This window comes from Streptomyces sp. NPDC001594 (assembly GCF_042893675.1).
Lineage (GTDB): Bacteria > Actinomycetota > Actinomycetes > Streptomycetales > Streptomycetaceae > Streptomyces.
In genome coordinates this window covers 111734-223510 of the sequence record NZ_JBIAVB010000002.1, presented here as the reverse complement: position 1 = coordinate 223510, position 111777 = coordinate 111734, and the positions used below count along the sequence as shown (strand labels likewise).

106 protein-coding genes, 3 tRNA genes, 1 pseudogene and 1 riboswitch (2 of these 111 only partly in view) are annotated in these 111777 nt (G+C 71.4%); of the genes and pseudogenes, 49 read left to right on the top strand and 61 right to left on the bottom strand.

Annotated features, from left to right (window positions below):
* The 4 genes in view from ACFY0O_RS04545 to ACFY0O_RS04530 are tightly spaced (at most 22 nt apart) and all read left to right on the top strand, a layout consistent with a single transcriptional unit that may run on beyond the window.
* Nucleotides 1-35: the 3' portion of an NTP transferase domain-containing protein gene (locus ACFY0O_RS04545; protein WP_388942712.1), read on the top strand. Its footprint begins 856 nt before the window's first position; 35 of the gene's 891 nt are visible here — the last part of the coding sequence; its start codon lies beyond the left edge, outside the window; it ends in the stop codon at nt 33-35.
* Entirely contained in the window at nt 32-1330 is a 1299-nt protein-coding gene (locus ACFY0O_RS04540) for a molybdopterin molybdotransferase MoeA (RefSeq protein WP_388942709.1), read from the top strand. Before ACFY0O_RS04545 ends, ACFY0O_RS04540 begins: the two co-directional genes overlap by 4 nt.
* Complete coding sequence (locus ACFY0O_RS04535) at nt 1318-2418, top strand: potassium channel family protein (protein ID WP_388942707.1); 1101 nt, start codon at nt 1318-1320, stop codon at nt 2416-2418. Before ACFY0O_RS04540 ends, ACFY0O_RS04535 begins: the two co-directional genes overlap by 13 nt.
* A 22-nt stretch (nt 2419-2440) precedes the next feature.
* Nucleotides 2441-3418 carry an NAD(P)H-quinone oxidoreductase gene (locus tag ACFY0O_RS04530; protein ID WP_388942705.1) on the top strand — a complete coding sequence of 326 codons (978 nt, stop codon included), beginning with the start codon at nt 2441-2443 and terminating at the stop codon, nt 3416-3418.
* A gap of 6 nt (nt 3419-3424) precedes the next feature.
* Here the strand turns inward: ACFY0O_RS04530 and ACFY0O_RS04525 are convergent, their stop codons facing one another.
* Entirely contained in the window at nt 3425-3985 is a 561-nt protein-coding gene (locus ACFY0O_RS04525; protein ID WP_388942702.1) for a TetR/AcrR family transcriptional regulator, read from the bottom strand.
* Nucleotides 3986-4066: 81 nt separating this feature from the next.
* On the opposite strand from ACFY0O_RS04525, the gene ACFY0O_RS04520 reads away from it, so the two are divergent.
* Nucleotides 4067-5191: an FAD-dependent monooxygenase gene (locus ACFY0O_RS04520; protein ID WP_388942700.1), complete on the top strand. Its 1125-nt coding sequence runs from the start codon at nt 4067-4069 to the stop codon at nt 5189-5191.
* A 60-nt stretch (nt 5192-5251) separates the two neighbouring features.
* Here the strand turns inward: ACFY0O_RS04520 and ACFY0O_RS04515 are convergent, their stop codons facing one another.
* The 3 genes from ACFY0O_RS04515 to pdhA are packed head-to-tail and all read right to left on the bottom strand — an operon-like array spanning nt 5252 to nt 8726.
* The gene (locus ACFY0O_RS04515) at nt 5252-6586 is read right to left on the bottom strand and encodes a dihydrolipoamide acetyltransferase family protein (protein ID WP_388942698.1); all 1335 of its coding nucleotides are present in this window, start codon (nt 6584-6586) and stop codon (nt 5252-5254) included.
* Entirely contained in the window at nt 6586-7593 is a 1008-nt protein-coding gene (locus ACFY0O_RS04510; RefSeq protein ID WP_388942695.1) for an alpha-ketoacid dehydrogenase subunit beta, read from the bottom strand. The genes ACFY0O_RS04515 and ACFY0O_RS04510 overlap by 1 nt, the downstream gene beginning before the upstream one ends.
* Nucleotides 7590-8726 carry a pyruvate dehydrogenase (acetyl-transferring) E1 component subunit alpha gene (gene pdhA / locus ACFY0O_RS04505; RefSeq protein WP_388942692.1) on the bottom strand — a complete coding sequence of 379 codons (1137 nt, stop codon included), beginning with the start codon at nt 8724-8726 and terminating at the stop codon, nt 7590-7592. The genes ACFY0O_RS04510 and pdhA overlap by 4 nt, the downstream gene beginning before the upstream one ends.
* Before the next feature lie 179 nt (nt 8727-8905).
* Between pdhA and ACFY0O_RS04500 the strand changes: the two genes are divergently transcribed.
* A complete protein-coding gene (locus ACFY0O_RS04500; protein ID WP_388942689.1) occupies nt 8906-9496 on the top strand; it encodes an Lrp/AsnC family transcriptional regulator in 591 nt (196 codons plus the stop codon).
* Nucleotides 9497-9538: 42 nt separating this feature from the next.
* On the opposite strand, the gene ACFY0O_RS04495 is transcribed toward ACFY0O_RS04500, so the two are convergent.
* Nucleotides 9539-10126: a TetR/AcrR family transcriptional regulator gene (locus tag ACFY0O_RS04495; RefSeq protein WP_358891436.1), complete on the bottom strand. Its 588-nt coding sequence runs from the start codon at nt 10124-10126 to the stop codon at nt 9539-9541.
* The gene (locus ACFY0O_RS04490; protein ID WP_388942686.1) at nt 10123-11667 is read right to left on the bottom strand and encodes a 3-hydroxyacyl-CoA dehydrogenase; all 1545 of its coding nucleotides are present in this window, start codon (nt 11665-11667) and stop codon (nt 10123-10125) included. Before ACFY0O_RS04490 ends, ACFY0O_RS04495 begins: the two co-directional genes overlap by 4 nt.
* 168 nt (nt 11668-11835) lie before the next feature.
* Between ACFY0O_RS04490 and paaN the strand changes: the two genes are divergently transcribed.
* Nucleotides 11836-13518, top strand: coding sequence for a phenylacetic acid degradation protein PaaN (paaN, locus tag ACFY0O_RS04485; protein ID WP_388942683.1), 1683 nt, complete (start codon nt 11836-11838; stop codon nt 13516-13518).
* A 4-nt stretch (nt 13519-13522) separates the two neighbouring features.
* Here the strand turns inward: paaN and ACFY0O_RS04480 are convergent, their stop codons facing one another.
* The 3 genes from ACFY0O_RS04480 to ACFY0O_RS04470 are packed head-to-tail and all read right to left on the bottom strand — an operon-like array spanning nt 13523 to nt 16198.
* Entirely contained in the window at nt 13523-14257 is a 735-nt protein-coding gene (locus ACFY0O_RS04480; RefSeq protein WP_388942680.1) for a TrmH family RNA methyltransferase, read from the bottom strand.
* Nucleotides 14258-14279: 22 nt separating this feature from the next.
* The gene (locus ACFY0O_RS04475) at nt 14280-15542 is read right to left on the bottom strand and encodes an HTTM domain-containing protein (protein ID WP_388942677.1); all 1263 of its coding nucleotides are present in this window, start codon (nt 15540-15542) and stop codon (nt 14280-14282) included.
* Nucleotides 15530-16198, bottom strand: coding sequence for a DUF5819 family protein (locus tag ACFY0O_RS04470; RefSeq protein ID WP_388942674.1), 669 nt, complete (start codon nt 16196-16198; stop codon nt 15530-15532). The genes ACFY0O_RS04475 and ACFY0O_RS04470 overlap by 13 nt, the downstream gene beginning before the upstream one ends.
* 148 nt (nt 16199-16346) lie before the next feature.
* On the opposite strand from ACFY0O_RS04470, the gene paaA reads away from it, so the two are divergent.
* The 6 genes from paaA (at nt 16347) to ACFY0O_RS04440 (ending at nt 21239) form a co-directional block, all read left to right on the top strand.
* A complete protein-coding gene (paaA, locus tag ACFY0O_RS04465) occupies nt 16347-17351 on the top strand; it encodes a 1,2-phenylacetyl-CoA epoxidase subunit PaaA (RefSeq protein WP_388942671.1) in 1005 nt (334 codons plus the stop codon).
* Nucleotides 17348-17632 (top strand): 1,2-phenylacetyl-CoA epoxidase subunit PaaB, encoded by a 285-nt coding sequence (paaB, locus tag ACFY0O_RS04460; protein WP_042801229.1) that lies wholly within the window; start codon nt 17348-17350, stop codon nt 17630-17632. Before paaA ends, paaB begins: the two co-directional genes overlap by 4 nt.
* A complete protein-coding gene (gene paaC, locus ACFY0O_RS04455; protein WP_388942667.1) occupies nt 17629-18372 on the top strand; it encodes a 1,2-phenylacetyl-CoA epoxidase subunit PaaC in 744 nt (247 codons plus the stop codon). Before paaB ends, paaC begins: the two co-directional genes overlap by 4 nt.
* Nucleotides 18366-18872: a 1,2-phenylacetyl-CoA epoxidase subunit PaaD gene (gene paaD / locus ACFY0O_RS04450; protein ID WP_388943435.1), complete on the top strand. Its 507-nt coding sequence runs from the start codon at nt 18366-18368 to the stop codon at nt 18870-18872. Before paaC ends, paaD begins: the two co-directional genes overlap by 7 nt.
* The gene (locus tag ACFY0O_RS04445; protein ID WP_388942664.1) at nt 18873-19976 is read left to right on the top strand and encodes a 2Fe-2S iron-sulfur cluster-binding protein; all 1104 of its coding nucleotides are present in this window, start codon (nt 18873-18875) and stop codon (nt 19974-19976) included. It abuts the gene before it with no gap.
* Between the two features lie 120 nt (nt 19977-20096).
* Nucleotides 20097-21239, top strand: coding sequence for an acyl-CoA dehydrogenase family protein (locus ACFY0O_RS04440; protein WP_388942661.1), 1143 nt, complete (start codon nt 20097-20099; stop codon nt 21237-21239).
* Nucleotides 21240-21268: 29 nt separating this feature from the next.
* Here ACFY0O_RS04440 and ACFY0O_RS04435 read toward each other — a convergent pair whose 3' ends face one another.
* The 6 genes from ACFY0O_RS04435 to ACFY0O_RS04410 all read right to left on the bottom strand — a co-directional run bounded on the left by ACFY0O_RS04435 (nt 21269) and on the right by ACFY0O_RS04410 (nt 26749).
* Nucleotides 21269-21613: a rhodanese-like domain-containing protein gene (locus ACFY0O_RS04435; protein WP_358891446.1), complete on the bottom strand. Its 345-nt coding sequence runs from the start codon at nt 21611-21613 to the stop codon at nt 21269-21271.
* Between the two features lie 61 nt (nt 21614-21674).
* Complete coding sequence (locus ACFY0O_RS04430; RefSeq protein ID WP_388942658.1) at nt 21675-22502, bottom strand: J domain-containing protein; 828 nt, start codon at nt 22500-22502, stop codon at nt 21675-21677.
* A gap of 93 nt (nt 22503-22595) precedes the next feature.
* On the bottom strand, nt 22596-24044 hold the full coding sequence (locus ACFY0O_RS04425; protein ID WP_388942655.1) for a DUF2252 domain-containing protein: 1449 nt from the start codon (nt 24042-24044) through the stop codon (nt 22596-22598).
* A gap of 115 nt (nt 24045-24159) precedes the next feature.
* Complete coding sequence (locus tag ACFY0O_RS04420; RefSeq protein WP_388942652.1) at nt 24160-24819, bottom strand: response regulator; 660 nt, start codon at nt 24817-24819, stop codon at nt 24160-24162.
* Between the two features lie 8 nt (nt 24820-24827).
* The gene (locus ACFY0O_RS04415) at nt 24828-26519 is read right to left on the bottom strand and encodes a sensor histidine kinase (RefSeq protein WP_388942649.1); all 1692 of its coding nucleotides are present in this window, start codon (nt 26517-26519) and stop codon (nt 24828-24830) included.
* A 147-nt stretch (nt 26520-26666) separates the two neighbouring features.
* Nucleotides 26667-26749 (bottom strand) — tRNA-Leu (locus ACFY0O_RS04410).
* Between the two features lie 292 nt (nt 26750-27041).
* On the opposite strand from ACFY0O_RS04410, the gene ACFY0O_RS04405 reads away from it, so the two are divergent.
* The 6 genes from ACFY0O_RS04405 to pknB all read left to right on the top strand — a co-directional run bounded on the left by ACFY0O_RS04405 (nt 27042) and on the right by pknB (nt 35103).
* The gene (locus ACFY0O_RS04405) at nt 27042-27875 is read left to right on the top strand and encodes an FhaA domain-containing protein (protein ID WP_388942646.1); all 834 of its coding nucleotides are present in this window, start codon (nt 27042-27044) and stop codon (nt 27873-27875) included.
* Between the two features lie 10 nt (nt 27876-27885).
* Nucleotides 27886-28386, top strand: a complete 501-nt coding sequence (locus tag ACFY0O_RS04400; protein ID WP_344160193.1) for an FHA domain-containing protein — start codon at nt 27886-27888, stop codon at nt 28384-28386.
* 150 nt (nt 28387-28536) lie between these two features.
* Entirely contained in the window at nt 28537-30000 is a 1464-nt protein-coding gene (locus ACFY0O_RS04395; protein ID WP_388942642.1) for a PP2C family protein-serine/threonine phosphatase, read from the top strand.
* A gap of 31 nt (nt 30001-30031) precedes the next feature.
* On the top strand, nt 30032-31456 hold the full coding sequence (locus tag ACFY0O_RS04390; protein ID WP_358891451.1) for an FtsW/RodA/SpoVE family cell cycle protein: 1425 nt from the start codon (nt 30032-30034) through the stop codon (nt 31454-31456).
* Nucleotides 31453-32916: a peptidoglycan D,D-transpeptidase FtsI family protein gene (locus ACFY0O_RS04385; RefSeq protein ID WP_388942639.1), complete on the top strand. Its 1464-nt coding sequence runs from the start codon at nt 31453-31455 to the stop codon at nt 32914-32916. The genes ACFY0O_RS04390 and ACFY0O_RS04385 overlap by 4 nt, the downstream gene beginning before the upstream one ends.
* Before the next feature lie 156 nt (nt 32917-33072).
* On the top strand, nt 33073-35103 hold the full coding sequence (gene pknB / locus ACFY0O_RS04380) for a Stk1 family PASTA domain-containing Ser/Thr kinase (RefSeq protein ID WP_358891452.1): 2031 nt from the start codon (nt 33073-33075) through the stop codon (nt 35101-35103).
* An 85-nt stretch (nt 35104-35188) separates the two neighbouring features.
* Here pknB and ACFY0O_RS04375 read toward each other — a convergent pair whose 3' ends face one another.
* The 6 genes and pseudogenes from ACFY0O_RS04375 to ACFY0O_RS04350 all read right to left on the bottom strand — a co-directional run bounded on the left by ACFY0O_RS04375 (nt 35189) and on the right by ACFY0O_RS04350 (nt 39148).
* Nucleotides 35189-35923, bottom strand: a complete 735-nt coding sequence (locus ACFY0O_RS04375) for a class E sortase (RefSeq protein WP_388942636.1) — start codon at nt 35921-35923, stop codon at nt 35189-35191.
* Between the two features lie 24 nt (nt 35924-35947).
* Nucleotides 35948-36622, bottom strand: a pseudogene (locus tag ACFY0O_RS04370) (class E sortase); the annotation flags it as partial.
* Nucleotides 36623-36768: 146 nt separating this feature from the next.
* Nucleotides 36769-37407 (bottom strand): aminodeoxychorismate/anthranilate synthase component II, encoded by a 639-nt coding sequence (locus ACFY0O_RS04365; RefSeq protein WP_388942634.1) that lies wholly within the window; start codon nt 37405-37407, stop codon nt 36769-36771.
* Nucleotides 37404-37580: a hypothetical protein gene (locus tag ACFY0O_RS04360; RefSeq protein ID WP_030011120.1), complete on the bottom strand. Its 177-nt coding sequence runs from the start codon at nt 37578-37580 to the stop codon at nt 37404-37406. The genes ACFY0O_RS04365 and ACFY0O_RS04360 overlap by 4 nt, the downstream gene beginning before the upstream one ends.
* 91 nt (nt 37581-37671) lie before the next feature.
* Nucleotides 37672-38403: a class E sortase gene (locus tag ACFY0O_RS04355; protein WP_388942631.1), complete on the bottom strand. Its 732-nt coding sequence runs from the start codon at nt 38401-38403 to the stop codon at nt 37672-37674.
* Nucleotides 38372-39148, bottom strand: a complete 777-nt coding sequence (locus ACFY0O_RS04350) for a DUF881 domain-containing protein (RefSeq protein ID WP_358891456.1) — start codon at nt 39146-39148, stop codon at nt 38372-38374. Before ACFY0O_RS04350 ends, ACFY0O_RS04355 begins: the two co-directional genes overlap by 32 nt.
* A gap of 92 nt (nt 39149-39240) precedes the next feature.
* Between ACFY0O_RS04350 and crgA the strand changes: the two genes are divergently transcribed.
* On the top strand, nt 39241-39498 hold the full coding sequence (gene crgA / locus ACFY0O_RS04345; RefSeq protein WP_388942627.1) for a cell division protein CrgA: 258 nt from the start codon (nt 39241-39243) through the stop codon (nt 39496-39498).
* A gap of 117 nt (nt 39499-39615) precedes the next feature.
* On the opposite strand, the gene ACFY0O_RS04340 is transcribed toward crgA, so the two are convergent.
* Nucleotides 39616-40491, bottom strand: coding sequence for a rhomboid family intramembrane serine protease (locus ACFY0O_RS04340; RefSeq protein WP_388942625.1), 876 nt, complete (start codon nt 40489-40491; stop codon nt 39616-39618).
* 104 nt (nt 40492-40595) lie between these two features.
* Nucleotides 40596-41135 carry a peptidylprolyl isomerase gene (locus tag ACFY0O_RS04335; protein ID WP_358891459.1) on the bottom strand — a complete coding sequence of 180 codons (540 nt, stop codon included), beginning with the start codon at nt 41133-41135 and terminating at the stop codon, nt 40596-40598.
* Nucleotides 41136-41326: 191 nt separating this feature from the next.
* Between ACFY0O_RS04335 and ACFY0O_RS04330 the strand changes: the two genes are divergently transcribed.
* The gene (locus tag ACFY0O_RS04330) at nt 41327-42001 is read left to right on the top strand and encodes a DUF5324 family protein (protein WP_388942622.1); all 675 of its coding nucleotides are present in this window, start codon (nt 41327-41329) and stop codon (nt 41999-42001) included.
* 87 nt (nt 42002-42088) lie between these two features.
* Here the strand turns inward: ACFY0O_RS04330 and ACFY0O_RS04325 are convergent, their stop codons facing one another.
* Entirely contained in the window at nt 42089-42583 is a 495-nt protein-coding gene (locus ACFY0O_RS04325) for a LysM peptidoglycan-binding domain-containing protein (protein ID WP_388942620.1), read from the bottom strand.
* Between the two features lie 166 nt (nt 42584-42749).
* Nucleotides 42750-42822: transfer RNA gene (locus tag ACFY0O_RS04320), tRNA-Ala, on the bottom strand.
* Nucleotides 42823-42985: 163 nt separating this feature from the next.
* Here ACFY0O_RS04320 and ACFY0O_RS04315 point away from each other — a divergent pair.
* Both ACFY0O_RS04315 and ACFY0O_RS04310 read left to right on the top strand, forming a co-directional pair.
* Nucleotides 42986-43534 (top strand): helix-turn-helix domain-containing protein, encoded by a 549-nt coding sequence (locus tag ACFY0O_RS04315; RefSeq protein ID WP_388942618.1) that lies wholly within the window; start codon nt 42986-42988, stop codon nt 43532-43534.
* A 46-nt stretch (nt 43535-43580) separates the two neighbouring features.
* Nucleotides 43581-44672, top strand: coding sequence for a serine/threonine-protein kinase (locus ACFY0O_RS04310; protein ID WP_388942615.1), 1092 nt, complete (start codon nt 43581-43583; stop codon nt 44670-44672).
* 41 nt (nt 44673-44713) lie between these two features.
* Here the strand turns inward: ACFY0O_RS04310 and ACFY0O_RS04305 are convergent, their stop codons facing one another.
* From ACFY0O_RS04305 to dnaA, 11 genes are all read right to left on the bottom strand, one after another.
* A complete protein-coding gene (locus ACFY0O_RS04305) occupies nt 44714-46054 on the bottom strand; it encodes a hypothetical protein (RefSeq protein WP_388942613.1) in 1341 nt (446 codons plus the stop codon).
* A 17-nt stretch (nt 46055-46071) separates the two neighbouring features.
* Nucleotides 46072-46206 carry a DLW-39 family protein gene (locus ACFY0O_RS04300; protein WP_208809277.1) on the bottom strand — a complete coding sequence of 45 codons (135 nt, stop codon included), beginning with the start codon at nt 46204-46206 and terminating at the stop codon, nt 46072-46074.
* A gap of 146 nt (nt 46207-46352) precedes the next feature.
* Nucleotides 46353-46426: transfer RNA gene (locus tag ACFY0O_RS04295), tRNA-Ile, on the bottom strand.
* Between the two features lie 94 nt (nt 46427-46520).
* Entirely contained in the window at nt 46521-47213 is a 693-nt protein-coding gene (locus tag ACFY0O_RS04290; RefSeq protein WP_388942610.1) for a DUF3566 domain-containing protein, read from the bottom strand.
* Between the two features lie 3 nt (nt 47214-47216).
* Nucleotides 47217-49829 carry a DNA gyrase subunit A gene (gyrA, locus tag ACFY0O_RS04285; protein ID WP_358891466.1) on the bottom strand — a complete coding sequence of 871 codons (2613 nt, stop codon included), beginning with the start codon at nt 49827-49829 and terminating at the stop codon, nt 47217-47219.
* Nucleotides 49830-49870: 41 nt separating this feature from the next.
* On the bottom strand, nt 49871-51892 hold the full coding sequence (gene gyrB, locus ACFY0O_RS04280) for a DNA topoisomerase (ATP-hydrolyzing) subunit B (RefSeq protein WP_388943433.1): 2022 nt from the start codon (nt 51890-51892) through the stop codon (nt 49871-49873).
* Between the two features lie 406 nt (nt 51893-52298).
* Nucleotides 52299-52826 carry a DUF721 domain-containing protein gene (locus tag ACFY0O_RS04275; RefSeq protein ID WP_388942607.1) on the bottom strand — a complete coding sequence of 176 codons (528 nt, stop codon included), beginning with the start codon at nt 52824-52826 and terminating at the stop codon, nt 52299-52301.
* The gene (gene recF / locus ACFY0O_RS04270) at nt 52823-53959 is read right to left on the bottom strand and encodes a DNA replication/repair protein RecF (protein WP_388942604.1); all 1137 of its coding nucleotides are present in this window, start codon (nt 53957-53959) and stop codon (nt 52823-52825) included. Before recF ends, ACFY0O_RS04275 begins: the two co-directional genes overlap by 4 nt.
* A gap of 56 nt (nt 53960-54015) precedes the next feature.
* A complete protein-coding gene (gene gnd, locus ACFY0O_RS04265; protein ID WP_388942601.1) occupies nt 54016-54891 on the bottom strand; it encodes a phosphogluconate dehydrogenase (NAD(+)-dependent, decarboxylating) in 876 nt (291 codons plus the stop codon).
* Between the two features lie 195 nt (nt 54892-55086).
* On the bottom strand, nt 55087-56217 hold the full coding sequence (dnaN, locus tag ACFY0O_RS04260; RefSeq protein ID WP_358891470.1) for a DNA polymerase III subunit beta: 1131 nt from the start codon (nt 56215-56217) through the stop codon (nt 55087-55089).
* An 862-nt stretch (nt 56218-57079) separates the two neighbouring features.
* Nucleotides 57080-58861: a chromosomal replication initiator protein DnaA gene (gene dnaA, locus ACFY0O_RS04255; protein WP_388942598.1), complete on the bottom strand. Its 1782-nt coding sequence runs from the start codon at nt 58859-58861 to the stop codon at nt 57080-57082.
* A gap of 402 nt (nt 58862-59263) precedes the next feature.
* Here dnaA and rpmH point away from each other — a divergent pair, with 402 nt between their 5' ends.
* The 9 genes from rpmH (at nt 59264) to ACFY0O_RS04210 (ending at nt 65729) form a co-directional block, all read left to right on the top strand.
* A complete protein-coding gene (rpmH, locus tag ACFY0O_RS04250; protein ID WP_007265229.1) occupies nt 59264-59401 on the top strand; it encodes a 50S ribosomal protein L34 in 138 nt (45 codons plus the stop codon).
* A 21-nt stretch (nt 59402-59422) separates the two neighbouring features.
* Nucleotides 59423-59797 carry a ribonuclease P protein component gene (rnpA, locus tag ACFY0O_RS04245; RefSeq protein ID WP_358891472.1) on the top strand — a complete coding sequence of 125 codons (375 nt, stop codon included), beginning with the start codon at nt 59423-59425 and terminating at the stop codon, nt 59795-59797.
* Nucleotides 59794-60075 (top strand): membrane protein insertion efficiency factor YidD, encoded by a 282-nt coding sequence (gene yidD, locus ACFY0O_RS04240; protein ID WP_388942595.1) that lies wholly within the window; start codon nt 59794-59796, stop codon nt 60073-60075. Before rnpA ends, yidD begins: the two co-directional genes overlap by 4 nt.
* 3 nt (nt 60076-60078) lie before the next feature.
* On the top strand, nt 60079-61185 hold the full coding sequence (gene yidC / locus ACFY0O_RS04235) for a membrane protein insertase YidC (RefSeq protein WP_358891473.1): 1107 nt from the start codon (nt 60079-60081) through the stop codon (nt 61183-61185).
* Nucleotides 61186-61199: 14 nt separating this feature from the next.
* A complete protein-coding gene (locus tag ACFY0O_RS04230) occupies nt 61200-61709 on the top strand; it encodes a protein jag (protein ID WP_388942592.1) in 510 nt (169 codons plus the stop codon).
* A 117-nt stretch (nt 61710-61826) separates the two neighbouring features.
* Nucleotides 61827-62543, top strand: a complete 717-nt coding sequence (gene rsmG, locus ACFY0O_RS04225) for a 16S rRNA (guanine(527)-N(7))-methyltransferase RsmG (protein ID WP_358891475.1) — start codon at nt 61827-61829, stop codon at nt 62541-62543.
* 254 nt (nt 62544-62797) lie between these two features.
* Complete coding sequence (locus tag ACFY0O_RS04220) at nt 62798-63916, top strand: ParA family protein (protein ID WP_388942589.1); 1119 nt, start codon at nt 62798-62800, stop codon at nt 63914-63916.
* Nucleotides 63913-65019 (top strand): ParB/RepB/Spo0J family partition protein, encoded by a 1107-nt coding sequence (locus ACFY0O_RS04215; protein WP_388942587.1) that lies wholly within the window; start codon nt 63913-63915, stop codon nt 65017-65019. Before ACFY0O_RS04220 ends, ACFY0O_RS04215 begins: the two co-directional genes overlap by 4 nt.
* 86 nt (nt 65020-65105) lie before the next feature.
* Nucleotides 65106-65729, top strand: coding sequence for a GNAT family N-acetyltransferase (locus ACFY0O_RS04210; protein WP_358891478.1), 624 nt, complete (start codon nt 65106-65108; stop codon nt 65727-65729).
* Between the two features lie 93 nt (nt 65730-65822).
* Here the strand turns inward: ACFY0O_RS04210 and trxA are convergent, their stop codons facing one another.
* The 7 genes from trxA to ACFY0O_RS04175 form a co-directional block, all read right to left on the bottom strand.
* Nucleotides 65823-66161, bottom strand: a complete 339-nt coding sequence (trxA, locus tag ACFY0O_RS04205; protein WP_388942584.1) for a thioredoxin — start codon at nt 66159-66161, stop codon at nt 65823-65825.
* A gap of 53 nt (nt 66162-66214) precedes the next feature.
* Nucleotides 66215-67174 carry a thioredoxin-disulfide reductase gene (gene trxB / locus ACFY0O_RS04200; RefSeq protein WP_388942582.1) on the bottom strand — a complete coding sequence of 320 codons (960 nt, stop codon included), beginning with the start codon at nt 67172-67174 and terminating at the stop codon, nt 66215-66217.
* Nucleotides 67175-67321: 147 nt separating this feature from the next.
* On the bottom strand, nt 67322-68269 hold the full coding sequence (locus tag ACFY0O_RS04195; RefSeq protein WP_388942580.1) for an anti-sigma factor family protein: 948 nt from the start codon (nt 68267-68269) through the stop codon (nt 67322-67324).
* Entirely contained in the window at nt 68266-68967 is a 702-nt protein-coding gene (gene sigM, locus ACFY0O_RS04190; RefSeq protein ID WP_388942579.1) for an RNA polymerase sigma factor SigM, read from the bottom strand. The genes ACFY0O_RS04195 and sigM overlap by 4 nt, the downstream gene beginning before the upstream one ends.
* A gap of 25 nt (nt 68968-68992) precedes the next feature.
* A complete protein-coding gene (locus ACFY0O_RS04185) occupies nt 68993-70708 on the bottom strand; it encodes a serine/threonine protein kinase (RefSeq protein WP_388942577.1) in 1716 nt (571 codons plus the stop codon).
* Between the two features lie 117 nt (nt 70709-70825).
* Nucleotides 70826-73000, bottom strand: coding sequence for a murein biosynthesis integral membrane protein MurJ (gene murJ, locus ACFY0O_RS04180; RefSeq protein ID WP_388942574.1), 2175 nt, complete (start codon nt 72998-73000; stop codon nt 70826-70828).
* Between the two features lie 46 nt (nt 73001-73046).
* A complete protein-coding gene (locus ACFY0O_RS04175) occupies nt 73047-75305 on the bottom strand; it encodes a DUF6049 family protein (RefSeq protein ID WP_388942571.1) in 2259 nt (752 codons plus the stop codon).
* A gap of 209 nt (nt 75306-75514) precedes the next feature.
* Here ACFY0O_RS04175 and ACFY0O_RS04170 point away from each other — a divergent pair, with 209 nt between their 5' ends.
* Nucleotides 75515-76966 carry a CCA tRNA nucleotidyltransferase gene (locus ACFY0O_RS04170; protein ID WP_388942568.1) on the top strand — a complete coding sequence of 484 codons (1452 nt, stop codon included), beginning with the start codon at nt 75515-75517 and terminating at the stop codon, nt 76964-76966.
* 40 nt (nt 76967-77006) lie between these two features.
* On the opposite strand, the gene ACFY0O_RS04165 is transcribed toward ACFY0O_RS04170, so the two are convergent.
* From ACFY0O_RS04165 to ACFY0O_RS04155, 3 genes are all read right to left on the bottom strand, one after another.
* Nucleotides 77007-78290, bottom strand: coding sequence for an MFS transporter (locus ACFY0O_RS04165; protein WP_388942565.1), 1284 nt, complete (start codon nt 78288-78290; stop codon nt 77007-77009).
* A gap of 116 nt (nt 78291-78406) precedes the next feature.
* Nucleotides 78407-79489 (bottom strand): inositol-3-phosphate synthase, encoded by a 1083-nt coding sequence (locus tag ACFY0O_RS04160; RefSeq protein ID WP_358891488.1) that lies wholly within the window; start codon nt 79487-79489, stop codon nt 78407-78409.
* A 50-nt stretch (nt 79490-79539) separates the two neighbouring features.
* Nucleotides 79540-80142: a helix-turn-helix transcriptional regulator gene (locus tag ACFY0O_RS04155; protein ID WP_358891489.1), complete on the bottom strand. Its 603-nt coding sequence runs from the start codon at nt 80140-80142 to the stop codon at nt 79540-79542.
* Nucleotides 80143-80414: 272 nt separating this feature from the next.
* Between ACFY0O_RS04155 and ACFY0O_RS04150 the strand changes: the two genes are divergently transcribed.
* On the top strand, nt 80415-82985 hold the full coding sequence (locus tag ACFY0O_RS04150) for a transglycosylase domain-containing protein (protein WP_388942563.1): 2571 nt from the start codon (nt 80415-80417) through the stop codon (nt 82983-82985).
* 87 nt (nt 82986-83072) lie between these two features.
* Nucleotides 83073-84560: a glycosyltransferase family 87 protein gene (locus tag ACFY0O_RS04145; RefSeq protein WP_388942560.1), complete on the top strand. Its 1488-nt coding sequence runs from the start codon at nt 83073-83075 to the stop codon at nt 84558-84560.
* A 41-nt stretch (nt 84561-84601) separates the two neighbouring features.
* Here ACFY0O_RS04145 and ACFY0O_RS04140 read toward each other — a convergent pair whose 3' ends face one another.
* The 3 genes from ACFY0O_RS04140 to ACFY0O_RS04130 all read right to left on the bottom strand — a co-directional run bounded on the left by ACFY0O_RS04140 (nt 84602) and on the right by ACFY0O_RS04130 (nt 87269).
* Nucleotides 84602-85633 (bottom strand): alanine racemase, encoded by a 1032-nt coding sequence (locus tag ACFY0O_RS04140; RefSeq protein WP_358891492.1) that lies wholly within the window; start codon nt 85631-85633, stop codon nt 84602-84604.
* Between the two features lie 74 nt (nt 85634-85707).
* The gene (locus tag ACFY0O_RS04135; RefSeq protein WP_045945395.1) at nt 85708-86826 is read right to left on the bottom strand and encodes a peptidoglycan bridge formation glycyltransferase FemA/FemB family protein; all 1119 of its coding nucleotides are present in this window, start codon (nt 86824-86826) and stop codon (nt 85708-85710) included.
* A gap of 131 nt (nt 86827-86957) precedes the next feature.
* Nucleotides 86958-87269, bottom strand: a complete 312-nt coding sequence (locus ACFY0O_RS04130) for a hypothetical protein (RefSeq protein WP_358891493.1) — start codon at nt 87267-87269, stop codon at nt 86958-86960.
* 252 nt (nt 87270-87521) lie between these two features.
* Between ACFY0O_RS04130 and rpsF the strand changes: the two genes are divergently transcribed.
* From rpsF to rplI, 4 genes are all read left to right on the top strand, one after another.
* Nucleotides 87522-87812: a 30S ribosomal protein S6 gene (gene rpsF / locus ACFY0O_RS04125; protein WP_007265254.1), complete on the top strand. Its 291-nt coding sequence runs from the start codon at nt 87522-87524 to the stop codon at nt 87810-87812.
* A 72-nt stretch (nt 87813-87884) separates the two neighbouring features.
* Entirely contained in the window at nt 87885-88469 is a 585-nt protein-coding gene (locus ACFY0O_RS04120) for a single-stranded DNA-binding protein (protein WP_358891494.1), read from the top strand.
* A 43-nt stretch (nt 88470-88512) separates the two neighbouring features.
* Nucleotides 88513-88749: a 30S ribosomal protein S18 gene (rpsR, locus tag ACFY0O_RS04115; protein WP_005315025.1), complete on the top strand. Its 237-nt coding sequence runs from the start codon at nt 88513-88515 to the stop codon at nt 88747-88749.
* Between the two features lie 18 nt (nt 88750-88767).
* Complete coding sequence (gene rplI / locus ACFY0O_RS04110) at nt 88768-89214, top strand: 50S ribosomal protein L9 (protein WP_351877611.1); 447 nt, start codon at nt 88768-88770, stop codon at nt 89212-89214.
* 86 nt (nt 89215-89300) lie between these two features.
* Here the strand turns inward: rplI and ACFY0O_RS04105 are convergent, their stop codons facing one another.
* Entirely contained in the window at nt 89301-90638 is a 1338-nt protein-coding gene (locus tag ACFY0O_RS04105; RefSeq protein ID WP_388942555.1) for an MATE family efflux transporter, read from the bottom strand.
* Nucleotides 90639-91090: 452 nt separating this feature from the next.
* Between ACFY0O_RS04105 and dnaB the strand changes: the two genes are divergently transcribed.
* The gene (gene dnaB, locus ACFY0O_RS04100) at nt 91091-92557 is read left to right on the top strand and encodes a replicative DNA helicase (RefSeq protein ID WP_358891673.1); all 1467 of its coding nucleotides are present in this window, start codon (nt 91091-91093) and stop codon (nt 92555-92557) included.
* Between the two features lie 9 nt (nt 92558-92566).
* Nucleotides 92567-93952, top strand: coding sequence for a serine hydrolase domain-containing protein (locus ACFY0O_RS04095; protein ID WP_388942553.1), 1386 nt, complete (start codon nt 92567-92569; stop codon nt 93950-93952).
* A 27-nt stretch (nt 93953-93979) separates the two neighbouring features.
* Here the strand turns inward: ACFY0O_RS04095 and ACFY0O_RS04090 are convergent, their stop codons facing one another.
* Together ACFY0O_RS04090 and ACFY0O_RS04085 are read right to left on the bottom strand one after the other, a co-directional pair.
* Nucleotides 93980-94441, bottom strand: coding sequence for a GNAT family N-acetyltransferase (locus ACFY0O_RS04090; RefSeq protein WP_388942550.1), 462 nt, complete (start codon nt 94439-94441; stop codon nt 93980-93982).
* Between the two features lie 16 nt (nt 94442-94457).
* A complete protein-coding gene (locus ACFY0O_RS04085) occupies nt 94458-95345 on the bottom strand; it encodes a GNAT family N-acetyltransferase (protein WP_388942547.1) in 888 nt (295 codons plus the stop codon).
* 118 nt (nt 95346-95463) lie between these two features.
* Here ACFY0O_RS04085 and ACFY0O_RS04080 point away from each other — a divergent pair, with 118 nt between their 5' ends.
* Entirely contained in the window at nt 95464-96114 is a 651-nt protein-coding gene (locus ACFY0O_RS04080) for an HAD family hydrolase (protein WP_388942544.1), read from the top strand.
* Between the two features lie 141 nt (nt 96115-96255).
* The gene (locus tag ACFY0O_RS04075) at nt 96256-97440 is read left to right on the top strand and encodes a globin domain-containing protein (RefSeq protein ID WP_388942542.1); all 1185 of its coding nucleotides are present in this window, start codon (nt 96256-96258) and stop codon (nt 97438-97440) included.
* 33 nt (nt 97441-97473) lie between these two features.
* Here the strand turns inward: ACFY0O_RS04075 and ACFY0O_RS04070 are convergent, their stop codons facing one another.
* From ACFY0O_RS04070 to ACFY0O_RS04055, 4 genes are all read right to left on the bottom strand, one after another.
* Nucleotides 97474-97953 (bottom strand): NUDIX hydrolase, encoded by a 480-nt coding sequence (locus ACFY0O_RS04070; protein WP_358891501.1) that lies wholly within the window; start codon nt 97951-97953, stop codon nt 97474-97476.
* Nucleotides 97954-98014: 61 nt separating this feature from the next.
* Nucleotides 98015-98923 carry a LysR family transcriptional regulator gene (locus ACFY0O_RS04065; RefSeq protein WP_388942539.1) on the bottom strand — a complete coding sequence of 303 codons (909 nt, stop codon included), beginning with the start codon at nt 98921-98923 and terminating at the stop codon, nt 98015-98017.
* 174 nt (nt 98924-99097) lie between these two features.
* Entirely contained in the window at nt 99098-100270 is a 1173-nt protein-coding gene (locus ACFY0O_RS04060) for a cystathionine gamma-lyase (protein ID WP_388942536.1), read from the bottom strand.
* A 2-nt stretch (nt 100271-100272) separates the two neighbouring features.
* The gene (locus ACFY0O_RS04055; protein WP_388942535.1) at nt 100273-100653 is read right to left on the bottom strand and encodes a phage holin family protein; all 381 of its coding nucleotides are present in this window, start codon (nt 100651-100653) and stop codon (nt 100273-100275) included.
* 93 nt (nt 100654-100746) lie between these two features.
* On the opposite strand from ACFY0O_RS04055, the gene ACFY0O_RS04050 reads away from it, so the two are divergent.
* From ACFY0O_RS04050 to ACFY0O_RS04035, 4 genes are all read left to right on the top strand, one after another.
* Complete coding sequence (locus ACFY0O_RS04050) at nt 100747-101064, top strand: cupin domain-containing protein (RefSeq protein WP_358891505.1); 318 nt, start codon at nt 100747-100749, stop codon at nt 101062-101064.
* A gap of 177 nt (nt 101065-101241) precedes the next feature.
* Complete coding sequence (locus ACFY0O_RS04045; protein WP_358891674.1) at nt 101242-101460, top strand: DUF5326 family protein; 219 nt, start codon at nt 101242-101244, stop codon at nt 101458-101460.
* Nucleotides 101461-101637: 177 nt separating this feature from the next.
* Nucleotides 101638-102384, top strand: a complete 747-nt coding sequence (locus tag ACFY0O_RS04040; protein WP_388942532.1) for an IclR family transcriptional regulator — start codon at nt 101638-101640, stop codon at nt 102382-102384.
* Between the two features lie 97 nt (nt 102385-102481).
* Nucleotides 102482-102934 carry an SsgA family sporulation/cell division regulator gene (locus ACFY0O_RS04035; RefSeq protein WP_388942529.1) on the top strand — a complete coding sequence of 151 codons (453 nt, stop codon included), beginning with the start codon at nt 102482-102484 and terminating at the stop codon, nt 102932-102934.
* 33 nt (nt 102935-102967) lie between these two features.
* Here the strand turns inward: ACFY0O_RS04035 and ACFY0O_RS04030 are convergent, their stop codons facing one another.
* On the bottom strand, nt 102968-104419 hold the full coding sequence (locus tag ACFY0O_RS04030) for a YibE/F family protein (RefSeq protein ID WP_388942527.1): 1452 nt from the start codon (nt 104417-104419) through the stop codon (nt 102968-102970).
* A gap of 39 nt (nt 104420-104458) precedes the next feature.
* Nucleotides 104459-104603: riboswitch (TPP riboswitch) on the top strand.
* Between ACFY0O_RS04030 and thiC the strand changes: the two genes are divergently transcribed.
* A complete protein-coding gene (thiC, locus tag ACFY0O_RS04025) occupies nt 104598-106385 on the top strand; it encodes a phosphomethylpyrimidine synthase ThiC (protein WP_358891508.1) in 1788 nt (595 codons plus the stop codon). (Overlaps the previous riboswitch by 6 nt.)
* A 75-nt stretch (nt 106386-106460) precedes the next feature.
* Here thiC and ACFY0O_RS04020 read toward each other — a convergent pair whose 3' ends face one another.
* On the bottom strand, nt 106461-107585 hold the full coding sequence (locus ACFY0O_RS04020; RefSeq protein WP_388942524.1) for a glycosyltransferase: 1125 nt from the start codon (nt 107583-107585) through the stop codon (nt 106461-106463).
* Nucleotides 107586-107885: 300 nt separating this feature from the next.
* Here ACFY0O_RS04020 and ACFY0O_RS04015 point away from each other — a divergent pair, with 300 nt between their 5' ends.
* Entirely contained in the window at nt 107886-109067 is a 1182-nt protein-coding gene (locus ACFY0O_RS04015) for a hypothetical protein (RefSeq protein WP_388942521.1), read from the top strand.
* Here ACFY0O_RS04015 and ACFY0O_RS04010 read toward each other — a convergent pair.
* The 3 genes from ACFY0O_RS04010 to ACFY0O_RS04000 all read right to left on the bottom strand — a co-directional run.
* Complete coding sequence (locus ACFY0O_RS04010) at nt 109007-109837, bottom strand: hypothetical protein (protein ID WP_388942518.1); 831 nt, start codon at nt 109835-109837, stop codon at nt 109007-109009. The two genes, ACFY0O_RS04015 and ACFY0O_RS04010, sit on opposite strands and share 61 nt — an antisense overlap.
* A gap of 149 nt (nt 109838-109986) precedes the next feature.
* Nucleotides 109987-111168, bottom strand: coding sequence for a metallophosphoesterase (locus ACFY0O_RS04005; protein ID WP_388943429.1), 1182 nt, complete (start codon nt 111166-111168; stop codon nt 109987-109989).
* A gap of 216 nt (nt 111169-111384) precedes the next feature.
* Nucleotides 111385-111777, bottom strand: the 3' portion of a protein-coding gene (locus ACFY0O_RS04000; protein ID WP_388942515.1) for a LacI family DNA-binding transcriptional regulator. It continues 723 nt past the right edge of the window; the window shows 393 of its 1116 coding nt (coding positions 724-1116); its start codon lies off the right edge, out of view — the gene reads right to left on this strand; the stop codon is at nt 111385-111387.

Genomic DNA, 111777 nt, shown 5'->3' with positions numbered 1-111777 from the left:
CCCCCACCGACTCCGAGGGGAACGGCTCTCCGTGACCCGTACCGACGCCGACGGCGCCCTCGACGAGGCCCTGGCCCTGGTCAGCCGCACCCCCGCCGCCGAGGGCGGCGCGGGCGGCCACCGCGCCACCCCCTGGCAGCGCGCCCGGGAGGCCGCCGCCCTGGCCGGCACGACCGTGCGGCCCCGCAGCCACCGGGTGGCCCTCGCGGAGGCCTTCGGAGAGGTGCTGGCCACCTCCCTGGACGCCCTCGGCGACCTGCCCTCCTTCGACACCTCCGCCATGGACGGCTGGGCCGTCGCGGGCCCCGGCCCCTGGGCGATCCGCCCCGGCGACGGAGTCCTGGCGGGGGGCGACGGAGCCTCCGTACCGCTCGCCGACGGCGAGGCCGTCCGGATCGCCACCGGTGCCCGGATCCCGGCCGACACCACCGCAGTGATCCGCAGCGAGCACGCCCGCGAGTCCGGCAGCCAGCTGTACGCCACCCGCCCCGTCGGCACCGGCCAGGACATCCGCCCGCGCGGCCAGGAATGCCGCTCCGGCGACCCGCTGCTCCCGGCCGGCTCGCTCGTCACCCCCGCCGTCCTCGGGCTGGCCGCGGCCGCCGGGTACGACGAACTCGTCACCCGGCCCCGGCCCCGCGTGGAGATCCTCGTCCTCGGCGACGAGCTCCTCACCGAGGGCCTCCCGCACGACGGGCTGATCCGCGACGCCCTCAGCCCCATGCTGGCCCCCTGGATCACCCGTATCGGGGCGGAGGTGGTCTCCACCCTGCGCCTCGGTGACGACCCCGCCGGGGCCGAAGCCCTCTTCCAGGCCGTCAGCGGCTCCACCGCCGACGTGGTCGTCACCACCGGCGGCACCGCCTCCGGCCCCGTCGACCACGTCCACCCCGTGCTCCGGCGGGCCGGCGCCGAACTCCTCGTGGACGGGGTCGCCGTGCGCCCGGGGCACCCGATGCTGCTGGCCCGCATCGGCGACCGGACGGACGGCCGCCACGTGGTCGGCCTGCCCGGCAACCCGCTCGCCGCGGTGTCCGGCCTGCTGACCCTCGCCGAGCCGCTGCTGCGGGCCCTCGCCGGCCGCCGCCAGCGCCCCCGCTACGCCGTGCCCGTCCAGGGGGACGTGCCGGGGCACCCCTACGACACCCGGCTGGTGCCGGTCCTGCTGACCGACGAGCACGCCGTACCGCTGCGCTACAACGGCCCGGCGATGCTGCGCGGGGTGGCCGCCGCCGACGCGCTGGCCGTCGTACCGCCGCACGGCGCGCAGAACGGGCAGGAGCTGGAGGTCCTCGACCTGCCGTGGGCCGCAGGGGGATGTTTCACGTGAAACTCCACGGTCAGGACGCGATGGCGCGCGGGGCGGACGAGAGGCTCGTGGCCCGCAGGATCAAACTCCCCAAGCGGGTGGTGGAAAGGCCGCTGCGGCAGGTCACGCGACGGCTGCTGATGGCCCTGTTCGTGATGTGCCTGACCGTCCTGCTCGTCTGGCTCGACCGGAAGGGGTACCACGACAACGCCGACGACTCCGTCGACTTCCTCGACTGCGTCTACTACGCGACCGTCACCCTGTCGACCACCGGCTACGGCGACATCGTCCCCTACAGCGACAGTGCCCGGCTGGTCAACGTCCTGCTGATCACCCCGCTGCGGGTGCTGTTCCTGATCATCCTGGTCGGCACCACGCTGGAAGTCCTGACCGAACGCACCAGGGAAGAGTGGCGGTTGAACCGCTGGAGGAAGAACTTGCGCGAGCACACGGTCGTCGTCGGCTTCGGCACCAAGGGCCGTTCGGCGCTGCAGACCCTGCTGGCGACGGGCCTCCCGAAGGAGCAGGTCGTCATCGTCGACCCCAGCGCCAAGGTCATCGACATGGCCAACTCCGAGGGGTTCACGGGGGTCGTCGGCGACGCCACCCGCTCGGACGTACTGCTGCGCGCCGAACTCCAGAAGGCCCGTCAGGTCATCATCGCCACCCAGCGGGACGACACGGCGGTCCTGGTGACGCTGACGGCCCGGCAGCTCAACCGGGGCGCGAAGATCGTGACGGCGGTCCGCGAGGAGGAGAACGCGCCGCTGCTGAAGCAGTCCGGTGCCGACGCCGTCATCACGAGCGCGAGCGCGGCCGGCCGGCTGCTGGGGCTGTCCGTGCTCAGCCCGCGGGCGGGCGCGGTGATGGAGGACCTGATCCAGCAGGGCAGCGGCCTGGACCTGATCGAGCGTCCGGTGAACCGGGCGGAGGTCGGCCGGGGTGTCCGCGAGACCGAGGACCTGGTGGTCAGCGTGGTGCGCGGGCACCGGCTGCTGGCGTACGACGATCCGCACGCGAGCCCCCTCCAGCTGACGGACCGCCTGATCACCATCGTCCGCGCCACTCCCCCGACGACCCCTCAGGTCACGCTCGGCCCGGCGGAGTAGCGGGCGCGGTAGATTCCGGGCCATGCATGCGATCACCATCGAGCAGCCGGGCGGCCCCGAGGCCCTCGTCTGGGCCGACGTACCCGATCCGGTGGCGGGCGAGGGCGAGGTGCTCGTCGAGGTCGCGGCGAGCGCCGTGAACCGCGCCGACGTCTTGCAGCGGCAGGGCTTCTACGATCCGCCGCCGGGGGCTTCGCCCTATCCCGGCCTGGAGTGTTCCGGACGCATCGCGGCGCTCGGGCCCGGGGTGTCGGGCTGGGCGGTGGGCGACGAGGTGTGCGCCCTGCTGTCGGGCGGCGGGTACGCGCAGAAGGTCGCCGTCCCGGCGGGGCAGCTCCTGCCGGTCCCGCAGGGCGTGGACCTGGTGGCGGCGGCCGCGCTGCCGGAGGTCGTCGCGACGGTGTGGTCCAACGTGTTCATGGTCGCCGGACTCCGCCCGGGCGAGACCCTGCTGGTGCACGGCGGTTCCAGCGGCATCGGCACCATGGCGGTCCAGCTGGGCAAGGCCGTGGGCGCGCGGGTGGCGGTGACGGCGGGCGGCAGGGAGAAGCTGGAGCGCTGCGCGGAGCTGGGCGCGGACATCCTGGTCGACTACCGCGAGCAGGACTTCGTGGAGGAGCTCAAGGCCGCGACGGGCGGGGCCGGGGCGGACGTGATCCTGGACATCATGGGCGCGAAGTACCTGAGCCGGAACCTGGAGGCGCTGGCCATGAACGGCCGGCTCGCGGTGATCGGCTTCCAGGGCGGGGTCAAGGCGGAACTGGACCTGCGGATGCTGCTGGCGAAGCGCGGAGCCATCACGGCGACCTCGCTGCGGGCCCGTCCGCTGGAGGAGAAGGCGGCCATCATCGCGGCGGTCCGCGAGCACGTCTGGCCGCTGATCGACTCGGGCCGGGTCCGCCCGGTGGTCCACGCCGCGTACCCCGTCACGGAGGCCGCGGAAGCCCACCGCGTCCTGGAGTCCAGCACCCACGTGGGCAAGCTCCTCCTCACGTTCTGACGGGGCTCAGCGGAGGGCTGCGGCGACCAGTCCCTCCAGCGCCTCCCGGGGGATCTCGGCCGCCCCGGTCGGCAGGTGTTCCAGGACGAGGCCGTCGACGCAGGCCAGGAGGCTGAGGGTGCGCGCCTCCGGGTCGGGGACGCCGTGCGCGGCCAGGAAGGCGCGCACGACGTCCCGTCCGGCGTTCTCACGGGGCACGAGGATCTCGCGCAGTACCGGGTCGCGGACGCTCTCCAGTACGCAGGCGTAGCGGGCGAGGGAGCGTCTGCGCCCCTCGCCCGTGAGCCGGGCCGTGGTGAGCGCGGCGAGGCCCTCGGTGAGCTCGGCGGGGGTGCGCGGCAGGGGGGTCCGCTCACCGGCGGCCTGGAGTTCGGCCTGGTCCCGGTCCACGAGGCGGCGTACCAGCGCCGTCAGCAGGGCGGCGCGCGTGCGCAGGTAGGCCGAGGTCGTGCCCGCGGGGAGCCCGGCGGCGCGGTCGACCGCGCGGTGGGTCAGCCCGCGCATGCCGAGCTCGGCCAGCACCTCGATGGCGGCGTCGGCCAGCAGGACCCGTCGTTCTTCGCTCACCCCCTCTTTCTACACCTGTAGAAGGACGGGGTAGTCTCCGCCCCAGGTCTTCTACAGGTGTAGAAACGGGAGGGCGGCATCATGACGACGGCACGACGGGCCCTGGTCATCGGCGGCGGCATCGGCGGACTCGCGGCGGCCCTCGGGCTGCACCGCACCGGATGGGAGGTACGGGTCCTGGAACGCGCCCCCGTGCTGGAGGACGCGGGCGCGGGGATCTCCCTCGCCGCCAACGGGATCCGCGCCCTGGACGCCTTGGGCGTGGGCGCGGCGGTCCGGGCGGCCGCCCACCCCCAGTACACGGGCGGCACCCGCACCCCCGACGGCCGCCGGCTGTCCCGGATGGACGGCCGGGCCCTGGAGCGGGTCCTGGGCACCCCCGTGTCCGGCATCCCCCGCGCGGCCCTCCACCGGCTGCTGCGGGAGCCCCTCCCGGAGCACTGTCTGCGGGCGGGCACCGGCACCCTCGCCACCGACCCCGGGGCGGACCTGGTCGTGGCCGCCGACGGGCTGCGCAGCGGGATCCGCACCGCGCTCTTCCCGGACCACCCCGGGCCGGTCTACAGCGGTTCGACGGTGCTGCGCGCCATCACCGCCGAACCGGTCCGCACGGAGGAGGACTTCGCGCTGACCTGGGGGCCGGGGGCGGAGTTCGGGCACATCGCCTTCGCCGACGGCCGCGCCGAATGGCACGCCGTACTGAAGGCCCCGCAGGGCGTCCGGCACGCGGACCCCCTGCGGGTCCTGGGGCTCCGCTTCGCGGGGTGGCACCCGCAGGTGGGGCGGCTGCTGGCGGCGACCCGGCCCGAGGACGTCCTGCACCACGACGTGCACGAGTTGGTGACCCCGCTGCCCGCGTACGCGGTCGGTCGGGTCGCCCTGCTGGGGGACGCGGCACACGCCATGACCCCGAACCTGGGACAGGGGGCCTGCCAGGCCCTGGAGGACGCGGTGGTCCTCGCGGCGGAACTGTCGGACGGCGGACCGGTGGCCCACGCGCTGTCCCGCTACGACGCGGCGCGCAGGCCCCGCACCCAGGCGATCGCCCGGGCCGCACGCCGGGCGGGCCGCATGGGACACGCCCTCACCCACCCCGTCGCGGTCACGGCCCGCAACACGGCCCTCCGCCTGGCCCCGTCCGGCGCCACCGTCCGAGCCCTCCTGCGCCCGGCCGTCTGGACCCCGCCGCCCCTGCCACTGCGGTGACCCCCGGGCGTGCCGCCGCGCGGGCCGGACTTCGCGCGGCGGCCCCCCACCCGCACCCGGCTACAGGCCGCGCAGCAGCACGGCCGGGTTCTCCACGCAGTCGGCCACGTACCGGAGGAACCCCCCTGCGGTCCCCCCGTCACACACCCGGTGGTCGAACGTCAGCGACAGCTGGACGACCTGGCGGACGGCCAGTTCCCCCCGGTACACCCACGGCTTCGGGATGATCCGCCCCACCCCCAGCATCGCCGCCTCCGGGTGGTTGATGATCGGCGTGGAGCCGTCCACTCCGAACACCCCGTAGTTGTTCAGCGTGAACGTGCCCCCCGTGAGGTCCGACGGGGCCAGCTTCCCGGCCCGCGCCAGCTCCGTCAGCCGGGCGAACTCCGCCGACAGGGACTCCGGGCTGCGCGTCTGGGCGTCGCGGACGACCGGGACCATCAGCCCGCGCTCCGTCTGGGCGGCGAAGCCCAGGTGCACGGCCGGGAGCCGGACGATCTCCTTCGCCGCGAGGTCCACCGTGGAGTTGAGCTCCGGGTAGCGGGCCAGCGCGGCCGTGCAGATCCGGGCCAGGAGGGCCAGCACCGAGATCTTCGGGCCGTCCACCGCGTTCATCGCGGCCCGCGCCGCCATCAGCTCGGTGGCGTCCGCGTCGACCCAGCAGGTGGCCTCGGGGATCTCGCGCCGACTGCGCGAGAGCTTCTCCGCCACGGCGCCGCGCAGCCCCTTGAGGGGGATGCGCTCGCCCTGCGCGGCCACCGCCACGGGGGTGGCCACCGGGGTGGCCACGGGCTCCGGAGCCCGCAGCGCGGCCTCCACGTCGGCCCGCAGGATCAGCCCCTCCGGCCCGGATCCGCGCAGCGCCCGCAGGTCGACCCCGTTGTCCCGGGCCAGCTTGCGCACCAGCGGCGAGATGACGGGCACCGGCCCGGCGGCAGCCGCCGGAACGGGGACCGGAACCGGGACCGGGACGGGGGCCGGGGCGGGCGCCGAAACCGCGGCGGTAACGGGTCGCACCCGCCGCCGACGCGCCGGGCGCGCGTGGTCCGAGCCGTACCCGATCAGCGGCCGGGGCGCCTGGGCGGAGCCTTCGGCCTCCGCCTCCGCCTCGGCGGCCGGCGCCTGCGCGGCCCCGTCGGGCGCCGACACCGCGCCCACCGCCACGGTGATCAGCGGGGCGCCGACCGGCAGCTCCTCGCCCTCCTCGCCGAACCGGGCGGTGACCACACCGCCGTACGGGCAGGGCACCTCCACCATCGCCTTGGCCGTCTCGACCTCGACGACCGGCTGGTCGATGGCGACGACGTCGCCCACCGCCACCAGCCACCGCACGATCTCGGCCTCGGTCAGCCCCTCACCGAGGTCCGGCAGCTTGAACTCCATGACCTGCGGCATCAGTTCTCCCACTGCAGGCGGGCCACCGCGTCCAGGATCCGCTCCACACCGGGCAGGTGGTGCTTCTCCAGCATCGGCGGCGGGTACGGGATGTCGAAGCCCGTCACGCGCAGCACCGGCGCCTCCAGGTGGTGGAAGCAGCGCTCCGTCACCCGGGCGGCGATCTCCGCACCCGGCCCGCCGAAGCCGGCGGCCTCGTGGACCACGACCGCGCGGCCGGTGCGGCGTACGGAGGCGACGACCGTGTCCTCGTCGAAGGGGACGAGCGAGCGCAGGTCCACGACCTCCAGGTCCCAGCCCTCCTCGCGGGCCGCCTCGGCCGCCTCCAGGCAGACCGGCAGCGAGGGCCCGTACGTGATCAGGGTGGCGCTCGTTCCGGCCCGGCGGACCAGGGCCTTGCCGATGCCCGGGACGGCCGCCGGGGCCTCCGGCGACCACTGCGACTTGGACCAGTAGAGCCGCTTGGGCTCCAGGAAGACCACCGGGTCGTCGCTCGCGATCGACTCGCGCAGCAGCCCGTACGCGTCCTCGACCGTCGCCGGGGTCACGACGGTGAGCCCGGGTGTGGCCGTGTAGTAGGCCTCGGAGGAGTCGCAGTGGTGCTCGACGCCGCCGATGCCGCCGCCGTACGGCACGCGGATGGTGATCGGCAGCGGCATCTTGCCCCGGGTGCGGTTGCGCATCTTCGCCACGTGCGAGATGAGCTGCTCGAAGGCCGGGTAGGCGAACGCGTCGAACTGCATCTCCACGACCGGCCGCAGCCCGTACATCGCCATGCCTACGGCGGTGCCGAGGATGCCGGCCTCCGCGAGCGGGGTGTCCGTGACCCGGTCCTCGCCGAACTCCTTCGCGAGCCCGTCGGTGATCCGGAAGACCCCGCCGAGCGCGCCGACGTCCTCGCCCATCACGTGGACCGTGGGGTCCTCGGCCATCGCGTCGCGCATGGCCCGGGTCAGCGCCTGCGCCATGGTCGCGGGCTTGACCGCCTGCTGAGCCACCGTGGTCATGCGTCGTCCTCAGCTTCCAGTTCCGCGCGCAGCATGGCGGCCTGCTCGCGCAGCCGGCCGGTCTGCTCGGCGTAGACGTGCGCGAAGAGGTCCATCGGGTTCAGTACGGGCTCGGCGTTCATCCGCTCGCGCAGGTTCGCCGCCATCGCCTCGGCCGCGTCGCGCGCCTCCTGGACGCCGGCCTCGTCGAGCCAGCCGCGCCCGGTCAGCTCGCGCTCCAGCAGCTCGACCGGGTCGTGCGCCTTCCAGGCCTCGACCTCGGAGTCGGACCGGTAGCGGGTCGCGTCGTCGGCGTTCGTGTGGGCCTCCATCCGGTAGGTGACGGCCTCGATCAGGGTCGGGCCGCCGCCCGCGCGCGCCCGCTGCACGGCCTCGGTGAGCACCTCGTGGAGCGCGGCGACGTCGTTTCCGTCGACCAGCCGGCCCGGCATCCCGTAGCCCACGGCCTTGTGGGCCAGGGTCGGGGCGGCCGTCTGCTTGGCGAGCGGGACGGAGATGGCGAAGCCGTTGTTCTGGACCAGGAAGACCACCGGGGCCTGCCAGACGGCCGCGAAGTTCAGCGCCTCGTGGAAGTCGCCCTCGCTGGTGCCGCCGTCGCCGACCATGGCCAGCGCGACGACCTCGTCCCCGCGCAGCCGCGCGGCGTGCGCCACGCCCACGGCGTGCGGGAGCTGGGTGGCGAGGGGGGTGCAGAGGGGGGCTATGCGGTGCTCGCGCGGGTCGTAGCCGGTGTGCCAGTCGCCGCGCAGCAGGGTGAGCGCCTCCACGGGGTCCAGTCCGCGCGCCACGGCCGCGAGGGTGTCGCGGTAGCTGGGGAAGAGCCAGTCCTGCTCCTCCAGGACCAGCGCGGCCGCGATCTCGGCGGCCTCCTGTCCGACGGTGGAGGGGTACACGGCGAGACGGCCCTGCCGGGTCAGCGCGGTGGCCTGCGCGTTGTAGCGGCGACCGCGCACCAGCTCCGCGTAGTAGCGGCGCATCAGCGCGGGGTCGAGGTGCTCGGCGGCCGGCGTGCCCAGGACCCGGTGGGGCTCCGGGTCCGGAAGCAGCGGAGCGGCCTCCGTACGGGGCCTCCAGGCGGGCGGCGGGGTGACACGGTGGGACGCACCGGCACCGGGCAGCTCTTGGACCGTCATGGCGGCGTACACCTCCTCGTGGGAAGCGGGCAGAAGGACTCCCCGGTTGTGGGGTGCCTCACCTACCGATTGTTCGGTCGTCGGCGCAATTTGGCTACAGGCGGCTCCAGGCTGTGGACAAACTGGCGACGGAGCCCTGGGATGGGTGCAGGACGTCCAGGAGAGGGAGGCAGTGGGCAATGCCGGATGAACAAATGGCCGGAGCGGGCTCCGTACCGGCTTCGGCGGGGGGTACCCCCACAACGCCCCCGGCGGCCCCGCCCGTCCCGTCGCTCCCGCCCGTGCCGCCCCGCCCCCTGGACCCGATCGACCGGTCGATCATGCGGCTCCTCCAGACGGACGGCCGCGCCTCGATACGGTCGGTGGCCGAGCAGGTGCACGTCTCGCGCGCGAACGCGTACGCCCGGATCAACCGGCTGATCGACGACGGGGTCATCCGCGGGTTCACCGCCCGGGTGAACCACGAACGCGCAGGTCAGGGCGCATCCGCCTATATCACCCTGAAGATCGTCCAAAACTCCTGGCGGACGGTGCGGGAGAAGCTGCGCGAGCTGCCGGGCGCCGCCCACATCGCGCTCGTCAGCGGGGATTTCGACGTCCTGCTGCTGGTCCACACGGCTGACAACCGGACCCTGCGGGAGCTGGTGCTGACCCGCCTGCAGTCCATCCCGGAGGTGCTCTCCACCCGGACGCTGCTGGTGTTCGAGGAAACGGACCTGCTGGATCCGGGCCCGGGCGGCGGTGGCGGCCCGGCGCTCTCGGAGGACTGAACGCGGAGGGGCGGCGGCACCCGCCCCCTCCCCGTACGCCCGTCAGGACGTGGCGCGCAGGCCGTCCAGGGCCATGCCGACCACCGCGTCCGCGAGCTGGTCGGGGGTCGTGCCCGGGTGCGGGCGGTACCACTCGACCAGCGAGTTGACCATGCCGAACAGCAGCCGGGTGGCCAGCCGGATGTCCACGTCCGTCCGCAGGTCCCCGTCCGCCGCGGCGGCCTTGAGCAGCTCCGCCACCTGGTGGTCGAACTCGCGTCGGCGCTCCAGCGCCCAGCGCTCGGTGCGGGTGTTGCCGCGCACCCGCAGCAGCAGGGTGACGTAGGGGAGTTCCGCGACCAGGACCTCGACCGTGCGGCGGGTGACGTACTCGACGCGCGCGACCGCCCGGCCGCGCAGGGCGCCCGGCTCCTCCAGCACGGCGAAGAGCTCGTCCAGCGCCCGGCTCACGGCCCGGTGCAGCAGCTCCTCCTTGCCCGCCACGTGGTGGTAGATCGAGGACTTGGAGATGCCCGCCGCCTTGGAGAGGTGCTCCATCGACGTGCCGTCGTATCCGCGCTCGTTGAAGACCCGCACCGCCACCGACAGGAGCGTCTCGGGGGTGTAGGTGTCCCGCCTGGCCGTGGTCATCCGGTGCCCTCCTCGGCCCCGTCCGCGCCCTCGTCCCCGTCCGCTCCGCCGTCGTCCGCGTAGCCCAGCTTGAAGAGGGCCAGGGAGGGGGCGTAGCGGCCGCCGGGACAGCGCTCGTCGAGGTGGTGCAGGAGGTCGTACGCCCAGTCCCGGCCGACCCGCCGGTGCCATTCGGAGGGGCCCAGCGGGTAGTTGACGCCGAGCCGCATCGCGGTGTCGATGTCCTCGGCGGAGGCCACCCCGCGCGCCACGGCGTCGGCCGCGAGGTCGATCAGCATGGCCACCGTCCGGGCGACGATCATGCCGGGGACGTCGCCGATGACGGAGACCTGCTTGCCGAGCTTCTGGAAGAGGCCGACGGCTTCGGCGAGGGTGCGCTCGCTGGTGTCCTCGCCCGCCGACAGGGCGATCCGGGTGGCGTCCCGGTAGTCCAGCGCGAGGTCGAAGTAGACGACGTCGGTGAACTCGACGGCCGTCTTGCCGTCGGCGAGCACCAGCTGGCCCTCCCCGGGCAGCTGGATGTACGGGCCGCCGTGCGCGGTGGAGGTCACCGCGATCCCGGCCTCCTCGATCAGCTCCGCCAGCGCGGCGGCCGGGCCGAGGTCGCCGACGACGGTCACCTTCTCCGGCGCCTCCTCGGGCCCCGCGGTGTGCGGCGCGGGCGGCTGCGCGCCCTCGCCGTACGGGTACCAGCCGTGCCCGGACTTTCGGCCGAGGCGGCCCGACTGGACGAGTCGGCGCTGGGCGAGCGAGGGGGTGAACTTGGGGCTGCGGAAGAAGGACTCCCACACCGAGCGGGTGACGGCCTCGTTGACGTCCTGGCCGATCAGGTCGGTCAGCGCGAACGGGCCCATCTTGAAGCCGCCGCTCTCGCGCAGGACGGCGTCGATGGTCGCGGGGTCGGCGCCCTGCTCCTCGTACACGGCGAAGGCTTCGGCGTAGAAGGGGCGGGCGATCCGGTTGACGATGAAGCCGGGGGTGTCGGCGCAGCGGACCGGGGTCTTCCCCCAGCCCAGGACCGTGCGGTACGCGCGCTCGGCGGCGGCCGGGGCGGTGGCGGAGCCGCTGACCACCTCGACGAGGGGGAGCAGCGGGGCCGGGTTGAAGAAGTGCAGGCCGAGGAAGCGGCCGGGGTGCGCCAGACCTGCGGCGAGCTCGGTGACGGAGAGGGAGGAGGTGTTGGTGGCCAGGAGGGTGTCCGGCGAAACCACCTCTTCGAGTGCCGCGAAGAGGGTCCGCTTGACGGTGACGTCCTCCACGACGGCCTCGATGACGAGGGCGGCGCCCGCGAGGCCGGCCAGGCCGTCGGCGGCGCCGATCCGGCCGGCGGCGTCCTCCGCCTCGGCCCGGTCGAGGCGGCCCTTGGCGGCCATCCGCTCGACCCGGTCGCGGACCAGGGCGGCGGCGGTGGCGGCGAGGGCGGCGTCGATGTCGTGGATCAGCACGCGGTGACCCGCGAGTAGGGCCACCTGGGCGATGCCCTGGCCCATGGTGCCGGCGCCGACGACCGCCACAGTGCGGGACCGCTCGATTGCTGTCATGTCCTGATCCTCCCGCACCGGGTTGTCCACAGGTCCTGCCGGGCCCTCTTGTCCCGACCGATCGTTCGGTTACTCTAACTCCAGTCTGCTCTTCTTCACCCGCCCCTGCCTGATCCCGTGCTGAGAACCAGCCCGATCCCGCCCGGCTCAACGAGGAGTTGGTCCCTGATGGCCGCCGAGCTCACCCTCTCCCAGCTCACCGAGAAGCACCGGCCCACCCTGGACCAGGCGCTGGCTGCCATCCGCAGCCGCGCCTACTGGTCCCCGCACCCCGAGCACCCCAAGGCCTACGGGGAGACCGCCCCGGCCGACGGGCTCGCCGCCTTCGAGGCCGTCCGCGGCACCCGCTTCGACCTCGACCAGCCCGGCACCGACGGCTGGACCGGCGCGGAGGTCTCCCCGTACGGCCCGGAGCTGGGCGTGGAGTACCCGCACGCGGACGTGGACGTGCTGCTGCCCGCGATGAAGGCCGGCATCCCGGCCTGGCGGGACGCCGGACCCGAGGCCCGCGCGCTGGTCTCCATCGAGATCCTCGCCCGCATCTCCGCCCGCACCCACGAGTTCGCGCACGCGGTGATGCACACCAGCGGCCAGGCCTTCATGATGGCCTTCCAGGCGGGCGGCCCCCACGCGCAGGACCGCGGCCTGGAGGCCGTCGCCTACGCGTACGAGGAGCAGACCCGGGTCCCCGGCCAGGCGGACTGGTCCAAGCCGCAGGGCAAGCGCGACCCGCTGGAGCTCGGCAAGACCTTCACGGCGGTGCCCCGCGGCATCGCGCTGATGATCGGCTGCAACACCTTCCCCACCTGGAACGGCTACCCCGGCCTGTTCGCCTCCCTCGCCACGGGCAACGCCGCCCTGGTCAAGCCGCACCCGCGCGCCGTCCTCCCGCTGGCCCTGACCGTCAAGGTGGCCCGCGAGGTCCTCGCCGAGGCCGGCTTCGACCCGAACCTGGTGGCGCTGGCGGTCGAGCGCCCGGGCGAGGGCATCGCCAAGACCCTCGCGGTCCGGCCCGAGATCAAGCTGATCGACTACACCGGCTCGACGGAGTTCGGCGACTGGCTGGAGGCCAACGCCCGCCAGGCCCAGGTCTACACGGAGAAGGCGGGCGTCAACACGGTCGTCGTCGACTCGACCTCCGACTACAAGGGCATGCTCTCCAACCTGGCCTTCTCGCTCTCCCTCTACAGCGGCCAGATGTGCACCACCCCGCAGAACCTGCTGATCCCCCGCGAGGGCATCGCGACGGACGCCGGCCACAAGTCGTACGACGAGGTCGTCGCCGACCTCGCCGCCTCGGTCGGCGGGCTGCTGGGCGACGACGCCCGGGCCAACGCGCTGCTGGGCGCCCTGGTCAACCCGGACGTCAAGGCCCGCCTGGAGGCGGCGGCCGGCCTGGGCGAGGTCGCGCTGGCCTCCCGTGAGGTGGCCAACCCCGAGTTCCCGGACGCGGTCGTGCGCACCCCGGTGATCGTGAAGCTGGACGCCGGCAAGCCGGACCCGGAGGCGCCGTACCTGTCGGAGTGCTTCGGCCCGGTCTCCTTCGCGGTGGCCGTGGACTCCACGGCCGACGCCCTGGAGCTGCTGCGCCGCACGGTGCGGGAAAAGGGCGCGATGACGGTGGGCGCCTACACCACCTCCGAGGACACCGAGCGGGCGATCGAGGAGGTCTGCCTGGAGGAGTCGGCGCAGCTGTCGCTGAACCTGACGGGCGGGGTCTACGTCAACCAGACCGCGGCCTTCTCCGACTTCCACGGCTCGGGCGGCAACCCGGCGGCGAACGCCGCCCTGTGCGACGGCGCGTTCGTCGCGAACCGCTTCCGCGTGGTGGAGGTCCGCCGCCAGGCGTAGCCCCTCAGGGCCGGGGTCCGCCCCAGTGGAAGAGGGTCATCGCCACGCTGGTGGCCAGGTTGTAGCTGGAGACCTGGGGCCGCATCGGCAGCGAGACCAGGTGGTCCGCCCGGGCGCGCAGCTCGGGCGAGATCCCGTGGCGCTCGGAGCCGAAGGCCAGCAGGGCGTCGTCCGGGAGGGTGAGGGCGCGGATGTCCTCGCCCTCCGGGTCGAGCGCGTACAGGGGCCCGGGCGGGAGCTCCTCCAGCTCCAGCCGGTCCACGGTGGTCGCGTAGTGCAGTCCGGCCCCGGCGCGGACCACGTTGGGGTGCCAGGGGTCGAGGTCGCCCCGGGTCACCACGCCGGTGGCGCCGAAGCCGGCGGCGAGGCGGACGACGGCGCCGACGTTGCCGAGGTTGCGGGGGTTGTCGAGCAGGACGACCGGCGCGGGGCGGGGCGTCCGCGCGAGGGCGGCCCGCCCGGCCTCCCGGTCGGGGCGCACGGCGAGCGCCGCGACCCCGGTGGGGTGCACGCGGGGCAGCAGCCCCTTCAGCTCCCCCCGGCGCACGAGCCGCGCCACCGCGTCCTCCACGTCGGGCGCGAGCTCGGCGGCCAGGCCCCTCACCCGGTCGGGCTCCTCGGCCACGACGGCCACCACCTCGGCCCCGAACCGCAGCGCGTGCTTCAGGGCATGGAACCCGTCGAGCAACACGACGTCATCCCGCCCGGCATTCTCGGCCCACTCCCGCACCACACTCATACCCCGACCCTAAGGCCAGGCCCTACCCGGCCTCGCCGGCCCTATCCAGCCTCGCCTGGGGGTCCCTCCCAGCGGTAGCTGGGGGAGGGTCTGGGGGCGGAGTCCCCAGGAGGGGTCCGGGGCTTGCCCCGGGATACGGAGAAAGGGCGGGGCGGGGAGAGGCTCCGCGCAGCGGCACCCGCACCCGCAGCGCACCGGCCCGCGCCCCCACCCACACCAGCAACCCCGTCGGCAGGAACACCGCGTCAGCGGCGATCATCGCCAACGAGAAGAACGGCAGCCCCAGCAGAACCGCGATCCCCGCGTGCTCCAGCATCATCCCCGCCAGCAGCACGTTCTTGACCCGCCGGTTGAACAGCGCGAACGGGAACGCGACCTGCACCACCACGGTCCCGTAGGTCAGCAGCATCACCACGACCCCGCTCCCCGCCAGCACCTCCGACAGCCCCGGCCACGGGCTGAAGTACTCCAGCCGCAACGGGTAGTACAGCGCGGTGCCGTCCTGCCACCGCGAGCCCTGGATCTTGTACCAGCCCGCCGTCGCGTAGATCAGGCACACCTCCGCCGTGATCACCAGCATCCCGGCGTTGTGCAGCAGGTTCGCGAGCACGTCCAGCGCGGCCCGCCGCTCCCCCTCCGGCTCGTACCGCTCGACCAGCCACCACAGCGCCGCGCCCGTCCACAGCGCCGCGAACACGGCCGCCCACCCGCCGCTCAGCCGCCCGCTCACCGCCCCGTACGCGAGGAACGCGCCCAGCACCCCCCACAGCACCGGCCCCGCCGCCCCCGCCGAGGCGGTGCCCCGCAGCCGCGCCCGCCGCGCGTCCAGCGACCACACCCGGGCACAGCGCGTCAGCACCAGGTACATCGCCATCAGGTGGACGACGTTGTCCCCGCCGTCCCCCATGAACACGCTGCGGTTCTGCAGCGACAGCACCCCGACCATGAACAGCACCGACGTCGCCCGCGTCCGCCAGCCCAGCGCCAGCAGCGCGCTCGCGGCCACGGCGAGGCCGTAGACGAGCTCGAACCACCACCCGGACGCCGACCACAGCAGCACCGTGAAGGCGTGGTTCCCGGTGACCAGCCGCTGGGCGAGCTCCCAGCTCCACGGCCCGTCGGGCCCGTACAGCTCGTGGCGGTGCGGGAACTCGCGCAGCAGGAAGAACAGCCAGGTCCCGCCGAAGCCGATCCGCACGACGGCGCTCTGATGCGGTCCGAGCGCCTCCCCGCTGACCTTGGCGAGCACGCGTCTCAGACGGTCGGCCGGCCTCAGACGGTCCACCACGGCAGCTCCCGGTAGTACGTCTGGGTGTCGGTCTTCTCCTCGCTCCAGGCCGGCGCGGCCACGGCCCGCGTCGCCGAGCGCAGCTGGACCCGTACGATCCGTTCGCCGTCGGCCAGGCCGGCCCCCAGCCGGGCGCCCGCGATCCGCTTCAGGTACGCCTCGGACAGCTCCCCGCGCCGGGCGTCGGTCGCCTTGTTCTGGTCGTCGTGGGAGCCGGTGAAGAAGTCCCAGGCCCGTCGGAGCTCGTTCTGCCGGGTGTGGCTCGGCAGCGGGCTGTGCCGGATGGCGGCCGCGTCCTCGGCCGACAGGTCGCGCCAGCCGGTGGTGACCAGGGCGCCGTCCCCGTCGCGGAACTGGGCGCGGGCCTCCACGGCGATGTTCTGCTGGAGGGGGTTGGGGGCGAACAGCTTCCAGTTCTGTTCGAACTCCGGGTACACCCACCCGTCGACCAGGCCCGCGTGCCGCTTGCTGAGCGTGTTGGACGGCGCGACGTGCAGGAAGACCAGTCCCAGGTGCAGGCAGGCGGCGACGGCCAGGGCCGCCAGGACCAGCGCCGCGAGGACCCGGTACGGGAGGGACAGCCCGGCGATCCCGGGCGCCCGGGAAGGCGCGGAACCGGGCTCGTCCTCGCGCTCGCGCTCGTTCGCGTCCATCCCGCCCCGATCATCCGGCGTCCACAGGGTTGCCCACAGAGGTTGACACCCTACGGGCCGCCGTCTCACCATTGAAGAGGATGAACCGAACGATCGGTCGGTCGGGCGGATGGGCGGACTCGGACGCAGATTCGGACAGGGAGCCGTGATGGTCGCAGTGACTCCGGAGACGGGGACGTCGGGCGGGGTGGACGGAGGGTCCGCCGGCCTCGGCGCGCAGCTGAGGGCGGACTTCGACGCCGCCGTCGCGGCGGACGAGCGCGTGGAGCCGCGCGACTGGATGCCCGAGGAGTACCGCGCCTCCCTGGTCCGCCAGATGGCACAGCACGCCCACTCCGAGATCATCGGCATGCAGCCCGAGGCCAACTGGATCACGCGCGCGCCGTCCCTGCGCCGCAAGGCGATCCTGATGGCCAAGGTGCAGGACGAGGCGGGGCACGGCCTGTACCTCTACAGCGCCGCCGAGACCCTCGGCACCAGCCGTGACGAGCTGCTCGACAAGCTGCACTCCGGCAAGCAGAAGTACTCCTCGATCTTCAACTACCCGACGCTGACCTGGGCGGACGTCGGTGCCATCGGCTGGCTCGTGGACGGCGCGGCGATCACCAACCAGGTGCCGATCTGCCGCTGCTCCTACGGTCCCTACGCCCGTGCGATGGTCCGGATCTGCAAGGAGGAGTCCTTCCACCAGCGCCAGGGCTACGAGCTGCTCCTCGCCCTCTCCCGGGGCACCGAGGCCCAGCACGCGATGGCCCAGGACGCGGTGGACCGCTGGTGGTGGCCCTCCCTGATGATGTTCGGCCCACCGGACGACGAGTCGGTCCACAGCGCCCAGGCGATGGCCTGGCGCATCAAGCGGCACTCCAACGACGAGCTGCGCCAGCGCTTCGTCGACATCGCCGTCCCGCAGGCCGAGTCCCTGGGCCTGACCCTGCCCGACCCGGACATCAAGTGGAACGAGGAGCGCGGGCACTACGACTTCGGCGCCATCGACTGGGTGGAGTTCTGGGACGTGCTCAAGGGGAACGGCCCCTGCAACGAACAGCGCATCAGCCAGCGCCGCAAGGCCCACGAGGAAGGCGCCTGGGTCCGCGAAGCGGCCACGGCGTACGCGCAGAAGCACACCGGCACCGGACGAGAGGTACAGGCATGACGCAGAACTGGCCCCTGTGGGAGGTGTTCGTGCGCTCGCGCCGCGGCCTCTCGCACACGCACGCGGGCAGCCTGCACGCCCCCGACGCGGAGATGGCCCTGCGCAACGCACGCGACCTCTACACGCGGCGCAACGAGGGCGTCTCCATCTGGGTCGTGCCCTCGGCCGAGATCACCGCCTCCTCGCCCGACGAGCGGGACCCCTTCTTCGCGCCGTCCGCCGACAAGCCCTACCGGCACCCCACCTTCTACGAGATCCCCGAGGGGGTGCGCCACCTGTGAGCGCCGACACCGCCGACACCGCCGCCCCGTCCGCGGCCACGGCCGCCGTCCTCGCCCTCGCGGACGACGCGCTGATCCTGTCCCACCGCCTCGGCGAATGGGCGGGCCACGCCCCGGTCCTGGAGGAGGAGGTCGCCCTCGCGAACATCGCGCTCGACCTGCTCGGCCAGGCCCGCGTCCTGCTCTCCATGGCCGGCGACGAGGACGAGCTGGCCTTCCTGCGCGAGGAGCGCGCCTTCCGCAACCTCCAGCTGGTCGAGCAGCCCAACGGGGACTTCGCGCACACCATCGCCCGCCAGCTGTACTTCTCCCTCTACCAGCACGAGCTGTACGCGGCACTGGCCGCCGGTGACGGCCCGTTCGCCCCGCTGGCCGCCAAGGCGGTCAAGGAGACCGCCTACCACCGCGACCACGCCGAGCAGTGGACGCTGCGGCTCGGCGACGGCACCGAGGAGAGCCGCCGCCGGATGCGCGCGGCCCTGGACGCGCTGTGGAAGTACACCGGGGAGATGTTCCGCCCGGTCGACGGCCTGGACGTGGACCCGGCCGCCCTGGAGGGCCGCTGGCTGGCCGCGCTGGGCGGCGTCCTGGAGCAGGCGGGCCTGGAGCTGCCCGAGGGCCCTCGGACGGGCGCCTGGGCCGCCGGAGCCGGCCGCGAGGGCCTGCACACCGAGTCCTTCGGGCGGCTCCTCGCGGAGATGCAGCACCTGCACCGCAGCCACCCCGGGGCGTCCTGGTGAGCGCCGCGGCCGGGACCACCCGTCTGGAGGCGGAGCTGGCCGAGCTGGCCGGCACCGTCCCCGACCCGGAGCTGCCCGTGCTGACCCTCGCCGAGCTGGGCGTCCTGCGCGGCGTGCGGATGCATGACGACGGGCACGCCGAGGTGCTCCTGACCCCCACGTACACGGGCTGCCCGGCCATCGAGGCCATGTCCGCCGACATCGAGCGGGTCCTGACCTGCCACGGCATACCCGAGGTGCGGGTCACCACCGTGCTCTCCCCCGCCTGGTCCACCGACGACATCAGCGCCGAAGGCCGCCGCAAGCTCGCCGAGTTCGGCATCGCCCCGCCCCGTCCCCACTCCGCCGGAGGGCCGGTCCCGCTCACCCTGTCGGTGCGCTGCCCGAACTGCGGCTCCACCGACACCGAGCTGCTCAGCCGCTTCTCCTCCACCGCCTGCAAGGCGCTGCGCCGGTGCGTCGCCTGCCTCGAACCGTTCGACCACTTCAAGGAGCTGTAGATGGCCGCACCCCGCCACGGCGCGTTCCACCCCCTGACGGTGGCGGCGGTCGACCGGCTCACCGACGACTCGGTGGCGCTGACCCTGTCGGTGCCCGAGGCGCTGCGCGCCGAGTACCGGCACGCCCCCGGCCAGCACCTGACGCTCCGCCGCAGGCCCGCCGGGGGCGCCGAGGTCCGCCGGACGTACTCCATCTGCTCTCCCGCCCCGGCCGCCGACGGCCCGGGTCCGGCCGAGCTGCGGGTCGGGGTGCGGCTGGTGGAGGGCGGCGAGTTCTCCACCTTCGCCCACAAGGAGATCGCCGCCGGGGACGTGCTCGACGTGATGGTCCCGGCCGGCCGGTTCGTGCTGGACCCGGTGGCGGCCCCGGCCTCGCCGCACTACGCGGCGATCGTCGGCGGCAGCGGCATCACCCCGGTGCTGTCGATCGCGGCCACGCTGCTGGCGGCCCGCCCCGACGCCCGGTTCTGCCTGGTGCGCAGCGACCGTACGGCGGCCTCGACGATGTTCCTGGAGGAGGTGGCCGACCTCAAGGACCGCCACCCCGACCGCTTCCAGCTGGTGACCGTCCTCTCCCGTGAGGAGCAGGAGGCCGGGCTGCCGTCCGGGCGGCTCGACGAGGCCCGGCTGACGGCCCTGCTGCCCGCGCTGCTGCCGGTCGCGGAGGTCACGGGCTGGTTCCTGTGCGGCCCGTACGGGCTGGTCACCGGTGCGGAGCGGGCCCTGGCCGCCCTCGGCGTCGCCCGCACCCGGGTGCACGAGGAGATCTTCCACGTCGAGGACACCGCCCCACAGGACCCGGCCCGGTCCTCGGCTCCGGTCGCGGCCCACGGCCGGGTCACGGCCCGCCTCGACGGCCGCTCGGGCACCTGGGCCGTGCAGGACGGGGAGTCCCTGCTGGACGCCGTGCTGCGCAACCGCGCGGACGCCCCGTACGCCTGCAAGGGCGGGGTCTGCGGCACGTGCCGGGCGTTCGTGGTGTCGGGCGAGGTGCGGATGGACCGCAACTTCGCGTTGGAGGAGGAGGAGACGGAGGCCGGGTTCGTGCTGGCCTGCCAGTCCCACCCGATGACCGAGGAAGTGGAGATCGACTTCGACCGGTGAGCCCCGCCGAGCCCGCCGGGCGCCCCCGGCGGGCTGTGCTTTTCCCGCCGCCTGCCTTATCTTGACGGCCCGTCAGATCCAGCAGCTGGATCGGAACCGGTGCGCGCGGGAGGACAGGCAGTGGACTTCACCTTCACCGAGGAACAGCAGGCGGCCGTCGAGGCGGCGAAGGCCGTGTTCGCCGACGTCGCCCCCGACGGCGTGCCCAGCCCCGCGCTCACGCCGGGAGCCGTCGCGGAGGAGTTCGACCGGCCCCTGTGGGCCACCCTCGCCGGCTCCGACCTGCTGAGCCTGGTCCTGTCCGAGGAGCACGGCGGGGCCGGCCTGGACACCATCGCCCTCTGCCTGGTGCTCCGCGAGGCGGCCCGGGTCCTGGCCCGGGTCCCGCTGCTGGAACACTGCGCCACCGCCATGGCCGTCCAGGCCCACGGGAGCCCCGAACTGGCCGCCGCCCTGCTGCCCGCCGCCGGGCGCGGCACGCTCGTCCTCACCGTCGCCGCGCAGGGCCGCACCGGCCACGACCCCGCCGAACTCGCCGTCACCGCACACCGCGAGGACGAGGTCTGGACCCTGGACGGGATGCAGACGGCCGTTCCCTGGGCGCACAGCAGCGACTGGATCGCCGTACCCGCGCACGCCGGCGACGGCGAAGCCGTCCTCGCGCTGCTCCCGCGCACCACCGAGGGCCTCACCCTCGCCGACCAGTACTCCACCAGCGGGGAGAAGTTCGCCGAACTCACCCTGGACCGGGTCCGGGTGCCCGCCACCCACGTCATCGACGCCCCCGGCGCCTGGGAGCGGCTGCGCCAGGTCCTGGCCACCGGCACCTGCGCCCTCGCACTCGGCCTCGGCGAGGCCGTCCTGGCCATGACCAGCGGCTACACCGGCAAGCGGGAACAGTTCGGCTTCCCCGTGGCCACCTTCCAGGCCGTCGCGGTCCAGGCCGCCGACCGCTACATCGACCTGCGTGCCATGGAGGTCACCCTCTGGCAGGCGGCCTGGCGCCTCGACGCCGCGACGGGTACGGCGGGCGGCCCGCTGCCCGCCTCGGGGGACGTGGCCGTCGCCAAGATCTGGGCCTCCGAAGGGGTCCGCAGGGTCGTGCAGACCGCCCAGCACCTGCACGGCGGCTTCGGCGCGGACACGGACTACCCGCTGCACCGCTACCACGCCTGGGCCAAGCAGCTGGAACTCCAGCTCGGCCCGGCCGCCGCGCACGAGGAGGCCCTGGGCGACCTGCTGGCCGCCCACCCCCTCGGCTGAGCGACCCGCCGCGGCCGCCACCGGGACCGTCAGAGGACGAAGGCCGGGTTCCCGTTGTCCGTCACCATCGGGCGCCCGGCACCCTCCCACGCCTGCATCCCGCCGGTCACGTTGACGGCGTCGATGCCCTGGCCCACCAGGTACTGGGTGACCTGGGCGCTGCGGCCGCCCACCCGGCACATCACGTACGCGGTCCGGCCGTCCGCGACCGCCTCCGTCACCTCACCGAAGCGCGCGACGAAGTCGCTCATCGGGACGTGCAGCGCGCCCTCGACATGACCGGCCGCCCATTCGTCGCCCTCACGGACGTCCAGGACGAGGCCTTCGGCGGGCACCGCGGCGGCCTCCACCGAGGGGAGCGGTCCGAAGTTCATGACAGTCGCCTTCTCTCTTCGCGGGTCTCGCCCGCCAACCTATCCGACCCCGGCCCCAGGCTCACGGAGTCGCCAGGGCCGCCAGTTCCGCCTCGCGCTCGGAGACCTCCGCCAGCAGCTGCTCGGCGATTTCCTCCAGCAGCCGGTCCGGGTCGTCGGGCGCCATCCGCAGCATCGCGCCGATCGCGCTGTCCTCCAGCTCCTTGGCCACCATGGACAGCAGCTCCTTGCGCTGCGACAGCCACTCCAGCCGGGCGTACAGCTCCTCGCTCTCGCTCGGCGCCGCGGCCTGCGGCACCGGACCGGCGTCCCACTCCTCGGCCAGCTCGCGCAGCAGCTGCTCCTCACCGCGCCCGTAGGCGGCGTTGACCCGCGCGATGAACGCGTCGCGCCGCGTCCGCTCGGCCTCGTCCTGGGCGAGGTCGGGGTGGGCCCGGCGGACCAGCTCCCGGTAGAGCCGGCGGACCTCCTCCGAGGGCCGCACCCGCTCCGGCGGGCGCACCGGCCGGTCGGTGAGCATGGCGGCCGCGTCGTCGGAGATCCCGTCCGAGCCCAGCCAGTCGTGGAACAGCTCGTCCACCCCGGGCATCGGCATGACCAGCGAGCGGGCCTCCCGGGCCCGGCGCAGGTCCTCGGCATCACCGCTGCGGGCGGCCTTCGCCTCCGCGATCAGCGCGTCCAGCTCGTCGAGCCGCGAGTACATCGGCCCGAGCTTCTGGTGGTGCAGCCGGGAGAAGTTCTCCACCTCCACCCGGAAGGTCTCCACCGCGATCTCGAACTCGATCAGTGCCTGCTCGGCGGCCCGCACGGCCCGCTCCAGGCGTGCCTCGGGCCGCTCGTCACCGGATGCGGAGGGCTGGTGTGCCGTCTGTTCGCTCTGCTCGCTCACCCGGCCAGCCTACGGCCCGGCCGGGGGCCGGCCCCAAGGGCGTGTTTCACGTGAAACACGCCCGGCCCCGGCAGAGCCGCCCCCGCAGGCCTCTCAGACCCCGTGCTCGGCCGCGATCCGGCCCGAGCGCACCGCCGCCACCAGGTCCGCGTGGTCGGCCTCGCTGCGGTCGGCGTAGGCCACGGCGAAGGCAGCCACCGCCTCGTCCAGCTCCTCGTTCTTGCCGCAGTAGCCGGCCAGCAGCCGCGGGTCGGCGCTGTGGGCGTGCGCCCGGGCCAGCAGGGCGCCGGTCATCCGGCCGTAGTCGTCGATCTGGTCGGGGGTCAGCGCCGCCGGGTCCACGCTGCCCTTGCGGTTGCGGAACTGCCGGACCTGGTAGGGGCGCCCCTCGACGGTGGTCCAGCCCAGCAGGATGTCGGAGACCACCTGCATCCGCTTCTGCCCGGCCACCACCCGGCGGCCCTCGTGCTCCTCCGCCGGGGAGTGGAAGCCCAGCGCGGGCAGGTGCGGCAGCAGCACGGAGGGACGGGCCTCCTTGACCTGGAGCACCAGCGGCTCGCCCCGGTGGTCCAGCAGCAGCACCACGTACGAGCGGGTGCCCACGCTGCCGGTGCCGACGACGCGGAAGGCCACGTCGTGGATCGAGTAGCGGGCCAGGAGCGGCAGCCGGTCCCCCGAGAGGGTGGTCAGGTACGGGCCCAGCGAGGCGGCCACCGCGGCGGCCTCCGCGTCGCCGACCCGGCGCAGCACGGGCAGCGCGTCCACGAAGCGGCGGCCGCCGTCCTCACCGGCCTCGGTGGACTTGGCGGCGAACCGGGCCGAGGTGTTGTTGCGGGCCTTCTGCGAGACCCGCTCCAGGGTGCCCAGCAGGTCGCGGGCGTCGGTGTGGGAGACGAGCTCCTCGTCGGCGATGGCGTTCCACGCGTCGAGCGCGGGGAGCTTGGCCAGCAGCCGCATGGTGCGCCGGTAGGCGCCCACCGCGTCCTGCGCCGCCGCCCGGCAGGTGTCCTCGTCGGCGCCCGCCACGCGTCCGGCCAGCACCAGCGAGGTCGCGAGGCGCTTCACGTCCCACTCCCACGGGCCGAAGACGGTCTCGTCGAAGTCGTTCAGGTCGATCACGAGCCGGCCGCGCGCGTCCCCGTAGAGACCGAAGTTGGCCGCGTGCGCGTCGCCGCAGATCTGCGCGCCCACCCCCGTCACCGGGCCGCCGGACAGGTCGTGCGCCATCAGCCCGGCGGCTCCGCGCAGGAAGGCGAACGGGTTGGCGGCCATCCGGCCGACGCGTATCGGGGTCAGTTCGGCGACCCGGCCCACGTTGGACTCCTCCACGGCGCGCACGGCGTCCGGGCGGTCGGCGGGCATCTCGAAGGCGGCGTGGGCGGCGCGCGGCACCCGCAGCCGCAGGGCCTTGCCGGCCTCCTTGGGGGAACCCGTCACGGTCCTCGGCGCGAAGCCCGGGACGCGCGGGATCCGCCCGCCGTCCCGTGCCGCGCCGGCGGCCGCCGCCGCGTCCGTCGCGTACTGTCCCGATGCCGTCACCATCTGCGCAGCCCCCGCACCTCATCGCGTCCCACCGGCGGCTTCTTCGCCGGTCAGGTCGGGCCGACCGTACCCCAAGTCCCGTGCACGGCACCGCCACAGGGCCGCCACAGCCCTGCTACAAACCCGCGTCCCGCGCCAGCAGCGCCGCCTGCACCCGGTTCTCGCACTCCAGCTTCGCGAGGATCCGGCTCACGTACGTCTTCACCGTCGCCTCGCTCATGTGGAGCCGGCGGCCGGCGTCCGCGTTGGACAGGCCCTCCCCGAGCAGCGCCAGCACCCCGCGCTCCCGCTCGCTCAGCGCGCCCACCCGCCGCCGGGCCTCCTCGCCCCGGCCGGGGGCCCGCCCGGTGGCCAGCTGGTCCACCACGTGCCGGGTCGCCGCGGGGGACAGGTAGGCGTCGCCGGCGGCGGCCGCCCGGACGGCGCCGATCAGCTCGGCGGGCGCCGAGTCCTTCAGCAGGAAGCCCGCGCTGCCCTGGCCCAGCGCCCGCAGCACGTTCTCCTTCTCCCCGAAGGTGGTCAGGATCAGCGCCCGCGCCCCCGGCACCGCCCGGCCCAGCTCGCCCAGCGCGGTGAGGCCGTCCATCACGGGCATCTGGATGTCCAGCAGCACCACGTCCGGGGCGTGGGAGCGGGCCAGTTCGACCGCCTCCCGGCCGTTCGCGCCCTCCGCGACGACCTCGATGTCCGGCGCCGAGGTCAGGATCATCCTGATCCCGGCCCGGATCAGCGGCTCGTCGTCAGCGATCACCACTCGGATCACCTTGGCTGTCACCCGCGCTCCTACTGCTCGACCTCGTACGCCTGTTTCTCGACGAGCTTGCCGTCCCGGAAGCAGAACCGGAAAACCGTGTCGGTCGTCATCCTGGAATCCTCCGCGGACAGCAGGGCGAGACAGTCCGCCCCCGCCGGCCGCGGCGGCCCCTTGCGCTCCAGCCCCGACGTCAGGACGCTGTCACCGTCCGGCAGCCGGCCCCGGACCTCCTGCTCCGACTGCCCCACCCACACGCCGTCGTAGTCGCTCCGGCCGATCATCGCCTTGTTCACGGAGCCCAGCAGCAGCGCCACCCCCGCGCCCAGCACGATGACCAGCAGCACCACGGCGGCGACGGCGATCCCGCAGCCCATCGCGACGCCCCCGGCCCGGCTGCGGACGGGCACCAGCTCACGGTCCAGCGCCGCCCAGTCCATCGGCGGGGGCGTCCCGTACGGCGCGCGCGCCCGCGCCTGCGACCGCTGCCCGAAATCGTCGGCGACCTCGTCCTCGACGAGCCCGGCCGGCTCCGTCCCGTACGGGAGCACGCCCGCCACCCGGAACCCGCCGTCCTCGGTGGCGCCCGCGTGCACCATGCCGCCGACCAGACGGGCCCGCTCACGCAGCCCCGTCAGCCCCTGGCCGCCGGAGACCACCTCGCCGGAACCCCGGTCGGCCGCCGCACCGTTGGCGATCTCCACCACCAGCGAGTCGTCCTCGTACCGCAGTTCCACGGTGATCGCCGACCCCGGCGCGTGCTTGTAGGCGTTGGTCAGCGCCTCCTGCACGATCCGGTACGCCGCGTGGTCGCAGGCCGACACCAGCGGCCGGGGCCGCCCCGCCGTGGCGAGCCGTACGTCGGTCCCGGCGGCCCGGGCCGCCTCCACGATGCCCGCGATCCCGGCCACCCCCCGCGCGGCCGGCTGCGCCTCCTCCACGGGGACGGGGGCCTCCACCCCGTCGCGCAGGATCCCCACGACCTCCCGCAGCTCGTGCATCGCCGCCACGGAGGCCTGCCGCAGCACCCCGACCGCCTCCCGCTGGCGGTCGGTGAGCGAGGGGTCCACCTCCAGCGCCCCGGTGTGCACGGAGATCAGCGCCAGCTGGTGGCCCAGGCTGTCGTGCATGTCCTGGGCGATCCGCTGCCGTTCCCGCAGCCGAGCCTGCCCGGCGACCATGGTCCGCTCCCGCACCAACCGGTCGTTGCGCTCCTGCAGGGCGCTCAGCAGGGTCCGGCGCTGGTGCCAGTACCGGCTGGCCAGACCGGGCATGACGGTGGCGGCCAGGAACAGCAGGGTGGTGAACACGACCGTCAGCAAGGGCCGGGTCTGGGTCCACTGGTCGACCAGCGTGAGGCCGACCGACGCGAGGAAGGCCAGTACGAACGCGCCGAGCGCCCGGCCCACGCCGACGATCCGCCGTCCCGCGGACCAGCCCAGCACGACCGTCACGAGGAACACGGCTGGCAGGAACGCGCTCGCGGCGGCCCCCAGCACCAGCGTGGCCGCCGGCAGCCGCCTGCGCAGCAGCACCAGCACCACCACGGCCACGCACCCGAGGACCGTCTTCAGGCCGGAGCTGCCGACCAGTTCGTCGATGCTGAGCCCCATGAGCGCCATTACCCCGGCGATCGTCAGATCGCCCGCCAGCACCCGCCGGGACCAGGGCTCCGGCCCCTTCAGCCAGTCCCTGCCCGCCCGTACCCTCGCCTCGGCATCCACGCGACCGACCCTAGACAGCGGCGCCCCGGGCACCCGCTATCTTTCGTCTCGCTCCGCACGACGAAAGTCGGACGGGCCGAAAGCCGGAGGCCACCCCGGAACAGCAGGAAGCCCCGATCCGGATTCCGGATCGGGGCTTCCCCGATGTGGGCGAGGGGGGATTTGAACCCCCACGTCCCGAAGGACACTGGCACCTGAAGCCAGCGCGTCTGCCGTTCCGCCACTCGCCCGAGTAGCTCTCCAGTGGATCTTGCCTTTCGGCCCGTTCCCCTGGCGACGTCGAAACAGTAGCACGTCAGAAGGGGTGGATTGAAATCGCTTTCCCGTCACCCCCGGTGGACCTCCCGACGGCCCCTCCCGCAGCCCCCTCCGGGTGCGGGACACTGTTCCCGGAGCGCCCCTACGATCCCTTGTGAGGACCAACACTCCTGTGGACAGGAGCGAAGGGGAACCACCCGAATCCGCCACGCGTGGATACGATCAGTAAGCAGTACAGGGCGACAGCGACGGAGGAGGTGCCCGATGGGAGTCCTGAAGCGGTTCGAGCAGCGTCTCGAAGGTCTGGTGAACGGCACCTTCGCCAAGGTGTTCAAGTCCGAGGTCCAGCCGGTGGAGATCGCCGGCGCCCTCCAGCGGGAGTGCGACAACAACGCCACCATCTGGAACCGCGAGCGCACCGTCGTCCCCAACGACTTCATCGTGGAGCTGAGCACCGGCGACTACGAGCGCCTGAGCCCCTACTCCGGACAGCTCGGCGACGAGCTCGCCGGCCTCGTCCGCGACTACGCCAAGCAGCAGCGCTACAGCTTCATGGGCCCCATCAAGGTCCACCTGGAGAAGGCGGAGGACCTGGACACGGGCCTCTACCGGGTCCGCAGCCGCACCCTGGCCTCCAGCACCTCCCAGGACCCCGCCCAGGCCCCCCAGGGGCAGCAGGGCCAGCAGGGCCAGCAGGGCCAGCAGGGCGGCTACGGCTACCCGCCGGCCGGCGCCCCTCCCATGCCCCCGGGTCCGCCCGCGGGCGCACCCGGCGGCCGCCCCGGCGGCCCCCCCACGTCTTCCGGCGCCCCGGGCACCATGCGCCGCTGGATCGAGATCAACGGCACCCGCCACCAGATCTCGCGTCCCACGCTCGTACTCGGCCGCAGCACCGAGGCCGATGTGCGGATCGACGACCCCGGCGTGTCCCGCCGGCACTGTGAGATCCGGACCGGAACACCCCCGACGATCCAGGATCTCGGGTCCACCAACGGCATCGTGGTGGACGGGCAGCACACCACCCGCGCTACGCTCCGCGACGGCTCGCGGATCGTCGTGGGCAGCACCACCATCATTTACCGGCAAGCCGAAGGGTGAAGCGGGGGCAATGTCAGAGCTGACCCTGACGGTCATGCGGTTGGGTTTCCTGGCCGTTCTGTGGCTGTTCGTCATCGTGGCCGTTCAGGTCATCCGCAGCGACCTCTTCGGTACGCGCGTCACGCAGCGCGGCTCGCGCCGCGGCGGCGGGGCCGCCGCCGCGCCGCAGCAGACGGGACGGCAGGCCGCCCCGCCCCAGCAGCGCCAGCGCCGGGGAGCGCCGACCAAGCTCGTCGTCTCCGAGGGGACCCTCACGGGCACCACCGTGACCCTCGCCGGACAGACGATCACGCTGGGCCGCGCCCACGACTCCACGATCGTGCTGGACGACGACTACGCCTCCAGCCGCCATGCCAGGATCTACCCCGACCGTGACGGCCAGTGGATCGTCGAGGATCTCGGGTCCACCAACGGCACGTATCTGGACCGGACCCGTCTCACCACCCCGACGCCCATTCCGCCGGGCGCCCCGATCCGCATCGGCAAGACCGTCATCGAGCTGCGGAAGTAGTACGAGAATGAGCGAGCGGAGCGAGCGAGCCGCAGCGGTCCGTCCCACCGGGGACACGGGCCCGAGCGCGCTCCCGACCGGAGGGTGGGCAGTGTGGCTCGAGACCGGTTGTATTCCGGGGCAGCAACTTCGTCGACAGGGCAGGTGCGCATGAGTCTGTCCCTGCGTTTCGCCGCCGGATCGCACAAGGGGATGATCCGCGAGGGCAACGAGGACTCCGGCTACGCCGGTCCCCGGCTCCTCGCGGTCGCCGACGGCATGGGCGGCCAGGCCGCCGGCGAGGTCGCCAGCTCCGAGGTCATCTCCTCGCTCGTCCAGCTCGACGACGACGTCCCCGGCTCCGACATCCTCACCGCCCTCGGCATCGCCGTGCAGCAGGCCAACGACCAGCTGCGCGTCATGGTCGAGGAGGACGCCCAGCTCGAGGGCATGGGCACGACGCTGACCGCCCTGCTGTGGACGGGCCAGCGGCTCGGCCTCGTCCATGTCGGCGACTCCCGCGCCTACCTGCTCCGCGACGGCGTCCTCACCCAGATCACCCAGGACCACACCTGGGTCCAGCGGCTCGTCGACGAGGGCCGGATCACCGAGGAAGAGGCCACCACCCACCCGCAGCGCTCCCTCCTGATGCGGGCGCTCGGGAGCGGCGACGTCGTGGAGCCCGACCTCTCCATCCGCGAGGTCCGGGCCGGCGACCGCTACCTGATCTGCTCCGACGGCCTGTCGGGCGTGGTCTCCCACCAGACCCTGGAGGAGACCCTCGCCGACTACCACGGCCCGCACGAGACGGTGCAGTCCCTGATCCAGCTCGCCCTGCGCGGCGGCGGACCGGACAACATCACCTGCATCGTCGCGGACGTCCTCGACACCGACAGCGGCGACACCATGGCCGCCCAGCTGAGCGACACCCCGGTGGTCGTCGGCGCGGTCGCCGAGAACCCGCACCAGCTGTTCGACGGCAACGCCATGCAGACCCCGGCCGGCCGGGCCTCGGGTCTCGGCCGCCAGACCCCGCCGCCCCCGGGCTCCTTCGGCCCCCCGGGCAGCGGTGACGCCGCCGGCTACGGATACCCCGACCAGAGCCAGGGCGGCGGCGCCGCGTACGGAACCTTCGGCGAACCCGAGGCCTACGACGCCGACGGCCAGTACGAGGACTCCTACGACCACCCGCGCAAGCGGCGCGGCAAAGGGCGCAAGTGGACCACCCGCACCCTGATCCTGCTGCTCGTCGCCGGGGTCGTCGGCGGAGGCCTGTACGCTGCGCACCGCTGGACTCAGACCCAGTACTACGTGGGCGTCAAGGGTGACCACGTGGCGCTGTACCGCGGCATCAGCCAGAACCTGGCGTGGATCCACCTCTCTCAGGTCGAGACGGATCATCCCGAGATCGAACTGAAGTACCTGCCGTCCTTCAAGCGGAAGCAGGTCGAGGCCACCATCAGCGAAGACAGCCTCGACGGGGCGCGCAAGAAGATCGACGAGCTCGGCACCCAGGTCTCCGCCTGCAAGCAGGACGAGGTCCGCCGCGCTGCCGAAGCGCAGGGCAACCAGACGCCCGGCCCCACCCTGACTCCCGCGGAGCAGGCTGTCGTCGGCCAGTGCGAGAAGCAGTAGACATACGCGGGCACAGGGGGCCCGCCACACCATGAGCGTTGTCACCAACACGACCACCATCGGCGCCATCGAGGCGCCGAGCCGGCGGAACACCGAGCTCCTGCTGCTCGCCTTCGCCGTGGTCATCCCGATCTTCGCCTACGCCAACGTGGGCCTGTCGATCCACGGCGAGCTGCCCCCGGGCATGCTGGTCTACGGGCTCGGCTTCGCCGTGCTCGCCGGCATCGCGCACCTCGTCGTACGCCGCTTCGCCAAGTACGCCGACCCGCTGCTGCTCCCGATCGCGACCCTGCTCAACGGGCTCGGCGTCGTCCTGATCTGGCGCCTCGACCAGTCCGAGCGGCTGCAGACCCTCGCCAAGCGCAGCTTCGGCACCTTCACGGAGTCCGCGCCGCGCCAGATGATGTACACGGGGCTCGCCATCGCCCTGTTCTCCGTCGTCCTGCTGGTCCTCAAGGACCACCGCGTGCTCCAGCGGTTCACGTACATCTCGATGGCCGGCGCCCTCGTCCTGCTGATCCTGCCCGTGATCCCGGGCCTGGGCGCGGACGTCTTCGGCGCGAAGATCTGGATCAGCGTCGGCGGCTTCTCCATCCAGCCCGGCGAGTTCGCCAAGATCGTCATCGCGATCTTCTTCGCCGGCTACCTGATGGTGAAGCGCGACGCGCTGGCCCTGGCCAGCCGCCGTTTCATGGGCCTCTACCTGCCGCGCGGCCGTGACCTCGGCCCGATCCTGATGATCTGGGCGATGAGCCTGCTCGTCCTCGTCTTCGAGAACGACCTCGGTACCTCGCTGCTGTTCTTCGGCATGTTCGTGATCATGCTGTACGTGGCCACCGAGCGGACCAGCTGGATCGTCATCGGCCTGCTGATGTCGGTCGGCGGCGCCACCGTCGTCGGCATGACCGCGAGCCACGTGAAGGTCCGTGTCACCGCCTGGCTCGACCCCTTCGCCTGCTACAGCACCTCCGGCGCCTGTGAGCAGGTCGGGCAGTCGATCATGAGCTTCGGCTCCGGCGGCGTCCTCGGCACCGGCTGGGGCCAGGGCAACTCGGACCTCATCGGCTTCGCCGCCAACTCCGACTTCATCTTCTCGACCGTCGGCGAGGAGCTCGGCCTGACCGGCGTCATGGCCTTCCTCCTGCTCTACGGCCTGATCATCGAGCGGGGCGTACGCACCGCCCTCGCCGCCCGCGACCCCTTCGGCAAGCTGTTCGCCATCGGGCTCTCCGGCGCCTTCGCCCTCCAGATCTTCGTCGTCGCCGGCGGGGTCATGGGCCTCATCCCCCTCACCGGCATGACCATGCCCTTCCTCGCCTCCGGCGGTTCCTCCGTCCTGGCGAACTGGGTGCTCATCGCCATCCTCATCCGGATCAGCGACACCGCACGCCGCCCCGCCCCGGCCCCCGCCCCGTCCCCCGACTCCGAGATGACCCAGGTGGTCCGCCCGTCATGAACAAGCCCCTGCGACGCATCTCGCTGTTCTGCGGGCTCCTCGTCCTCGCCCTGCTGATCCGGACCAACTGGCTGCAGTACGTGCAGGCGGAGGACCTCAGCACCCGCAAGGAGAACCGCCGGGTCCAGATCGCCCAGTACGCCACCGAGCGCGGCAACATCATCGTCGGCGGCCAGCCGATCACCGGTTCCGCGGTCACCGACGGCAGCGACTTCAAGTTCAAGCGGACCTACGTCGACGGTCCGCTGTGGGCGCCGGTCACCGGCTACGCCTCGCAGGCCTTCGGCTCCACCCAGCTGGAGAAGATCGACGACGGCATCCTCACCGGCAACGACGACCGGCTGTTCTTCGACCGGACGATCGGCATGTTCACCGGTGAGAAGAAGCAGGGCGGCAACGTCATCACCACCCTGAACGCCGCCGCCCAGAAGGCCGCCTTCAGCTCGCTCGGCGACAAGAAGGGCGCGGTCGCCGCGATCGACCCGCGCACCGGCGCCATCCTGGCCCTGGCCAGCACCCCGTCGTACGACCCGTCGACCTTCGCGGGCAACTCGAAGAACGACGAGAAGGCCTGGCGGACGCTGAACGACAGCGCCGACAAGAACCTGGTCAACCGCGCCCTGCGCGAGACGTACCCGCCGGGCTCCACCTTCAAGGTGGTCACCACCGCCGCCGCGCTGGAGCACGGGGTGATCAGCGACATCAACGCGCCGACCGACACCCCCGAGCCGTACATCCTGCCCGGCACGAAGACCCCGATGGTCAACCACGCCACGGGTTGCGAGAAGGCGACCCTGAACTACGCCCTCCAGGTCTCCTGCAACTCGGTCTTCGCGCACATCGGTGACAAGGTCGGCCGCGACGGCATGGTCGAGACCGCCCAGAAGTTCGGCTTCAACAGCACCATCGACACCCCGGTCCGCGCCTTCGCCAGCGTCTACGACAAGACCATGGGCAAGGACGGCAACGCGCTGAGCTCGATCGGCCAGTTCAACACGGCGGCCACCCCGCTCCAGATGGCCATGGTCACCGCCGCCATCGCCAACGACGGCAAGCTGATGAAGCCGTACATGGTCGAGCAGCTGACCGCGCCCAACCTCGACACCATCGAGAAGCACGAGCCGTCGGAGATGAGCCGGCCCCTCAGCGCGGCGAACGCGCAGAAGGTCCAGCAGATGATGGTGAACGTCGTCGAGAACGGCACGGGCACCACGGCCAGGATCAAGGGCGTCAAGGTCGGCGGCAAGACCGGTACCGCCCAGCACGGCGAGAAGAACGCCAAGCGCCCCTACGCCTGGTTCATCTCCTACGCGGAGCTGCCCGACGGTTCCTCCCCCGTGGCCGTCGCCGTCGTCATCGAGGACAGCGCCGTCCAGGACCGCGAGGACATCACCGGCGGCGGCCTGGCCGCGCCGGTCGCGAAGGCCGTCATGGAAGCCGTCCTGAAGAACAAGGGATGAGACCCGCAGACAGGATCCGAGCGCTCGGTACCGGTCCGATATCAGCCTGTGGTCACGAACCGATCACCGACGATCGGCCGGTAGCCTTGCCGCGAACAGCACACCGCCGGACCACACACGGGTGCGGTCGGGACTGACGGAGAGGGCTGGAACGTTATGGAAGAGCCGCGTCGCCTCGGCGGCCGGTACGAGCTGAGCCACGTGCTCGGCCGTGGTGGCATGGCCGAGGTCTACCTCGGGCACGACACCCGGCTCGGCCGTACCGTCGCCGTCAAGACCCTGCGCGCCGACCTCGCCCGTGATCCGTCCTTCCAGGCCCGGTTCCGCCGCGAGGCCCAGTCGGCCGCGTCGCTCAACCACCCGGCCATCGTCGCGGTCTACGACACCGGCGAGGACTACGTCGACAACATCTCCATCCCGTACATCGTGATGGAGTACGTCGACGGCTCCACCCTGCGCGAGCTGCTGCACTCCGGCCGCAAGCTGCTGCCCGAGCGGACCCTGGAGATGTGCATCGGCATCCTCCAGGCGCTGGAGTACTCGCACCGCGCCGGCATCGTGCACCGCGACATCAAGCCCGCGAACGTCATGCTCACCCGGACCGGCCAGGTCAAGGTGATGGACTTCGGCATCGCCCGCGCCATGGGCGACTCCGGGATGACCATGACGCAGACGGCCGCCGTGATCGGCACCGCCCAGTACCTTTCCCCGGAGCAGGCCAAGGGCGAGCAGGTCGACGCGCGCTCCGACCTCTACTCCGCGGGCTGCCTGCTCTACGAGCTGCTGTGCGTGCGGCCCCCGTTCGTCGGCGACTCCCCCGTGGCGGTCGCCTACCAGCACGTACGGGAAGAACCGCAGCCGCCGTCGAACTTCGACCCCGAGATCACGCCCGTGATGGACGCCATCGTCCTCAAGGCCCTGGTCAAGGACCCCGACTACCGCTACCAGTCCGCTGACGAGATGCGGGCCGACATCGAGGCCTGCCTTGAGGGCCAGCCCGTCGCCGCGACCGCCACCATGGGCGCCGGCTACGGCTACCCCGACCAGGGTGGATACGGGCACCAGGGCTACGACCAGCCCACCACCGCCCTGCGCTCCCCGGACGCGGGCCAGACCTCGATGATGCCGCCGATGCCCCCCGGGGGCGACGGCGGATACGGCTACCAGGACCAGGGCGGCTACGACCAGGGCCACGGGCGCCGGCAGCAGAAGAAGAGCCGGGCCTCGACGATCCTGCTGGCCGTCGCGGCGGTGCTCGTGCTGGTCGGCGCGATCCTGATCGGCAAGACCATCTTCACCCCCACGGACAACCGCCCCGCCGTGCCCAAGCTCGTCGGCCAGACCTTCGAGTCGGCGCAGAGCAGCGGCAAGAACGTGGGGCTCACCGTGGAGAAGGAGGCCGAGGAGCCCTGCGCGGAGCAGCCCAAGGGCAGCGTCTGCTCGCAGAACCCGGCCGACGGCACCAAGGTCGACAAGGGCTCGGTCGTCAAGGTCAAGGTCTCCTCGGGCGCGCCCAAGGTGGCCGTCCCGGACGCCTCGCGGCTGAAGTTCGAGGACGCCGAGGCGCTGATGAAGAAGAGCAAGCTGCAGGTCGAGAAGAAGCTCGTCGAGTCCGACGGTGCCAGCCCCGGCACGGTGATGGACCAGAACCCCAAGGCCGGCGCACAGGCCGAGCAGGGCTCCGTGGTCACCCTCACGGTCGCCAAGGAGATCGCGAAGGGCGCCGTCCCGAACCTCGGCGGAATGACCAAGGACCAGGCGATCAAGGCGCTCCAGGACGCCAAGCTCAAGCTGGGCAGCACCACCGAGGTGGACCAGCCCGGGGCCGCGCCCAAGACGATCGTGGCCCAGCAGTACGAGCCCGGCACGCAGCTGCCCAAGGACACCACCGTCAACGTCAGCATCGCCAAGGGCAACGCCCAGCCGTCGGCCGTGCCGCCGCTGACGGGGCAGACGGTGGCCCAGGCCAAGAACACCCTGAAGCAGGTCAACCTGAACTTCGGGTCGGTCCTGGGCGGCCCGACCGACGACAACGCCATCGTGGTGACCTCCGACCCGCCGGCCGGCAGCCCGGTCCCGGCCGGCACGGTGATCAACGTCCGCACCATGGCGAACCCGAACCAGCCCCAGGACGGGGGCCAGCAGGGCGGCGGAGGCATCTTCGGCGGCCTCACCGGCGGCCGATAGCGACGGCCGATAGCGACGGCACCACGTTTCACGTGAAACAGGCCCGGCACCCCTGAGGGGTGCCGGGCCTGTTTCACGTGAAACGTCAGCGCAGCTCCGCCGGAGGCGTGCGCTGGGCGTCGACCTTCTCGGTCCGCACCAGCTCGCCCCAGACGATGTACCGGTACTTCGAGGTGTAGACCGGGGTGCAGGTCGTCAGCGTGATGTAGCGGCCGGGGGCGGTCCTGCCCGACTCCTTCGGGACCGGGTTGATCACGTCCGTGTTGTACTTCGAGGTCTGGGTGAGCTCGGCGAAGACCTTGTAGACGTACCAGGTGTCCTTGGTCTCGAAGACGACCGAGTCGCCCTTCTTCACCTTGTCGATGTTGTGGAACTTCGCCCCGTGCCCGTCGCGGTGCGCGGCCAGCGCGAAGTTGCCCTTGTCGTCCCAGGGCAGGGCCGACTTCACGGGGTCGGTGTAGTAGCCGGCCACGCCGTCGTTGAGGACCTCGGAGGAGGTGCCGGGCTTCACCAGCACCTCGCCGTTCTTCATCGACGGCACGTGCAGGAAGCCGATCCCGTCCTGGGTGTCGAGGGCCCCGGGCTGCCCGGTCCCGCCCGTGGCGGCGCCGGGGGTCTGCTGCCACTGCCGGCGGACCTGGTCGCCCCCGGCCGAGGCCTGCCGGTCGGCGAGGACGTTGGTCCACCACAGCGAGTACGCCACGAACAGCCCCAGGATCAGCCCGATGGTGATCAGGAGCTCCCCCAGCAGGCTCAGGGCCCCGGCGACCACACTGCGGTCGGCGGGCGGCGGTGCGGAGCGGCGGCGGGCACGAGACACTGCGGATTCGTCCTTACGGGCTGTTCAGCGGCTGTTCAGCGCGGGCGGAGCACCCTGGCTGCGCGGGCGTTCGTCGACCATCCTGCCCCATACGATCATCCGGTAGGTGCTCGTGAACTCCGGGGTGCAGGTCGTCAGCGTGATGTACCGGCCGGGTCCGGTGAACCCGGAACCCTCCGGCACCGACTTGATCACGGAGACGTTCGCCGGGGAGGTCTGCGGCAGGGCCGAGGTCATCTTGTACGTGTAGTACGCGTCCCGGGTCTCGACCACGATCGGATCGCCCGGCGCCAGCTGGTTGATGTACCGGAACGGTTCGCCATGGGTGTTGCGGTGCCCGGCGAGCGCGAAGTTGCCCTCCTTGTCGGCCGGCATGCCCGTCTTCAGGGCGCCCTCCGCATAGTGGCCGACCATCCCCTTGTCGAGCACCTTCGCCTTGCTGACGCCCTCGGCCACGGGGACCTTGAGGTCCAGCTTGGGGATGTGGAGGATGGCGAAGCCCTGCCCCGCCTCGAAGGCGGCCACGGGCGGTGCGGCGGCCGCCGGAGGATGCTCCCAGGTCTGGCGCAGGGAACCGGCGGCCCCGTCGGCCGACCGCTGCGCCAGCAGGTTCGTGTACCAGAGCTGGTAGGCGACGAACAGCAGCATCACCACGCCGGCGGTGATGAACAGCTCGCCGACGGCCCGGCTGAGCACCACCACGGGTCCGCCGGACCGCGGGCGGGCGCGACGGCGGCCCCGCCCGCCTCCTTTGCGGGCCCGCGCGTGCGAGCGTTTCGCGGCCTCCTGCGCAGCCCTGCGCCGCGCGGCCCGGCCCTCGTTGGGCGCGGACGGCGCGACCGTCGTCACGCGACGGCCTTGCCCACCACCGGGGCCAGGCCTTCCGACCGGGCGACGGCGCCGGCGTCACCGCAGCGCACGAGCCAGTTGGCGAGCATCCGGTGGCCCCACTCGGTGAGCACCGACTCGGGGTGGAACTGGACGCCCTCCACGTCGTGCTCCCGGTGCCGCAGGCCCATGATGATCCCGTCCTCGGTGCGGGCGGTGACCTCCAGCACGTCGGGCAGGGTCTGCGGTTCGGCGGCCAGGGAGTGGTAGCGGGTCGCGGTGAACGGCGAGGGCAGCCCGGCGAAGACCCCGAGGCCCTCGTGGACCACGGGGGAGGTCTTGCCGTGCAGCAGCTCGGGCGCCCGGTCCACGACACCGCCGTAGGCGACGGCCATGGACTGCATGCCGAGGCAGACGCCGAAGACGGGGACGCCGGTGTCGGCGCAGTGCCGGACCATGTCGACGCAGACCCCGGCCTCCTCGGGCGTGCCCGGTCCGGGGGAGAGCAGGACGCCGTCGAAGCCGTCCTGGGCGTGGGCGAGCTCCACCTGGTCGTTGCGCAGCACCTCGCATTCGGCGCCGAGCTGGTAGAGGTACTGGACCAGATTGAAGACAAAGCTGTCGTAGTTGTCGACAACCAGAATGCGCGCGCTCACGGAGTGGCTCCCGATCCCTCGTCCACCGTCACATCGTTGAAGGGAAGGAGCGGCTCGGCCCACGGGAAGACGTACTGGAACAGCACGAACACCACCGCCAGGACCAGTACGAGAGAGATCAGCGCCCGCACCCACGCGTTGCCCGGCAGATGCCGCCAGATCCAGCCGTACATTCCGTCTGTTTCCTTCGTCGTCCACGATTCACTCACGCACCGCGGGGGCGGTACCGCACCAGACTACGGGCCGGGGGCCCGGCGGCGGGGGTCACCCGGGCAATCCTCCGGGTCCGACGGGCGCCGTGGCGGTGAGCTCCGCCCAGACGACCAGGCGGTGGCTGTGGCCCCACTCGGGGTCGCAGGTGGTGAGGGTGAGGTACTTGCCGGGGGCGGCGAAGGGGGAGCGGGCGGGGACGGGGTCCACGACCCCGGTCTCGGTGGGCAGGACCCGCAGCGGCTCCGCCCGGACGGTGTAGGTGTAACGGTTGACCGCGTCGCGGACGATCACGGTGTCGCCCGGGCGCAGCTCGTCCAGGTCCTTGAAGGGGTCGCCGTAGGTGCGCCGGTGGCCGGCGACGGCGAAGTTCCCGTCCCCGCCGGGGCGGGCGCTGCCGGTGTAGTGGCCGAGGCCCTTCTTGAGGAGGCCGGTGTCCGTGCCCTCCAGGACCGGCTTGCTCCAGTCCGCGCCGAAGCGGGGGACGTACATCTCGGCGAAGGCCTGCCCGGCGGGGTACGGCCGCGGGGCGGGGGCGGCGGGGGCCGGTGAGGCGGCGGACGGGTCCGGCGGGGGCGCGGGGGCGGGGGCGGCCACCGCCCAGCGGTCGCGCAGCCGGCCCCGCTCCCCGTCCATGGCCCGGTCCGCCTTGACCCCGGTCCACAGCAGGACGTACGCGGTGAACAGCACGATCAGCGTCCCGGCCGTCAGGCACAGTTCGCTGAACGTGCGTACCAGCAGGCGCGGTACGGCGTCAGGGCGAGGCGGACTCCAGCGGCTTCGCATAGTGGAGGTCCACTGTGCCGGAGTAGCCGGGAAGTGTCAGCCGCTTGTCCTCCTCCACTTTCCAGCCGAGCCCGTACGCGTTGACGTACAGCTGGTAGTTCTGGATGGCGGGGGAGTTGTTCAGGGCCTTGCGCAGTGCGCCGGGGTCGCCGACCGCCGACACCTTGTACGGGGGCGAGTAGACGCGGCCCTGGAGGATCAGGGTGTTGCCGACGCAGCGCACGGCGCTGGTGGCGATCAGCCGCTGGCCCATGACCTCGATGCCCTCGGCGCCGCCCAGCCACAGCGCGTTCACCACGGCCTGGAGGTCCTGCTGGTGGATCACGAGGTCGTTGGGCTGCGGCTCGGGGACGCCCGGGACGCGGGCGGTGGCGTTCGGCGGGGCGTCGTTGAGGGTGACGCTGAGGCCCTTGCCGGTCAGCTCCTCGGTGCCGGAGGCCTTGCGCAGGGCGGCGAGCTTGGCGTCCTCGGCCTTGGTGCTGCCGTTGTCGCGGTCGGCGAGGGCGTCGACCTGGGCGCGGACGGCGGCGGCGTTCTTCTCCAGCTCGGCGTTGTTGGCGCTGCGCTCGTGGATCAGGTCGGAGAGCTTGAGGAGGGAGGCGTCCGTGCGGATGTTCGTACCCTTGGACGTGTTGAAGCTGGTGACGAAGATGAGGCCCGCCAGGGCGAACACGGCGGCCGTGAGCAGCCGCACCGGCCTGGGCCGGCGGCGGGGACCCGCGGAGGAGTCGTCGGAATTGGTCAACGTACCCTTCTCCTTCAACGCCACAGGTCCACTACGCTAACGGACGCCCGGGGCAGGCAAGGTCCCCCAGCGCATCGACAGGAGAGCCCCTCGTGCCGAAGTCACGTATCCGCAAGAAGGACGACTACACGCCGCCGCCGACGAAGCAGCAGGCGCAGCAGATCAGGCTGGGGAGCCGCGGCTGGGTCGCCCCGGTCATGCTGGCGCTCTTCCTGATCGGTCTCGCGTGGATCGTCGTCTTCTACGTGACCGACACCCAGCTGCCGATCGAGGCGCTGGGCAACTGGAACATCGTGGTCGGTTTCGGATTCATCGCCGCCGGATTCGGCGTCTCCACGCAGTGGAAGTAGTACACGGATAGCCCAGCGGCGCAAGCTCTCCCCATGAGTTATCCACAGCGTCATCCACACCTGAGGAAAAGACAGAAGATCTGTGGATAACTCTGTGGAGAGTTGACGCCGGTGTGATCAGGTGAGTGCGGCGGTCCGCAGGACGACCACCGCTGCCGTGAGCAGCAGGACCGCCCCGCAGACCGCCCCCTGGACCAGGGTGCGCCGTCTGCCCGTGGCGGGGGCGAGCAGCCCGAGGGCGACCAGCGCGCCCGTCACCAGGCCGCCGATGTGGGCCTGCCACGACACCGACCAGCCGCCCCCCAGGGGCACGAAGGTCACCAGCAGCATCAGCCCGAGGGTGATCAGCACCGGCCGCATCTCGTAGCGCAGCCGCCGGGCCAGGACCACGGTGGCGCCGAGCAGCCCGCAGATGGCGCCGGACGCGCCGAGCGTCGGGGTGTTCGGCGCGGTCAGCAGGTAGACCAGGGCGCTGCCGCCCAGGCCCGACAGCAGGTAGAGCACCAGGTACCGGGCCCGGCCCAGGGCCGCCTCCAACGGGCCGCCGATCACCCACAGGGCGACCATGTTGCCGAAGATGTGCCACCACTCGACATGCAGGAACACCGAGGTCAGCAGCCGGTGGTACTGCCCGGTGGAGACGCCCTCCAGGGGCGCCCCGTAGTACTCCACGTACCGGCCCAGCAGCTCCAGCCGGACCGCCAGGCCCGGGACGGCGTACGCGGCGAGGAACACCGCCGCGTTGATCCCGATCAGGATCTTGGTGACGAGCTGGGGATCGGCGGCGACCAGTCCGCCCGCGACCGTCCGCGGCGCGTTGGCCGCCGGGGCGTGCCCGGTGCCGGATCCGCCGCGGACGCACTCCGGGCACTGGTAGCCGACCGAGGCGCTGATCATGCACTCCGGGCAGATGGGCCGGTCACAGCGGGCACAGCTGATGCCGGTGTCGCGGTCCGGGTGGCGGTAGCAGCCCGGCAGACGCTCGGTGTCCATCGGTCCCCTCGGTCAGCGGCGGGGCAGGGGGCACGCCCCTGCCGGTCCGGACACGTCCGGTCCGTACACAAGCAGTACGGACGGGCGGGCCGCGTTGGTTCCCGTCAGCGCGTGGCCGCGCGCCGCTCCACGGAGACCGACTGGATGATCACGTCGTCCAGCGGACGCTCGGTGCGCGGGTTGGTCGGGCCCGCCGCGATGGCGTCCACGACCTTCTGGCTGGCCTTGTCGGTGACCTCGCCGAAGATGGTGTGCTTGCGGGTCAGCCAGGCGGTGGGCGCGACGGTGATGAAGAACTGCGAGCCGTTGGTGCCCGGGCCGGCGTTGGCCATGGCGAGCAGGTACGGCTTGGTGAAGGCCAGGTCCGGGTGGAACTCGTCGGCGAACTGGTAGCCGGGGCCGCCGGTGCCGTTGCCCAGCGGGTCGCCGCCCTGGATCATGAAGCCGCTGATGACGCGGTGGAAGACGGTGCCGTCGTAGAGCGGGGCCGTGGTCTTCTGGCCGTCCGTGGGACGGGTCCACTCGCGGGCGCCCGTGGCGAGCTCGACGAAGTTCCGGACGGTCTTCGGCGCGAAGTTCTCCAGCAGCTCGATCTCGATGTCGCCGTGGTTCGTCTTCAGGGTGGCGTAGAGCTTCTCGGCCACGGATCTGCCTTCCATAGTCATCGCTGTCGTCCCGATCCTCCCACGGGGGCCGCTGCCCGGCGGAAATTCCGCCACCCGGATGCCCTCTCGCCCCGGATGCCCCGTCACGCATGCCCCGCACCGCCCGGACAGGCATGATCCGACAAAGGGTGGAAAGGTGAACTGTGTCCGCCACCGAGGAGGAGGATCCCGTGACCCGCAAGGACAGCGTGAGCCTGGCCGCCGAGAACGCCAGGGACGCGATGAGGCACGCGGCGGAAGTGGTGGCACCCTATGCGGGGACCGCCAGGGACGCGGCCGTCCACTACGCCCAGGAGGCGAACGCGCGGCTGGCCCCGAAGGTCTCGTCCGCCGCCAACCAGGCGTCCCAACAGGCCCGCGCCGCCTACGACACCCATCTGCACCCACGGATGACGGCGGCCCGCACGCACCTGCCGCCGAACGTGGACCGGGCCGCCACCAAGGCCGTCCACCAGACGCGGCAGGCCTGCCGGCACGCCGTCGACTACACGGCGCCGCGCCTGGAGAGCGCCCTCGCCGCCGCCCACCCCGTCGCGGAGGAGGCCTCGAACCGGTCCATGGCCGCCTTGGCCGCGCTGCGCGGACAGGTCTCCGTGCAGGACGTGCAGCGGCTGGTGCGGCGCGCCGAACGGCGCGCGAAGTGCGCGCGGATGTTCAAGGGGGTCGCGCTCGTCGGCCTCCTGGCCGGCGGGGCGTTCGCGGCCTGGAAGTGGTGGGACCGGCAGTCGAACCCGGACTGGCTCGTGGAGCCGCCGGCCGCCACCGAGCTGTCGGCGCAGGACTCCGCACCGGCGAACTTCGACGACGAACTGGCGGCCAAGGAGAAGGAGAACGGCGCGCACTGAGCCCGTCCGCTCGGGCGCGCACACCACGGAAGGGGCCCGGATCCACCAGGATCCGGGCCCCTTCCGCGCGTACCGTCCGGCGCCCGCTCAGCTGGGCAGCGTCAGCACCTGCCCTGGGTGGACGAGATCGGGGTTGGCGCCGATCACGCCCCGGTTCAGGGCGTACAGCTCGCGCCAGCGGGCCTCGTTGCCGAGCTCGCGGCGGGCGATCGCGGAGAGCGAGTCCCCCGGCTTGACCGTGTACGTGCGCTTCTTGGCCGCCGGCGCCGGCTTCGGCGGCACCGGTACCGCCTTGTGCGCGGCCGACAGGTCGCTGGGCTCGGCCGCCCCGGTGTGCGGCCGGACCTGTCCCGCTCCGGCCTTCGGCGGCATGGCCGACTTCGGCGCCGCGGCCGCCGTGGGCGGGGCCGCGGCCGCCATCCGCTCGGCGGCCGCCTTGGTGGCCGCCGCCGCGTCGGTGTACTTCGAGCCCATGTCGGAGGGCGTCGGCGCGGCGGCGCCCGCGCCCGGAGCGGCCGCCTGCTGCTCGGTCTGCTCCTGCTGCTTCTTCTTGTCGTGCTTGAGGAAGTCGAAGAGTCCCATCTGCGTGCGCCTCCGGCGTGGTGTGGGTGCCCCCTGGGCGGTACCTGGGTGCGTACCTCCTCCCACTCTCGTCCAAGGGCGGCCGGGCGGCCCCGCGACAGGGCCGTCCGGGGGACGCAAAAGACCCCCTGACCGGCGTTTTCGCAGGTCAGGGGGTCTCGTGAAGTGGAGCCTAGGAGATTCGAACTCCTGACATCTGCCTTGCAAAAGCAGCGCTCTACCAACTGAGCTAAGGCCCCGTGCGTCCGGACGCGGGCCCTCCCCCCGGGGAGGAGTGTCCGTTCCGCAGGACAGAGTACCCGGTGCACCCCCACATCCCGCAAAATGATGGGGACTCCCGCCCCGCGACCACGCTCCGTAAGATGCTCGCGAGGTTCGCACCAGCGAAGGGGAGTAGTAAGCGTGGACGCAGTACAGCAAGAGGCCACCGCCAGAGCCCGGGAGCTTCAGCGCAGTTGGTACGGGGAGCCGCTCGGCGCCCTGTTCCGACGGCTCATAGATGACCTCGGTCTGAACCAGGCTCGCCTCGCTGCTGTCCTCGGGCTGTCGGCGCCGATGCTGTCCCAGCTGATGAGCGGGCAGCGCGCCAAGATCGGGAACCCCGCCGTCGTCCAGCGGGTGCAGGCCCTCCAGGACCTCGCCGGGCAGGTGGCGGACGGCAGCGTCAGCGCGGGCGAGGCCACCGACCGGATGGACGAGATCAAGAACACCCAGGGAGGCTCCGTCCTCAGCAACAGCGGCCAGACCACCACGAGTTCCGGCGCCCCCACCGTCAAGCGGGTGGTCCGCGAGATCCAGTCGCTGCTGCGGTCGGTCTCGGCGGCCGGCGACATCATCGACGCGGCCGACGCCCTCGCCCCCAGCCACCCCGAACTGGCCGAGTTCCTCCGGGTGTACGGCGCCGGGCGCACGGCGGAGGCGGTGGCCCACTACGAGGCCCACCAGAACTGACGCGCCGGGGGGCGACGGGGGACGGAACGGGGGGACGGGCACAGCGATGGGCGAGCTCTTCGCCGGCCGGTACGAGCTGGTGGACCCGATCGGGCAGGGCGGCGCGGGCGCCGTCTGGCGGGCCTGGGACCGGCGCCGGGGCCGCTACGTCGCGGCGAAGGTGCTCCTGCGGACCGACGCCCCCATGCTCCTGAGGTTCGTGCGCGAACAGGCCCTGCGCATCGACCACCCGCACGTCCTGACCCCCTCCGGATGGGCGGCCGACGACGACGAGGTCCTGCTCACGATGGACCTGGTCGGCGGCGGCTCCCTGGCCCATGTGGTCGCGGACTACGGGCCGTTGCCGCCCCGCTTCGCGTGCCTCCTGCTCGACCAGCTCCTGTCGGGGCTGGCGGCGGTGCACGCGGAGGGCGTCGTCCACCGCGACGTCAAACCCGCCAACCTCCTGCTGGAGGCCACCGGGAAGGGGCGGCCGCACCTGCGGCTCTCCGACTTCGGGATCTCCCTGCGCAAGGGCGAGCCCAGGCTGACCGAGACGGGCCTGGCGGTCGGCACCCCGGGCTACTTCGCTCCGGAACAACTGCGCGGCGCCGAGCCGGACTTCCCCGCCGACCTCTTCGCCGTCGGGCTGGTCGCCCTGTACCTGCTGACGGGCCGCAAGCCCGATTCCCGGGCCCTGCTCGAACACTTTCCCGTCCACGGCGTCCCCGAGGCCCCTGAAGGCGTCCCGGCGCCCCTGTGGGACGTCATCGCCAACCTCCTGCACCCGAACCCCGCGAACCGGTTCCGGACCGCCACAGGGGCGCGCAAGGCCCTTGCCGAGGCAGTCCAGTTGCTCCCCGCCCCCGCCGCGGACGAGGAACCGGTGGAAATCTTCGACCACCTGTCCCCCCTCCCCCCGGGCTACACCCCGCAGGGCCCCGTGACGCCGCCCGCCGCACAGGCGCCCCCGGTACGCGGCGGCTCCCCGGTCCGGACCCCGGCCCCGGACACGACCGGCTTCCACCTGGCACCCCCGGCCCCGCCCCCGGCCGCCCCGCGCCGCGTCCCCCCGCCCGGCCCGAAGGTCACCGCGGCCCTCCTCACGGCCGCCCTGCTCTGCTTCGCGACCGGCACCTGGGCCCTGACCCGCCTCTGAGGACCGCGGGCACCCCGCACCCGCACCACCCCCGGCGGAACTCAACGCCTCCCCCGCCGCGCCAGCAGCACCCAGCCCCCCAGCACCAGCGACAACACCGCCCCCGTCCCGAACCCCGCCCCCGCGACGACCCGCATCGCGAACCGGTGGTCCTCCCGCGCGGCCGCCGCCTCCGAAGCCGTCAGCCCCTCCCGCGCCGCGCCCCGCTCGGCCTCCCCGACCCCGAACCCGGCCGCCGCCAGGCTCTCCCGGTACGCCGGCGCCCCGCCGCCCGCACCGCCACCCGTCACCTCCACGCGCAGCGTCAACGGCACCGCGGCGGCGTCCTCGGTGAACTCCCCGACCTTCCCGCCCAGCGTGACCGCGACGTAGTACCAGCCGGCCACCCGCACGGCCCGCACCGCCGCCGCGTCGGCGAACCGGTTCCCGTACGCCACCGGCGCGGTCCTCGGCAGGGTGACCGCCGCCTGCTTCCCGTCGTACGGGGTGTCCTTCGAGTCCACCGGCCCCCGGTACGGGCTGTACAGCGCGACGGTGAGCCCGTCCGACGCCGAGCCGTACTCCTTCGTCATCCGGGCCTTCGCGATCTCGGCGCCGATCCCGAGCTGCCGCCCCCAGTCCAGCGGCACCCGGTAGAACCGCGTCTGCCCGGGCCGCAGTTCGTCCCGCCACACCCCCGCGTCCAGCGCCCGCGCGTCGTTGAATCCGGTGCCCCCGCCGCGCGGGACGGGGTCGGTGCCCGGCAGCACCGGGGAGGCCGAGGGCCACGCGCTCGGCGCCGCCGTCGGGGCGGTCCCGGCGGCCGGGGCCGGCTCCCGCCGCACCTGGAGCTCCAGCGGCCAGGCGGCCCGCGGGGAGTCCTTCCCGGCGGCGCTGCGGGTCACCTTCGCGTAGTACGTCCCGGCCGCCTGGCACTCGGCGTCCTCCGCGAGCAGCCGCTGCCCCACCGCCCCGAGCGGGACCGCGTCGTAACCGAACGCCGCCCGGCCGGGGTTGCCGGGGCAGGAGCGGCCGGCGGTGGTCATGAGCTCGACCTCCAGGCCGTCCCCGTACCCGGCCGCCGTCCCGGCCGGCGGGTGCAGCACCGCGGAGACGTACACGCTGGAGGCCGCGTCCAGGTTGAGCCGGTACACCCGCTCGCCCGGCGCCAGGACGTCCTCGTACACCGCGCCGGCCTCCAGCAGCGGGGCGTCCGCCGTGGAGGGCTTCCCCTCGATCCGCCGCGCCCCGTCGGCCGTGCGGTACTCCGGCAGCTGCCGCGGGGCCGCCCCGGGGGCCGCCAGGGCGTTCCCGGCGGGCCAGAGCGCCGCCCCCAGGGCCCCGGCGAGTAACGCGGCCCGGACAGCACGAAGCCCCGACTGCAGCGGCAGCCGGGGCTTCATGAGATCAAACGTGGGGCTCACACGCCGGAACCGGAAGGCACGGAGTCGGTAGCCTCCGTCCACAGGTCCTGCTCGGCGCGGTCCGCCTGGATCTGGCGGTACACGAGGAGCCCGCCGATGGCGGCCAGTGCGACCAGGAGCAGCTTCTTCACCGCGCGACCTCGTCTTTCGTTGACGTTGGGGACTTCTGGGCGCCAACAATACACACCGACCGATACCGATCGGTTATCTGGGAGCCCCCCGGACGGCGCAACGAAGAAGACCCCCAGGCCCGGGGGCCTGGGGGTCTCTTTCACTGTGGGGCTAACAGGATTTGAACCTGTGGCCTCATCCTTATCAGGGATGCGCTCTAACCAACTGAGCTATAGCCCCTCCGCGCCTGCGCGCTGACTCCTGAAGATTAGCGCACAGACGCAGTGGAACCCAAATCCGTTCCTCCGGGGCTTTCCCGCAGGTCAGTCGGCGGTCATTCGTCCTCGGCCAGCGTGAGCTCCACGCCGCCCACGAAGCCCGCCGACAGGTTGTAGATGAACGCGCCCAGCGTCGCCAGGGCGGTCATCAGCACGACGTCGATCACCGCGATGACCGAGGTGAAGATCAGCACGCGCGGCAGCGACAGGAACGACTGGAGGTCGAACCCGTTGCCCTCGTTCGAGCCGGTGGCCTCGCTGATGGTGCCGCCGACGGTCGAGAAGATGCCCATGGCGTCCATGACCATCCACAGCACCACCGACGCCACGATCGTGCAGATGCCGAGCGCGATGGACAGCAGGAAGCTGACCTTCATCACCGACCACGGGTCGGCCTTGGCCACCCGCAGCCGCGCCTTGCGCGTCCGGGGCGTCGTACGGGTCCCCGGAACGGGCCCCCGCTGCACACCCGGCTTCTTGGGCGCCGCGTACGCCTGCGGGGGACGGTAGGGCTGCCCGGCCGCGTCCTTGGCCTTGACCTTGGCCTCGGCCTCGTCCGCGGCGGGCTTCTGCTTCTGCTTCGACCCGGACTGCGGCTTCGCCTGCGGCTCGGACTGCGGTCCTCGGGTGTCCGTCACGGTTCCCCCCCTGCCCTCGGCGGGGGTCTCCCCGCCCTTGGAGTCCGCGGCCGGGCCACGGGCACCGTTCGCTCCAGTCTTGGCCGGTCCGGCGCCCGTGGCTCCACTCACGACTTACTCCTCGTGCTCCCGATCCGGGGACGCTTCGCCCCCGGCGGCCTCGACGGCCGTTCCCTCGGCTGCCGCGGCCTCGATCCCTGTCTCGATCTCGTCGACCTCGTCAGCTTCCTGACCGGCCTCGGCGTTGCGGGCGATGCCCACCACGGCATCCCGCTTGCCCAGGTTGATCAGCTGGACGCCCATGGTGTCACGGCCCGTCTCCCTGACTTCGTTGACGCGCGTACGGATCACACCGCCGCCGAGCGTGATGGCGAGGATCTCGTCCGATTCGTCCACCACCAGCGCGCCGACGAGCGAGCCGCGGTCCTCCACGATCTTGGCGGCCTTGATGCCCAGACCGCCACGGCCCTGGACGCGGTACTCGTCCACCGCGGTCCGCTTGGCGTAGCCGCCGTCGGTCGCGGTGAACACGAACGTACCCGGCCGGACAACGCTCATCGACAGCAGTTCGTCACCCTCGCGGAAGCTCATGCCCTTCACGCCGGAGGTGGCGCGGCCCATCGGGCGCAGCGCGTCGTCCGTCGCCGTGAAGCGGATGGACTGCGCCTTCTTGCTGATGAGCAGCAGGTCGTCCTCGGCGGAGACCAGTTCGGCGCCGATCAGCTCGTCGTCGCTGCCGTCCTCGGTCTCCCGGAGGTTGATGGCGATGACACCGCCCGAACGCGGCGAGTCGTAGTCCTTGAGCGCCGTCTTCTTCACCAGGCCGCCCTTGGTGGCCAGGATCAGGTAGGGCGCCGCCTCGTAGTCGCGGATCGCGAGGATCTGGGCGATCTTCTCGTCCGGCTGGAAGGCCAGCAGGTTCGCCACGTGCTGCCCGCGCGCGTCGCGGCCGGCGTCCGGGAGCTCGTACGCCTTGGACCGGTAGACGCGGCCCTTGTTGGTGAAGAACAGCAGCCAGTGGTGGGTGGTGGAGACGAAGAAGTGGTCGACCAGGTCGTCCTGCTTCAGCTTGGTGCCGCGCACGCCCTTGCCGCCGCGCTTCTGCGAGCGGTAGTCCTCGGTCTTGGTGCGCTTGACGTAGCCGCCGTGCGTGATGGTGACGACGATGTCCTCTTCGGCGATCAGGTCCTCGATGGACATGTCGCCGTCGAACGGCACCAGCTTGGAGCGCCGGTCGTCGCCGTACTTCTCGACGATCGCCGCCAGTTCCTCGCTGACGATCGAGCGCTGCTTCTCCGGCGAGGCCAGGATCGCGTTGTACTCGTTGATCTTCGCCTGGAGCTCGTCGTGCTCGGCGACGATCTTCTGGCGCTCCAGGGCCGCGAGGCGGCGCAGCTGCATCTCCAGGATGGCGTTGGCCTGGATCTCGTCGATCTCCAGGAGGCCCATCAGGCCCTCGCGCGCGATCTCGACGGTGTTGCTGCGCCGGATGAGGGCGATGACCTCGTCGATGGCGTCCAGCGCCTTGAGCAGACCGCGCAGGATGTGGGCCCGCTCCTCCGCCTTGCGCAGGCGGAAGCGCGTACGGCGGACGATGACCTCGATCTGGTGCTGCACCCAGTGGCGGATGAACGCGTCGATCGACAGGGTGCGCGGCACCCCGTCCACCAGCGCCAGCATGTTCGCGCCGAAGTTCGTCTGCAGGTCGGTGTGCTTGTAGAGGTTGTTCAGCACGACCTTGGCGACGGCGTCGCGCTTGAGCACGATCACCAGGCGCTGGCCGGTCCGGGACGAGGTCTCGTCGCGGACGTCGGCGATGCCGCCGATCTTGCCGTCCTTGACCAGGTCGGCAATCTTCTGCGCCAGGTTGTCCGGGTTGGTCTGGTACGGGAGCTCCGTGACCACCAGGCACTGGCGGTTCTGGATCTCCTCGACCTCGACCACCGCGCGCATCGTGATGGAGCCGCGGCCGGTCCGGTACGCCTCCTCGATGCCCTTGCGGCCCACGACCAGCGCGCCCGACGGGAAGTCGGGGCCCTTGATGCGCTCCAGCAGTGCGTCGAGGAGCTCCTCGTGCGTGGCCTCGGGGTGCTCCAGCGCCCACTGGGCGCCGGCCGCGACCTCGCGCAGGTTGTGCGGCGGGATGTTGGTGGCCATGCCGACCGCGATACCGGCGCTGCCGTTCACCAGCAGGTTCGGGAAGCGCGCCGGCAGGACCGTCGGCTCCTGGTTGCGGCCGTCGTAGTTGTCCGTGAAGTCGACGGTCTCCTCGTCGATGTCCCGGAGCATCTCCATGGCCAGCGGCATGAGCTTGCACTCGGTGTACCGCATGGCGGCCGCCGGGTCGTTGCCCGGGGAGCCGAAGTTGCCGTTGGAGTCCACCAGCGGCATGCGCATCGACCACGGCTGGGCCAGGCGGACCAGGGCGTCGTAGATCGAGGAGTCACCGTGCGGGTGGTAGGTGCCCATGACGTCGCCGACGACGCGGGCGCACTTGTAGAAGCCCTTCTCGGGCCGGTAGCCGCCGTCGTACATCGCGTACAGCACGCGGCGGTGGACGGGCTTGAGGCCGTCCCGCACGTCGGGCAGCGCGCGCGAGACGATGACGGACATCGCGTAGTCGAGGTAGGAGCGCTGCATCTCCGTCTCGAGCCCGACGGGCTCGATGCGCAGCACGGGCTGCTCCTCCGCGGGATTCTCTGCGGTGGGGGTGGTTTCGTCGGCCATTGCCGGTCAGAAGTCCTTTCGGGCGGTCAGCGGAGGCCGACTCAGATGTCGAGGAAGCGGACGTCCTTGGCGTTGCGCTGGATGAAGGAGCGCCGCGCTTCGACGTCCTCACCCATCAGCACCGAGAACAGGTCGTCGGCCTGCGCCGCGTCGTCCAGCGTGACCTGGCCGAGCACGCGGTGGTCCACGTCCATGGTGGTGACGCGCAGCTCCTCGGCGTTCATCTCGCCCAGACCCTTGAAGCGCTGGATCGAGTCTTCCTTGATGCGCTTGCCGTTCTGCTTGCCGAGCTCGACCAGGGCGTCGCGCTCGCGGTCCGAGTACGCGTACTCGAAGTCGTCGCGGCCCCACTTGATCTTGTAGAGCGGCGGGCGGGACAGGTAGACGTGCCCGGCCTCGACCAGCGGACGCATGAAGCGGAAGAGGAAGGTCAGCAGCAGGGTGTTGATGTGCTGGCCGTCGACGTCGGCGTCCGCCATCAGGATGATCTTGTGATAGCGGAGCTTCTCGATGTCGAAGTCCTCGTGCACACCGGTGCCGAAGGCGCTGATCAGCGCCTGGACCTCGGTGTTCTGGAGGATCTTGTCGATCCGGGCCTTCTCGACGTTCAGGATCTTGCCGCGGATGGGCAGGATCGCCTGGTACATCGGGTTGCGGCCGGACTTCGCGCTGCCGCCGGCGGAGTCACCCTCGACGATGAAGATCTCGCACTTGGTCGGGTCGTTCGACTGGCAGTCCGAGAGCTTGCCCGGCAGCGAGGCGCTCTCCAGCAGGCCCTTGCGGCGGGTCAGGTCGCGGGCCTTGCGGGCCGCGACGCGGGCCGTGGCCGCCTGGATCGACTTGCGGATGATGTCCGCCGCCTCGACCGGGTTGCGGTCGAACCAGTCGCTGAGGTGCTCGTGGACCACCTTCTGCACGAAGGTCTTGGCCTCCGTGTTGCCCAGCTTGGTCTTGGTCTGGCCCTCGAACTGGGGCTCGCCCAGCTTGACCGAGATGATCGCCGTCAGACCCTCGCGGATGTCCTCGCCGGCGAGGTTGTCGTCCTTCTCGCGGAGCAGCTTCTTGTCCCGCGCGTAGCGGTTGACCAGGCCGGTCAGCGCCGCGCGGAAGCCCTCTTCGTGGGTGCCGCCCTCGTGCGTGTGGATCGTGTTCGCGAAGGAGTAGACACCCTCCGTGTACTGCGAGTTCCACTGCATCGCGATCTCGACCGAGAGCATGCGCTCCTTGTCCTCGGCCTCGACGTCGATGACGGTCGGGTGGATCAGCTCGCCCTTGCGCGAGTTGAGGTACTTCACGAAGTCGACGATGCCGCCCTCGTAGTAGTACTTCACCGTGCGCGCGGTGGGCTCGGCCGCGTCCGCGTCGGGGTCGTCCGCGCCGACGGTGGCCTTGGCCGACTCGCGTTCGTCGGTCAGCGTCAGGGTCAGGCCCTTGTTGAGGAAGGCCATCTCCTGGAAGCGCCTCGACAGCGTCTCGAAGGAGTACTCGGTGGTCTCGAAGATGTCGCCGTCGGCCCAGAACGTCACCGACGTACCGGTCTCGTCGGTCTCCTCGTTCTTGGCCAGCGGGGCCGTGGGCACGCCCAGCTTGTAGTCCTGGGTCCAGCGGTGGCCGTCCGTCTTGACCTCGACCGCGACCTTGGTCGACAGCGCGTTCACGACGGAGACGCCGACGCCGTGCAGACCGCCGGAGACGGCGTAGCCGCCGCCGCCGAACTTGCCTCCCGCGTGCAGCACGGTCAGGACGACCTCGACGGCCGGCTTCCCCTCGGACGGCACGATGCCGACCGGGATGCCGCGGCCGTTGTCGACGACGCGCACCCCGCCGTCGGGGAGGATCGTGACGTCGATGGTGTCCGCGTGCCCGGCCAGCGCCTCGTCGACCGAGTTGTCGACGACCTCGTAGACGAGGTGGTGCAGACCACGCTCACCCGTCGAGCCGATGTACATACCCGGCCGCTTGCGGACCGCGTCCAGGCCCTCGAGGACCTGGATCGCACTGGCGTCGTAATTCTTCTCGTTGGAGTCGCCGGAATCGGCCACGAAGCGCCCTTTCTGGCACAGCGCAGCCCGTACTCCGGACCAGCAAGTGCGCCGGCGGGAGCGGCCGCGTCGATCTGCGTTGTCTGCGTGATCCCGCGATCGGGCGGGATTGTCTCCAGTCTACCGGTACCACTGACATGAGTGGGGGTTTGCCGGTGCCTGAGTCCGCATGTGCCGCCCTGAACCTCCTCTGTCCGACTCCCCATATCCGGGGAGGGGCTCAAAGAGGCTCACACGGGCATCCAGCGCTTCGGCCTGTCAACCCACGGCTACCGTGAGGGACGCCGCATTCCGGGACCCCGCGCAGCGGGACCGGCGTACTCCGGCGCCACCGGACGAGATCCGGCCCCGCCGGGCGAAAGCAGCCTCGCCGGCGTTTGAGGCGCGGGGCCCGGGGCGGAGCCCCAGGTCCCGGCGCAGCCGGGCTCTACCCCCAGGTGTCCCCGGGACCGGAACTACCGGGCGCGCGCAGCGGCCCGTGCCGCTTAGGCCGCCCCCCGGGCCCCTGCACCTTGATCAGCCGCACGGTCCCCTGCCCGAGATCGGCGTTCAGCCGCGCCACCAGCTGCGGCGCGAGCAGCTTCAGCTGCGCGGCCCACGCGGAGGAATCGCAGCGGACCAGCAGCTCGCGGTCCTCGTACCGTTCCGGTTCGCAGTGCGCGGCGATCTCCGGGCCGACGATGTCGGCCCACCGCTCCATCACCCCGGCGACCGCGATCGGCATCTCCCATCCGCGCTCGGTGCGCAGCCGGTCCAGCGCCGCCATCAGCGGCATCGGGTCCCGTCCGTCGGCGCGCGCGCCGGACCGCAGGCCCGGCTGCTGCTGGCGCTTCCGGCCGCCCACCGCGTTGCCACGGGCCCGCGCCTGCTCGCGCGCGGCCGCCAGGGCCTGCCGGGCCAGGTCCACTCCGGAGGGCTCCGGAGCCTTCCGCTTCTGCTGCTCGCCGTCGTTCACAGCCGGGTCACCTCACCGCCGGACACCGCGTACCGCGTCCCCGTCAGCACGTCCGGAACATCGTCGTCCACCGCCGCCGTCACGAGGACCTGCTCGCCCGGAGCCACCAGTTCCGCGAGCCGCTCGCGGCGACGGGCGTCGAGCTCCGCGAAGACGTCGTCCAGGATCAGCACCGGTTCGTTGCCCTCCGCGCGCAGCAGCTCGTACGAGGCCAGCCGCAGCGCCAGCGCGTACGACCAGGACTCGCCGTGGCTGGCGTACCCCTTGGCCGGAAGGTCGCCGAGGCGCAGGAGCACGTCGTCGCGGTGCGGCCCGACCAGGGTGACCCCGCGTTCGATCTCCTGCTTGCGCACCTCGGACAGGGCCGCCAGCAGCACCTCGTAGAGCGCCTCGCGGGTACGGGCCCCGCCGCGGTCGACCGCCTCTCCCGCGGAGGCCTTGTAGGCCAGCCCGAGCGGGCCGCCGCCGGGCGCGAGCTGCTCGTAGGCCTTGTCGGCCAGCGGGAGCAGGGTCGCGATCAGGTCCAGCCGGTGGGCGAGCAGCTCGGCGCCCGCGCGGGCGAGGTGCTGGTCCCACACGTCGAGGGTGGAAAGGTCCATGGACCGGCCGCCGTGCCGGCGGGCCATCGCCGCCGACTTCAGCAGGGTGTTGCGCTGCTTGAGGACCCGCTCGTAGTCGGACCGGACGGCCGCCATGCGCGGGGAGCGGGCGGTGACCAGCTCGTCCAGGAACCGGCGCCGCTCGCCGGGGTCGCCCTTGACCAGCGCCAGGTCCTCGGGGGCGAACAGCACGGTCCGTACGATCCCCAGCACGTCCCGGGGCCTGACCTGGGAGGACCTGTTGATGCGGGCCCGGTTGGCGCGGCCCGGGTTGAGCTCCAGCTCGACCAGCTGCTGGCGTTCGCCCTGGGTGACGGCGGCCCGGATGACGGCCCGGTCGGCGCCCATGCGCACGAGCGGGGCGTCGGAGGAGACCCGGTGGCTGCCCAGGGTGGCCAGGTAGCCGATGGCCTCGACCAGGTTGGTCTTGCCCTGGCCGTTGGGGCCCACGAAAGCCGTGACGCCCGGGGCGAGGGGTACCTCGGCCCGGGCGTACGAGCGGAAGTCGGCCAACGAGAGATGCGAGACGTGCATACGGCGCCGACCTCCCCCGGCTTCCTGCTGCTGTGCTGTGTGGTGCTGTGGTGCGGTTACTTCTTCTCGACCGCGTGGCCGCCGAACTGGTTGCGCAGCGCCGCGATCATCTTCATCTGCGGCGAGTCGTCCTGCCGGGACGCGAAGCGGGCGAAGAGCGAGGCGGTGATCGCCGGGAGCGGCACCGCGTTGTCGATCGCCGCCTCGACGGTCCAGCGGCCCTCGCCCGAGTCCTGGGCGAAGCCCTTGAGGCCTTCGAGGTGCTCGTCCTCGTCCAGCGCGTTGACGGCGAGGTCCAGCAGCCAGGAGCGGATGACCGTCCCCTCCTGCCAGGACCGGAAGACCTCGCGGACGTCGGTGACCGAGTCCACCTTCTCCAGGAGCTCCCAGCCCTCGGCGTAGGCCTGCATCATCGCGTACTCGATGCCGTTGTGGACCATCTTCGCGAAGTGGCCGGCGCCGACCTTGCCCGCGTGCACGGCACCGAAGTCACCCTCGGGCTTGAGGGCGTCGAAGACCGGCTGGACGGCCGCGACGTGCTTCTCGTCGCCGCCGTACATCAGCGCGTAGCCGTTCTCCAGGCCCCAGACGCCGCCGGAGACGCCGCAGTCGACGAAGCCGATGCCCTTGGCCTCCAGCTCCTTGGCGTGCTTCTCGTCGTCCGTCCAGCGGGAGTTGCCGCCGTCGACCACGATGTCGCCGGGGGAGAGCAGCTCCGCCAGCTCGTCCACGGTGGACTGCGTCGCGGCGCCGGCCGGGACCATGACCCACACCACGCGGGGGGCCTGGAGGCTGTCCACAAGCTCCCGCAGGCTGTGGACATCGGCGAGGTCCGGGTTGCGGTCGTATCCGATGACGGTGTGGCCTGCGCGGCGGATGCGCTCGCGCATGTTGCCGCCCATCTTGCCGAGACCGACGAGACCGAGCTCCATCAGGTGGGTTCCTTAAGCGTTGGGGCCGTCTGTATCGGGGCTCCCCCGGGACCGGTGGTTTCCGGCCGTTTTCTCCTGGGTCGCCCGCCGGGTCCGAGCCTACGCCGGGGCGTGGCGGGAGGCCGCTCCGCACGGCGCCGGGCCCGGAACCGGCTGCTGCGGTTCCGGGCCCGGTGCCGGCGTACCGGAAGGGCGTCAGCCGGAGAGGCGGACCGGCATGATCAGGTACTTGTAGGCCTCGTCCGCCTCGGCGTCCACCGCGGGACGGCCGCTGAGCAGGGCGGGCTTGGTCGAGGTGGTGAAGCTGAGCTGGGCGGCCGGCGAGTCGATCGCGCTCAGGCCGTCGAGCAGGAAGGTCGGGTTGAAGGCGATCGAGATGTCGTCGCCCTCCAGGGTCGCGTCGACGCGCTCCACAGCCTGTGCATCGTCGCTGGACCCGGCCTCCAGGATGAGGACGCCCTGCTCGAAGCTGAGGCGGACCGGGGTGTTGCGCTCGGCGACCAGGGCCACGCGCTTGACGGCCTCGACGAACGGGGCGGTCTCGATCACGGCGACCGAGTTGAACTCCGTCGGGAAGAGCGTGCGGTACTTCGGCAGGTCGCCCTCGAGCAGCCGGGTGGTGGTGCGGCGGCCCGCGCCCTCGAAGCCGATGAGGCCCTCGCCCTGGCCGGAGCTGGAGAGCGCCAGGCTGACGGTGTCACCGCTGGTCAGGGACTTGGCGGTGTCGAGGAGGGTCTTGGCGGGCACCAGGGCCACGGCCGAGGTGTCCGGGTTCTCCGGCTTCCACAGGAACTCGCGGACCGCGAAGCGGTAGCGGTCGGTGGAGGCCAGGGTGACGCGGTCGCCCTCGATCTCGATGCGGACGCCGGTCAGCACGGGCAGCGTGTCGTCACGGCCGGCGGCGATGGCCACCTGGGCGGCGGCGGAGGCGAAGACCTCACCGGGAACGGTGCCGGTGGCGGTGGGCATCTGCGGCAGGGCCGGGTATTCCTCCACAGGCAGGGTGTGGAGTGTGAACCGGGAGGAGCCGCAGACCACGGTCGCCCGTACACCGTCTGTGGAAATCTCCACCGGACGGTTGGGGAGGGCGCGGCAGATGTCGGCGAGGAGCCGGCCCGAGACGAGGACGGTGCCGTCCTCCTCCACGTCCGCCTCGACCGAGACGCGGGCCGAGACCTCGTAGTCGAAGCCGGAGAGGGACAGGGTGCCCTCCTCGGCCTTGAGCAGCAGGCCCGCGAGGACGGGGACCGGCGGCCGGGCCGGGAGGCTGCGTGCGGCCCAGGCCACCGCCTCCGCGAGTACGTCGCGCTCCACCCGGATCTTCACCGGAACCGCCTCCTGCTGTTGCTCGCTCGTCTGCCGGCCTTCGTCGTCGGTCGTCGATGCCTCGACCGATGCCGGGGACCAGTCTGACGTACGGCGCCGACAGTCGTTGCGGCTGGCGGTCAAGTCGGGAGCGAGGCGTCGGGGCGGCCGTCCGACGAGTTGTGCACAGGACCTGCTTGAAAACCGAATCCACGCTAACTGTCTATGGGGGTAGTAGTAGGGCCTGTGGAAACGGTGGAAAAGCTCGTTTCTGCAGGTCAACCACGGTTTTTTATCCCCACACCCTGTGGGTGGCACCGGTGGACAACACGGTGTCTCTGTGGAGAAAGCAAAGTTCTGCACAGGCCGTCCCCAGGGGAGCCTCACTACTCCACAGGTGTGTCCCCAGTTTTTCCCCAGAAGTCCACAGCCCAAACGTCGACATCCGTGTGACCGCTTTCACTCGTGGCGGTGATCGGAGGGGGCTGGTTGCCGAACAGTGGACAACCGTGTGGAGAACCGTCGGGAACCTGTGCACAGGATGCCGGAACCTGTGAGTCAGTGGTGGACGGAGGCGTGGATGAGCCTGTGGATGATTTTTCTGTCCACAGCCTGTGGATGTTGCTTGCGCACAATTCCACACCCGCCTGACCTGGGCTGATGGGTCCTCACCAGCCATCCCTGTGGACAGATTGTGGGCGAGGGTCACTGTCCTCAGGCTGTGGACGGAAGAAAGTTGGGGAATCTGTGGACAACTGCCGCTCCAGGGGGCGTATTCGAACAGAGCTGGGGCGCACGGACGACGAAGGGCGCCCCCGGTGGGATCCGGGAGCGCCCTGTGCGGGGGTCGAGAGGCCCCTGACGCGCCGGCCGGGGGCCCTCCTCAGCCGTTCTTGATGCGGTTGGTGAGCTCCGTGACCTGGTTGTAGATGGAGCGCCGTTCCGCCATCAGGGCGCGGATCTTGCGGTCGGCGTGCATGACGGTGGTGTGGTCGCGGCCGCCGAACTGGGCTCCGATCTTCGGCAGTGACAGGTCCGTCAGTTCCCGGCACAGGTACATGGCGATCTGCCGAGCCGTCACCAGCACCCGGCTCCGCGAGGATCCGCACAGGTCGTCCACGGTCAGCCCGAAGTAGTCCGCGGTGGCCGCCATGATGTCGGCGGCGGTGATCTCGGGCGCGCTGTCCTCGCCGCCCGGGATCAGGTTCTTGAGGACGTCCTCGGTCAGGCCCAGGTCCACCGGCTGCCGGTTGAGGCTCGCGAACGCCGTCACCCGGATCAGCGCCCCCTCCAGCTCGCGGATGTTGCGCGAGATCCGGGAGGCGATGAACTCCAGTACCTCCGGCGGCGCGTTGAGCTGCTCCTGGACGGCCTTCTTGCGCAGGATCGCGATCCGGGTCTCCAGCTCGGGCGGCTGGACGTCGGTGATCAGGCCCCACTCGAAGCGGTTGCGGAGCCGGTCTTCCAGGGTGACGAGCTGCTTGGGCGGCCGGTCGGAGGAGAGCACGATCTGCTTGTTGGCGTTGTGGAGGGTGTTGAAGGTGTGGAAGAACTCCTCCTGCGTCGACTCCTTGCTCGCCAGGAACTGGATGTCGTCGACGAGGAGGATGTCCATCTCGCGGTAGCGCTTGCGGAAGGCGTCGCCCTTGCCGTCGCGGATGGAGTTGATGAACTCGTTGGTGAACTCCTCCGAGCTCACGTACCGCACCCGCGTGCCGGGGTAGAGGCTCCGCGCGTAGTGCCCGATGGCGTGCAGCAGGTGCGTCTTGCCGAGGCCCGACTCGCCGTAGATGAACAGCGGGTTGTACGCCTTCGCCGGTGCCTCGGCCACGGCCACCGCCGCGGCGTGCGCGAAGCGGTTGGAGGCACCGATGACGAAGGTGTCGAAGAGGTACTTGGGGTTCAGCCGTGCGGTCGGCTCCAGCGGGCCCGAGGTGGATCCGCCGGACGGGGCCGACGGCGGCGGCGCGGGCGTCGGCCGGCCGGGGGCCGGGCGGGGCGGGGACGGCTCGTACGAGGGCTGGTCGTAGGACTGCTGCTCGTACTTCTGCTGCTCGTACTTCTGGGGCTCGTACTTCTGCTGCTCGTAGCCGCCCTGCTCGTACTTCTGCTGTTCGTAGCCGCCCTGCTCGTACTTCTGCTGTTCGTAGCCGCCCTGCTCGTAGCCGCCGGCCTCCGGCTGCTGGAGGTAGCCGGGCTGGGGGGAGGCGTAGGGGTCGCGCTCGGGGAAGCGCTGCTGCTGCCAGCCGTAGTCGTCCTGGCCGCCGCGGGGCCACGCGCCGGGCTCGGGGCGCGGCTGCTGGTACTCCGGGTACGCGGGGCGGGCGGTGGGCAGCTGCTCCTCGCCGGGGCCGCCGCCGGGGCGGGGGCCGCCGTACGGCTCGTAGGCCTCGCGGGAGGGGGAGGCGGACGGGGAGGGGGGCGCGGGCTCGCCGGCGGAGTCGTCCACGGTGATGGCGATCCGGATCGGGCGGCCGCACTCGCGGCTGAGGGCGTCGCTGATCAGCGGGGCGAGGCGGCCCTCCAGTACCCGCTTGCCCCATTCGTTGGGGACGGCGAGCAGGGCGGTGTCGGCGACGAGGGCCAGTGGCTGGCAGCGCTCCACCCACTGCTTGTCCTTCGGCTCGATCCCCTGCTGACCCTCCCCGAGCAGCTTCTCGAGCACGCGTGGCCACACTGCGGCAAGATCGGCAGGTACGTCAGCCACAGAGCACGCTCTCTCACAGGTCCCTCGTCCCACGAATGTGTGGTTCTTTGGGACGGTCGGGACAAAAAACAGGGATCAGGCAACGGTAGTCAGGCCGGTGGGTGCGGTTCAAGTCGTTGTCCACAGCCTGTGCACAGTGTGGGGCAGGGGACGCTCGGTTTGACCGGATGGCGTAGCCCCGCGTACCGTAGCGAGGTCGAGTTGTCGATGGCTGCTGCCGCCTGCCTACCGATGGGCGAAGATCACTATTTGTGATCGTTTAGCGGTGTCCACTCGGGCGAACACGCGAGTTTCCTCGTGGGCGCACGGTGACAGCCAGGCGATGTACCGCCACAACGATTCATTCTCTGGAGCCCCCGAGTGAGCAAGCGCACCTTCCAGCCGAACAACCGCCGTCGTGCCAAGACCCACGGCTTCCGTCTGCGTATGCGTACCCGCGCCGGCCGCGCCATCCTGGCGAACCGCCGCAGCAAGGGCCGCTCCGCCCTCTCCGCGTAACAACGCGCAGGTCGTGACGTCGTGCTGTCTCCCGAGAATCGGCTGAGGCGGCGCGAGGACTTCGCGAGCGCGGTGCGCCGAGGTCGCCGGGCAGGTCGCCCGCTCCTCGTCGTCCACCTACGTACCAGCGGTGCCACGGACCCGCACGAGCCGGGGGAGACTGTTCCCTCGCCGCGTGCGGGTTTCGTCGTCAGCAAGGCCGTCGGTGTCGCGGTCGTCCGGAACCGGGTGAAGCGCCGTCTGCGGCACCTCGTCCGCGACCGTCTGGACCGGCTGCCCGCCGGTAGCCTGGTGGTGGTGCGGGCCCTGCCCGGAGCGGCCGACGCCGGCGTGGACGAGCTGGCCCGCGACCTGGACGCCGCCCTCGGGCGGCTGCTGGGAGGCGTGGCTCGATGAAGTACCCGCTGCTCGCTTTGATCAAGCTGTACCAGTGGACGATCAGTCCGCTGCTCGGGCCGGTGTGCCGCTATTACCCGTCGTGTTCGCGCTACGGGTTCACGGCCATCGACCGGCATGGTGCGGTGAAGGGGACGTTTCTGACCGCCTGGCGGATCCTGCGGTGCAACCCGTGGTCCCCGGGTGGTGTCGACTACGTCCCACCCCGTAAACGCCCGCGTTGGCACGAGCAGCTGCGCAGTGCGTTGCGTAGATCTCGCAATGCTCAAGGAGCCTGATTAGTGGACACGATTGCCAGTCTGTTCAGCTTTATCACCACACCCGTGTCGTGGGTCATCGTCCAGTTCCACAAGCTGTACGGGGCGATCTTCGGTGCGGACAGTGGATGGGCCTGGGGCCTGTCCATCGTGTCCCTGGTGGTCCTGATCCGCATCTGCCTGATCCCGCTCTTCGTCAAGCAGATCAAGGCAACGCGCGGCATGCAGGCGCTCCAGCCGAAGATGAAGGCGATCCAGGAGCGCTACAAGAACGACAAGCAGCGTCAGTCCGAAGAGATGATGAAGCTGTACAAGGAGACGGGCACCAACCCGCTCTCCTCGTGCCTTCCCATCCTGGCGCAGTCCCCGTTCTTCTTCGCGCTCTACCACGTGCTCGCGGCCATCGCCAACGGCAAGACCATCGGCGTGATCAACCAGTCGCTGCTGGAGAGCGCCCGCCAGGCGCACATCTTCGGCGCGCCGCTGGCCGCCAAGTTCATGGACAGCAGCGAGAAGGTCGCGGGCCTCAACGCCTCGATCACCGACGTGCGCATCGTGACCGCCGTCATGATCGTCATGATGTCGCTGTCGCAGTTCTACACCCAGCGCCAGCTGATGCAGAAGAACGTCGACCTCTCGGTCAAGACGCCGTTCATGCAGCAGCAGAAGATGCTGATGTACATCTTCCCGCTGATCTTCGCCTTCATGGGCATCAACTTCCCCGTCGGTGTCCTCGTCTACTGGCTGACCACCAACGTGTGGACCATGGGCCAGCAGATGTACGTGATCAACCAGAACCCGACGCCGGGCAGCAAGGCGCAGGACCAGTACCTGACCCGTCTCCTGAAGCACGTCTCCACCCACGGGAACGTCAAGGGCCGGGGCAAGAAGAAGATCGTCGCGGCCATCGTGGCCAAGGGCCCGGACCGCAACGACAACGAGCGCAAGTTCATCACCGCGCTGTCGAAGCAGGGCATGGCCGCCCAGCCCGACGGCTCCGTGATCAGGAGCTCCGAGGCCACCGCGGACGCGGACGCGGCGAGCGGCGGTGTCGCGACGAAGCGGCAGCAGCCCAAGCGGCAGCCGAAGTCGAAGCGCCAGACGCCCCCCAGCAAGCCCTCCAAGAAGTAGAAGGAGTCCCTCCCGTGACGGAAGGCACCACCACCGCCGCTGAGAGTGGCGACACCCTCACCCGCCTCGAGCAGGAGGGCGAGATCGCGGCCGACTACCTTGAGGGGCTGCTGGACATCGCCGACCTGGACGGCGACATCGACATGGACGTCGAGGCGGACCGCGCCTCGGTGTCGATCGTCAGCGACTCGGGCGGCCGCGACCTGCAGAAGCTCGTCGGGCGGGACGGTGAGGTCCTGGAGGCCCTCCAGGAGCTGACCCGCCTCGCGGTGCACCGGGAGACCGGGGACCGCAGCCGGCTGATGCTGGACATCGCGGGCTTCCGGGCGAAGAAGCGCGCGGAGCTGGCGGCCGTGGGCGCCCAGGCCGCCGCGGATGTGAAGGCCTCGGGCGAGCCGCTGAAGCTGGCCCCGATGACTCCCTTCGAGCGCAAGGTCGTCCACGACGCCGTGGCGGCCGCGGGCCTCAAGAGCGAGTCCGAGGGCGAGGAGCCGCAGCGCTTCGTCGTTGTGCTTCCGGCCTGATCCGGAATGCTGTGAGTCGGCCCCGCCTGTGTCGCAGGCGGGGCCGATGTTTGTAAGCCTGGCAGTTGAACGACCACGGTTTTGGCGTGAGCGGTTCTGTACGGAAGGACGGTCCCCGTGACGGAGGCAGCTGAGCTACCCCCGGCGCCCGAAGAGGCCCGCGCGGTGTTCGGTGAATTTTTCCCGGAAGCTGTGCGGTATGCGGAGCTGCTCGCGGACGCGGGCGTCAAACGAGGCCTCATCGGCCCTCGTGAGGTTCCCCGGCTGTGGGAGCGGCACCTGCTGAACTGTGCGGTGCTCTCCGAGGTGGTGCCCGCCGGTGTCACCGTGTGCGACGTGGGCTCCGGGGCGGGTCTGCCCGGTATCCCGCTCGCCCTGGTCCGGCGGGACCTCAAGATCACCCTGCTGGAGCCGCTGCTGCGCCGCACGACCTTCCTCCAGGAAGCCGTCGAGCTGCTGGGGCTGGACCACGTCACGGTCGTGCGCGGCCGGGCCGAGGAAGTGCTGGGCAAGGTCCAGCCGGTCCACGTGGTCACGGCGCGGGCGGTCGCCCCGCTGGACCGGCTGGCCGGCTGGGGCGTGCCGCTGCTGCGCCCCTACGGCGAGATGCTGGCGCTCAAGGGCGACACGGCCGAGGAGGAGCTGGTCTCCGCGAAGACCGCACTCAGCAAGCTCGGTGTGGTGAAAACCTCAGTGCTCCACGTCGGCGAGGGAGTGGTCGACCCCCTGTCCACGGTGGTCCGGGTGGAGGTCGGCGAGAGCCCCGGCGGGGTGCGCTTCGCGGCCAAGCGGGCCAAGGCCGCCCGGGTGAGCCGGACGCGTAGGCGCCGCTGACGCCCGGGTGTGGAGGCGATCCGGGGCGGGTTGCGCCCTATAGGTATGGATTTCGGAGTGTCGTAGCGGGCTGAAGACTCCGTCCCGGCATCGTGTTTCACGTGAAACGTCGCTCTCTGCTGCACGGAATCATCAGCCGCGGCCGGGCTGCTGCGGCCCCGCGTCCCCGCCAGGAGAGGGGGGTGACGGAGTTGTCCACAACGGTGGATTCATCCACAGGAGCACGGGCCCCGCTGGTTCGCGACCCGGGTGGCATGGCAGGCTCTGTTCATCGCGAGCCCGCTGCCGAGGAGAGTGACACCGTGCGGTCCGACGCCAACCTCGCGGGGCCGATGGCCGATCCGGTCCCCGGTCCCCGCTCTGAACCCCCAGGCGACGACATTTCCCTGGGCGTGCCCCCGGCAGCCACCGGGGCGGAGCCGCCCGCGGCCCTCGTGGACAACGACGAGGACACCCCGATCGAGCGAACCGCGCAGCAGGCCGTGGAGCCCCTCGGCCGGTCCGGCGTCCCCCTGCCCCGGCCGGCGGAGACCCGGATCATGGTGGTCGCCAACCAGAAGGGCGGCGTCGGCAAGACCACGACGACCGTCAACCTGGCGGCCTCCCTGGCACAGCACGGCGCGCGCGTCCTGGTGATCGACCTGGACCCGCAGGGCAACGCCTCCACGGCGCTGGGCATCGACCACCACGCGGACGTGCCCTCCATCTACGACGTGCTCGTCGACAGCCGGCCGCTGCTGGAGGTCGTCCAGCCGGTGGTGGACGTGGAGGGCCTCTTCTGCGCCCCGGCCACCATCGACCTCGCGGGTGCGGAGATCGAGCTGGTCTCCCTGGTGGCCCGTGAGAGCCGGCTCCAGCGCGCGATCCAGGCGTACGAGCAGCCGCTCGACTACATCCTGATCGACTGCCCGCCCTCCCTGGGGCTGCTGACCGTGAACGCCCTCGTGGCGGGCGCGGAGGTGTTGATCCCGATCCAGTGCGAGTACTACGCGCTGGAGGGGCTGGGCCAGCTCCTGCGCAACGTCGACCTGGTGCGCGCCCACCTGAACCCGACCCTGCACGTCTCCACCATCCTGCTGACGATGTACGACGGCAGGACCCGGCTGGCCTCGCAGGTGGCGGAGGAGGTGCGCACCCACTTCGGCAAGGAGGTGCTGCGCACCAGCATCCCGCGGTCGGTGCGCATCTCGGAGGCCCCGAGCTATGGGCAGACGGTCCTCACCTACGACCCGGGTTCCAGCGGAGCCCTCTCCTACATGGAGGCGGCGCGTGAGATCGCGCTCCGGGGAGCCGGAATCCATTACGACGCCCCGAACGCCCACCTGGGCGCGGGCATGAACAGCACGCAGAGCATGGCGGAGGGGATCCAGTGAGTGAGCGACGTAGGGGTCTGGGGCGGGGGCTCGGCGCGCTGATCCCGGCCGCTCCCCAGGAGAAGACGCCGGTGATGGGCGCCGGGTCCACGTCCCCGTCGGCGGTACCGGTACTGACGTCGGAGCGGGGCATCGCGGCGGCGAAGCTCGCCGCGCTGTCGCAGGCCGATGTTTCACCGGAGGCGCCCCCTGCGGTGGCCGGGGCAGGCACATCGATGCCGGGCGCGCCGGTGACTCGGCAGCCGGACGACGCCGGGGTGGCGGGGGCGACGTTCGCGGAGCTTCCGCTGGACGCCATCACGCCGAACCCGAAGCAGCCGCGCGAGGTGTTCGACGAGGACGCCCTCGCAGAGCTGGTGACCTCGATCCAGACGGTGGGCCTGCTCCAGCCGGTGGTCGTCCGGCGGGCGGCTGAGACCGGGCGCTATGAACTGGTCATGGGCGAGCGGCGCTGGCGCGCCTGCCGTGAGGCGGGGCTGGAGACCATCCCCGCGATCATCCGGGCGACGGAGGACGAGAAGCTCCTGCTCGACGCCCTCCTGGAGAACCTGCACCGGGCGCAGCTGAACCCGCTGGAGGAGGCGGCCGCCTACGACCAGCTCCTCCGGGAGTTCCACTGCACCCACGATCAGCTGGCGGACCGGATCGGGCGCTCGCGTCCGCAGGTCACGAACACCCTGCGGCTGCTGCGGCTCACCCCGGAGGTCCAGCAGAAGGTGGCCGCCGGCGTGCTGCTGGCCGGCCACGCTCGGGCCCTCCTGGGCGTGGAGGACGCCGAGGAGCAGCTCCGTCTGGCTCAGCGGATCGTGGCCGAGGGGCTGTCGGTGCGCTCGGTCGAGGAGATCATCCAGCTGATGGGCACCGAGCCGTCGAGCACCGTGAAGCCCAAGGGCCCGCGGGCGGGTGGCCGGGTCTCTCCGGCGCTCAGCGAGCTGGCGACGCGTCTGTCGGACCGGTTCGAGACGCGGGTGAAGGTGGACCTGGGCCAGAAGAAGGGCAAGATCACCGTCGAGTTCGCGTCGATGGAGGACCTGGAGCGGATCCTGGGAACCCTGGCGCCGGGCGAGGGCCGGGTGCTGGAACAGGGCCTCTCCGGGGAGTAGCCCTTCCCCTCCCGTTTTCCCACTGCCCCCTGTTTCCCGAGATGTCCACCCTCGAAGAAGCAGGGGGCAGTGGCTACGATGCCGGTATGGGTCGTCGGCTCGTACCGCTCACGCTGGACAACCTCCAGGACCTTCCCAGGCGTTGCCGGAGCTGTGTCTTCTGGGAGCTGGATCCCGTCACCGGCGAGGCCGCGGTGAAATCGGGCACCGCGGAGCTGGAGAAGGAAGCCTGGATCTCGGCTGTCCTGCTGGACTGGGGATCCTGTGGCCGCGTGGTCTACGTGGACGAGGTTCCGGTGGGCTTCGTCCTCTACGCGCCGCCCGCCTACGTACCGCGCGCCGCGTCCTTCCCGACGAGCCCCGTCTCCCCGGACGCGGTCCAGCTGATCACGGCCTGGATCATGCCGGGCTATCAGGGGCAGGGCCTGGGGCGGGTGATGGTGCAGACGGTCGCCAAGGACCTGCTGCGGCGGGGGTTCAAGGCGATCGAGGCCTTCGGTGACGCCCGTTGGGAGCGTCCCGCCTGCCTCCTGCCGGCCGACCACCTGCTGTCCGTGGGCTTCAAGACCGTACGGCCCCATCCGGCTCATCCGAGACTGCGGCTGGAGCTGCGGACGACGCTGTCGTGGAAGGAAGACGTGGAACTGGCCCTGGACCGGCTGCTGGGCGGGGCGAGGGCGCGAAAGGAACCGGCGCTGCGGCCGTTGTGACAGTCACCGGGTAGGTGAACGGGGCCGTCCCCGAGAGGGGGCGGCCCCGTTGTTTCACGTGAAACATGCCCCGGTCGTCGCCGGGGCCGGGCCTTAGGCCTTGGCCTGGATGAAGCTGTCCAGGTCGCGCAGGATGGCGGCCTTCGGCTTGGCGCCGACGATGGTCTTGGCGACCTCTCCGCCCTGGTAGACGTTCAGGGTCGGGATGGACATGACGCCGTAACGGGCCGCCGTTTCCGGGTTCTCGTCGATGTTGAGCTTGACGATCTCGATCTGGTCGCCGTACTCGGCCGCGATCGCCTCGAGCGACGGGGCGATCTGGCGGCACGGACCGCACCAAGCGGCCCAGAAGTCCACGAGCACGGGCTTGTCGCTGCGAAGGACCTCGGAGTCGAAGTCGGCGTCGGTCACGTTCTTGAGGGTGCCGGCCACAGCGGCCTCCTTCTTTCCTGCGGGGTGGGGTGTAGGGGGGTGGTGGTGCGGGATCAGACGGTCGCGGCGGCGGGCTCGACGTCCGAGAGGGCGGCGAGGAAGCGCTCCGCGTCGAGGGCGGCGGAGCAGCCGGTGCCGGCGGCGGTGATCGCCTGACGGTAGGTGTGGTCCACGACGTCGCCGGCGCCGAAGACACCGGTGAGGTTCGTGCGCGTGGAGGGCGCGTCGACCTTGAGGTAGCCCTCGTCGTCCAGGTCGAGCTGGCCGGTGAACAGCTCGGTGCGCGGGTCGTGGCCGACGGCGATGAACAGGCCGGTCACGGGCAGCTGGGAGGTCTCACCGGTCTTGGTGTTGCGCAGCGTCAGGCCGGAGAGCTTCTGCTCGCCGTGGATCTCGGCGACCTCGCTGTCCCAGGCGAAGCTGATCTTCGGGTCGGCGAAGGCGCGGTCCTGCATGGCCTTGGAGGCGCGCAGGCTGTCACGGCGGTGGACGATCGTGACGGACTTGGCGAACCGGGAGAGGAAGGTCGCCTCTTCCATCGCGGTGTCGCCGCCGCCGACCACGGCGATGTCCTGGTCCTTGAAGAAGAACCCGTCGCAGGTCGCGCACCAGGAGACGCCGCGTCCGGAGAGGGCGTCCTCGTTGGGCAGGCCGAGCTTGCGGTGCTGCGAGCCGGTGGTGACGATGACGGCCTTGGCGCGGTACACCGTGCCGGCGGTGTCGGTGACCGTCTTGATCTCACCGGTGAGGTCCACGGAGACGATGTCGTCCGCGACGAGTTCCGCGCCGAAGCGCTCGGCCTGGGCACGCATGTTGTCCATGAGGTCCGGACCCATGATCCCGTCGCGGAAGCCCGGGAAGTTCTCGACCTCGGTGGTGTTCATCAGCGCGCCGCCGGCGGTGACCGCACCCTCGAAGACCAGCGGGTTGAGCGAAGCGCGTGCGGTGTACAGGGCGGCCGTGTAGCCGGCCGGCCCGGAGCCGATGATGATCACGTTTCGTACGTCGCTCACGGGTTCTTTCCTCGTCTCTGCGGACTTCGTGGTGCCTACCGGGGGCCGGTGCGGACTCTCACCCCACCCAACGGATCCTACGGCGCGCGCATTCCCCGGTCGGCACCCTCTGCCTCCGGATGCCCCGGCCGCCGCCCGCGGAGCCCTTCAGTTACGGGGGTAGGTTCGGGTGAGAAGGGGCTTTTCGGGGGACCCGGCGGGGTTGTCGGCACAGCCCGCGGCCACGAGGTAGGCGTCCACCTGGGCGGGGTCCTGCGGATGCGGCAGGACGACGAGGTAGACCGGGGTGTCCTGGTAGCGGCCCGGTTCGGCGGCGAGGGGGGTCTCGGTGCGGCCGGTGGCCCGCTGCACACAGGGCGGCACCGGCGCGGGGGCCGGCTCCGGGGAGCCCGGCCGCTCGGCGGGGGCCAGCCCAGGAGGGGCGTCCCCCAGTTCCATGGTCCGGTTCGATTCCCCGGGAGCGGTCTTGGGAGTGTTCGCGGACGGAGCGGCGGCCAGCAGCCGGTGGACGTTCTGCTGGAGTCCCTGAGCGCTGTACTCCCCGGGGGCGGCCGAGGCGACGGACCGGACCGTGTTGTTGCTCGTGCTGGTGTCGTGGGCGCCGGTTCCGGTCAGCCCGTTGAAGAGGAGGACGCCGAGCACACAGGCGGCCGCCCCGGCGAGACCGCTCAGGACGGCGATCCGGCGCCGGGCGCGGCGACGGCCGGGCCCCGTTGCGCCGGACGGGTGGCCGGCGGGCCGGCGCTCGGTCCGGGCCGGGCTCGTTTCACGTGAAACATCGGCCGCAGCACGCGGCTCGTGAGCGGACGGGGCCTCGGCCCGGGAAGCGGTGGAGTCGAGCAGGGCCTCGGCGGCGAGGGCCGCGTCGATGCGCCCGGCGATGTCGGAGGGCATCCGCGGCGGTCCGGGCAGGGTGCCGAGCAGGGACCGGATCTCCTCCAGGGAGGCGAGGACGTCGGCGCACAGGGCGCATTCGGCGAGGTGGCGGCGGACCTCGGTGGTGCGGGAGGGGGAGAGGAGCCCTTCGGTCAGGTCGGAGATCTCCGAGACCTCCGGGTGCCGGATCGTGCCGGCGCTGCCGGTCGTGGGGGTCACGGTCGTCCACCTCCGCCCTTCACAGGGTCTGGGTCTGGTTCTGGCTGCCTGGGGTCTGCCGCAGATGGGACGGGTGCCCCCGGCGTCCGGTTCCTTCCCCGCTCGGTGGCGGTGTTATCCCCGGCATTCGTGCGCAGATGAGTGAGGAGTGGGAGGAGTTTCGCCCGGCCGCGTGCGCACCGGCTCTTCACCGTTCCGACGGGGACGCCGAGGACGGAGGCGGCTTCGGCGACGGGGTACCCCTGCATGTCGACGAGGACGAGGACGGCCCGCTGGTCGGCGGGGAGGGTGGCGAGGGCGGCCAGGAGCTGGCGGTGGAGGTCCTGGCGCTCCGCGGGCGCCTCGGCGGACTCGTGGGGCTCCAGGAGACGCTCCAGGCGCTCCGTGTCGTCCAGGGGGGCGGTGCGCCGCGAGGCGGCCTTGCGGGCGCGGTCCAGGCAGGCGTTGACGGTGATCCGGTGCAGCCAGGTGGTCACCGCGGAGTCCCCGCGGAAGGTGTGGGCGGCCCGGTAGGCGGAGACCAGGGCGTCCTGGACCGCGTCGGCCGCCTCCTCCCGGTCCCCCAGCGTCCGCACCGCGACGGCCCACAGTCGGTCCCGGTGCCTGCGTACCAGCTCCCCGAAGGCATCGGGATCCCCGGCGACGTGCAGGGAAAGGAGCTCCTGGTCGCTGCGGTCGCCGGCTCTGGCTTCGTCCAACGGTCGGCCCCTCCCCTGCCGTGCGTCAGCCCTTGAACTTCACGTCCGTGATGCCCTGCTTGTAGCCGGGCTTGCTGAAATCGTCATAGGGGGCCGACGGCAGGGCGGTGAGCCACACCAGCACGTAACGCGTCTTGACCGGTGTCTCCGCGGTCAGGTTCACCGTGGTGTCCTTGGCGTTGGTTCCCGCGATCTTCTTCATCGACTCGACCTTGCCCTTGGGCTGCAGCGAATCGACCGCGTACAGCGCCAGGGTGGTGTGGTCGCCGCCGTACTTCAGCGCTATCGAGGCCGCACTGACCTCGTGCGCGGATCCGAGGTCGTAGACGATCCCGACGCCGTCCTTGATCTGGAGTGCCGGGCCTTCGTCGAAGCTCTTGGTGCGCCAGTAGCTGGTGGAGCTTCCGTCGTACGTCTTGCCGACGTCAGCCGCGTTCTGCGGGATGCCGTCGGGGGCGTACTCCTTCGCGTCCTTGATGGCGAGGGGAGCGGGCTCCTTCTTCTCCGGTGCGGGGCCCTGCTGCTGGGGCTGGGTGGTCTCGCTGTTGTTCTGCTTGCTGTGGTCCAGGAGGGCGTCGGCCAGCTGCCAGCTGCCCAGGCCCAGGGCGGCGATCAGAAGGGCGGCGACGCCCCACTTGAGGGCGCGGCCCGTCCGGCTCTGGAGCGGGGGCGGCGGGGGCATGGGGATGTTGATCGGGGCCGTGGACATGCCGACGGGCGCCGGGCGGCCGTAGCTGCCCTGCTGGTAGGTGGTGTGCTGGTACTCCGGGGGCGCTGTGAAGGCGGGCTCCGGCGGCTTGATGCGCGGCATCGCCGCGACCGCCTTGGCCAGCTCCTCGGGGGTGGTGCAGGCCGGCTCCTGGCGGGAGGCGGTGGCCCCGTCGTTGGCGAGGGCGCGCATGGCGAGCTCGCCCAGGCCCCGGTGGACGCCGGCGCGGACCTGGTCGGGGGCGAGCAGGCCGACGCCCTTGGGCAGGCCGCGCAGGCCGTAGGCGTCGTTCTCGTACGGCCAGCGCTGGGTGAGGGCGGCGTACAGCAGCGCGCCGATCGCCTCGGTGTCCGCCCGCTGCGGGGTGTCGCTCGTGATGCCGCGCAGGGCGGCGTTCACGGCGAGGCCGCGGATGCGGTACTGGCCGGTGGAGGTACGGAGTATCGCGCTGGGCGTCAGGCGCAGGTGGGCCAGGCCCTCGCGGTGGGCGGCGGCCATGGCCTGGGAGACCTGGCTGACCAGCTGGTAGGCCTCGTGGGGCTCCAGCGTGTTCGCGGCGAGGACGGCGGTCAGTTCGGTGGCGTCGGGCAGCCACTCGTGCACGACGTAGACGAGGTCGTTCTCCTCGACGGCGTCGAGGACCTGGACGAACCGGGGGTCGCCGAGCAGGGCGGAGGAGCGGGCCGCGGCCAGGACGGTGCGGGCCCGGGGGTGGTCGGCGGGCAGCAGGTGGACCCCGACGGCCCGCCGCAGCTTCTCGTCCATGGCGCGCCAGCTGCTGAATCCGTCCAGACGGGTGACGCACTCCTCCAGGCGGTAGCGCCTCGCGAGCTTGTGGCCGCTGTGGAGTTCGGGCGCGGCCGCGGTCGCCGCGCTTCTGCGTTCGCCGTCCTTCTCGGGCATGGGCTCGTCCGCGGCTCGTCCGTTCTGGGTGTCCACCCCGTCGGCCGTGGCCTTGGCCGCATCTGCGGCCAGCGGCTGGTCGCCGCTGTTGTCGGCCACGTCGACGGCAGCTGTGCTACGTTCCGCCACCGTCGTCCCTGCCTCCCCATCCGTTGCGCGCTGTCGGCCAGTCTGCGAAGCCATGCCAATTGTGCCCACAGTCCGGCGCTATGCACGACACGCGATGGGGCCCGACGGTTGTGCGCATCAGCGTCCCAGTCGGCCGCGGACCATTCCGACCATGGAGTTGAGCTCCTCGATGCGCATGCGCTTGGCCGCGAGGAGGAAGACGCCGCCCAGGGCGATGCCGCCGGCGACCAGGGCGGCGAGGGAGCCGAGGGCTCCGCTGCCCAGGACGTGCGTGACCCCGTAGGCGGCGGCGCCCGCCACCACGGCGGCCGGGACGCACGCGCCGATCAGACGGGTGTAGGTGCGCATGACGTGTGCGCCGTCGAGGTCCCCGCCGAGGCGGGTCTTGAGCCGGCGCCAGGCCACGCCGACGCCGACCACGTAGCCGAGGCCGTACGCGGCGGCCATGCCCACCACCGCCCAGCGCGCCGGCAGGACGAAGTAGGCGAGGGCGGAGACACCGGCGTTGACCGCGGCGACGATGACCGTGTTGTAGAAGGGGGTCCGGGTGTCCTCGTAGGCGTAGAACCCGCGCAGCACCACGTACTGCACGGAGTACGGGATCAGACCGAGGCCGAAGGCCATCAGGACGTAGCCGATGTTCACGGCGTCCTTGCCGGCGCTGGCGTAGAGCAGGGTGGCCATCGGGACGCCGAGCGCCAGGAAGGCGAAGGCGCAGGGCACGATGGCCACGGCCGAGGTGCGCAGGCCGTAGGAGATGTCGTCGCGGACCGCGGCGGCGTCGCCGTCGTGGGCGGACCGGGAGATCCGGGGCAGCACCGCGGTCATGACGGACACGGTGATGATGGCCTGCGGCATCTGCCACAGCAGCAGGGCGTAGTTGTAGGCGGTGATACCGGTACCGCCGTGGCCCAGCTTCTCCGCGGCCGTGCCGGCGGCGGTGGCGAGCTGGGTGACGACGACGAGGCCCACCTGGTTCGCGAGGACGAAGAAGAACGTCCACTTCGCCAGGCCGGCCGCCTTGCCGAGGCCGTGGCCCTTCCAGTCGAAGCGCAGGCGGGGCTTGAAGCCGGCGTCGCGCAGGTAGGGGAGCATGGCGAGGGACTGGACGGCGAGGCCGAGCAGGGTGCCGATGCCCAGGAGGCGGACGCCCTCGGGGGTGATGGTCGCCTCGGAGACACCGGAGGCCGTGAACCCGCCGAAGGCCCAGATGAAGGCGCCGAAGGTGGCGATGACGACGATGTTGTTGAGGACCGGGGTCCACATCATCGCGCCGAACCGGCCGCGGGCGTTGAGGATCTGACCGAGCACCACGTGGACGCCCATGAAGAACATCGTGGGCAGGCAGTAGTGGGCGAAGGCCACGGCGACGTCGAGGCGCTTCGGGTCGCCGGCGATGGTCGGCGACATCATGCGGATGAACAGCGGGGCGGCGAGGACGCAGAGGGTGGTGACCGCGCCGAGGAGGGTGACGACGAGGGTGAGCAGGCGGTTGGCGTAGGCCTCGCCGCCGTCGTCGTCGTTCTTCATGGCGCGTACGAGCTGCGGGATGAAGACGGCGTTGAGCGCGCCGCCGCCGACGAGGACGTAGATCATCGTCGGCAGGGTGTTGGCGACCTGGTAGGAGTCGTTGAGGGTGGCGACGCCGATGGCGCCCGCGATGACCAGGGTGCGGGCGAAGCCGGTGATGCGGGAGACGATCGTGCCGGCCGCCATCACGGCGCTGGACTTGAGCAGGCTGGCCGCCTTGCCGGCGGGCTTGCTCGGGGCCGGGGCCGCGACGGGGGCCTCCTCGGCGGGGGCGCCGGGGGCCGCCTGCTGGTCGCGGTAGAGGTGGGTGAAGGCGTCGGGCTCGGGCTGCTCTTCCGCGGCGTTCGTCACGAGCGAGTCCACCCCGACGAACTGCGTCCGCGCCGCGTGGTCGCCGTAGGGCAGGTGGCGGGACGGGCCGTCCGGTTCCGGCGGCGGGGTCTGGGCCCACACGCGCGGGTCGGGACCGTGCGAGGGGGCCTGGGGGGCGGCGTAGAGCGGACCGGGTTCCTGGTAGGTGCCCGGCGGCGGCGGGGGGTGCGAGGCCCGGTCGTAGAGGGCCTCGGCCACCGGGTCCTGGGCCGACAGGTCCTGCGACCGGTAGGGGTCGAAGTCGTAGGCGTCCTGGACGTAGGGGTCGTGGTCCGGTGCGGGCGCGGGCGGCGGAACCTGCCCGGGCACCGGAGTGCCGGGGGCAGTGCCCTGGGAGGGCCCAGGCCCGCCGCCGCCCTGCGCGCGGTCACCGTCGTACGGCGCGTTCATCGCAACCCCACCTCATCGTCCCCAGGCCGACCGGCCACGGCATCGCTCAACGGTCCACTGTCTCACCCGTTCCGGACCCCTCTGTGCTTTGCGGTCCGGTGTCCGTGGTCTCGTCACTCGGCTGCGTGCTCTCCTCGGCGGCCGCCCGCGCGGCGACGCGCTTGCGGCTGGCGTACATCTTGATGCCGGCCAGGACCAGGAGGAGCACGCCGCCGGCGATGACGAGCATGACGGTGGGGGTGACCTCGGTGGCCTCGACGGTGAACTTGCGTTCCTTGCCGTACGGCACGCCGTCCTTGGTGAAGAGGCGTGCGGTGACCTGGACCGGACCACTCGCGGTGGCGTTGGCGGTGAACTTTACCGTCTGGCTGTGGCCGCCCTGAACGGTGACTTCCTGTTCCGATTCGCTGAACATCAGGCGGGTCGGGTTGTCGGACTTCACCCTCAGCACCAGGTTGTGCACGTCCTGGACGAGGCTGTTCTGGACGCTGACCGGGATCGTCGCGCTATGTCCGGACAAGGTGGCGTCCGACTTGGGGACGACCTTGACCTTGTCGGTCAGTCCGACCAGGTAGGACTGGACCTCGTCGCGGTAGCGGTCGGCCTCCTCGGGGCGGCCGCGCCACGAGGTGGACATCTCCCGGTTGGTGGTGTTGCCGAAGGGGATCTCGACGCGGTCCGGGGCCGTGAGGATGACCTTGAAGTGGTCGAGGGTGTTCTGGGTGGTGCGGATCTTCTCGAACGCCGACACCGGGAGCTCCTGCTTGCTCAGGGCCTCCGGGTACTGGCCCGCGCCGGGCACCTGGGTCGCGGCGCCGGGGTCGGGCTTGGCGGCGGCCGCCGCCTCCAGGTCGGAGGGCTGGGTCCAGCGCCCGGCCTGGAGCCCCCGCAGGGCGAGGGCCATCGAGTCGGCCTGGCTGGCGGAGGGCCGGCGCTGGGGCGCGACCACGTAGCTCCGCGGCTCGTCGCCGCCCTGGAGGTTGAGCGCCAGGCTGTGGGCGAGGAAGCGCTGCACGGCGAGCGTGGAGTTCCCGGCGCCGGCCATGTCGCCCTCGAAGGCGGTGGACAGATCGGCGTCGGCGACCACGGCCGTGGTCCCCGCGCCGATGGGGCGGGCGGCGCTCGGGGTGTAGCCGAGGGCGCCGGTCTCCTGGAGGCTGTCGCTGCGGGTCAGGACGTTGTGGGCGCCGGCCGAGGTGGCGACGTTCACGATCGACGGGTCGATCGCGCCGTCCACGGGCCAGGAGAAGTCGGAGGAGGCGGTGACGTGCAGCACCGTCTCGACGGCCTGCTTCGCCTTGTCGGTCGCGGGCCGCAGCTGGCCCAGGGTGCCGGAGACGTCCTTGCCGTGGTGGGCGAGGGAGGCGATGTCGGGATCGGCGAACGGCAGGGCCACGACCTTCTTGCCCTGTACGGCGTTCTCCAGGGCGCCCAGCCACTGCTCGGCGACGGCCTTGTTCCGGCCCTGGACGGGCTTTCCGCCCGGGTCGGGGCTGCGGACCCGGTATCCCTTGGTCATGGCGTCGACCGTGGTGAGCAGGTCGGGATCGATGACCCAGGTGACGGGCAGGTCCTTGCCGAGCGAGACCATCCGCTCCAGCCGCCCGCCCGGCCGCAGCTCGTCGGCGAGGGAGTCGTCCATGAAGACCGGGGTCTGGACCTCGTCCGAGCCCGTCTCGGCGGTGACGCGGGTCGTGGAGATCAGCGGCCACACGTAGGTGAGGGAGGAGCGCTTGGCGGCCGGGTCCGGCTGCCAGGGCAGCAGGGTCCGCTGGATGCCGAGCACCTGCTCGGACGGACGGCTGTCGGTCGTCCCGGAGACGGAGACGCCCAGCTGGTAGACCCCGTCGGCGCCCAGGTCGAGCTTGTTGACCGGCACCTTGATCGTGAAGGGCTGGCTCACCTTCGAGGGAAGGGAGTCGATCTTCGCGGCGAAGGCCTGGTCGATCTCCCCCGGGTCCACCCCGGGCCGGAAGCCCTTGCGGTCCGCCACCTCGTCGATGGCCGACCGGTCGCCCACCATGGGGCCGACCCGCAGCCCGACGTGGGCTCCCTTGATCGTTTCGCGGCCGTTGTTGACCACGGTTCCCTGGATGGTCAGCGTGTCGCTCTTGACCGGAGCGTTGGGTGACACCTCGGTCAGCTGGACGTCGACGGAGGAATCGGCGGCCTGCGCCACCGGGGCGGGGGCGTAGACGAGGGCGGCCAGTACCGGGGTCCCGCTCAGCAGGACGACCGCCCGCCGCAGCCATCGGCGCCGGGCAGGGGCGGAGGCCGCCCCCTGGTTCTCTGCCGCCTCGGCCACGCGCTCACCAGTCCCTCGAAGTGTCAGTGGTCGTCGGTTCTGCGTCCACGCATGGTAACGAGACCCGCTGTGCGCGAGTGCCGCGCCTTGCTCCACAAGATCCGTTCCGGGTCCGTTCCGGTTCCCGGGCCGCGGGCCCGGCCCGCGCGCTGCTCCGCCAGGAGAAACCGGGCGGCCCCGGCCGGGCGGGCCACGTACCCTTTTCTGTTGTGCCGAACGCCAATGAAGACAACCCCAGTGCCCTGAGTCAGGTGCAGCGCCGCGCGGTCAGTGAACTGCTGCGGGTCGCGCCGGTCGCCGACGAGCTCGGCCGCCGCTTCCAGGAGGCGGGCTTCCGCCTCGCCCTGGTCGGCGGGTCCGTACGCGACGCGCTGCTCGGGCGTCTCGGCAACGATCTCGACTTCACCACCGACGCGCGTCCCCAGGACGTACTGAAGATCGTGCGGCCCTGGGCCGACGCGGTCTGGGACGTCGGCATCGCCTTCGGCACCGTCGGTGCTCAGAAGGAAGGCTTCCAGATCGAGGTGACGACGTACCGCTCCGAGGCGTACGACCGCACCTCCCGCAAGCCCGAGGTCTCCTACGGCGATTCGATCGAGGAGGACCTGGTCCGCCGCGACTTCACCGTCAACGCGATGGCCCTCGCCCTGCCGCAGCAGGAGTTCGTCGACCCGCACGGTGGCCTGGAGGACCTGGCCGCCGGGGTGCTGCGGACGCCCGGCACCCCGGAGGACTCCTTCTCCGACGACCCGCTGCGGATGCTGCGCGCGGCCCGGTTCGCCGCACAGCTGGACTTCGAGGTCGCCCCCGAGGTCGTTGCGGCGATGAAGGCCATGGCCGACCGGATCGAGATCGTCTCGGCGGAGCGGGTGCAGGCCGAGCTGAACAAGCTGCTGCTCTCCGCCCACCCGCGCAAGGGCCTGGCGCTCCTGGTGGACACCGGTCTCGCCGACCGCGTCCTGCCGGAGCTGCCGGCGCTGCGGCTGGAGAGTGACGAGCACCACCGCCACAAGGACGTCTACGACCACTCGCTGATCGTCCTGGAGCAGGCGATCGCGCTGGAGGAGGACGGCCCTGACCTGGTGCTGCGGCTCGCGGCCCTGCTGCACGACATCGGCAAGCCCCGCACGCGCCGCTTCGAGAGCGACGGCCGGGTCTCCTTCCACCACCACGAGGTGGTGGGCGCGAAGATGACCAAGAAGCGCATGACGGCCCTGAAGTACTCGAACGACATGGTCAAGGACGTCTCCCGGCTGGTGGAGCTGCACCTGCGCTTCCACGGTTACGGGGACGGCGAGTGGACCGACTCGGCGGTGCGGCGCTACGTCCGCGACGCGGGCCCGCTCCTGGACCGGCTGCACAAGCTGACCCGCTCCGACTGCACCACCCGCAACAAGCGCAAGGCCAATGCGCTGTCGCGCACCTATGACGGCCTGGAGGAGCGGATCGCGCAGCTCCAGGAGCAGGAGGAGCTGGACGCGATCCGCCCCGACCTGAACGGCAACGAGATCCAGCAGATCCTGGAGATCGGCCCGGGGCCCGCGGTGGGCAAGGCCTATGCCTTCCTGCTGGACCTGCGGCTGGAGAACGGCCCGATGGAGCGAGAGGCGGCGGTGGCGGCCCTCAAGCAGTGGTGGGCCGAGCAGGCACCCCAGGCCTGACGGGACCTGGGGACGGGGCTCAGTGCCTGTGTTTCACGGCCTATGTTTCACGTGAAACATAGGCGCGTTCCCGCCGCCGGTGCAGGAACACCGCCGTGCCGGCGTAGATCAGGGCCGTGGCCAGGAGCAGGGCCACCGACCGGCCGTCGACGGGGAGCATCAGCGAGGAGACCGCGGCCGCTCCCACGAAGGCCACGTTGAACAGCACGTCGTAGACGGAGAAGACCCGGCCCCGGTAGTCGTCGTCCACCCGGAACTGCACCACGGTGTCGGTGCAGATCTTGGCTCCCTGTGTGGCGACGCCCAGGGCGAAGGCGGCGACGAGCATGGGGCCGGGGGCGAAGAAGAGGCCGAGGGCCGGTACGAGGAGGGCCGATCCGGCCGCGCAGGCGGTGATCCAGCCCAGCGGGCCGAGCCGGCCCACCAGCCAGGGGGTCACCACGGCGGCCGCGAAGAACCCGGCCCCCGAGACCCCGACGGCGATTCCCAGCAGGGCCAGGCCGTCCGCCTCGTTGTCCGACCAGGAGTAGCGGCAGAGCATCAGCAGCATCACGGTCAGGGCTCCGTAGGCGAAGCGCATCAGGGTCATGGCGGTGAGGGCCCGGGCCGCCTCCCGGCGCCCGGCCAGGTGTCGCAGCCCCTCGGCCATGCCCCGGACGGTGAGGGCGACCCCCTCGAGGACGGACGGGTGCGTCCGGCCGGGAGGGTGGTCGGGCCCGAGGAGGTCGACGGCCAGTCGGAGCGCCACGAGTCCCGCGCACAGGTACAGCCCGGCGCCGACCAGGACGACGAGCGCGTTGGACCCCGAGGCCAGGATGCGGACGAGGAAGGCCAGGCCGCCGCCGGCGACGGCCGCGAGCGTTCCGGCGGTGGGTGAGAGGGCGTTCGCGGTGACCAGTTCGTCGGCTTCGACGACGTGCGGCAAGGCGGCCGCGAGCCCGGCCAGGACGAAGCGGTTGACGGCGGTCACGGACAGGGCCGAGGCGTAGAACAGCCAGTCGGGGACGTGCGCGACGATCAGTACGGCGGTGACGCAGGCGAGGAGGGCCCGCAGGACGTTGCCGTAGAGGAAGACCTGGCGGCGGCGCCAGCGGTCGAGCAGTACCCCGGCGAAGGGGCCGATCGCGGAGTAGGGCAGCAGGAGCACGGCCATCGCCGAGGCGATGGCCGCGGGAGAAGTCTGCTTCTCCGGCGAGAAGACCACGAAGGTCGCCAGGGCGACCTGGTACGTCCCGTCGGCCGCCTGGCACAGCAGCCGTACGGCGAGCAGGTTGCGGAAGTCCCTCCGGCGCAGGAGTACGCGCAGATCACGTACGACAGCCATGTGGGCAAGGGTCACATACACCGAGGGTCTCCGGACACACAGTCCGGAGACCCTCGGTGGAAGAAGCGTCGAAGCACAGGCGTCCCGGGGGACCCTGGAGTCGACCGGAGCCGTGACTAGCGCTCGACCTCGCCCTTGATGAACTTCTCGACGTTGGCCAGGGCCTCGTCGTCGAAGTACTGGACCGGCGGGGACTTCATGAAGTAGCTGGAGGCCGACAGGATCGGGCCGCCGATGCCGCGGTCCTTGGCGATCTTCGCGGCGCGCAGGGCGTCGATGATGACACCGGCGGAGTTCGGGGAGTCCCACACCTCGAGCTTGTACTCGAGGTTCAGCGGGACGTCGCCGAAGGCACGGCCCTCAAGGCGGACGTAGGCCCACTTGCGGTCGTCGAGCCACGCGACGTAGTCGGACGGGCCGATGTGGACGTTCTTCTCGCCGAGCTCACGGTCGGGGATCTGCGAGGTGACGGCCTGCGTCTTGGAGATCTTCTTCGACTCGAGGCGGTCGCGCTCGAGCATGTTCTTGAAGTCCATGTTGCCGCCGACGTTGAGCTGCATGGTGCGCTCGAGGCGGACGCCGCGGTCTTCGAAGAGCTTCGCCATCACGCGGTGCGTGATGGTCGCGCCGACCTGGGACTTGATGTCGTCGCCGACGATCGGGACACCGGCCTCGGTGAACTTGTCGGCCCACTCCTTGGTGCCGGCGATGAAGACCGGGAGGGCGTTGACGAAGGCGACCTTGGCGTCGATGGCGCACTGGGCGTAGAACTTCGCCGCGTCCTCGGAACCGACCGGCAGGTAGCAGACCAGGACGTCGACCTGACGGTCCTTGAGGATCTGGACGACGTCGACCGGGGCCTCGGAGGACTCCTCGATGGTCATGCGGTAGTACTTGCCGAGACCGTCGAGGGTGTGGCCGCGCTGGACCGTGACGCCCTTGTTCGGGACGTCGCAGATCTTGATGGTGTTGTTCTCGCTGGCGCCGATGGCGTCCGAGAGGTCCAGGCCGACCTTCTTGGCGTCCACGTCGAACGCGGCGACGAACTCGACGTCGCGGACGTGGTAGTCGCCGAACTGGACGTGCATCAGACCCGGGACCTTGGTGGCCGGGTCGGCGTCCTTGTAGTACTCGACGCCCTGCACCAGCGAGGCGGCGCAGTTGCCCACGCCGACGATGGCTACGCGAACCGAACCCATTCCGGTTGCTCCCTGTCTGTTCTCGGAACGAGGCCTGCGAAATGCAGGTCTCACTTTGCTGTTTCGTCGGGCGGACCGGGCCGTCTCTGGTCCCGTCCCGCCCTCTCGCTCTCGATGAGCTCGTTCAGCCAGCGCACTTCACGCTCGACGGATTCCATTCCGTGCCGCTGCAGCTCGAGCGTGTAGTCGTCCAGGCGCTCCCGTGTGCGGGCGAGCGAGGCGCGCATCTTCTCCAGGCGCTCCTCCAGCCGGCTGCGACGGCCCTCCAGCACCCGCATCCGCACTTCTCGTTCGGTCTGGCCGAAGAAGGCGAAGCGGGCGGCGAAGGACTCGTCCTCCCAGGTGTCGGGGCCGGTGTGGGAGAGGAGCTCTTCGAAGTGCTCCTTACCTGCTGCCGTCAACCGGTAGACGATCTTGGCGCGGCGCCCTGCGAGTGAAGCGGCGAGAGCGTCTTCCGGGGCGTTCCCCGGTTCTTCGATCAACCAGCCGTTGGCGACCAGCGTCTTGAGGCAGGGGTAGAGAGTGCCGTAGCTGAACGCCCTGAATACCCCCAGCGAGGTGTTGAGCCGCTTGCGCAGTTCGTACCCGTGCATGGGGGATTCGCGAAGCAGGCCGAGGACGGCGAACTCGAGGATGCCTGAGCGCCTGCTCATCCGCCTGCCCCTCTCTGCCTCTGAGTTTATGCCGAGCTGATGTATCGGCTCGATACATCCAGACCATAGATCGGGGCGCTTCCGCCGACAAGCCAAGACGTGGTGACCGGCGTCACATCACCAATTCGTACGACGCAAGTTGCCTGATTTGGGGTGAACTTCGGCACTGATTGGGTTTTGGTCGTGCGTAGGCTGTGCTGCAGGACCACCGGGGGGAACCGGAATCACCTGCCGCTTCCAGGCCACTCGCCTGCCCGAGGAGTAGTCGTTCGATGAGCGAGCACCGCCGCAAACCGCCGCAGCCCCAGGGCGGCGGCCGCGCCGCGTCGCGCCGGGCTGCCCAGCAGCACCCCGGAAGGGGCGCCGGCCCCGGACGGGGCGTCCCCTCCGCACCACCCGGCGGACCCTACGCGGACCAGGGCGCCCATGGCAGTCGCGCCGACGCCCGCCGGGCCGGCCAGCGACCCGCCGCAGGTCGAGGACGCCCAGGTGGGAAGGGGGGCGGCGGCCGAAAGCGGCTCATCGACTACCCCCGTGCGGGCAAGGCCGGCTGGAAGCGCTTCGTGCCCTCCTGGAAGCTGGTCTGCGGCAGCGTCCTGGGATTCTTCGCCTTCATCATCGCCGGGGCCGGCGTCGGTATCGCCATGGTCGGCACCCCGGACATGAACAAGGCGGCCAAGGCGCAGAACAACGTCTTCCAGTGGGCCGACGGCACCCAGATGGTCGCCACCGGCGGGTCCACGAACCGCCAGATCATCCCGATCGACCAGATTCCGGTCTCCATGCGGAACGCCGTGATCGCGGCGGAGAACGAGTCCTTTGAAACGGACAAAGGCGTCGATCCCATGGGTATCGCCCGTGCCGTGGTGAACATGGCCACGGGAGGGTCGACCCAGGGCGGCTCCACCATCACCCAGCAGTACGTCAAGAACTCCTACCTCGACTCCGAGCAGACGCTCAAGCGCAAGGTCACCGAGCTCTTCATCGCGATCAAGCTGGGTGCCACCGAGTCGAAGGACACGGTCCTCGCCGGCTACCTGAACACCGCCTACTACGGCCGCGACGCCTACGGCATCCAGGCCGCCGCCCGTGCCTACTTCGGCAAGGACGCCAAGGACCTCAACCCCTCGGAGAGCGCCTTCCTCGCCTCCCTTCTCAAGGGCCCCAACCTCTACAACCCGGACGGCGGCATCGGCTCCGCCGCCACCCCCGAGGCCAACGAGAAGCGGGCCCGGGCCCGCTGGGCGTGGGTGCTCGACCGTGAGGTCGCCGTCCACCGCATGGAGCAGTCCGAGCGGGACAAGTACAAGGAGTTCCCCGCCCGGGTCGATCTCGCCCAGGCGAGCGGCATGTCGGGCCAGACCGGCTACCTGGTCGAGGTGGCCAAGTCGTACGTCATGAAGACGGCCGACATCAGCGCGGAGAAGATGGCCCTCGGCGGTTACACCATCCGCACCACCTTCCAGAAGCCCAAGGTGGACGCCCTGACCAAGGCGGTCGAGGACACCCGCAACGACTTCCTCGACGAGAAGAAGCGCCCCGAGTACGACACCTTCGTCCAGTTCGGCGCCGCCTCCGTCGACGTGAAGACCGGGGCGATCGTCGCCCTGTACGGCGGCCCCGGCTGGGACCACAAGTACTTCGCCAACAACGCCAACACCTCCGGCGTGCCCGTCGGCTCGACCTGGAAGCCGTACGTGCTGGCCGCGGCCATGGAATACGGCACGCAGAACTCCAAGGGCGCGGGCATCTCGGCCGCCAGCAAGTACAACGCCAACGACCAGACGGTGATCAACGACCGCACGGGCAAGCCGCTGCTGGGCTCCGACGGCCAGCCGTTCAAGCAGAAGAACGAGAGCGAGTACCCGTACGGCTACGTGACCCTGAACGAGGCGATGGAGAAGTCCATCAACGTTCCGTTCGCCCAGCTGGTCTTCGACGTCGGCCACAGCAAGGTCCGCCAGGTGGCCAAGGCCACCGGCATCCTCGAGGAGTCGATGGACGAGAACAACAACGCCTCGTTCGCCCTCGGCACCTCGACCCCCAGCGCCATCCGCATGGCCGACTCCTACGCCACCTTCGCCGCCTCCGGGACGCACCACGAGCCATTCTCGGTCCTGGAGGTCACCAAGGACGGCAACAAGCTGCCCGGGTTCCAGACCCCCAAGGAATCCCGGGCCATGGACAACTCCGTCGCGGACAACATCACCAAGGTCCTGCGCAACGTCGTGGAGAACGGCACCGGCACCAAGGCCAAGAAGCTGGGCCGGCCGGCCGCCGGCAAGACCGGTACCACCGACCAGAACAAGTCCGCCTGGTTCGTCGGCTACACCCCGGAGCTGTCCACCTCGGTCACCCTCTTCCGCAACGACCCGAACTCCAAGGACAAGAAGCTCATGTCCATGAACCACGTGGGCGGTGTCGACTCCATCCACGGTGGTGACATCCCCGCGGTGATCTGGACCGAGTACATGCGCGAAGCCCTCAAGGGAGCCCCGGTCAAGGACTTCCCCGAGGCCGAGGACATCGGCGTCGTCGCCGACGCCGCCGGGGCCCCGTCGCCCAGCCCGTCGGTGTCCGTGTCCCCCTCCGCCTCGCCGTCCACGTCGGTCTCGCCCTCGCCGTCCACGTCCGTGTCGCCCTCCCCCTCCGACGGGGGCAAGCCGTGCAAGCCGAAGCCCTGGAACCTGAACTGCGACCCGCAGACCGCGGCCGGTACGAGTTCCGGAGCGGGCGGCAACACGGCCGGCGGGAACACCGACCCGGCCACCACGCCCCCGGGCAGGCCAGGACGCCCCGGCGGCGGGAGCAACTGGGGCAGCATCATGGGCACCCAGGGCTGACCCCGCCCCACCCGCACCACCGGAGGGCCGTCGCACACCGTGCGGCGGCCCTCCCCCGTGTCCGGGCCGGTACGGCAGGATGAGCCCATGACCCAGGTGCACGAGGATCCGCCCCCCGTACTGCCCACGCAGCAGGACGAGGTCGCCGCCGCCGGCAGCGAGCTCATCGGCGGGCCGGCCGGCCGGCACGTCCGGCCGGGGGCCCACTGGCTGTCCCCCGTCCGCGTCGTGGTCCTCGTGGCCCTCGGCATGTTCGCGCTCGGCATGGTGCAGAAGCTGCCCTGCTACGACTGGGCCTGGTTCCAGGGGGCGGGCTCGCAGTACACCCACGCCTGCTACTCCGACATCCCGCACCTGTACTCCGCCCGCGGCTTCGCCGACGGCCTCGTGCCCTACCGCGACAGGTTCCCGGACGTGGCGGTCGACCCGAAGTACGGCGGCATGCAGTACCTGGAGTACCCGGTGCTCACCGGGGCCTTCATGGAGGTGGCCTCCTGGCTCACTCCCTCGTCCGGGGCGATCCAGCACCGTGAGCAGATGTACTGGATGGTCAACGCGGGCATGCTGATGGCCTGCGCCGCGGTCATCGCCGTCTGCGTCACCCGGACCCACCGCCGTCGTCCCTGGGACGCCCTGCTCCTCGCGCTGGCCCCCGCGTTCGCGCTGAACGCGACCATCAACTGGGACCTGCCGGCCGTCGCCCTCGCCGCCGCCGCGATGCTGATGTGGTCGCGCGGCCGGCCGCTCCTCAGCGGGGTGCTCATCGGCCTGGCGACCGCGGCCAAGCTCTACCCCGTACTCCTGCTCGGCGCCCTGTTCGTCCTGTGCTGGCGGGCCGGGAAGTGGCGGGCGTTCGGCGCCGCCCTCGGCGGGGCGCTCGTCGCATGGCTCGTGGTCGACCTGCCGGTCATGTTCTACGCCTGGGACGGCTGGAAGCGGTTCTACGTGTTCAGCCAGGAGCGTCCGATCGACTTCGGCTCCGTCTGGCTGCTGATCTCCCAGCGCAGCGGCAACCCCCTGGAGGACGCCAACACCTACGCCACGGGGTTGACCCTGCTGCTCTGCCTGGGCATCGGCGTGCTCACGCTGACCGCCCCCCGGCGGCCCCGCTTCGCCCAGCTGGCCTTCCTGGTCGTCGCCGCGTTCATCCTGGCCAACAAGGTCTACTCGCCGCAGTACGTGCTGTGGCTCGTCCCGCTCGCCGTACTGGCCCGTCCGCGCTGGCGCGACTTCCTGATCTGGCAGGCCGGCGAGGTCGCCTACTTCCTCGGGATCTGGCTCTACCTGGCCTACACGACCAGCGGGGACAAGCACCAGGGGCTGCCCCTGGAGGGCTACCAGCTGGCCATCGCCATCCACCTGCTGGCCACGCTCTACCTGTGCGCGGCCGTCGTGCGGGACATCCTGCTGCCCGAGCGGGACGTCGTCCGGCGCGACGGCTCGGACGACCCGTCCGGAGGCGTCCTGGACGGGGCCGAGGACGTGTTCGTGCTCGGGGGCAAGACGAAGGCGCCGCGGTACGCGGCGCCTTCGGAAGGACAGCGGGTCGCCTGGGGCGTGGACCCCAGGGACTGACCCGGCGGCCGGGCCGGACGGGCCCGGCCGCCGGGTGCGGATCAGGCGTCGAGCACCCGGTCGAACTGGGTCGTGGTGTGGCGCAGGTGGGCCACCAGCTCGTCGCCCACCTTCGGCTCGGTCGCGTCCGAGGGCACGAACAGGATCGACACCTGCATGTGCGGGGGCTCGGCGAACCAGCGCTGCTTGCCCGCCCAGACGAAGGGCGACAGGTTGCGGTTGACGGTGGCCAGGCCCGCCCGGGCGACGCCCTTGGCGCGCGGCATCATCCCGTGGAGGGCCTTGGGGGCCTCCAGGCCCACGCCGTGCGAGGTGCCGCCGGCGACGACGACCAGCCAGCCGTCGGAGGCGGCCTTCTGCTGGCGGTAGCCGAAGCGGTCGCCCTTGGTCACGCGCGTGACGTCCAGGACCGCGCCGCGGTACTGGGTGGCGTCGTGGTCGCCCAGCCACAGCCGGGTGCCGATGCGGGCCCGGAAGCGGGTCTGCGGGAACTGCTGCTGGAGCCGGGCCAGCTCCTCGGCCCGCAGGTGGCTGACGAACATGGTGTGCAGCGGCAGCCGGGCCGCGCGCAGCCGGTCCATCCAGCCGATGACCTCCTCGACGGCGTCCGAACCGTCGGGGCGGTCCAGCGGCAGGTGCAGGGCGAAGCCCTCCAGCCGGACGTCCTCGATCGCCGACTGGAGCATCCCCAGGTCCTGCTCGGAGATGCCGTGGCGGCGCATCGAGCTCATGCACTCGATGACCACGCGGGCACCGACCAGGCCGCGGACCCCGTCCACGGAGGCCACCGAACGGATCACCCGGTCCGGCAGCGGCACCGGGTCCTCGCCCCGCCGGAACGGGGTGAGGACGAGCAGGTCGCCGCCGAACCGGTCCTTGATGCTCGCGGCCTCGTACGTGGTGCCGACGGCCAGGATGTCGGCGCCCATCCGGGTCGCCTCCTCGCACAGCCGCTCGTGGCCGAAGCCGTATCCGTTGCCCTTGCAGACGGGGATCAGACCGGGGAACTGGTCGATGATCGTCTTCTGGTGCGCACGCCAGCGCGCGGTGTCGACGTAGAGCGTGAGCGCCATGCCCGTCCGGAGCCTCTCTCGGATAGCTGCGTGGTGCAGCGGTGCGGTGTGTGTGGAAGGGGCGGGGGTGGGGGTCAGCGGCGCGACATGTAGATGTCGAGCGCCTTGTGCAGCATCTTGTTGAGGGGGAAGTCCCACTCGCCGACGTACTCGACGGCTTCGCCGCCCGTGCCGACCTTGAACTGGATCAGGCCGAACAGGTGGTCGTTCTCGTCCAGGGTGTCACTGATGCCGCGCAGGTCGTAGACGCTGGCGCCGAGCGCGTACGAGTCGCGCAGCATGCGCCACTGCATGGCGTTCGAGGGCCGGACCTCGCGCTTGTGGTTGGCCGAGGCGCCGTAGGAGTACCAGACGTGCTGGCCGACCGTCAGCATCGTGGCGGCCGCGAGCGGTTCGCCCTCGTGCTTGGCGATGTACAGCCGCATGCGGTTGGGGTCCTCGGAGTTGAGGGCCGTCCACTGGCGCTGGAAGTAGCTGAGCGGGCGCGGGCGGAACTTGTCGCGCTCGGCGGTGATCTCGTAGAGGTACTGCCAGGTCGGCAGGTCCTCGTAGCCGCCCTGGACGACCTCGACGCCGGCCTTCTCGGCCTTCTTGATGTTGCGGCGCCACAGCTGGTTGAAGCCCTTGAGGACGTCGTCCAGCGAACGGTTCGCCAGCGGCACCTGGAAGACGTAGCGGGGCTGGACGTCGCCGAAGCCGGCGCCGCCGTCCTCGCCCTGCTGCCAGCCCATGCGGCGCAGCTTGTCGGACACCTCGAAGGCGCGGGGCTCGATGTACGAGGCCTCCACGTCGCGCAGGCGCTTGACCTCGGGGTCCTGGATACCGGCCTTGATGGCGGCGGAGTTCCAACGGCGGATGACGACGGGCGGGCCCATCTTCACCGTGAAGGCGCCCTGCTGCTTGAGGTGCGCCAGCATCGGCTGGAGCCACTCCTCCAGATTGGGGGCGTACCAGTTGATGACCGGGCCCTCGGGAAGGTACGCGAGGTACCGCTTCACCTTGGGAAGCTGGCGGTACAGGACGAGGGCGGCGCCGACGAGTTCACCGGACTTGTCGAACCATCCCAGGTTCTCCGAGCGCCACTCGTTCTTGACGTCGGCCCACGCCGGGACCTGGCAGTGGCTAGCCGAGGGCAGGCTCTGGAGGTACGCCAGATGCTGCTCTCGGCTGATGGTGCGCAGGGACAGGCTCATGCGGGTTGTCTCCTCGGGCGGCTTCGCTGCTATGGCGCGAAGCCTACTGCGACAGGGGCGCCACCCATCTGGGGGACGGGCCGTAGCCCGGGCCGGTGTCCGGCCGGCGCCCCGTCGAGGAGATCCCCCGGTCAGCCCACCCAGCCGCCGAAGAGGCCGCCGTGCGCCATGCCGAGGAAGAAGCCGATCCCAGCCGCGCCAAGGCCGATGATCAGTGCGAAGCGCTCGCGTGTCGTCTCGGAGATGAACTGGCCGTAGGCGCCGGTCGCGATGCCGATCAGCCCCGTCCAGGAGCTGAGCAGGTGCAGATTGTGGAAGAACGCAGTGACGAACGCCACGGCGCCGAGGACGAGGGTGACCGCCACCAGGGTGTCCTGGAGCGGGTGGGGCTTGCCGTCGGTCGCGAGCAGGGAGATGGGCGGACGATCCATTGCCTGTGCCATCGAAAGGCACCTCCTGGCTGAAGCAGAGCGGTGCTGCGACGCCGCCTCCGGCCGGGGCCGGGGGCATAGCACCGAGCACACCCGATGCCTACAGATTGTGGTCCCCTCCCGCCGGATTTCAACCGGAAGGATTCGAGCAGGTAGTCTGTACGGTCTGCGCGGTGTCTGCTCTCAGGCACCGTGCGGCACGCATCACGACCCTCCTGCCACGGAACGACCGTGGCCGCTGAGTCCAAAGGAGGTGGGTTCCACATGCGTCACTACGAAGTGATGGTCATCCTCGACCCCGATCTCGAGGAGCGCGCTGTCGCCCCCCTGATCGAGAACTTCCTCTCCGTCGTCCGCGAGGGCAACGGAAAGGTCGAGAAGGTCGACACCTGGGGCCGTCGTCGTCTCGCTTACGAGATCAAGAAGAAGCCCGAGGGCATCTACTCGGTCCTCGACCTGCAGGCCGAGCCTGCGGTCGTCAAGGAGCTCGACCGCCAGATGAACCTGAACGAGTCGGTTCTCCGGACCAAGGTCCTTCGCCCCGAGACCCACTGAACTCCGGTTCAGCGGTAATCGGGACCGAGTAGCACAGCAGCCCAGCAGCAATCCCCGCCGAGAGGTTCATCCATGGCAGGCGAGACCGTCATCACGGTCGTCGGCAATCTCGTCGACGACCCCGAGCTGCGCTTCACCCCCTCGGGTGCGGCGGTCGCGAAGTTCCGTGTCGCGTCCACCCCCCGCACCTTCGACCGTCAGACCAACGAGTGGAAGGACGGCGAGAGCCTGTTCCTGACCTGCTCGGTGTGGCGGCAGGCGGCGGAGAACGTCGCCGAGTCCCTCCAGCGGGGCATGCGCGTCATCGTGCAGGGCCGGCTGAGGCAGCGGTCGTACGAGGACCGTGAGGGTGTCAAGCGCACGGTCTACGAGCTGGACGTCGAGGAAGTCGGCCCCAGCCTGAAGAACGCCACGGCCAAGGTCGCCAAGACCACCGGTCGCGGTGGCCAGGGTGGATACGGCGGCGGCGGTCAGCAGCAGGGCGGCGGCAGCTGGGGAGCCCCCAGCGGCGGCCCCCAGGGCGGCGGAGCTCCCTCCGACGACCCGTGGGCGTCCAGCGCGCCGGCCGGTGGCCAGCAGCAGGGCGGCGGCGGGGGCGGCTGGGGCGGAAGCTCCGGCGGCTCCGGCGGTGGCTACTCGGACGAGCCGCCCTTCTAAGGGCAGCTCCATCCCCACTTCTTGATCACACAGGAGAGACACAATGGCGAAGCCGCCTGTGCGCAAGCCTAAGAAGAAGGTCTGCGCGTTCTGCAAGGACAAGACCGCGTACGTGGACTACAAGGACACGAACATGCTGCGGAAGTTCATTTCCGACCGCGGCAAGATCCGTGCCCGCCGCGTTACCGGCAACTGCACGCAGCACCAGCGTGACGTCGCCACGGCCGTGAAGAACAGCCGTGAGATGGCGCTGCTGCCCTACACGTCCACCGCGCGCTAAGGAAAGGGTGACCGACTAATGAAGATCATCCTGACCCACGAGGTCTCTGGCCTCGGTACCGCCGGCGATGTCGTCGACGTCAAGGACGGTTACGCTCGCAACTACCTGGTCCCGCGTGGTTTCGCGATCCGCTGGACCAAGGGTGGCGAGAAGGACGTGGCGCAGATCCGCCGCGCCCGCAAGATCCACGAGATCGCGACCATCGAGCAGGCCAACGAGGTCAAGGCCAAGCTCGAGGGCGTGAAGGTCCGTCTGGCCACCCGCGCGGGTGACGCCGGTCGTCTCTTCGGTTCCGTCACCCCGGCCGACATCGCCACGGCGATCGAGGCTTCCGGTGGCCCGAAGGTCGACAAGCGCCGCGTGGAGCTGGGCTCCCCGATCAAGACCCTCGGTTCGTACCAGGTCTCCGTGCGTCTGCACGCCGAGGTCGCCGCGAACGTGGGCATCGAGGTCGTCGCCGCCTAAGGGCAGCACATGAAGGGCCGCACCCCTCCGGGGGTGCGGCCCTTCGTCGTCTCCGTGCTCATGTTTCACGTGAAACATGAGCACGGTCAGCGGGTGGCGCCCGCCACCAGCCAGCGGCCCGAGCGGGCGCGCAGCTGGAGGGTGGCCATCCGGACCAGCATCATCAGCGTCATGGCCCCCCAGAGAGCCGTCAGGCCGCCGCCGAGGACGGGGACGAGCAGGGCCGCCGGGGCGAACACCACGAGGGTCAGCAGCATGGCCCGGGCGAGGTAGGGGCCGTCCCCCGCGCCCATGAGCACTCCGTCGAGGACGAACACGACCCCGCAGACCGGCTGGGCCAGGGCCACCACCAGCAGCGCGGGGAGCAGGGCGTGCTCGACCACGGGGTCGGAGGTGAACAGCGGGATGAAGACCGGACGGGCCAGGACGACCAGCAGTCCGAGCACCACGCCCGAGCCGACGCCCCAGCGCACCATGCGGTGGCAGACGGCCCGGGCGCCCTCCGTGTCCCCTGCGCCGAGGTAGCGGCCGATGATGGCCTGCCCGGCGATGGCGATGGCGTCCAGGGCGAAGGCCAGCAGGCTCCACAGGGAAAGTGCGATCTGGTGGGCGGCGATGTCGGCGTCCCCCAGTCGGGCCGCCACCGCGGTCGCGATCATCAGGATGGCGCGCAGGGACAGGGTGCGGACCAGCAGCGGCACGCCGGCCTGGGCACAGGCCCGGATGCCGGCCACGTGGGGCCGCAGGGAGGCTCCGTGTCGGCGGGCGCCCCGGACCACCACCCAGAGGTAGGCGGCCGCCATGGCGCACTGGGCGATGACCGTGCCCCAGGCCGATCCCGCGATGCCCAGCCCGGCCCCGTAGACCAGGGCCACGTTCAGGGCGCCGTTGAGGGCGAAGCCGCCGATGGCCACGTACAGCGGGGTCCGGGTGTCCTGGAGACCGCGGATGACCCCGGTGGCCGCCAGGACCACCAGCATGGCCGGGATGCCCAGTGCGGAGATGCGCAGGTAGGTGACCGCGTACGGGGCGACGGTGTCGGAGGCGCCGAAGAGGGAGATCAGCGAGGGCGCGGTGGGCAGGACGACGGCGACGACCGCCGCCCCGAGCAGGAGGGCTAGCCAGATCCCGTCCATGCCCTGCCGGATCGCGGCCCGGAGGTCGCCCGCGCCCACCCGGCGGGCGACGGCCGCGGTGGTGGCGTAGGCGAGGAAGACGAAGACGCTCACGGCGGTGGTGAGCAGGGCGGCGGCGACACCGAGGCCGGCCAGCTGGGGGGTGCCGAGGTGGCCCACGATGGCGCTGTCGGCCATCACGAAGAGGGGCTCGGCCACGAGGGCGCCGAAGGCGGGCAGGGCGAGGGCGAGGATCTCGCGGTCGTGCCGTCTCGGGGCGGCCTTCTCGGCTGCGGGGGCCTGGGTCATGTGCTCAATCTAATCTTCCACAGGTAATAGATGCAAGGGTATATGGACCATTACCAATGCGCTGACTTGGGTGTTCTTGCCGCGCGACCGTGGACGATCTTGAGACGGTGGCCAAGAATTTTCTGTGCGGGTGCCCCGGGAGAAGGAAATCGCAGGTCAGCGGCGGTGTTGAGGTGGGTCGGGTGATTTTGTCCACAGCGTCGTCCCCCGGTCTGTGCACAGCTTCGGGCGACTTACCCACAGCATTGGGTCCGTCGTCCACATGTCATCCACACAGCCTGTGGATAACAAGATTGGCTGACGTCGCTCGCGGCCCTACCGTTGGGCGTTGCCCGACGCGCCCAGAGCCGATCCGGGTGTCCCGAATGTCAGAGCCGTGTCGTAGAAAGAGTGACACGGCGAGGTCCGCGTTGCGGACGGGAGGAGGCGGCCCGGTGAGCATGCCCGAGCCCATGGACGACCCCTGGGCCGACAGCGGCCCCAGTGACCGTCTGCCCGCCCGTTCGCGCCGGGGCGGCGAGGGCCGCGGCCGCGGCGGGGACGAGGAGCGCGACCGGGGCCGCGAGGGCGGTTCCTGGGACGGCGGGGGCGGCGGCTTCGAGCGCGTCCCGCCCCAGGACCTCGACGCCGAGCAGTCCGTGCTGGGCGGCATGCTGCTGTCCAAGGACGCCATCGCCGATGTGGTCGAGGTCCTCAAGGGGCACGACTTCTACCGCCCGTCGCACGAGACGATCTACCAGGCCATCCTCGACCTGTACGCCAAGGGCGAGCCCGCCGACCCCATCACCGTCGGCGCGGAGCTGACCCGTCGCGGCGAGATCAGCAAGGTGGGCGGGGCCTCGTACCTGCACACCCTGGTGCAGTCCGTCCCGACCGCGGCGAACGCCGAGTACTACGCGGAGATCGTCCACGAGCGGGCCGTCCTGCGCCGCCTCGTCGCGGCCGGTACGAAGATCACACAGATGGGATACGCGGCTGACGGCGACGTCGACGAGATCGTCAACAGCGCCCAGGCCGAGATCTACGCCGTCACCGAGCAGCGGACCTCCGAGGACTACCTGCCCCTCGGCGACATCATGGAAGGCGCGCTCGACGAGATCGAGGCCATCGGATCGCGCTCCGGCCAGATGTCGGGCGTGCCGACCGGCTTCACCGACCTGGACTCCCTGACCAACGGCCTGCACCCGGGCCAGATGATCGTCATCGCCGCCCGTCCCGCCATGGGCAAGTCGACGCTCGCGCTGGACTTCGCCCGCGCGTGCTCCATCAAGAGCAACCTGCCGAGCGTCATCTTCTCCCTCGAAATGGGCCGCAACGAGATCGCGATGCGCCTGCTGTCGGCGGAGGCCCGGGTGGCGCTGCACCACATGCGCTCCGGCACCATGACCGACGACGACTGGACCCGGCTCGCCCGCCGGATGCCCGACGTCTCGGCGGCCCCGCTCTACATCGACGACTCCCCGAACCTGTCGATGATGGAGATCCGGGCCAAGTGCCGCCGGCTCAAGCAGCGCAACGACCTCTCGCTCGTGGTCATCGACTACCTCCAGCTGATGCAGTCGGGCGGCTCCCGCCGTCCCGAGAGCCGCCAGCAGGAGGTCTCGGACATGTCCCGAAACCTCAAGCTGCTGGCCAAGGAGCTCGAGGTGCCGGTGATCGCGCTCTCCCAGCTGAACCGTGGTCCCGAGCAGCGCACCGACAAGAAGCCGATGGTCTCCGACCTGCGTGAGTCCGGCTCCATCGAGCAGGACGCCGACATGGTGATCCTGCTGCACCGCGAGGACGCGTACGAGAAGGAGTCCCCCCGCGCGGGCGAGGCGGACCTGATCGTCGCCAAGCACCGAAACGGCCCCACGGCCACCATCACCGTGGCCTTCCAGGGCCATTATTCGCGGTTCGTGGACATGGCCAACACGTAGCATCCGATCATGGACGCGCTCTCTGAAGACCTGGAACTCCTGCCCTCCACCCGGCGGGCGCTGAACCACCGGCTCGCCGTCGCGCAGAGCGAGGGCCGGGCCCCGTCCGCGGTGGCCGCGGTCGTACGCGGCGGCGAGGTGGTCTGGGAGGGCTCGCGGACCTCGGTCGAGGGGCACGGACCCGACGGGGACGTGCAGTACCGGATCGGGTCGATCACCAAGACCTTCACCGCCGTCCTGGTGCTGCGGCTGCGGGACGAGGGCCTGCTGGCGCTCTCGGACCCGCTGGGCAAGCACCTGCCCGGGACGGGCGCCGACGAGGTGACCATCGCCCAGCTGCTGGCCCACACCGGCGGGCTGGCGGCGGAAACGCCCGGCGAGTGGTGGGAGCGCACCCCTGGCGCTCAGCGGCCCGCGCTCGCCGACGTGCTCGGCGAGGCTCCGTTCAAGCACGTGCCGGGGACGCGGCACCACTACTCCAACCCGGGGTACACCCTGCTGGGTTCGCTCGTGGAGGCGCTGCGCGGGAAGCCTTGGGAGGACGTGCTGCGGGCCGAGGTGCTGGAGCCGCTGGGGCTGGACCGTACGAGTGCGCAGCCGCAGGCCCCGCACGCGGGCGGCTGGGCGGTGCACCCGTGGGCGGACGTGATGCTGCCCGAGCCGACGGAGGACCTGGGGCTGATGGCTCCGGCCGGTCAGCTGTGGTCCACGACCCGGGATCTGGCGCGGTTCGCGGTCCTGCTGGCCCGCGGCGACGAGCGGGTGCTGAGCGCGGAGAGCGTGCAGGAGATGCGCACTTCGGTCGCGCCGCCGGAGCCCGGCTTCGCCGACCTCGGTTACGGGCTGGGGCTGCAGCTGGCGGAGCAGCGCGGGCGCCGGCTGTTCGGGCACAGCGGTTCGCTGCCCGGGTTCGTCGCCGGACTCTGGCTGAGCGAGGCGGACGACGTCGCGGCCGTGGTGCTCTCGAACTGCACCTCCGGCCTGCCGGCCTCGACGGTGGCCATGGACCTGCTGGCGATCGTGGCGGACGCGGAACCCCGGTTCCCCGCGCCCTGGAAGCCCTTCAACGAGGCCGACCGGGTGCCGCTGGACCTCTGCGGCGTCTGGTACTGGGGCACCGCGCCCCAGGGGCTGCGGCTGAAGTCGGACGGGACGCTGGAACTGGGCCCCGTGGGCGCACCCGGCCGGTCGGCCCGGTTCCGCGCCGAGTCCGACGGCACGTGGACGGGGCTGACGGGCTACTACGCGGGCGAGACCCTGCGGGCGGTACGACGGGAGGACGGCTCCGTGAGCCATCTCGACCTGGGCTCGTTCGTCTTCACGCGCCTGCCCTATGACCCCCAGGCGCCGGTGCCCGGCGGGGTGGACCCGCAGGGCTGGCGCGGTATCGGCTGACGTCCCCGGCGGGGGAGCCGGCCCGGTTCAGAGCTGGAGCTTGAACCCCACGTGGGAGGGGGTGAAGCCGAGCCGCTCGTAGAAGCGGTGGGCGTCGGTGCGGGTCACGTCCGAGGTGAGCTGCACCAGTTGGCAGTTCTCCTCGCGCGAACGTTCGACGGCCCACTCGATGAAGCGGGTGCCCAGTCCGCCGCCGCGTTCGTCGGCGTGGACGCGGACCCCTTCGATGATCGAGCGGGTGGCCCCCCTGCGGGACAGGCCCGGCACGATCGTCAGCTGGAGGGTGCCCACGACGCGTTCGCCGCGCACCGCGACCACCACGTGCTGGTGCGGGTCGTCGGTCAGCCGCTTGAGCGCCGCGGCGTAGGGGGTCAGGTCGTCCGGGGACTCGCGGGTGGCGCCCAGCGGATCGTCGGCGAGCATGGCCACGATGGCGGGTAGGTCCGCCTCGGTGGCGGGACGGATGATCAGGCCGGGAGGCTCGGTCATGTCGGATCTCCTCTGTTCAGCCGGCGGCGACGGTGAGGGGGGCCCAGCGCCGGGTCCAGTCACCGGGCAGGCCGGGGATGTTCCTGGTCATGACCGCGTTGAAGGCGAGGGACTCCAGACCGCGTTCCTTGAGCCAGGTCACCAGTTCCTCGTGGCGCACGTCGACATCGGTGCGCAGGGGACGGTCGGTGCTCGCGGCCAGGGCCGTCACCAGCGCCTGAGCGGTGGCCGTGTCCCGGGCGATCAGGGGGCCGATGACATGGGTCTCCATGTTGGGCCAGATGGCGGCGTATCCGATGAGTGCGCCGGAGCGGTCCTCGGCCACGAGCAGCCGGTCCGTGAAGGCGGGCAGCCGCGTGATCATGTGCGTCCGGTCGGTGCCGAACACCTCCGTGTCCAGCCGGATGATCCGGTGGAGGTCCTCGGCGGTGGCCGGACGGACCGGGACGCCGGCGGAACCGGTCAGCTCGGGATCGGGGAGGAAGGCCCCGCGGAGCATCTCCGCCCGGCCCGTGGTGTCGAAGCCGAGTTCTTCGTAGAGCGGGCGGCCGTAGGGGGTGGCGTGCAGGGTGAGCGGTACGCCCGCCAGGACCTCGTCGCACACGTACCGCATGAGGCGGCGGCCCAGGCCCTGGCGGGCGAACCGGTCGGCGACCAGGACCATGCCGATGGCGGCGAGGTCAGGCTTGGCCCGGGTGTCCCCGTACGCGGTCACGACGCAGGCCGCGGCCAGGCCCCGTCCGTCGGGCGCGTCGACGCCGTACCCGGTGCCGGCGGTGAGGAGCAGCCCCCACTTGTGGTCCTCGCGCGGCCAGCCGCGGTCCTGGGACAGGTCGGCGCAGTGGCGGAGATCGTCCGGGGTCAGTGCGCGGATCGGCAGTTCGGTGAGCGGTGGTGGTGTCACCGGCCCAGAGTGGATCATCTGCTCGGGGGGCGTCCAGGGGATTCCGCGATCCGGCCCGGCCGATGTTTCACGTGAAACACGGTGCTCTGCGTGAAACGCAGCAGCTAGCCTCCCGAACATGCCCCTCCTTCACCTGTTCGACCTCGACGGGACCCTGATGTACGGCTCCGCCGCGCCGATCGAGATCTCCCGCCAACTCGGTCTGGAGCACGAGATCGCTGAGCTTGAGCGGGCCTTCGGCGCCCGCGAGATCGGCCCGCAGGACTTCTCACGGGCGGCGCACGAGCTGTGGTCGGATCTGACGCCCCTGCACGTCCGGGCGGCCTTCGACGGGGCTCCGTGGCTGGCCGGCATCCGGGACGTCTGGCAGGAGATCCGGGAACGCGGCGACTACTGCGCGGTGGTCTCCCTGTCCCCGTCGTTCTTCGTCGAACTGCTGCTGGAGTGGGGCGCGCACGCCACGCACGGCTCCCTCTTCCCCGAGGTGCCGTTCACCCGGCCCGTCGACGTGACGGGGGTCATGACGCCCGAGGGCAAGCTGACGGTCGCGGACCTGCTGTGCGAACGGTTCGGGGTGACCCGCGCCGACTGCGTGGCGTACGGGGACTCGATGACCGACGCGGTGCTGTTCGCGGCCCTCCCGCGGTCGGTGGCGGTGAACGCACGGCCGCACCTGGCGGAGCGGGCCACCCACGTCTACGAGGGACGTGACCTGCGGGAGGCATACCAGCTCGTGGGCGGGACGCGCCCGGGAGTCGCAGCATCTTAAGGGGATCGTGGGTTCGAAACGCCGATTTTCCCCATTCCCCCGCACGGCCCTCGGTCGGCTGGCACGCTGTGAAAGCCGGAACCACGGATTCGAGGCCGTGGCGTGTGAGACCCGACCGAGATGCTCGAAGCGAGGCACCGCATGGACCTTCCGCCCACCAGATCGGCGAGACCGACGGGCTGGATACCCTCCGGGGGCGGTGCGACCGAACCCTCCCCGGACGCCGTCCTCATCCGTCGGACCCTCGCCGAGGTCGCTCCCGTCGCCGACAAGGTCACCTCGTACTTCTACGCCCTGGTCTTCACGGGCCATCCCGAGCTGCGGGAGCTGTTTCCCGCGGCCATGGACGCCCAGCGGGACCGGCTGCTGAAGGCGTTGCTGACCGCCGCGGAGCACATCGACGACCCGGCGGTGCTCACCCCCTACCTGCGCCGGCTCGGCACCGGCCACCGCAAGTACGGCACGCTGGCCGGTCACTACCCGGCCGTCGGGGAGGCGCTGCTCGGGGCGCTGGCCCGGTACGCGGAGCTGACCTGGGGTCCGGAGGCGGAAGCCGCGTGGGTGCGCGCGTACACCGCCATTTCCCAGATCATGATCGACGCCGCGGCGGAGGACGAGGCGCGGGCGCCGGCCTGGTGGCACGCCGAGGTGGTCTCCCATGACCTGCGCACCTCGGACATCGCCGTTCTGACGGTCCGGCCCGACCAGCCGTACCCGTTCCTCGCCGGGCAGTACACCAGCCTGGAGACCCCCTGGTGGCCGCGGGTGTGGCGGCACTACTCCTTCGCCTCGGCGCCGCGCGCCGACGGGCTGCTGTCCTTCCACGTCAAGGCCGTACCGGCCGGCTGGGTCTCCAACGCCCTGGTGCGCCGCGCCCGCCCGGGCGACGTGCTGCGGCTGGGTCCGCCGGCCGGGTCGATGGTGGTGGACCACAGCACCGACAACGGGATGCTGTGCCTGGGCGGGGGGACCGGCATCGCCCCGATCAAGGCACTGATCGAGGACGTGGCCGAGCACGGTGAACGCCGGCCGGTGGAGGTCTTCTTCGGCGCGCGCAGCGATGACGACCTGTACGACAAGGACACGCTGCTGGGGCTGGAGCGCTCCCACCCCTGGCTGTCGGTGCGCCCGGTGATCGGGGAGGGCATGGCGGGCCAGCTGCCGCACGCGGTCGGCGAGAACGGCCCCTGGAGCTCGTACGACGCGTTCATCTCCGGGCCGCCCGCGATGATCCGCAGCGGTGTGGACGCCCTCAAGCGGATCGGGATCCCGGGCGAGCGCATCCGCTACGACGCGCTCGAGGAACTGGCGGGCGTCGCCGGCTGAGGCCGGCGCGGGCCCGCCCGCTCCCCCGGCCGCTCAGCCCAGGTCGGGGGCGTGCATGGCGCGCACCCCCTCGATGTTGCCGTCGAGGTAGTGGCGCAGCGAGAGCGGGACGAGGTGGACCGCGGCGATGCCGACGCGGCTGAAGGGCACCCGGACGATCTCGTACTCGCCCTGCGGGTCGTCCACTTCGGGGCCGTGCCGCCGTCCGGGGTCCATCGATTCGAGGTGGCAGACGAAGAAGTGCTGCACCTTGACCCCGGTCACTCCGCCCGAGGCGATGTGCTCGACGGTGTCGACGAAGCAGGGCACCACATCGGTGATCTTGGCGCCGAGTTCCTCGTCGAGTTCTCTGTGGAGGGCGTCCACGACGGTGGCGTCGGAGGGTTCCACACCGCCGCCCGGGGTGAGCCAGTACGGGTCGACGCCGGGCTTGGTGCGCTTGATGAGGATCAGGTCGTCACCGTCGAGCAGGATCGCTCGGGCGGTGCGTTTGACCACGGGGCGTTCGGTCATGGGAGAAGAGTGGCCCACGTCCGGGCTTCTGAAACGCGCCGTCGTCCGAAACGCGAGGGGCTCACCAGTGCGCCGCGGCGCGCAGCAGGCGGTCGTGGGCGCGGGCCAGGTGGGCGAGGGCCAGGCTGCCGGTCCGTACGACGAGGAACCAGGTCCGCAGCGGGGGTACGGGCGGTTCCAGCAGGGCGACGACCTGGCCGCGGTCGAGGGCGTCCTGGCACAGGTAGCGGGGCAGGACGGCGAGTCCGGCGCCGGCCCGGACGCACTCCAGCACGGCCCGCAGGTCGGGGGCCACGACGGTGGCGGCGGTGTCCGGAGCGGAGCCGGGGACGGCGTCGAACACGGCGGCCCAGTAGCGGGTGACCAGCGGCAGGCTCTCGTGGACCTCGACGACGGGGATCCCGTCCAGAGCCTCGGGGCCCTTGGCGAGCAGCTCGCCCGGGTCGGCGAGCGCGGCCCAGTAGGGCGCGGCGACCAGCACCTGCTCCTCGTCGCAGAGGGCGCCCGCGGAGAACGGCCCGCCCCGGGGCCGCGCGGTGGTGACGACCAGGTCGTGCTGCCCCGTGGCGAGCCCGGCGAGGTTCTCCTCGGAGTCGGCCGCGAAGACCGTGCGCAGCGTCTGGCCGTGGCCGACGAGGGGCGCGAGGGCGGGGAGTACCCGCAGGGTCAGGAACTCGGGCGGCCCGGCGAGGTGCAGGGTGCGCACCGTTCCGGCGGTCTGCCGTTCGGTCTCGGCGATCCGCAGCAGGGCGTCCAGGTGCGGGGCGGCCTTGTGGGCCAGTTCGTCGCCGATGGCGGTCGGCGTCACGCCGCGGGCCCGGCGGTGGAACAGGGGGCGGCCGAGCTGCCGCTCCAGGGTGCGGATCTGGGAGGTGACCGCGGGCTGGGACAGCCCGAGGAGCGTGGCGGCCCGGGTGAACGAGCCGGCCCGGTGCACGGCGACGAACGTGCGCAGCAGGGCCAGGTCCATGGCGGCCCCTCTCGGTGGGGGCCTTCAACTATAAATATGCCGATAGGTTCCTGTCGTTACCGTGATTGGACTCTGACGCTGAGTCAACTAGCCTTGTCGACGTGGTTCTTGCGGGCAGAGAACCCGGCGCGGTCCGAGCCACCTGGGGGGAGGCTCGGACCGCTTCCCCGGGTGTCAGGCCCCGGAACCCGCCTGGTCCAAGGCCCGGAGCAGGTCGGCGACCAGGTCACGGGGGTCCTCGGCGCCGGCGGAGAAGCGGATGAACCCCTCCGGCACGGCGTCGCCGCCCCAGCGTCCGCGCCGTTCGGCGGTGGACCGCACCCCACCGAAGCTCGTGGCGTCCTCGACCAGGTGCAGGGCGGACATGAAGCGTTCCGCGTGGGCGCGGTCGGGGAGGGTGAAGGAGACCACCGACCCGAAGCCGCTCATCTGACGGGCCGCCGTCTTGTGGGAGGGGTCCGAGGGAAGCCCCGGGTAGCGCAGCCCGCTCACCTCGGCACGGCCGTCCAGGGCCTCCGCGACGGCGAGGGCGTTGGCCCACTGGCGTTCGGTCCGCAGCTGGATGGTGGCCAGGGAACGGTGGGCGAGCCAGGCTTCCATGGGCCCGGGCACGGCACCCACGATCTTGCGCCAGCGGCGGACGGCCGCGGCGAGCCCGGGGTCGCGGCAGACGACGTAGCCGAGCAGCAGGTCACCGTGGCCGGTGAGCCCCTTGGTGCCGCTGGCCACGGAGAAGTCCGCGCCCAGCTCCAGCGGCCGCTGCCCGAGCGGGGTGGCGAGGGTGTTGTCCACGGCGACGAGGGTGCCCGCCCCGTGCGCGGCGTCCACCAGGCGCCGTACGTCGCACACGTCGAGCCCCGGGTTGGAGGGGGTCTCGATCCACAGCAGCCGGGCCCCGTCGAGGGCCGTGAGCTGGGCGTCCCCGCCGGTGGGCGCGGTGCGCACGCGGACCCCGTACGCCTCCAGCTGCTCCCGGACCAGGGGCAGCGCCTGGTAACCGTCGTCGGGCAGGACGACCGTGTCGCCGGCCCGGGCCTGGGAGAGGAGGACGGCGGAGACCGCGGCCATGCCGGAGGCGAAGACGACCGTGTCCGCGTCCTCGCGGCCGGGCGCCTCCAGTTCGCCGATCGCGCGTTCCAGCAGGGTCCAGGTGGGGTTGGTGTCGCGGCCGTAGGTGTACGGGCCCGCGACCTCCCCGGGGAGGTGGAAGTGGGCGGCGAAGACGGGGCCGGGCAGCGGGGGTTCGTTCTTGACGGGTTCGGGCAGCCCGGCGCGCACCGCCCGGGTGCCGTCGCCGTACGGCGCCGCCGTGGCCGGGTCGTCGGCGGGGTGTCCGTGTCCGGTCACGTCTAGTCCTTGTCGGGCAGGGCCAGGTTCAGGGCCCAGGAGACGACGGAGATGATCAGGCCGCCGAGGACGGCGGTCCAGAAGCCGTCGACGTGGAAGCTGAGGTGGACCTGCTTGGCGACCCAGGAGGTCAGCAGCAGCATCAGGGCGTTCACGACAAGGGTGAACAGGCCCAGGGTGAGGATGAAGAGCGGGATCGACAGCAGCTTCACCACGGGCTTGACGATCAGGTTGACCAGGCCGAAGACGAGGGCGACCAGGATCAGCGTCAGCGTGCGCCGGCCCAGGCTGCTGCCGTCGTCGAGGGTGATGCCTTTGAGCAGCCAGATGGCGACGGCCAGGGCCCCCGCGTTGGCGAGCGTCTTGACTACGAAATTCCTCATGTGTCTGATCGTGGCAGAGAACATCCGTGCCGGGCATCGGCAGATCAGCGGATCCCGCGGCACCACTGGGCAAGGGCAAGGGGCACAACGGACATGAAGGCCTTCCGGCTGGACGAGCTCGAAGCGGAACGAGCCGCCAACGACGGCGCCTACCTGCAGTTCCTGCGTGAGCGGAACATGTCGGTCGGGCTCTATTCGCTGGCCGCGGGACAGGGCGACCCGCAGCAGCCGCACCGCCAGGACGAGGTGTACTTCGTGGTGAGCGGCCGCGCCTCGATCACGGTCGGGGAGGAGACGACGACGGTGGCGAACGGCAGCGTCGTCTACGTACCGGCGGGTGTGCCGCACAAGTTCCACCACATCACCGAGCCGTTGAAGGTGCTGGTGGTCTTCTCCCCGCCGGAGGGCTGAGCGCCGTCGCACTGAGGGTCGTCCCCCTGATCCCCCTAGGGGGCGGGTCAGGGGGTTCCGGGGGCTCACGGGCCCCCGTCCCGTCCTCGCGGCTCCTAAGCTCAAGACCACGGAAGACGCCAGGGACACCGCCTGGGGCACCGGTGAGGACGAGGAAGAGGTAAGGACATGGACGGGATCCGAGCGATGTTCGCGGGCATGCCGTGGTGGGTCAAGTGGGTCGCCGTTCCGCTGCTGGCGCTCTTCGTCTTCGGCGGTGTCATCACCACGATCATCGGCACGCTGATCGGCTTCGCCTTCAAGGTGCTGCTGTTCGCGGCCCTGGTCGGCGGCCTGATCTTCGTGGTCAAGAAGTTCACGGGCAGCGGCGCGAAGAGCTCCTCCAGCGACTGGTAGGCCGCGCCGTGCCCGTACGGGCATTGCGCCAGGCGGGCGAACCTGACCCGCCAAACCTCTCATCCTGTGGCAATCGGTGGATAGGCTGGCAATCCGTGCCGTTCCTGGGCGCCGGCGGGCCCCCGGGCCCGCCGCCACGCCAGGGGGTGAGCTGTGTCTCCGGTCCACAATGCCGGTGTGCCGACGCTGATCGGCTCGGTGCAGAGGGCGCTGCGGCTACTGGAAGCGGCGGCCTCCCATAGTGGGGGAGCCCCGGCGAAACAGCTGGCGCGCGAGGCCGGGCTCCCGCTCCCCACCGCGTACCACCTGCTGCGCACCCTGACGCACGAGGGCTATCTGCGCCGGGAGGGCGGGGTCTTCGTCCTCGGCGAGGCGGCCGCCAGGCTGGGGCACGGGGGACTTCAGCAGAAACGTCGCAGCATGATCCTCGACTCGCTCGCGCACTTCCGCGACGTGGTCGGGGCCCCCGTCTACTTCGCGGTCTACCGCGAGGGTGAGATCGAGGTCGTGGGTGTCTCGGACACCCCGGCCAACCCGGCCTGCGAGGAATGGGCCGACTTCCGCGCCACCGCGCACGCGCACGCCATCGGGCAGTGCCTGCTCGGGCAGTTGGACGAGAAGACGCGCAGGGACTACTACGACCGTCACCCGGTCGAGGGCATCACGCCGTACACCGTGCGGGACATGCGCACGCTGGAGGAGCGGATCGGCTCCCTGGAGCGGATGCAGCCGGTGACCGAGCGTCAGGAGTACGCCCTGGGCACGGTGTGCGCGGCCATCCCGATCACGGCCGGCGACGCGGCCGCGACGATGGCCATTTCTCTACCTGTGCACCAGGAATCCCGCCTGCTCTGTGTAGTCGATCGACTACGGAGTGAAGTAGGCGCGCTGTTGAGCACCCTCTCCTTCTCTATCAGTATCTGAAAACTCACTCCTTGTGATCTGCTGCCACTTCCACCACCCTTGTCAAGAGGGCCCTGGGGGTTCATTCCTGGCCACTTCCACTACAGCGGGGTAGGCAATGCGCGAGTCGGTACAGGCAGAGGTCATGATGAGCTTCCTCGTTTCCGAGGAGCTCGCGTTCCGGATCCCGGTGGAACTCCGGTACGACGCCAGGGACCCCTACGCCGTACGCCTGACCTTCCACCTTCCCGGAGACGCCCCTGTGACCTGGGCGTTCGGCCGGGAGCTGCTCCTCGACGGGATCAACAGGCCGTGCGGTGACGGCGACGTGCACATCGCCCCCACCGAACCGGGCGAGCTCTCGGACGTCCACATCCGCCTCCAGGTCGGAGCCGACCGGGCCCTGTTCCGGGCGGGCGCGGCTCCGCTCGTGGCCTTCCTCGACCGGACCGACCGGATCGTTCCCCTCGGTCAGGAGCGCAGCCTCGGCGACTTCGAGGAGACCCTCGACGAGGAACTCGGCAGGATCCTCGCCGAGGCGCAGCAGCAGAACGAGCAGAACGCGGGCTGAAGCACCCGCCCGCCGGGGGCCGTTCCCCGGTCCTCAGCGCTTGCGCCGCCGGCCCCGGCCTCCGCGGGCCGGCGGTGCGCCCGTGACGGGAGCGGCCGCGGCGGGGCCGGGCCGGTCCGCGGACACCACCAGCGCGGCCAGCGCGGTGGTCACCGGGACGGAGGCGACGAGCCCGATCGAACCCACCAGGGTGCGTACGATCTCCTCCGCCACCAGCTCGCTGTTGGCCACGGTCCCCATGCTGCTGTTCGCGATGGAGAACAGCAGCAGCAGGGGCAACGCCGCGCCCGCGTAGGCCAGTACGAGGGTGTTGACCACGGACGCGATGTGGTCGCGCCCGATCCGGATGGCCGCCCGGTACAGGGCGCGCGAGCCCATCTTCGGGTCCGCCTGGTGGAGTTCCCAGACGGCCGAGGTCTGGGTGACCGTCACGTCGTCGAGGACGCCGAGCGATCCGATGATCACGCCTGCGAGCAGCAAACCGCTCATGTCGATGTCCGGGTACAGGCCGTGGATCAGCCCGGTGTTGTCGTCCGTGTTCCCGCTGAGGAACGCCCAGTCGATGAACAGTGAGCCCAGCAGGCCGATCAGCAGCAGCGAGACCAGGGTGCCGAGGACGGCCACCGAGGTGCGGGCGGTCAGGCCGTGGCACATGTAGAGGGCGATCAGCATGATCGCGCTGGCCCCGACCACCGCGACGACCAGGGGGTTCGAGCCCTGGAGGATCGCCGGGAGGATGAACAGGGTCAGCACCCCGAAGCTGACCACGAGCGCGATGAGCGCGAACAGCCCGCGCATCCGGCCGACGACCACCACCGCGACCGCGAAGATGCCCGCCAGCAGGGCCATCGGGAACTTCCGGTTCAGGTCGATCACGGAGTACTGGAGGTCACGCGGCGCGTCCGGCGCATAGGCGACCACCACCTCCTGCCCCTTCTCCAGCTGCCGCGGCGCACCGGGCTGGACGATCTCGAAGAAGACGCGGCCCTTGTCCGGCCCGGTGCCCACCTCGACGGTCGCCCTCTTGCACGCACCGCCCGGCGACGTCTGCGCCGCACCCCCGGGGGCGGGGGCGCCCCCGGGGGGCGGAACCTGCGCGGCGTTCACCGACTTGCAGTCGATGTCGGCGAGCGCGACCACCTTGCCCTGCTGCGTCTGGCGGTCGAAGCCCACCCCGGTGCGCTGGTGGGCGGGGGCTCCGCCGGGCCACAGGACCACCAGGCCGACGAAGACGGCGGCGGCGAAGGGGATCAGTACGGCGGAGATCACCCGCCGCAGGTGCTTGGACACGGGGGCGGCGGGGCCGTGCCCGTGACCGTGCCCATGGGAATGCCCGTGGCCGTGGGAGTGCCCGGCTGGGCCACCGGCCGCGTGCCCGTGGGACGCGTGTTCGTGACCGGTGTGGCCAGTGGGCTCGTTGGGCTCGGTGGGGGGAGGTGGCGAGGTCGTCACCGGCAGATCATCGCAAGAGATGAGGGGGCCCACTGTTCAGCACGCCACAGATGACGCTAGCGTGGGGGCTACTTTGCACAACGCGGGAGCTCGGAGCACCGGGCTGAGAGGGCGCTGATCACCGTACGCGCAGCAGATTGCGTACGGGAGGAGGCTGCGTCGACCGCCGAACCTGTTACCGGGTAATGCCGGCGTAGGGAGATCAGGTCTCATGACCATTCAGGACGCACGCACGCCTGCCGCCGGCGAGAACGCCGACGGCCAGACCGAGCGCCAGCCCGGCTGGCACAAGGGATACCTGGCGGGTTCCCGCCCCGACATCCGGGTGCCGGTCCGCCAGGTCCACCTCACCAACGGCAAGGACGTCACGCTCTACGACACGTCCGGTCCGTACACCGACCCGCAGATCGAGACGGACGTCCGCCGCGGGTTGCCGCCGCTGCGTGAGAACTGGATCATCGGCCGCGGTGACACCGAGGAGTACGCGGGCCGCCCCGTGCGCCCCGAGGACGACGGGATCAAGCACACCTCGCCGCGCGGCGGCCTCAAGAACCTCGACGCGGTCTTCCCCGGCCGTCCGCGCCTGCCGCGCCGCGGTCGCGGCGGTCAGGCCGTCACGCAGCTCGCGTACGCCCGGCGGGGCGAGATCACCCCGGAGATGGAGTACGTCGCGATCCGCGAGAACGTCTCCCCGGAGGTCGTTCGTGAGGAGATCGCCGCAGGTCGCGCGGTGCTCCCGGCCAACGTGAACCACCCGGAGATCGAGCCGATGATCATCGGCAAGCGGTTCCTGGTGAAGGTCAACGCCAACATCGGCAACTCGGCCGTCACCTCCTCCATCGAGGAGGAGGTCGACAAGATGACCTGGGCCACCAAGTGGGGCGCGGACACGGTCATGGACCTCTCGACCGGCCGCAACATCCACACCACGCGTGAGTGGGTCCTGCGCAACTCCCCCGTCCCGATCGGCACCGTGCCGCTCTACCAGGCGCTGGAGAAGGTCGACGGCCGTGCCGAGGACCTCACCTGGGAGATCTACAAGGACACGGTCATCGAGCAGGCCGAGCAGGGCGTCGACTACATGACGGTCCACGCCGGCGTGCTGCTGCCGTACGTGCCGCTGACGGCCCGCCGCAAGACCGGCATCGTCTCGCGCGGCGGCTCGATCATGGCCGCCTGGTGCCTGGCGCACCACAAGGAGAACTTCCTCTACACGAACTTCGAGGAGCTCTGCGAGATCCTCGCGGCGTACGACGTCACGTACTCACTGGGCGACGGCCTGCGCCCCGGCTCCATCGCGGACGCCAACGACGCCGCCCAGTTCGCGGAGCTGAAGACGCTGGGCGAGCTCAACACGATCGCCAAGCGCCACAACGTCCAGACGATGATCGAGGGCCCGGGCCACGTCCCGATGCACAAGATCAAGGAGAACATCGACCTCCAGCAGGAGATCTGCGAGGAGGCGCCGTTCTACACGCTCGGCCCGCTCACCACGGACGTCGCGCCCGCGTACGACCACATCACCTCCGGCATCGGCGCCGCGATGATCGCCTGGTGGGGCACCGCGATGCTCTGCTACGTGACGCCCAAGGAGCACCTGGGCCTGCCCAACCGCGACGACGTGAAGACCGGTGTCATCACGTACAAGATCGCCGCGCACGCGGCGGACCTGGCCAAGGGTCACCCCGGTGCCCAGGAGTGGGACGACGCCCTCTCGGACGCGCGGTTCGAGTTCCGCTGGGAGGACCAGTTCAACCTGGCCCTCGACCCGGACACCGCCCGTGAGTTCCACGACGAGACCCTCCCGGCCGAGCCGGCCAAGACCGCGCACTTCTGTTCCATGTGCGGTCCGAAGTTCTGCTCGATGAAGATCTCGCAGGACATCCGCCGTGAGCACGGCGGTGACCTGAAGGCCGAGGAGATCGAGGCCGGCATGGCGGAGAAGTCCGCCGAATTCGCCGCCTCGGGCAACCGCGTCTACCTGCCCCTGGCGGACTGACCCGGCCGGACGGGCCGTCCCGCGACATCATGGGGGGAGTCGCGGGACGCGCTCGGTGAACGGGCGCGGCGTGGGTCAGGTCGATGCCGACGATGTTTCACGTGAAACGGTCGGTTTCACGTGAAACACTGCCGGGCCCAGCTTCCTCCGGGCGAAGTCCAGGTTTCCGGAGACGCGCTCGCGGTGCTCGTCGGGTAGCTTGCCCTCGCTCAGCAGACGCTCGCAGCACTCCAGGGACTCCCGGTACTCGCCGACCCAGTAGGCGGCGATGGCGAGTTCGTCGAGGGCGCGCCATTCGTGCCAGGCGTACTCCACGAACAGGATGTCCTTCGGGTAGGGGATCCGTTCGGCCTGTTTGGCGAACATGTAGGCCAGCGGCCACCGTTCCTCCACTCGGCAGAGGCCCGCGAGGTCCCCGATCGCCTCGGCGCGCGAGGGGCGGCTCTCGAACGCTCGCAGGTAGCGGTCCATCACCTCGGCGGCGGGTCGGCCCAGGCTCGCGGCGGCTCGTGCGGCGTAGACCCGCGCGAGGTAGGTCTCCTCGTAGAAGCCGACCATGGCCGCCCGGCGGTCGTAGGCGGAGAGGGACTTCTCCTGCTCGCCCGCGTCGCGCCAGCTCTGCCCGAGGTAGAACATGTAGCGGGCGTTCTCGGGCTCTTTGAGCAGCCCCTGTTCGAGCACCGCCGCGTCGCGCAGGTACTTCTGCCGCTGACCGCCCTCGCGGAGCCGGGCGCCTCCGCCGATGCTGAGGATGTGGGCGCCCCCGAGCGTCCCGAGGCTGTACTCGCCGCCGCAGTCGATGTACTCATGGAGCACGCCGACATATCGCCAGGGCAGCCGGGTGGAGACGAGTGCCGCCCGGTAGTGGACGATCGGGCCGTCGTGCAGGGCGATCCGGTACGCGTCGAGGGTCAGCTCGGGCATCCGGAACCCGGGCTCTGTCTCCATCGCGTCGTCGGCGTCGATGAACAGCAGGTAGTCGGCGCGGTCGCGGGCGAGTTCGATGGCCTCGGTGCGGCTGCCGTCGAACCCCTTCCACGGGCGTTCGTAGAGGGCGCCCGGGATGTCCCCGAAGCAGTCCCTGATGACGTCCTGGGTGCCGTCGGTCGAGCCGGTGTCCACGATCACCCAGGTGTCGATCAGAGGGCGTACCGAATCGAGGCACTTCCGGATGGTGGGGGCCTCGTCCTTGACGATCATGTTCAGACAGACTTTTGGTCGCATGGGTCCCGTCCGCTGGTGTGGGCCGTACGTTCTCGCGGCCGGCCGGGTCGGCTGGATCGTCGGGGACTTTAGGCAGCGGGGGCAGGGTGCCGGAGGGTGGCGCGCCGGAAAGGTCCCAGTTGGCCCGATTGGCGGCATCGGGTAGGCCGGGGCGCTGACAGCGGGGGTGACCTCAGGGGGGTCGCGCGGAGATCCGCCCTCAGGGAGGGAGGCTCAACCCCGACCGGGGGCCGAAGGACGGCTCCGGTCCGAGTCACTCTGCTGAAGGAGCGCTCTATGAGTCGTGAGCACCGGGCCAAGACCGTCCCCCTCGGTCCTCTTCCACGGGGTCGGGCCTGGCTGGCGGGAGGAGCCCTGGCCTCGCTCTCCCTGGTACTGGCCGGTGTCGTCAGTCCCGCGGCCGCCATGACGCATCAGGCAGGCCCGGCGGTCGCCGCGGCCCACCCGGTGGCGGGCGGCGGTGGCGGAGAGGACCACTGCAAGGAGAAGCCGCACCACCACGGCGACGACGAAGGCCGCCCGCACGGCGACGACGAGGGCCGGCCGGAGGGCCGTTCTCAAGGCCGGTCGGCCGACCCATCCCGCAACGGTGGCGATCGGGACGACGACAAGTGCCGCGGCCCCCGGGGCCCGCGCGGCCCGAAGGGCCCGAAGGGCGACACGGGCCCGACCGGCCCCACCGGCCCCACGGGTGCGACCGGCGCGACGGGCGCGACGGGCGCGACGGGCGCTACGGGTGCCACGGGCACGACCGGTGCGACGGGGGCCACGGGCGCTACCGGCGCGACGGGTGCACCGGGCGCGACCGGCGCGACCGGAGCCACGGGTGCGACCGGTGCGACGGGCGCTACCGGAGACACGGGCCCCACCGGGCCTACCGGCCCGACCGGTGCCACGGGGGCTACGGGCGCGACCGGTGCGACCGGCGCAACCGGAGCCACGGGTGCGACCGGTGCGACGGGTCCGACGGGTCCGACGGGTGCGACCGGTGCCACCGGTCCGTGCACCGCCGTCTCCCAGTACAAGCCCAGCGCCTCCGCGGAGGTCAAGGCCGTCATGCTGAACGGCGTCCCGTGGGTCGGCATCCGGCGGATCACGGGAACGGACCAGTCGTTCGAGTGGAACAACCTCGGCGACAACGGAGGCATCCCGGCCGGGGTGTCGCTGTGCGGGATCGCGGTCAGCGACCAGGCAGGTCTGGTGCACGTCGAGAGCGTCGGCTCCGACAACCAGATCTACGAGATCAACTGCACCGTCAACCCGGCCAGTGACTTCGGTCTGACGTGCAACACACCGTGGACCGCCATCCCGGCTCCGGTGGACCACCCGCCCCTGCGGCGCGGCACCGCCCCCCCCTGCGGAGCTCAACCACCTCCGCAAGGCCATGAAGTAGGACGTCAGTCCGGCCGGTGCTCCGGGCCGCCGAAGTCCGGGCTGGTGAAGTCCGGGCTCGAATAGCCGGGCCGCGCGCCCGACGCCCCGTCGGACGGGCTGCTGAAGTCGGGCCGGGTGTATCCCAGCTGGGGGATGCGCCCGGCCCCCGGCGTACGGGGCACGGGGTAGCCCGTCCCGGCGGTGGGGTCGGCCAGCGCATCGCGCAGGAACGGCATGATGCCCCGTTCCAGCAGCGCGTTGCGCCAGGCCTCCCGGGCCCGCGCGAGATCGTCGGGTATCTGCACGCTCTCCTCCGCGGCCACTTCCGTGGAGCTGTTGCGCAGTGCTGCCACCAGGAGCGAGACCACCGCGAAGACGAGCGCGACCACGGTGAGCCCGCCGAACAGCCAGCCGGCCGTCAGCATCGTCCGCGCGAAGGCGGGTTCGGGGTCGATGGCCTTCAGGCAGTAGCCCACGAGCAGGAAGATCAGCATGGCGGTGCCCGCCAGGACCGGGGCGAGGACGGCCACCACGGCGCTCACGCCCGCGCCCCCGCCGTCGTCCTGCCCGTCGCCGCCGTCGGCGGTGTACTCGTCGGTGGTCGCGCGGCCCGACAGGACCTCGTCGCGCAGTTCCTCCCGGACCTTCACGTAGTGGGCGTACTCGGCGGCCGCGGCGGCGGTCAGGAGTGCGATGGCGCTCAGGGCCATCGTGCGCAGTTGTTCGGCGTTCAGCCGTTCGCCGAGGGCGGCGAGCTCGGGCCGTTCGTCCGCCGTGCGCAGCGCCTCGTCGAGGAGGCGGTCGAACTCGGGTCGGTCTTCGGTGAGCAGGTGCGGACCGCTGGTCATGTGCATCCCCCGATGCTCCGTACGAGCCGGTTTGCCCGCGTAGAACCGGGCGCGGGCCCGAAACGGAGGAGAGCCTGCTACGGACAGGGCGATGGTAGAGCGACCCGGCCATGGGGTGACAGGGACTTTCGGGAAATACCCCGCTCAGTGAACGCTCAGTCGCGCAGCGGCAGTTGTTGGACCAGCAGTTTGCCCGCCATCGTCACGCCGCCGTCCATCGCGATGGCCAGTCCGTCCGCGTACACGTGCGGTCCGTCGACGGCCTCCGGCCCGTGCGCCTCGTCGCCGTCCTCGGTGCCCACCTCGCCGAGCAGGTACGGGATGGGGCTGTGGCCGTGGACGACGCGGCTGCCGCCGTAGGTGGCCAGCAGCCGGCGCACGGCCTGCGGGCCCGTCTCCTCGTCGCGGAAGGCGAAGCGCTTGGTGAACTTCCGGAACAGGTCCCAGGTGATGTCGGCGTCGTGGCGGTTGAGCAGCTCGTGGATGGTGTCGTTGACGTCCTCGATGGAGTCGCCGTAGTCCAGGTACGCGGTGGTGTCGGAGTGCAGCAGCAGGTGGCCGTCGGCCAGCGTGGCCGCGTCCAGCCGGGACATCCACTGCAGGTGGACGTCCTCAAGGCGCTCCATGTCGGCGCGCTGACCGCCGTTGAGCAGCCAGGCGGCCTGGAAGGTGGCCGTGCCGGCGCCGGAGTTCACGGGGGTGTCGCCGAACCGCTTCGCGCCGATGAGCAGCAGCTCGTGATTGCCCATCAGGGCCTTGCAGTAGCCGCCGGCCGCGGCGGCCTCGGCGGACAGGCGCATGACGAGGTCGATGACGCCGATGCCGTCGGGGCCGCGGTCGGTGAAGTCGCCGAGGAACCAGATCCGGGCGTTGCCGGCGGACCAGTGGCAGTCGGCGTCGATCAGGTTCTGCGCCTGGAGCTCGTGGATGAGCTCGTCGAGGTAGCCGTGCACGTCGCCCACGACGTAGAGGGGGCCGGGACCGGCGCCCGGGACCTCCTGCGGGACGTACTGGACCTGGACGGTGTCCCCGGGGCCGCCCACCGCGCCGCGCCCGATGACGGGCAGGTCGCGCTGGGTCGGGGTGTAGCCGTCGAGGTCGTCCTCGGGCCCGGCGGCGGGGAACTCCGGGTGGGGGGCCTCGCCCGTCCGCTGCTGCGGGACGGTCTCCGGGGTGTAGTACGCGGGGTACTCGCCGTACACGGGCGGTTCCCCGGGCACGCCGGCGGGCACGGCGTACGGCGCGGGTTCGTTGACCGGCACCCGGAAGTCCCGCAGCGTGTCCGTCCGCATCGCGGGTCCCTGACCGGCCCCCTGAGTCATCGACCCCTCCACCACCGTCGCGCTGCCGTACACCTGCGGACCCTGCTCACCTCTGGGGCGGAGGTTCCGTGATGTCGTGCGCCCATCATAGGAATGCGGCTCGCGCTCTGTGACGCACCAGGGGTGGTGAATCCTGGGCGGAACCAAACCTTCCTGCCGTTTTCGCCCGATATAGGGGTTGTTGAAATCGTCGGCGGGGCCGTCGGCCCCGCCGATACGGCGGTCTGGTGGTCAGTCCTGGGAGGGTGAGCGGGGCGGGCTCACGGTGGTCCGGGGGGTTCTGCGCTGTGAGGACGTGCGGATGATCAGCTCGGTCGGGACGACCTGTTCGACGGGACGTCCCGTGTCGACCCCCTCGATCGCGTCGATCAGCAGCTGGACGACGGCGGTCCCGATGCGGCGCGGCTTGAGGGAGAGGGTGGTGATGGGCGGCTCGGTGTTCGCGTAGACGGTGGATTCGCTGCAGCAGACCAGGAGCAGGTCCTCGGGGACCCGCAGCCCGTAGCGGCGCGCGGCGGCGAGGAGGTCGGTGCCGTTCGGGTCGAAGAGGCCGTAGACGGCGTCGGGACGGTCGGGCCGGGCCAGGAGCCGGTCGGCGGCGACGGCGCCCGCGCAGGGGTCGTG

What these genes read in the sequence shown, in the direction of transcription:
- ACFY0O_RS04480 (WP_388942680.1), bottom strand. Translation starts at nt 14,257, where the DNA reads ATGAGTGTGGTGCGGGAGTGGGCCGAGAATGCCGGGCGGGATGACGTC.
- ACFY0O_RS04135 (WP_045945395.1), bottom strand. Translation starts at nt 86,826, where the DNA reads ATGAGCCTGTCCCTGCGCACCATCAGCCGAGAGCAGCATCTGGCGTAC.
- ACFY0O_RS04405 (WP_388942646.1), top strand. Translation starts at nt 27,042, where the DNA reads ATGGGAGTCCTGAAGCGGTTCGAGCAGCGTCTCGAAGGTCTGGTGAAC.
- ACFY0O_RS04055 (WP_388942535.1), bottom strand. Translation starts at nt 100,653, where the DNA reads ATGAGGAATTTCGTAGTCAAGACGCTCGCCAACGCGGGGGCCCTGGCC.
- paaA (WP_388942671.1), top strand. Translation starts at nt 16,347, where the DNA reads ATGGTCGCAGTGACTCCGGAGACGGGGACGTCGGGCGGGGTGGACGGA.
- ACFY0O_RS04470 (WP_388942674.1), bottom strand. Translation starts at nt 16,198, where the DNA reads ATGGACGCGAACGAGCGCGAGCGCGAGGACGAGCCCGGTTCCGCGCCT.
- ACFY0O_RS04305 (WP_388942613.1), bottom strand. Translation starts at nt 46,054, where the DNA reads ATGAAGCCCCGGCTGCCGCTGCAGTCGGGGCTTCGTGCTGTCCGGGCC.
- ACFY0O_RS04360 (WP_030011120.1), bottom strand. Translation starts at nt 37,580, where the DNA reads ATGTACGGCTGGATCTGGCGGCATCTGCCGGGCAACGCGTGGGTGCGG.
- ACFY0O_RS04340 (WP_388942625.1), bottom strand. Translation starts at nt 40,491, where the DNA reads ATGGACACCGAGCGTCTGCCGGGCTGCTACCGCCACCCGGACCGCGAC.
- rpsR (WP_005315025.1), top strand. Translation starts at nt 88,513, where the DNA reads ATGGCGAAGCCGCCTGTGCGCAAGCCTAAGAAGAAGGTCTGCGCGTTC.
- ACFY0O_RS04395 (WP_388942642.1), top strand. Translation starts at nt 28,537, where the DNA reads ATGAGTCTGTCCCTGCGTTTCGCCGCCGGATCGCACAAGGGGATGATC.
- rplI (WP_351877611.1), top strand. Translation starts at nt 88,768, where the DNA reads ATGAAGATCATCCTGACCCACGAGGTCTCTGGCCTCGGTACCGCCGGC.
- ACFY0O_RS04385 (WP_388942639.1), top strand. Translation starts at nt 31,453, where the DNA reads ATGAACAAGCCCCTGCGACGCATCTCGCTGTTCTGCGGGCTCCTCGTC.
- ACFY0O_RS04325 (WP_388942620.1), bottom strand. Translation starts at nt 42,583, where the DNA reads ATGGGACTCTTCGACTTCCTCAAGCACGACAAGAAGAAGCAGCAGGAG.
- yidD (WP_388942595.1), top strand. Translation starts at nt 59,794, where the DNA reads ATGAAGTACCCGCTGCTCGCTTTGATCAAGCTGTACCAGTGGACGATC.
- ACFY0O_RS04445 (WP_388942664.1), top strand. Translation starts at nt 18,873, where the DNA reads ATGGCCGCACCCCGCCACGGCGCGTTCCACCCCCTGACGGTGGCGGCG.
- ACFY0O_RS04310 (WP_388942615.1), top strand. Translation starts at nt 43,581, where the DNA reads ATGGGCGAGCTCTTCGCCGGCCGGTACGAGCTGGTGGACCCGATCGGG.
- ACFY0O_RS04075 (WP_388942542.1), top strand. Translation starts at nt 96,256, where the DNA reads ATGGACCTTCCGCCCACCAGATCGGCGAGACCGACGGGCTGGATACCC.
- ACFY0O_RS04355 (WP_388942631.1), bottom strand. Translation starts at nt 38,403, where the DNA reads ATGCGAAGCCGCTGGAGTCCGCCTCGCCCTGACGCCGTACCGCGCCTG.
- ACFY0O_RS04495 (WP_358891436.1), bottom strand. Translation starts at nt 10,126, where the DNA reads ATGACCACGGCCAGGCGGGACACCTACACCCCCGAGACGCTCCTGTCG.
- ACFY0O_RS04105 (WP_388942555.1), bottom strand. Translation starts at nt 90,638, where the DNA reads ATGACCCAGGCCCCCGCAGCCGAGAAGGCCGCCCCGAGACGGCACGAC.
- murJ (WP_388942574.1), bottom strand. Translation starts at nt 73,000, where the DNA reads ATGAACGCGCCGTACGACGGTGACCGCGCGCAGGGCGGCGGCGGGCCT.
- ACFY0O_RS04165 (WP_388942565.1), bottom strand. Translation starts at nt 78,290, where the DNA reads ATGGCTGTCGTACGTGATCTGCGCGTACTCCTGCGCCGGAGGGACTTC.
- dnaB (WP_358891673.1), top strand. Translation starts at nt 91,091, where the DNA reads ATGGACGACCCCTGGGCCGACAGCGGCCCCAGTGACCGTCTGCCCGCC.
- ACFY0O_RS04425 (WP_388942655.1), bottom strand. Translation starts at nt 24,044, where the DNA reads ATGGTGACGGCATCGGGACAGTACGCGACGGACGCGGCGGCGGCCGCC.
- ACFY0O_RS04070 (WP_358891501.1), bottom strand. Translation starts at nt 97,953, where the DNA reads ATGACCGAACGCCCCGTGGTCAAACGCACCGCCCGAGCGATCCTGCTC.
- ACFY0O_RS04140 (WP_358891492.1), bottom strand. Translation starts at nt 85,633, where the DNA reads ATGGCGCTCACGCTCTACGTCGACACCGCGCGCTGGCGTGCGCACCAG.
- ACFY0O_RS04145 (WP_388942560.1), top strand. Translation starts at nt 83,073, where the DNA reads ATGACCCAGGTGCACGAGGATCCGCCCCCCGTACTGCCCACGCAGCAG.
- rpsF (WP_007265254.1), top strand. Translation starts at nt 87,522, where the DNA reads ATGCGTCACTACGAAGTGATGGTCATCCTCGACCCCGATCTCGAGGAG.
- ACFY0O_RS04510 (WP_388942695.1), bottom strand. Translation starts at nt 7,593, where the DNA reads ATGACCACGGTGGCTCAGCAGGCGGTCAAGCCCGCGACCATGGCGCAG.
- ACFY0O_RS04050 (WP_358891505.1), top strand. Translation starts at nt 100,747, where the DNA reads ATGAAGGCCTTCCGGCTGGACGAGCTCGAAGCGGAACGAGCCGCCAAC.
- pknB (WP_358891452.1), top strand. Translation starts at nt 33,073, where the DNA reads ATGGAAGAGCCGCGTCGCCTCGGCGGCCGGTACGAGCTGAGCCACGTG.
- ACFY0O_RS04500 (WP_388942689.1), top strand. Translation starts at nt 8,906, where the DNA reads ATGCCGGATGAACAAATGGCCGGAGCGGGCTCCGTACCGGCTTCGGCG.
- ACFY0O_RS04515 (WP_388942698.1), bottom strand. Translation starts at nt 6,586, where the DNA reads ATGCCGCAGGTCATGGAGTTCAAGCTGCCGGACCTCGGTGAGGGGCTG.
- ACFY0O_RS04095 (WP_388942553.1), top strand. Translation starts at nt 92,567, where the DNA reads ATGGACGCGCTCTCTGAAGACCTGGAACTCCTGCCCTCCACCCGGCGG.
- ACFY0O_RS04435 (WP_358891446.1), bottom strand. Translation starts at nt 21,613, where the DNA reads ATGAACTTCGGACCGCTCCCCTCGGTGGAGGCCGCCGCGGTGCCCGCC.
- ACFY0O_RS04010 (WP_388942518.1), bottom strand. Translation starts at nt 109,837, where the DNA reads ATGCACATGACCAGCGGTCCGCACCTGCTCACCGAAGACCGACCCGAG.
- ACFY0O_RS04535 (WP_388942707.1), top strand. Translation starts at nt 1,318, where the DNA reads ATGTTTCACGTGAAACTCCACGGTCAGGACGCGATGGCGCGCGGGGCG.
- ACFY0O_RS04155 (WP_358891489.1), bottom strand. Translation starts at nt 80,142, where the DNA reads ATGAGCAGGCGCTCAGGCATCCTCGAGTTCGCCGTCCTCGGCCTGCTT.
- recF (WP_388942604.1), bottom strand. Translation starts at nt 53,959, where the DNA reads ATGCACGTCTCGCATCTCTCGTTGGCCGACTTCCGCTCGTACGCCCGG.
- paaN (WP_388942683.1), top strand. Translation starts at nt 11,836, where the DNA reads ATGGCCGCCGAGCTCACCCTCTCCCAGCTCACCGAGAAGCACCGGCCC.
- gnd (WP_388942601.1), bottom strand. Translation starts at nt 54,891, where the DNA reads ATGGAGCTCGGTCTCGTCGGTCTCGGCAAGATGGGCGGCAACATGCGC.
- ACFY0O_RS04090 (WP_388942550.1), bottom strand. Translation starts at nt 94,441, where the DNA reads ATGACCGAGCCTCCCGGCCTGATCATCCGTCCCGCCACCGAGGCGGAC.
- ACFY0O_RS04080 (WP_388942544.1), top strand. Translation starts at nt 95,464, where the DNA reads ATGCCCCTCCTTCACCTGTTCGACCTCGACGGGACCCTGATGTACGGC.
- ACFY0O_RS04035 (WP_388942529.1), top strand. Translation starts at nt 102,482, where the DNA reads ATGCGCGAGTCGGTACAGGCAGAGGTCATGATGAGCTTCCTCGTTTCC.
- ACFY0O_RS04020 (WP_388942524.1), bottom strand. Translation starts at nt 107,585, where the DNA reads ATGATCGTCAAGGACGAGGCCCCCACCATCCGGAAGTGCCTCGATTCG.
- paaB (WP_042801229.1), top strand. Translation starts at nt 17,348, where the DNA reads ATGACGCAGAACTGGCCCCTGTGGGAGGTGTTCGTGCGCTCGCGCCGC.
- pdhA (WP_388942692.1), bottom strand. Translation starts at nt 8,726, where the DNA reads ATGACGGTCCAAGAGCTGCCCGGTGCCGGTGCGTCCCACCGTGTCACC.
- ACFY0O_RS04130 (WP_358891493.1), bottom strand. Translation starts at nt 87,269, where the DNA reads ATGGCACAGGCAATGGATCGTCCGCCCATCTCCCTGCTCGCGACCGAC.
- ACFY0O_RS04015 (WP_388942521.1), top strand. Translation starts at nt 107,886, where the DNA reads ATGAGTCGTGAGCACCGGGCCAAGACCGTCCCCCTCGGTCCTCTTCCA.
- ACFY0O_RS04160 (WP_358891488.1), bottom strand. Translation starts at nt 79,489, where the DNA reads ATGGGTTCGGTTCGCGTAGCCATCGTCGGCGTGGGCAACTGCGCCGCC.
- ACFY0O_RS04520 (WP_388942700.1), top strand. Translation starts at nt 4,067, where the DNA reads ATGACGACGGCACGACGGGCCCTGGTCATCGGCGGCGGCATCGGCGGA.
- ACFY0O_RS04220 (WP_388942589.1), top strand. Translation starts at nt 62,798, where the DNA reads ATGGCAGGCTCTGTTCATCGCGAGCCCGCTGCCGAGGAGAGTGACACC.
- ACFY0O_RS04150 (WP_388942563.1), top strand. Translation starts at nt 80,415, where the DNA reads ATGAGCGAGCACCGCCGCAAACCGCCGCAGCCCCAGGGCGGCGGCCGC.
- ACFY0O_RS04400 (WP_344160193.1), top strand. Translation starts at nt 27,886, where the DNA reads ATGTCAGAGCTGACCCTGACGGTCATGCGGTTGGGTTTCCTGGCCGTT.
- ACFY0O_RS04390 (WP_358891451.1), top strand. Translation starts at nt 30,032, where the DNA reads ATGAGCGTTGTCACCAACACGACCACCATCGGCGCCATCGAGGCGCCG.
- ACFY0O_RS04065 (WP_388942539.1), bottom strand. Translation starts at nt 98,923, where the DNA reads ATGGACCTGGCCCTGCTGCGCACGTTCGTCGCCGTGCACCGGGCCGGC.
- ACFY0O_RS04530 (WP_388942705.1), top strand. Translation starts at nt 2,441, where the DNA reads ATGCATGCGATCACCATCGAGCAGCCGGGCGGCCCCGAGGCCCTCGTC.
- gyrA (WP_358891466.1), bottom strand. Translation starts at nt 49,829, where the DNA reads ATGGCCGACGAAACCACCCCCACCGCAGAGAATCCCGCGGAGGAGCAG.
- thiC (WP_358891508.1), top strand. Translation starts at nt 104,598, where the DNA reads ATGACCATTCAGGACGCACGCACGCCTGCCGCCGGCGAGAACGCCGAC.
- ACFY0O_RS04210 (WP_358891478.1), top strand. Translation starts at nt 65,106, where the DNA reads ATGGGTCGTCGGCTCGTACCGCTCACGCTGGACAACCTCCAGGACCTT.
- ACFY0O_RS04120 (WP_358891494.1), top strand. Translation starts at nt 87,885, where the DNA reads ATGGCAGGCGAGACCGTCATCACGGTCGTCGGCAATCTCGTCGACGAC.
- ACFY0O_RS04490 (WP_388942686.1), bottom strand. Translation starts at nt 11,667, where the DNA reads ATGACAGCAATCGAGCGGTCCCGCACTGTGGCGGTCGTCGGCGCCGGC.